The following is a 115,343-nucleotide window of genomic DNA, read 5'->3' on the forward strand; positions in this document are numbered from 1 at the left end:
ATTTATTCCTTTAAGTGAACTTGAAGAAAAGGGATATGGAGAGTATTTAAAATTATTTAAAAGTAAATAACTTTTAAAAAAACAATTTGCAATTAAATATTGTAAATTGTTTTTTATTATAGATAAACAATTCAAGAGATTGACCTATTAGCGGTATTTATAGTTGTACATCTTATGCACTGTTAATAATTTTAGAATAAATATTGATATTTTAAATATAAAATGATATTATAAAATAAAAAACCGTCTAGTCGGTTTTGGAGGTTTGTTATGTCTCCTAAAATAAGTGAAGAATCTAAAACACAGAAAAAAAGCTATATAATTGGTAATGCCATGAAATTGTTTTCGCAAAAAGGCTTTGTGGAAACCTCAATGGAGGATATCGTAAAAGCTACAGGAATGAGCAAAGGGGGAATATATAATTACTTTAAGAGTAAGGAAGAGATATTTTTAGCAATTGCTGAAGATAGGTTTAATAAAAGGCATAGATTGATAGAGAACTTCGAAAAATCTACTACAAGTACTGAGAAAGTGAAGAACTATATTCAGTGGATTTTAGGTGGACTATTTGACGAAGATACATTGTTGAATGCCAGGTTTACCTTTGAATTTTGGTCAGTAGTTTCAAGAAATCCAGAGACCTTAGTGGCAACAAAAAAGATATGTATTATTTCATAATGACTTAAAAAATATACTGAAACAGGGAGTTGACGACGGGGAATTTAATTCTAGATTGGATATTGATTCAATGATCTACATTATACTGTCATCAACAGATGGAATTGGGTTTTTCAATAGTGTTATGGGAATTCCTCTTACAGAATCCATAATACAAAACCATATTGATATGATATTAAAAAAACTTATTGGGGGAAATGAATATGATAATTTATAAAAAATGCTCAGAAGTAGATATTGATTTAGTTTTTAAGGCTTTTAACGATGGATTTGAAGATTATATAATTAAGATACAAATGCCACAGGAGTTTTTTGTAAAAAGGTTTTTCGGACCAGAGGGAAATAGCTTAGATCTATCCTTTATTGCATTAGATGATGATAAACCTGTTGGTGTAGTCCTTGGGGGAGTTAAAAATTATGAAGGTATAAAGACAATGAGATGTGGTGCATTAGCAATTCATCAGGAGTATAGAGGATTAGGTATAAGTCAAAAATTAATGGAGCTTCATAAAGAAGAGGCAATTAAGCAAGGCTGCAAGCAGTTGTTTTTAGAGGTTATTGTAGGAAATGATAGAGCTATAAACTTTTATAAAAGGTTAAATTATGAAAAAATATATGACCAAAGTTTTTACACATTAAACGATATAAATAAAATACAGAAGAGTAGTGAATTAAATTTAAGTATAAAACCTATGGATACTGCTGGATTAAAAATTATACGAGAAAAAATATTGGATGTGCATATTAACTGGCAAAATGATGTAGACTATTTAGAGAAGTTAGAAGATCAATTGACTTTAGCTGCATGTGCTGAAAATAGATTAGTTGGAGTTATAAGTATGAATAAAAACAGCAGAATAAATTTTCTGTGGGTGAATAATTCTTTTAGAAATAAGGGTATTGCAAAAGAGTTAATATTAGAAGGAACTAAAATTTTAAATTTATCTAAGGTTACATTAGGATTCCCAAATAATTCATCTATTCAAGGATTTGCAAATCATATTGGATTTACACAAGACAAAATAGCACAATATGAAATGTATTATACTTTATAAGAATAGTTTAAATAAAAAAATTAATATAAGTCACAAAAATTTAAAAAGATTTATGAAATTTTTAAATTTTTGTGACTATTTTTATAAAAAGAAGTATATAATAATTCATTTTTCTTATAATATTGATAAAAATATGCAAAAACTCCATTGATTTATGAATGATTAAGTAATACAATAAAAATACATGGTATTGGTGACATATTTAGCGTTACTATTATATTGTTTTTTGTTTAATATCAATATGTATTATTGAATTGCTATTATCTTAATCAAATATTCTGTTTGATTTTATTGCTTCTATGTAATCTAAAACCACATTGCTTAAAATTCACTCTCCCCCCTGTAGAAGTGGTTTCAAGTAGTGTTCCGACAGTCTGGTTTTAGAATTATATAGAAGCAAAAATTTTTGGAAAATTGTTTTGCTATTGAATATTATCATATATCGTGATAACTTTATTTTATTACATAGAGGTAAAAAGCCGAAAGTTAACTTTCTGGTTAATTCCTTATAAAAAACAGATATCAATATGGTCTTGTAAGAACCATATTGGTGAATTAAAGGAGGGACATAAATGGATACTTTAAAGAAGTTTATAGGATACTATAAGCCTTATAAAAATATGTTTTTTATGGACATGTTTTGTGCTCTTACACTTTCAGCAATCGATCTTGCATTTCCAATGATAGTAAGATATATGCTAAATGATGTATATACAAATAAAACTAGTGATCAAATAATTAAATTTGTAGTTCTAATTGGAGTTGCTCTGCTTGCGATGTATATAATAAGATATTTTTGCCAATATTATATAACTTCATGGGGACATATAATGGGAGCTAAGATGGAAGCGGATATGAGAAGTGATATTTTTAATCATCTTCAAAAGTTATCTTTTTCATATTATGATAACAATAATACAGGTAAGTTAATGTCTAGAATAATTACCGACCTTTTTGATATATCGGAATTAGCGCATCATGGTCCAGAAGATTTATTTATTTCTATAATTAAAATATTAGGCTCATTTATAATACTTATGAACATAAATGTTAAGATTACTTCAGCTTTATTCTTTTTAACTATGGTTATGTTATATTTCTCATACTTCTATAATAAAAAAATGAAGTTTATCTTTATGAAAAATAGACAGAAGATAGCAAATGTTAATGCTCAAATTCAAGATAGTCTTTCTGGTATTAGAGTAGTAAAATCATTTTCAAATGAAGAAGTTGAAAATAGTAAGTTTAAAAAAGGAAACATGGAGTTCTTAGAAACAAAAGAAGCAGGATATTTCATTATGGGAAAATTCTTTAGTGGAAATGGCTTCTTTCAAGGTGTTTTATATCTTACTGTTATATTATTAGGTGGAATATTCATTAGTATGGGAGAAGCAAAGGTATCAGACTTAGTTATATATATTTTGTATATAAACATATTTTTAAATCCTATAGACAAACTAGTGAATTTTACAGAGCAGTTTCAAAAAGGTATTACTGGTTTTGACAGATTTTTAGAAATAATTAATACTGTACCAGATATAATGGATAAGCCTAATGCCATAGAGTTAAAAGAAATTAAGGGTGAAATAGAATTTAATGATGTATCCTTCAGCTATGATGATAAAAGTACAATATTAAATAATGTAAATATAAAAGTTAATGCAGGAAGAAATGTTGCGCTAGTAGGACCATCAGGAGGTGGTAAAACTACCTTCTGTAGCCTTATACCTAGATTTTATGAAATAGATAGTGGTTCTATAAAAATAGATGGAAAAGATATTAGAGATATAAAATTAAAATCTCTAAGAAAGGTTATAGGCATTGTACAACAGGATGTATATATGTTTTCAGGTACTATAAAAGAAAATATTGCATACGGAAAACCGGGCGCATCAGATAAAGAAATAATTGAAGCAGCTAAGAAGGCAAATGCTCATGAGTTTATATTGAATTTAGAAGATGGGTATGATACTTTTGTTGGAGAAAGAGGGGTTAAACTCTCTGGTGGACAAAAGCAAAGAATATCTATTGCTAGAGCATTTCTTAAAAATCCACCAATTTTAATTCTTGATGAAGCAACATCTGCGCTTGACAATGAGAGCGAAAAATACATTCAAAAATCCTTAGAAGAGCTTTCAAAAAATAGAACTACTATTGTTATAGCCCATAGATTAAGTACTATAAAAAATGCGGATGAGATATTAGTATTGACAGAGGATGGCATTAGAGAATCAGGAACTCATGAACAGCTTATGCATAAGAAGGGTATATATGCTTCTTTATATAGTTTACAATTTGAACAAGTTTCATAATCAAAACTATTTGCTTGTATGAGCGTGAGAGAAGCTTAAGTTGAGGTTCTTTTCATAAACAGAATTCTTGGCTTCAGGTAGAGTTTTGACTCCATCTGAAGCTTAGAAGTCGTTATCCAGGGACATAGCCGCTCTTTACTCCCACTTTGAGAAAAGCAGAGAACCCAAATCTATGATTTTGTGTGAATCGCTTTCACAGAGTGCGAGGGAGTATTAGAGCGGGTAAGTCATCGGATAAATAATCAATCTTAAATTTCCTAATTAAATTATGACAATTACATTAGAAGCAACAATTTGAATATATTGAGATTGTAAATTAAACATTCGTTCATATTACAATCTCAATATATTTTTTTTATTTGCAAAGTTAAGTCGTTTGTTTAGTAAATAAAACTGGTAAATTAAACAAAGAGTACATAAAGTTTCCCCAAACCATTAACTTGAAAAAAAAGATGTAACCGAATTTATGAATGCATCAACACTTCTAGATAAATATCGATTCTTTTTTCGTATCAAAACTAGCTCTCTACTAGAAAGCTCGTCCGCTAGTTTATAGAAACAAATATCTTGATTAAAGTTCACATGGTTTACTAAAGAATCTCGTATGAATGCAATTCCCATACCTTTGCAAGCAATATGGTAAGATGTCATTAATTGGTCTATATACATTGCCGCTTTGGGTACAAATCCAGATTTTTGACATAATTTCATACTACGTGTATACATATCATTACCTTTTTTAAGTATAATAAAGGGCTCATTTGCAAATTTGTTTAATTGTATGGATGGAAAGTCAGGGGACAGATGTTTATTATCTGCTATATCCTGAAAGGATAAGCGATAGGCGATTAATTCATCGTTGATTTTATAATTTCCTGGCACCGCTAAAATAATATTTTCTCTGCCAATTACGTGATTTTCAAAGTGCTTTGTATCTAAAGAACAACACTCTATTCCTAAATCAATTGTTTCCTTCATTAATTCTTCCTTTAAACCAAGAGAATTGACTTCAGATAAGTCTACAGTTATACCTGGTTGTCGTTTTTTAAACTCTGCTATTATATCAGGAAGCACATAAGAACAAAAGAAATTTGAACCACCAATAGAAACTTTTCCTGTTTTTAGATTCATTATATCTTGAAAGTACTGTTCAAGATTATTTTCAATGGCTTTGACCTGAAGGATAGCCTTTATATACATTTCACCTGGTTCAGTTAAATGTATTGGTGTGGTACTTCTATCAAACAAAGGAACTCCTAGGTCTGTTTCTATTTTTTTGATATATGCACTTAGTGCCGGTTGACTGATATAAAGATTTTTTGCAGCTTTTGAAAAGCTACCTTCTTTATAAACTTCGTATACATAGTCCATTCCTTGAAACATTTTACTATCCCTACCTATAATTAAATTTATATAACAATTATATAAATATATGAATTAGATTATATCACTTCGTCATGATACAATCAAATAAAGTATCAATGCTTTAAAAGGAGATGTATAAAATGAGTAACATAAAAAATGGAGAATTATTTTCAAATGTACTATTAAAAGAAATTAAGGAACGTTTTTACTATGTAGATACTGACCCTAATATTGGTGAAAGGCTTTTCTTCGGCAATGCTGGAGGCTCTTTGAGACTTAAAAAAGCAGTAGAACAATTTACCAAAATTGATGCTATTCCAGATTATCCGGGGCCTATTCATAAAACGGCATTATATTTACAAAAAGTTCTAGAAGATGGAATTAATGACGTAAGAACTATTTTCAATGCAAAAGGTGGTAGTATTTTTACATCACTAACAGCTTCTCAAGCTATGTTTGACATAGTACGAGCTATTGCTGAAAATATTAATGGTACAAATATGGTAACATCTATACTGGAACATCCTTCATCATATGACTCAATAGAGTATTATTCTAAAAAATTAAACAAGGAACTTAGAGTGGCAAAAAGCAACCCTGTCACAGGTGAAGTAGATGTTGATGAAATTATTAAATTAATAGATAAAGATACATGCCTATTAAGTGTAATGTATGCATCAAACATTTCAGGTGCTATCTATGATATTGAGAATATAATAAAAAAAGCTCGTAAAATTAAACCTGATTTATATATTATTGTAGATGCAGTACAGCATGCCCCACATGCTTTAATAGATCTCCAAAAAACTCCCGTTGATGCTATTAGCTTTGCTCCGTACAAGTTCTTTGGTTGTAGAGGATTAGGAATTGCTTGGTTATCTGAGAGAGTAGCAGAACTTCCACATCATAAATTAATTTCTAAAGAAGCTGATGTATGGGAACTAGGTAGTCCAGCTCCATCACAATTTGCTGTAGTTACTGAAATAGTAAACTATATATGTTGGATTGGCAGCAAATTTATTGGTAGTAGTGACAGACGTGAATTATTTGCTTGTGGTATGACAAAAATTGCACTACAAGAAAGAGCCTTAATGGATAGGATACTTAGCGGCACTAATGAAATTACTGGACTTAGACATATGAAAGGCGTTAAAGTATTCTTTGATTACGAAGATCTTACAAAAAGAGATTTTATAATTGCAATTGGATTTGATAATATAGGCTACACACAAGCAGTTAGAGAATATGAAAAAAGAGGCGTCATTGTATATGACAGATTGATTTCTAGCCCATATTCAAAGAGAATGCTTGAATCTTTCAATTTAGATGGTGCTATTAGAGTTGCACCATTGCATTGTAATTCAACTGCGGATATTGATAAATTCTTAAAAGTAACAATGGAGATATCTCAATTGTAATCAAACTAAGAAAAGTTGTAATCCGAAAAATATGGTTAAGATATGAAGATTAATATAATTATTAAAGGAGTGTATATTCTTGATCAATAACTTAATATTTTTATGTGTAGCTGGATTTTGTGCTGCATTTGTAGATTCTATAGCTGGCGGCGGCGGAATTATAAGTATGCCTGCATTCTTAATGGCAGGTATTCCTCCTCATTTAGCATTAGGGACAAACAAGTTTTCTTCTTCCTGTGCTTCCTTCACAAGTTCTATTAAATTTGCTCAATCTGGTAAGGTAGATTTTAAGCTTATAAAGTTTTTAGCTCCCTTTACATTTGTAGGTGCCGTTTTAGGTGTAAATACTGTTCTTAATATCAATGCAAAGTACCTCAATACCATAGTACTGGTACTTCTACTACTTGTCAGCATTTATAGCCTATTTTCAAAGAACATAGGAACTGAAGATAACTTTCAAGGTCTTACTAAAAAGAATATTTTACTTGGAATGATCCTTGCATTATTATTAGGTTTCTATGATGGTTTTTTCGGCCCTGGTACAGGTTCATTCTTAATATTCGGACTTATAAGCATATTTTCTTTTGATTTTACTCGTGCTGGTGGAAACGGAAAAGTTTTAAACTTTGTAAGTAATATTGCATCTTTAGGTATGTTTGCACTACGAGGACAAATTGATTATAAAATAGGCATACCAGTAGCCTTATTTATGATAATAGGAGCAAAATTAGGGACAAAGGTTGCTTTAAATAAGGGCGCAAAACTTATAAAACCAATCTTTGTTACTATGTCTCTAGCTGTAGCAACTAAAATGCTTTATGGAATGATAGGTTAAAACTATTAAAAATCCTCATGCTATTCAAGACTTAGATTATACTTAGCAATGAATTTTATTTTTGGATTAAGCTTTCTATTTTCAAAGAGAGCATTAAGTGTAGCTGATCCTATAGCCCTTCTTTCCTTTAGATTTTTAAGTGCTTTTCTAGTCATGACACTACTTATAGTTTTTAGAGTAATTAAAGTAAATTATAAGAATAAACCTATAAAGTGGCTTGATATTATTAGTTTCATTCAATCTGTAATTTATTTTAAGAAAAGAAAAACTCAGCTGTTTAGTGTACAGATACAGCTGGGTTTTTAGCTTATTTTATTCTTAATGCTGATAAATATAATTTAGGGAGTGATATTTAGCATTAGTGAGCGTAAGTTAGAAAACACAACTTAATTCTAATATTTAATTGTTTGCTTATATAGATTGCCTAATATAACCTATTAAAGATTTGATTTAACTGTAATACGTGGTATAATAAGGTATAATACATAATAAGTTATTAAATAACGTATTATGTATTGTAATTAGCAAATGTACTGATAATCTATATGGCCATTTAGTAAATATATATTATGTAACAATCAGTATAATCCTGAAATAAGACTAAAAATGTTGTACATAAGGTATGAAGGAGGATTTTTATGGAACATGTATACACTATTGTTTTTTGGGTAGGGGTTATATATACCTTGGTAACATTTTTATTAGGCGGTTTGTTTGATTTTATTCACATTGGGGGTCATATTGATACACATGTTGACACTCATATTGATACTCAAGGTTCAGGGCATACACTCACGGTTTTTCCACTAAAACCTATAACTATAGTTTCATTTATCACTATATTTGGTGGTGTTGGGATTATGGGTAATCACTATGGGCTAAACGAAATGTTCACATTCCTACTGGCACTTGCGCTGGGTCTTATGATTTCATTTGTATTATATAAATTTATAGTGGTACCTCTATATAAAGCACAAAATACAAGTGCAGTTTCTCAGGATAAGCTTATAGGGATGAAAGCTACAGTTATATCTCCAATATTAGAAAATGGATTTGGGGTTATATCATATATTGTCAACGGAAATAAATATAATGCTCCTGCACAGCATATTGGTAAAAAATCAATATTACAGGGAGAAGAAGTAATTATATATGAAATTAAAAATAATGTATTTTATGTCCAACCTTTAAATGAATAAATTAAATTTTATTAAATAAAAAATATAATAAAGAAGGGGAGAGGAATATGTTAAACATGTCGATTATGATTGTTCCTGCAATAATTGTGGGGGTCATTATACTTCTAGCGCTGGGGGTTTTCTCCATGTGGAAAAGAGTGCCTCAGGATAAAGCATTGGTTGTTACAGGTCTTAAAAAGAGAGTCATCACTGGTGGTGGTGGATTTGTAATACCAATGTTAGAAAGAACAGACAAAATATCATTAGAAAATATGGAGATTGAAATAAGTATTGATGGTGCTTTAACCGGGCAAGGAGTGGGAATCGCAGCAGATGGAGTTGCTGTTGTAAAGGTAAAGTCGGATACTAATTCAATTTTGTCTGCTGCAGAGCAATTTAATACATCAAATGGAATGCAGCATACTCTTCAAGTTATTATACACACAACAAAGAATGTTCTAGAAGGTAAGCTTAGAGAAATTGTTTCAAAAATGACAGTAGAAGAAATATATAAAGATAGAGAAATGTTTGCATCTCACGTTCAGGAAGTTGCGGCAATTGACCTTGCACAAATGGGACTTGAGTTAAAGGTTTTAACTATTAAAGATATTTCAGATAAAAACGGCTATCTAGAAGCGCTTGGTAAGCCAAGAATTGCAGCAGTTAAAAGAGATGCTCAAATAGCAGAAGCTGAAGCTGCAAAAGAAACAAAAATTAAAACCTCAGATGCAGTTAGAGAAGGAGAGGCCGCTAGAATTTTATCAGAAACTCAAATTGCTGAATCTGTAAAACAAAAGGAATTAAAAGTACAAGCGTATAGAAAAGAGCAAGAGCAAGCCAAAGCTATATCAGACCTTGCATATGAAATTGAATCTAATAAGGTTAAGAAGGAAGTAACTGAAACACAGATGCAGGTAGAGATTACTAAAAAGCAGAAGGAAAAGGAGCTTGCAGATGCTACAGTTCAGGTAGAAATTACTAAAAAGGAAAAAGAGATTGAACTTGCTGAAAAAGAGGCTGCTAGAAAAGAGAGAGAACTTGAAGCTACAGTTAAGAAACAAGCAGAAGCGGATAAATATAAACAGGTTCAAACAGCAGATGCAGTTAGATATAAGGAAATTGCGGATGCAGAAGCAAGAGCAAGATCAATTGAATTAGAAGGTAAGGCAAAGGCAGATGCTTTAAAACTTCAAGGTATGGCAGAAGTAGATATAATCAGAGAAAAAGGTAAAGCAGAAGCAGAGGCCATGATGAAAAAAGCAGAAGCATTTAAATTATACAATGATGCTGCTATGGCCCAAATGATTATAGAAAAATTACCTGAAATTGCAAAGGCTATTTCTGAACCATTATCTAAAACTGAAAAGATTGTTATTGTTGATAGCGGTACAGGGGAAGGAAAAGGTGCTTCAAAAGTCACTGGTTATGTTACTGATATTATGGCACAGCTTCCTGAGGCAGTAGAGGCATTGACAGGTGTAAAAGTTATGGATTTCCTAAACAAAGGTTCATTAAAGAAAAATGAGAAAGCAAAAGAAGGAGATGTAACAAAATAAATTAAGAAACTTATTTTATCCCACTGAAGCCAAGAATCCTGCTTATAAAAAATCAGATCTTAGAGTGAATATTAAATTTTAGATAAAAGTGACCTGAAATATACTTTTAAGGTCACTTTTATTTAATGGATTCTATACTTACAATAAGTTATTTTAGATTAACAATTAAGAATGCTATCTGAGGATTTATTATTTAATAAAATAAGTTTTTCAGTAGAGTTATCCCAGTTAAACTTTGCTGCAGAATCCTTTATGTCCTCAACAGTTCCGTAACCAGCAATATAAGAGTTTAAGCGAGCAGCCTCTGTAGAATTTATAAATTCCTTAGCTGAAGTATATTTGTTTCTAATTTCCATAGCTAATGCAGTTTCAAGCTGTAAGTAATATTTTTGATGGTACAGTTCTGCATAATAAAATGTAGACAGAGGCAGGATTTCTGTATAAATTTTAGTTTTCAAATCATTTTCCCAATCCTTTTTCATATCTAAAGCCATAGATTTTTGGAGTTCATTAGCGTAAAATATAGTAGATTTATACTGTGTAGAATAAGGCTGTCTAGTAGAGTTATGATTTTTCCAAAACATGTTCAGTATTTCTTTATAAGAAAGCTTATTTATATCAAAATCTATTTGTATTGTTTCGGTGTGATCCACTAAATCACGATAAGTTGGATTTAATTTTTTTCCTCCGCAGTAACCAACTCTTGTAGATATTACTCCATTTAAATGTCCAAACTTGGCATCTGGCCCCCAGAATCATCCGAGAGATAATGTTGCAGTTTCTATATTATTTTTCAATGACATATTTTAAGCACCTCCAAAGTGTTTTAAATTTACATAATATATAATTAATAATTGCAGTGCCAATTAATTTTAGTATCTTCATTTTACTATATAACATTCTTTATATATAGAGCAATAAAACTGAAAGTCTATATAGGTACTTTTCTTTGGTGCTCAGATTATTAATGGTATTCATAACTGTACAGCTTCTATACTGTTACTAATTTTAAGCCTAAGCAGGCATCCAAAATCTTAAGTAGGCATCCGAAATCTCTGATTTTTAGATGATCACTTACACAGCGTGCTGATTTTGAGATGATCGTTTATTCATTCGACAATAGGAGAAGGAGTTTCATATTTAAAATATGATAATATATAAAATATGAGAGAATGATAAGGATAAAGAAAAGATAACTAGCATATATTAAAAATATATTAGCAAGGACATTTACGGGGGTAATAATGAAGAAAGAACTTACGGTATCAATAATTATATTTATATGTTTAATGATTGGATTTTTATTTAGTGTAAAAATTACTGAAGAGCAAAATAATAAAAATTTAGTTCAAAACTATACATATTCATCAGAGTATAGGAAGGATACTGGCAGCTATAATCAGATTGCCAAGCCATCAGAGAAGGCTATAGAATATCAACAGAGAAAAGTAGCGGTATGGGTTACAAGAATAATCTTAAGTATGATTATTCCAGCTGTATTCATATTTTCTGGATTCTCAAGTTCTATAAGAAACTGGGCGCAAAGTAAAAGTAGCATGTTTCTGACTACTATCATATTGTATTTCATTGTGTTTTACACCATAAGTGCATTATTAACAATGCCCTTAGATTATTACAGCAGTTATGTGCTTAAACATGAGTATAGTCTTTCTAATCAAATCTTGGGAAAATGGATTAGTGATTTTTTTAAGACTTATGCCATTGGAATACTATCAGGTGCGCTATTTATCTGGATTCCTTATTTACTCATTAAGAAGTCGCCAGACTATTGGTGGCTGCAGTTAGGAATACTTATAATTCCAATAATATTTTTTGTAACTTTTATTTCGCCAGTATATATTGATCCTCTTTTCAATAAATATGAAAAGATGCAGGATACAGTGCTGGAGCAGAAAATTTATGATGAAATAGGTAAAACAACTATTGAGAATTGTAAAGTTTATCAGATAAATAAGAGTGTAGATACAAAAGAAATGAATGCTTATATGACAGGAGTACTTAACACTAAACGAATAGTGCTTTGGGATACAACAATTAAAAACCTTAATCAAAGGGAAGTATTGTGTATTGTAGCTCATGAAATGGGTCACTACCTAATGGGACATGTGTGGAAGGCAATAATCTTCGCAGGAGCTTCCTTTATATTAATTCTTTATTTAATTAATAAAAGTGCAATTTGGATATTAGATAAATCTGGAGGGGTATTTGGATTTACTAAGCTTCATGATGTAGCATCCCTTCCTCTTATAATATTGCTTGTGAATATATTTATGTTTGTGGCTACACCAGTGTCCAATGCCTATTCCAGATATACGGAGATGGAAGCAGATCGGTTTGAATTAGAACTTACAAGAGATAATGAGGCCTCAATATCATCAACTATTAAACTTCATGAAGAAAGTCTCGTATTACCAACTACAGGAGTGGTATATAAACTTTGGAACTATACACACCCAACCTTCCAAGAAAGAGTGGAATTTGCAAATAAATATAAGCCTTGGGAGGAAAACAAACCTCTCAAATATGGAAAGTATATAAAATAGTATAGAGGTACTTGAACGAAAGTTAACTTATATCCCTTTATATAAGTTAACTTTCTAGTTAGCTTCCCTATAGTTAGCTAATTCTAGTAAGCAAACTAAATTTACTATTAGTTATAATAATGTTTTGTGGTATAATTTACAATATAAGTTGCAGATGGGAGGTAGAGTTATGAAAATAGCGGTAATTTCAGATGTACATGGTAATTTAGAAGCGTTAAAAGCGGCGTTAGAAAGTATTGAAAAATTAAAGGTTGATACAATAGTTTGTTTAGGAGACTTGGTTGGATATGGACCTTATCCCAATGAAGTAATTGAGCTCATTAGAGATCAAAAAATAATGAACATATTAGGTAATTATGATGCAGCGGTTTTGGAAGAAAAGTTTAATTATATAAGAGATAATGAAGTAAATAAGTTTTGTATGCCTTGGGCAGCGAAAGAGTTGAAGGAAGAAAACAGATTATATTTAAGATCATTGCCTAGACAAATAGTATTGGAGTTCGAGAATAAGAAAATATACTTTGTTCATGGAAGTATAAGATCAATAAATGAATATTTAAAAGAAGATTCCAGAGAAGTGGAAGAGGTTATGAAAATATTCGAAGGAGATATTTTGGTATGTGCTCATACTCACATACCATATAAAAAGTTTTATGGTAATAAGCTTTTATTAAATGATGGAAGCATAGGTAAGCCAAAGATTGGCAGATCTAATGGCACTTATTTAATAATAGATATAGATAAAGAAAAGATTGAGAGTGAGATCGTTGAATTCACTTACGACTATGAAAAAACAGCAAGAGCCATGGAGGAAAAGAAAATACATGCTAGCTGTATAAATAACATAAGAACCGGAATAGAATAAGGTTTGGAGGGGAAATCATGGAGAATAATAAAATTTTTAAAGGACTTTATATGAATGCTATGCTGCTGGAAGACAGGTTGAGAATTGCTCAAAATAAAGGCTTTACTAATAAAAACTTGGAGGAATCTTATGATGAAATAATGTTTGAAGATATGGATTTACATCATATAGAGTTTGCAACAGCAAGATCAATAATTATTCAGGGATACTTACATATTCCATTTAATAAAAAGTTAGCACTTACAAGTATTTTCAAAGGAAAAGCTAAAGAATTAAAAATTTGGTTTAACAAAGATGGAAATGAAGAGTTCGAGGAGCTAAGGGGACTCCTCATGGAAAAAAGATAGAATAATAAAAAGAAAGGTATACATCAAAAAATTGTATACCTTTTTTATATGAATTTTTATTGTTGTAGATGAGATCTGTTTTTTATAATTTTCTTTATTGTCTTTACTAATACATCTACCTCAGAGTAGGTGTTGTAAAAGCTAAAGCTAAGTCTAACCATACCTGGGCGTTTTGAGTCTTTGTTTTTTTGGTAATACTTCATTTCATCCACTGGGATTTTTAATAATCTCCTAATATATGGGTGTGCGCAAAAACAGCCGCTTCGTACTGCAATTCCTGATATTCTAGATAATTCTTTAGCTGTAATTTCATGATAAATACCTTCTATATTAAAAGGTAATATGGCAACTTTATCACAGTCATCACTAGTATCGCAGTAAATAATAACTTCCGGTATTTTTCTCAGCTTATTTAAAGCATAATTGTAAATGTTCATTTCCTGCTTATCTATATCTCTCATGCCTAGATGTTTAAGTGTTTTTATAGAGGAGATTAAGGCTATAACTCCCATGACATTTGGAGTTCCTGCTTCGTTTTTATCAGGTGGTTCTGCCCAGGTTACTGAGTCATCTGTTACTATATCTATAGTACCTCCACCAACGTGGTCTGGCTCTGCCTGTGAAAAAAATTCTTTAGGTCCTATAAGAACCCCTATACCAAAAGGAGCATACATTTTGTGAGCTGAAAATGCGAGAAAGTCTATACATCTCTTTTTGTGTGAGGATTTCATACGAATGGGATAATGAGGTACTAGTTGAGCTCCATCTACTAATATTTTTGCATTATAACTATGGCAGATACTAGCCATTTCATATATTGGATTTTTGTAGCCAGTAACATTAGAAGCTCCTGCAACGCACACAAGTTTAACTTTTCCATTATAATTTTTAAGCTTATTTTCTAAATCATCTATTTTCAATTTTCCAAAATCATCTACATCTATATAATCAACTTTAAACTTGTTTCTCCAAGGTAAGTCATTAGAATGGTGTTCCATTCTTGTTGTTAGAACTACACAATCCTTATACATAGTTGAAATAGCATAGGATAATTTATTTATAGCTTCAGTAGCATTTTTCACATAAATAACTGTATTTTCACGATAATCGCAGTGAACAAAATCGCACACAATTTTTCTAGAATCCTCATAAATTTTAGATGAAAGTATGGATTTGTAGCCTGTCCCTCTGTGAATTGATGAATAGTATTTTGAAAAATCCATTATTTCATCTAAAACAGAATTAAGTGGAGGAGTAGTAGCTGCATTATCAAAATTTATAGCTATTATCGATTTCCCATTTTCAGTGGGAATTTTCTCATCTACACCAGCAACTATATTTCTATAATTAGATTTTGTTTTATCGTGATACATGATAAATCACTCCTTATACTAATAATATGCAAGGTTAATGTAGGAAGTGATTTTATTTACTACAAATATGAAATTATCTTAGCTTTAAGTTATATTAAAGATGACTTATGAAATATAATAGAAATAGCATAAATAATTAAATGATTCAATGATGGAATTTACATCATTAAATATTAAATGTTGATTTTTTTGCTTTTATTTAGTAAAATTACATTGACTATTATGAATAGTTATATTATTGTTTTTGTTTGTATTTATATAATAGTTCAGATATATTTAAAAGTTTTATAAAAGTTGGAAGCAATGAAAAATTCTTTTTATGTGGGCACCTTGGGAATTTTGAGCTAGTGGTGCAACCTGCCAACAATTAATTAATTAACATTAATTAATTGTTAATTTTTTTGAATTTATTATATAAAAGTTAAAACATAGAAGAGAGGAATTCATTATGTTAAAAATTTTGATTGTTGATGATTCTAATTTTTCTCAAAGAATAATGGCCAATTTAATAAAAAAGTATCTAGAAAATGTTGATATTCATTTTGCAAATGATGGACAAGAAGGAATAGAAGCATACAAAAAAATTAATCCAGATTATGCCTTTGTAGATTTATTGATGCCAAATATGAGTGGAAATGACATGATAGGATTAATAAAAGAGTTTAAAGCTGATGCAAAAATAATTGTAGCTTCTGCGGACGTACAAAAAAGAGTTAGAGAAGAGATAGAAGGATTAGGTATAATGTCATTTATAAATAAACCTTTTAATGAAGAAAAAGCAAAACTTATATGTGATATGATAAGGAATGATTTAAAATGAATGATAATACATTAAGAAAAGATATGCTAAAAGAATTATTCAATATAAGTGTTGGTAAATCAGCTAGCATTCTTTCAGGAAATAATTGATAAAAAAATATTATTAAACGTACCTGATATAGAGATATTAGACGTAAAAGATAACAAAATTCAATTGGATAAATATTTCAATGATATTATAGAAGGTGCAATTATGGTATCTTCAATTTCCTTTAAAGAAAGATCTGCGGGAAAAGCCAGCCTGATATTTCCCGCAGATAAAATGAGAAACTTTATAAATCTTTGTCTCCATGAGGAGAGTAAAGATGAATATTGTGATTTAAATTTTACTGATATAGACTTTGATATTATAAAAGAGGTAGGGAATATAGTTTTAAATTCTATTATTGGAGAAATTGGAAATTATATAAATATAAAGTTTAATTATATGATACCTGAAATAAAAGTATTTAATAGTATGGATATTGAAAAATTTATAGAAAATGAAGAATATGCATATATTTTAATGCTATATGTAACCTTTAATATAGAAAATTCAAAGATTGAAGGAGCTATTGTAATTAATTTGACATTAAAGTTCTTAGACGAGATATTGAAAAAAATATATATGATGGAAGCTGATTTTAATGGATAAAATATTACGTGATACATTAGATTGTATAGACGAAGGAACTATAGTATTAAATGAAAAATATGAAATATTATATTGGAATAATTATATGGAATATTTGACTGGTATAAAATTGGAGAATGTACTTCAAAGGAACATATATAGCGTTTTACCAGGCTTAAATAAAAAATATTTTAAAGATTTAATACAAAATATAATGCAAAATGAATGTAAAATGTTTCTCTCGGCGGCTATGCACAAGGATTTGATCAGCATTGATAAAAAATTAAATTTAAAAATAAGTAAATTGAGAAGTGACGACAGGAATGTTATTCTTCTTGAGTTTATTGATGTAACCAATCAATTTCTTCATATTGAACAGTTAAGAAAATACGTTCATGATTTGTATCTATTAAATAAGGAATTAAAAGAAAAAGAAAAGATTATAAAAAACTTAGCTTATTATGATAAGTTAACAGGTGTTGCAAATAGAACATTATTTTATAAATATGCTGAGAAATTTTTAGATGGTGCCAAAAGAAACAACAAATTGTTAGGGTTGATGTTTATAGATGTCAACAAATTTAAAAACATAAATGACACATATGGACATGAAGTAGGTGATAGAGTTCTTGTTAGAGTTGCTGATATATTAACGAAAGCTACAAGAAAAAATGACGTAGTTGCTAGATATGGCGGGGATGAATTTTTAATATTATTACCGGATATAAAAAGCTTTAATAATTATAAAGTTATAGTTTCGAGAATTATTAATAATAAAAACAAAATCATAAATGATGAAAAACAAATAAATATATCATTAAGTATTGGAGTTAGCTTTTATCCTAAGAATGGAGATAGTATTGATGAATTAATAGTAAAAGCTGACAAGGCAATGTATGTTGCAAAAAATAAAGATGGAGAAGATAATTGCTTTTGTGATATAGGTCTATAAGGCCGAAAGCTAACTTATACGCCGGGATATGTTTCCAAGCTTCAGCACGTTAAAAACTTTTAGCCAGTCTAAAGTTTTTAAATCTACTTCAGCTTTCGAAACATATCCCTCTGCATAAGTTAGCTTTCTAGTTAGAGACCCTATAGTATATAAAAAACAAGAATTAATTCTGGTATAAATTTATATAAAACTAATAATATTATTTTCTATAGAATTTCTTTATAGTTTCACATACAAAATCTACTTCTTCCTCAGTTATCTCTGGGTAGATTGGAAGAGCTAGAATTTCCTCTGAAATCTTTTCTGATACAGGGAAATCACCTTTCTTATGACCTAGATAGCTGAAGCATTTTTGCATATGAAGAGGTATTGGATAGTAAATGCTGTAACCTATTTCATTTTCTTTTAAGAAGTTAGCAAGTTCATCTCTTTTTCAGCTAGTATATTAAATACATAGTATACTGGACTTTGAGGTCCTTTAATCTTAGGGAATCTTACGTATTCGCAGTCTGATAACTTATCCATATACCACTTAGCAATAGTTTCTCTCTTTTTAATAGCTTCGTCGATGTATTTTAATTTAACTGAAAGTACAGCAGCTTGAATTGAATCAAGTCTGGAATTATATCCTATATAGTCATAGTGATATTTTTTAGAAGCTCCATGAACTCTGAACATTTTAGTCATTTGAGCTAGGTTATCATCGTTAGTAACTATCATACCACCGTCACCATAACCGCCTAGGGTTTTTGTTGGGAAGAATGAGAATATACCCATATCACCAATAGTACCCGAGTGTTTGCCATTCCATTTCATACCAAAAGATTCAGCAGCATCTTCTAAAACTCTTATATTATGCTTAGAGGATATTTCCATTATTCTATCCATGTTATTCATTTGAGAGAAAAGGTGAATTGGGATAATTCCTGCTGTATTTGAAGTTATTTTTTCTTCTATTCTAGTTGTGTCTATTTCAAAAGTTTCTTCATCAATGTCTACAAAAACTGGTTTTGCATTATGCTTTGCTATACAAGAAGTTGATGCCAAGAATGTAAATGGTGAAGTAATAACTTCTTTACCAGAAGTAAAGCCTAAAATGTGTGAAGCAATTACCAAAGCATCTGTACCAGAAGCTACACCGATTGCGTGCTTAGCTCCAGTATACTTCTTTATTTCTTCTTCAAAATTTGTAACAGTAGGTCCTAATATAAAACTACCTTTTTCTATAACGTCAAATATCGCTTTATCAAATTCTGCTTTTTTTTCATTATATTCTCTTTGAGATGTATAAAAATTAACTTTCATATTTACGTACCTCGCTTAATTTATTTTGCCATAACTTTTTCAACTGCTTTAATAAGTTCCTTAACTACATACTCAGCATCTTCTAGTGTAAGAAGTGAGTAAAGTGGTACAGAAATTTCATTAGCATATTGTGCATAAGCATTTGGATAATCTTCTATCTTATAGCCAAGGTTTTTATAAAGAGTGAACATTGGCAGCGGAATAAAGTGAACATTAGTAGCTATATCCATGTCAGCTAACGTTTTTATAACTTCAGCTCTTTGTTCTTCATTAAAACCTTTAATACGTAAAGGATATAAGTGATAAGAAGTTACAGTTTCACCTTCTCTTTCGAATGGAAGTATGGCCCAATCTTTTTCATCTAAATGTTTAGAGTAAACGTCAAATATAGCTTTACGTTTTATAAGCATATCTTCATATCTTGTTAACTGCACTAAGCCAATAGCAGAAGCCATATCTGTAAGATTGCACTTGTAACCATCTGTTACTATATCATATTGCCAAGCGCCAGCTTTCATCTTTGAAAGAGCATCCTTTGATTGACCGTGTAAGGAAGCTAATTTGAACTCTTTATATAGATCTTCTTTTCCTTTAAAGCTATTATCACCAAAGCTTATAGCTCCACCTTCAGCAGTAGTAAAGTTCTTTACTGCATGGAAAGAGAATATGTGGAAGTCCGCTTGACCTCCGACTCTTTTTCCCTTATATTTTGCACCAAAGGAGTGAGATGAATCAGATACAAAAATTATATCTTCACGATTCTTAGCTTTTAACATTGCACGAACTGCATCATAGTCAACTGGTATTCCAGCAAAATCAACAGTATAAATAGCTTTTGTTTTAGGAGTAATAGCATCTGCTATTTTGTTTATATCTATTAAGAAACTATCTTTTTCAACATCTACAAATATTGGCTTGATTCCTCTATGCAAGGAAACGCTGGCAGTAGCTGTATAAGTATAAGGAGTAGTTATAACTTCATCTCCTTCTTTTATATCAAAAACCTTTAATACAAGCTCTAAGCCCGCAGTAGCACTGTTTAATGCAACAGCTTTGTTAGTTTCTAGATATTCAGCTAATTTTATTTCAAATTCAGCAGTTTTAGGTCCGGAAGTAATCCAACCTGATTTTAAAACCTCAACAACTGCATCAATTTCTGCTTGAGTTATATCTGGTGGTGAAAAAGAAATCTTTTTATTCATTATAATCAATCCTTTCATTTTTACGTTATTAAACTTTCATTATTTTCTTCCTTGAAAAAAACCTGTGTCTTTAGTAATATATATTCCTCCAGTTTCTTTGATTTCTTTTTGCAAAAAATCTATAAGTTGCTGAAGTTTTTCATCGGTAAATATTTCTTTTGTATTTCCAGGCATAGAAAATATGTAATCAATAAGAGGTATTGGGTGGGTAACTACTAAACTATCAGCATATCTATTTAGTTTTACCTCTTTAAACCATTTTGAAACCTGACCTAAGCCATTTTCTAGCTGAAAACTTTCAGTAGAGTCCCAACTTTTTGTAGTTATGCTTTCAGAATTAAATCTTGAGAGAATTTCTCTCATTTCTTTCATGTGATTTTTACCAACAGTGGAAGCGTAAAAATATCCACTTGGTTTTAAAACTCTCTGTATTTCAGAAAATGCCTTTTCTTTGTCTGTTACATGATACAGCATATGATTTGCTATTACTACATCAAAACTACAGTTTTCAAAGGGAATGTTTTGTGCATCTACAATTTGAAATTTAAATCTTTGGGATTTAACATCTAAGTTTTTCTTGGCATCTTTAAGCATTCCATTGGAAAAGTCCGTTAATGTAATATTCCAGCTGGAAGGAATATAATTAAAATTTTTCTCCCAAAGGCTGCCATCACCACAGCCCAGTTCTAATACATTTGCATTTTCAGGAACTTGCATTTGATCAAAAAACCAGTTCATCCAACCTTGCTTATTAGTACTAAAAAGCTCATGAATTTTTATTCTTGCTTTTAGGTTTGAAGCATTTTCGTATTGTTCAGACCATTTTTTATCTATGTTTATTACATTAATTATGTTTATAAATTTATCCCAATTTAATACATTACCGTTATCCAGCATATGAACGGTTTCATCTATTGATTTTATAACCATTTGTATATGCTGTATTTTTTCCTCCATTATGGACTTTTGTATTTCCAAAGATTTTTGAAGTCTTGATCATTTATATCATGCTTCATTATATTAGAAATATCATCTAGAGAAAGACCTATGAATTTTAATGTTAAAATTTTTTGTAGTCTTCCAAAGTCTTGCTTGCTGTATAATCTATGGCCCAGATCATTGTGACAGTTAGGTTTTAGCAAGCCTATTTTGTCATAATATCTTAAAGTTCTTAAAGTAACTCCAGCTTTTTTGGCAAATTCACCTGTTGTGAATAAAGCATTTTCCTTTCGGACATTTTACCACCTCTACTTAGATTATTTTAACACATGACGTAAGGTAAGGTGCAAGCATTTTTTTTGTAAAAACAGATAAATTTACTATAGTTTTAATCACAATTTTATTTATAATATATAAACTAAAAGTATAGGGAGGGGAGCTATATGGGGTATAGGAAGGGATGTAGACATTGTATGTATAGATATTTTGATTGCTGCGGGTATTGCAATATTTTGGGGTTAGAGCCTAACTCTGACTTGATACTTTTAATACTTATATTGAAACATATGAGAAGATAAAAATAACGTAGGGTTTTAAACTTGAAACCCTGCGTTATTTTTGTATAGTGTAAGTTTTACTTTATTATTTAAGAAAACTTTTGTAATATATTATTATGAATGCAGAAGAAATGTAAAGTGAGGTGCAAAAAGGCAATGAGTAATTTTTACGGACTCATAGGAGAGAAATTAGGTCACAGCTTTTCTCCACAAATTCATAACATGATTTTTCAAAGCGTAGATCCAAAAGCGGTATATAATCTATTTGAAATTAAAAAAGAAAATTTAGAAAAAGCAGTAGAAGGCCTTAAGGCTCTTGAAGCTAGAGGAGTAACTGTTACTATACCATATAAAGTAGAGATAATTAAGTATCTTGATGAGATATCTTCCGAGGCTGAAAGAATAGGAGCTGTAAATACAGTAGATTTTAAAAATGGAAAACTAGTTGGATACAATACAGATTACTACGGTTTTGATGAAACATTAAAAAAAGCATCAATAGATATTATAGATAAAAGTGCAGTAATATTAGGTACTGGTGGTGCATCTAAAGCAGTAGTTCAATATTTAATAGATAATAATATCGGTGAGCTTATATATGTAAGTAGAGAACCTCAAAAAGTTAATAATTCGGGAGATTTTAAAGTCATATCCTATGAACAATTATATGAGTTAGAAAATAAGGATTTAATTATAAATTGTACTCCGTGCGGTATGTATCCCAATGTGAAAAATAGTCCTGTGAGCAAAGATGTTTTAAGAAAATTTTCAGCAGCTGTAGATATAGTATATAATCCTTTAGAAACAAAATTTTTATCTGAAGCTAGAGAGTTAAACTTAAAAACAGTAAATGGACTATATATGTTAGTTGCTCAAGCAGCTGCTGCTCAAGAGATTTGGCATGGAATAGAGATAAGTGATAATGTTGTAGATAAAATATACGAAAAACTGCAGTTAATGATAGGTGAAAATAATGAATAAGTTAAATAAGAACATTATTCTGATAGGCATGCCTGGATGTGGAAAAACAACAATAGGAAAAGCCTTATCTAATAGACTTAATGTTGAATTTATTGATATGGATTGGTATATAGAACAAAAATGTGGGAGAACAATTACTCAAATCTTTGAAAAGGGTGAGGATTACTTTAGACAACTAGAGAATGAAGTTGCTAAGGAATTAGGAGAGAAAAAGCAAGTTATAATATCTACAGGAGGCGGAGTAATAAAAAATCTAGAGAATATAGAATTATTAAAGAAAAATGGAATAATAGTTTTTATAGACAGACCTGTAGAGGATATTAAGAAAAATATTGAGACTTCTGGAAGGCCTCTTTTAAAACAAGGAGCAGATAAAATTTACGATCTATTTAAAGAAAGATATAGTATATATAAAGAGTGCTGTGATTTTCAAATTATAAATAATAGTAATGTTGATGAAGCTATAGAAAAAATAGTTAAGGCATATGAAAAGAAATAAGGGACCAAATATGCGAGAATACTGGTCTATTATTTATTTGATTATGCCTAAAGCATTATGTTAAAAGGAGAAAGTGCAATGAAAATACTAGTTATCAATGGACCTAACTTAAATTTTCTCGGCATAAGAGAAAAAGGTATATATGGTGACAAAAACTATGAAGATCTTTGTAGTTTGCTAAAAGAAAAGTCTAAAGAATTAAAATTTGATTTAGATATAGTACAAAGTAATATTGAAGGGGAAATAATAAATCATATACAAAGGGCATATAGTGAAAAGTATGATGGTATAGTAATTAATCCAGGAGCATACACCCACTACAGTATAGCTATTTATGATGCTTTAAAATCCGTAAGCATTATTCCTTCTGTTGAGGTGCATTTAAGTAATATACATACAAGAGAAGAATTCAGACATAAATCTGTTACAGCTGCTGCTTGCGTTGGTCAAATTTGTGGATTTGGATTTTTGGGATATGTCATGGCATTTCAGGCATTAATTAATTACATTGAAAACAGCAAATAAAGCAATTACAGTAACCTACAGGAAACCTAAGTACAAAAAAGTGCTTTCTTGAATAGAATTTTTATATAAAACTATAATGGTTATATAGAATATATTTAATAATAATAATTTTGTGCTATTAGTTGTTGTCTTAACTAAGGCACTGTAAGGGGTGTGTAAAAGTTGATTAGAGAATTAGTTTTAAAAAACAGAACTTATAGAAGGTTTTATCAAGAACATGATATAAGTATGGAGAGCTTAAGAGAATTAATAGATCTTGCTAGGCTATCTTCATCTGGAGCAAATATGCAGCCATTAAAATATGTTTTATCTAATGATGCTGTAAAGAATGAAAAAATATTTAAGCACCTTAGATGGGCTGGATACCTAAAAGATTGGAATGGTCCAGAAGAAGGAGAAAAGCCTAGGGCATATGTAATAGTGCTTAATGATTTGAGTATAAGTAAAAATTGTTGGTGGGATCACGGTATAGCTGCGCAAAGCATTCTCTTAGGAGCTGTTGAAAAAGGATTAGGCGGCTGTATGTTCGGCAGCATTGATAGAGCAGGATTGGCAAAAGATCTTAATATCAGAGACAATTATGAAATTCTTATGGTAATTGCTCTTGGTAAACCAAAGGAAGAGGTAGTACTAGAGGAGCTGCAATCATCAGGAGATATTAAGTATTGGAGAGATGAGAATGCTGTTCATCACGTACCAAAAAGAGAATTAGAAGAGATTATTTTAGATATTTAATAATAAGAAGAGGTGGTAAAAATGAAATTTAAATTTGAACACAATAATATCAATGTATTAGATCTTGAAAAGAGTGTAAAATTCTATAAAGAGGCATTAGGCTTTGAAGAGGTTAGAAGATATAATGCGCCAGATGGAAGCTTTACTTTAGTATTTTTAAAGGATGCAGGCAGTAGTCATACATTAGAACTTACATATCTTACAGATAGAAAAGAGCCATATAATTTAGGAGATAACGAAATACATATGGCTGTAACAACAGATGACTTCGATAAAGCATATGAACATCATAAAAATATGGAATGCATATGTTACGAAAATAAGGGAATGGGACTTTACTTTATAGCTGATCCAGACGGTTATTGGACAGAAATTTTACCAAATAAAAATGTAGTGTAAATGATTTTGAGGTGAAGTTAAATTTGGATAAAGCAAAAATACATTATTTATATCATGATGGATTTATAATAGAAACAAAATCTAATGTTTTAATATTTGATTACTTTAATGATGATAGTGAAAAAAGAACTTTGCAGCATGGTGTGGTCTGCAGAGAAGCACTACAAACAGAAAAAAACGTAGTTGTCTTTGTCTCTCATTCACATTATGATCACTTTAACCCAATTATATTTTCATGGAAAGAAATAAACCCTAACATAAAATATATTTTAAGTACTGATATAGAAAAAAATGATGATTTTCCTGAAGTTATCTATATATCAGAAGATGAAAATATAGAAGTTAATGACATAGAGATAAAGGCATATGGTTCTACAGATATAGGAATATCCTTCTTGGTAAAGGTAGATGGAATTTCTATATTCCATGCTGGAGACCTAAATTGGTGGCATTGGAAAGAAGATAGTGATGAAGAAAACTTAGCTATGGAAAAAGCCTTTAAGAAAGAAGTAGAAAAGTTATCTAATGAAAAGATAGACATAGCATTTTTTCCTGTAGATAACAGGCTGGAAGAATACTATTATCTTGGAGGAGAATACTTAATCAAAAAGGTAAAACCAAAACTTTTTATACCAATGCACTTTGGGGATAAACCGGAAATAACAAAGAGCTTTAAAGAAAAGATGAATAACCGCTCCTCAGATATTGTGGAAATATATAAGAGAGGACAGGAAATATTGTTTTAAACCTTCATATAGTATTTATTAAAGTCTTTATCGTAGTGGTAAAGACTTTAATATCAATTTAAACAAAACAATATTGATATTGTTTTTAGAAGAAAATATAATAATGACAACAGCAGGAGGTGATAGAGATGTTACCAATTACAAGATATGCTATAAAATCTTTGCAGTTAAGAAAATGGATTAAATTTATATGGTATCTAGAAACAGAAGCTGATGTAACTGTAAAACATAAATTGCTGACTACAGACAGCATAGATATTATTCTGAATTTATCTGATAAAATTGAATATCAAATTGGAAGCGATATATATAAAACAAGCGATTTTCATTTTAATGCTTTGAGAGATAGGTATGGATATATTAATCAGAAAGGAAAATTAAAAGTATTCGGAATTTCTTTTTATCCTTTTGGGTTATATCCATTTTTACAGATACCTATTTCAGAATTTAATAATCAAGTCATAGATTTAAAAGTCACTGCTAAAGAATTGACAAAGAAATTGGAAGCATCTATTAATACATTATCACCTGTATATGATACTGTTTTATCTTTAGAAAAATCATTAGAATCAATGCTGGATAATAGTTTAGGCGAAGTGAAAATGTTTAATTTAATACAAATTTTTGCTCTTGAAAGTAAGTACTGTTCTATAAAATCATTTTGTCATGACAACAATTTAAATGCTAAAACACTTGAAAGAGCATGTTTAAAATATACAGGATATACTCCTAAAGCTCTACAAAGAATAGGAAGATTTCAGACAGCAAGTAATAAATTGATTTGTAAAAAAGCGGAAGACACAATTGCATCGGTAGCCTATGAAAATGATTATTTTGATCAGGCTCATTTTACTAGAGAATTTCAGGAATTTACTGGAGTTACTCCAAGCAAGTTCCTCAAAGAGCATATAACCATAAAAGAAAATACAAAATATATTTATCGATAATTTAACTGTCGATTTTATACAATATCTCAACATAAAATTCCTTTATACTAAACTTGATTAAAGAATCAATTACACAATATTGAGTTTTAAATCAAATTAGTATTCCCAATAGAGGAATAATATGTGGAGGTTTTAATTATGAAAATGATAACTGAAATTGTAAAGCTTGGAACAGTTAAAGATGTGTCTAGAGAGGACTTTATGAAAATTGTTAATGACTTAGAAATCAAATTTCATGCAATACAACCGGGGTACATCGATACAGAGTTAATAATCGATGAAAAAAGTGAAGAATGGACAATGATTCAGCATTGGGATTCAATTGAAAATCTTAAAAATGCTTCTGGAAAGATGTTTAAGGAAAGCTCAACTGAGAAATTCAGAAGTGTTCTTGACCCACAAAAAGTGAAGATTAGTATTCATTCTCAAATAAAAACATGGAAATTAGAATAATATACGGAAAATAAAACAGCCTTTTATAACGAAATCACAAATACAAAAACACCTCAAACAGATTAGTACTGGACCGTTGAGGTGTTTTAATCCTACGAATTCATATTTTCCCATTCACTTCGAAGAATTCCATAAAGGTACATGTCACATCTTTTGCCATCCCTATGAATGAACTCTCTATAAATACCTTCTCTTTTAAAACCTAAGCTTTCATAAAGTTTTATAGCTGGGTCATTATAGGATAAAACATTAAGCTGAATTCTATGTAAATTCAGTTCTTGAAATCCAAATTCCATAGTAAGTAGCAAGGATTCTTTACCAAAACCTCTTCCCCTAAAGCTATTATCTCCTATGCCTATATAAATAATAGCAACTCCATTATTCCATAGTATGTTTTCAAAACCAGTAACGCCTATAAATTTATTGTCTTCCACTGTTCTTACTGCAAATATATATCTGTCATTAGAATTTCTTATATCCTGAAGCATTTCTAAAAGTTGTGGTTGTGATTTAGGAAATGCCGCAATCATATCATAATGTCTTAAAAATTTCACATCATTGTACCAATTTTCAAAGGTATTTAAGTCCTCTTCCTTTAAGGAGGTCAGTCTTAGATTAGGTCCTTTTAGTAAGTCACTATTTAACATTTTTTCACCTCTTGATTTAATATATATAAAGAAACTAACTAGAAAGTTAACTTTCGACCTAGTACTCCTATATATAACTTAAGTTTCACTTTATTCCAGTTTATTATAACTTATAATTTACCATTTATCCAATGTTAGTAGTATATTTTAAATACTTCTTTTGTTTTTTAGTATTTAAGTGTAAAATTACTAATAAAATGTATAATGTAGAGAGCATTCGAACAGAAAGGAGATTATATTGAAGATAGTTTAATTTAATAAATTATCTCAATAGAAATTAAATATGATTAGTGTTACAAAACTGTTATGTGATTCTGAAAATTTTGGAGACAAACTTCGTTATATTAAAGGTGCTTCAGATGAAAAATATGGGGTAAGTCCAGGCAAAGGCCCAGTAGTTGTATGGAATTGTACAAAGGCTTGCAACCTAAAGTGTTTACACTGCTATGCAGATTCAGATTGCAATAAGCATGATGGAGAATTAAGCACTGAGAAAGCTAAGTATTTTATTGAAGATTTAGGTGATTTTAAAGTACCGGTTATACTTTTTTCTGGTGGGGAGCCATTAATACGAAGTGATATCTTTGAGCTAATAGAACATTCAAATAAAAACAATATAAGAAGTACCATTTCTACAAATGGCACATTACTTGATAAGGATGTATGTAAAAGCTTGAAAAATTTAAATGTAGGTTATGTTGGAGTTAGTTTAGATGGGATTGGATCCAGGCATGATGATTTTAGAAGAACTAAAGGGAGTTTTGATAAGGCTTTAAGCGGAATAAGAAATTGCTTGGAGATAGGTCAAAAGGTAGGACTTAGATTTACTATAAATCGTCATAATTATGATCAACTTGATGATATTTTCAGACTTATTAAAGAAGAAAAAATACCGAGAGTGTGTTTTTATCACCTTGTCTATTCTGGAAGAGGAAGCGAAATGATAAAGGATGATATAACGAAGGAAGAAACAAGAGCTGCTATGGATTTAATAATTGAAAAAACAATTGAGCTTGGAAAAGGGTATGAAATTTTAACTGTAGATAATCATGCAGATGCAGTATATATATACTTACAAGCACAAAGAAAGTACCCTGAATTAGCATCTAAGGTCTTGAATTTAATCAGTATGAATGGAGGCAATAGATCTGGCATGGCCTTTGGGAATGTAGATTATAAGGGGGATGTTCATCCAGATCAATTTACATGGCAGCATACTTTCGGTAACATAAGAGATAGTAAATTCAGCGACATATGGAAAAATAACTCACATCCTATAATTGAAGGATTAAGGAATAGGAAAGCTTTATTAAAAGGTAGATGCAGCAACTGTAAATGGCTATCAATATGTAATGGAAATTTTAGAGCAAGAGCAGAAGCTGTAAGCGGAGATTTTTGGGAGTCAGATCCCGCTTGTTATTTAAATGATAAAGAGATAGGTTTATAATTGACAAAAAATATTTTAACTTCATTTTAAGGTGATTAGGGGGAATAAACAAAATGATAATGTCTTGGAATATTACAAATAAATGCAATATGTATTGTGATCATTGTTATAGAGATGCAGGAGAAAAAAATAATGATGAACTTACCACAGAAGAAGGAAAAGCACTCATAAAAGAAATTGCTAAGGCAGGCTTTAAAATAATGATTTTTTCTGGTGGAGAGCCACTGGTTAGAGAAGACATATTTGAACTTATAGCCTATGCCAATGAATTAAATTTAAGACCGGTTATAGGCACAAATGGTACACTCATTACTAAAGAAGTAGCATCAAAGTTAAAGAAGTGTGGATTAAAAGCTGTAGGAATAAGTCTAGATAGCTTAAATGGAAACAAACATGATAAATTTAGAAAATGTAAAAACGCATGGAGAGACGCACTGTATGGAATGAAAAACTGCAGAGATATAGGATTGCCATTTCAAATTCATACTACAGTTATGGATTGGAATAAAGATGAGGTTACAAATATAATAGATTTCACTGCTGCTATGGGGGGAGTCGCTCATTATCCATTTTTTTTAGTTCCTACTGGCAGAGGCAAAGATATTGCAGATGAATCTCTTAATAAAGAGGAGTATGAAGAGTTATTAAAAATCATCATGTCTAAAAAGAAAGAAGTTAATATAGAAATAAAACCTACTTGTGCGCCCCAATTCGTTAGAATAGCAAAAGAACTAGGTGTAGAAACAAGATTTAGCAAAGGGTGTCTGGCAGGAACGAGTTACTGTATTATAAGCCCTAAAGGAGATGTACAACCTTGTGCTTATTTAAATAAAGTTGCAGGTAACGTAAGGGAAGTTCCTTTTAGTGGGATTTGGAAAAACAGTGAGCTTTTTAATGAGCTTAGAACACTTAATTATGGCGGCAGTTGTGGAAATTGCAAATATAAAAATTCCTGTGGAGGATGTAGAGCAAGAGCTGCTTACTATAGTGATGGCAACTATATGGCTGGAGATATCATATGTAAGTACTCTAATAATGAAGAAAATGTAAAAATTCAATAGAGGTGTTGTATGGATCAGATAGATAAGAAGCTGCTTAATTTAGTTCAGAATGGTCTACCTGTGGAGCCAAGACCATTTCTAGCTATAGGTAAAAAACTTGAAATTACAGAAGAAGAGGTTATAAGTAGATTAGAAAAGTTAAAAAAAGAAGCTTTCATAAGAAGAATAGGGGGTATTTTTGATTCAAAAAATTAGGGTATGTAAGCACCTTATGTGCAATTAGTGTTCCAGAAGAAAGAATTGAAGATGTATCAAAAATAATTAATGGATATGAGGAAGTGACACATAATTATATCAGAAATCATCATTATAATATGTGGTTTACAATAATAGCACAGTCAGAAGAAAAGATAGATGAAGTTATAAGAGATATAAAGTCTAGAGCAGAAATTAATAAAATAATTAATTTGCCTTCGATTAAACTCTTTAAAATCAGAGCTACTTTTCATATTAATGGAGGGTAAAAGATGTTTAATTCAATAGAGAAGATTATTATTAGTAAGCTTTCTGGAGACATTCCTTTGGTACAGGAACCATATAAAAAAATAGCAGAAGAAGTGGGTATTACAGAAGAGGAGGTATTAGATAAAGTTAAGGAGCTTCAAGATAGGGGCGTTCTTAGAAGAGTAGGGGGAATACTACATCATAGGCAAGCAGGATTTAAATATAATGCAATGGTAGTATGGGTAATACCTGAAGATAGAATTGAAGAAGCCGCTAAGATAATATGTCTATTCAAAGAAGTAACCCATTGCTATCAGCGTCCAACTTTTGATGGGTGGCCTTATAATCTTTTTACAATGGTTCACGGAGAAAGCACTGATTATTGTGAAAATGTTATAAAGCAAATATCAGATAGCATAAAGATCCAAGATTATAAGGTATTATATAGCTTAAAAGAATTAAAAAAGAGCAGCAAAAGATATTTCGATTGATAATAAAAAGAGCATTCTTCATGATAATTTATGGAAGAGTGCTCTTTTATTTAAAATTGTTTTAATTATACATGAAACATTTAGCTATACTAAATATTCCTTTGATAGCTTGTAATTATCATAAGGTTATCAAAATATAAATAGTTAAATAAATGCGGAGAATCCCCCAAAGCTATAGTTAAGCCTAAATTCGAATCTATTGATGAAGCATTGATTTTAGAGGAAGTCAAGTCGTATAAAAAATCTCTAAAGAGAAGCTTTTCTGCACAGCTGTTATGCAATATTGTACTGTTTATAGCAGAATAGCTTAAAAGGGCATCAAAGCTTGCAATCACAGTATAAACAATACTAGTACCATTATAAAGAGTGATTTTAACATTACCTATAATTTCATTTAAAGATATATCATGAATTTTAGATATCTGATATTTGGTTAGGTTCGGGAAAATATTATTTAAAAACAAATCCTTAGCGTACATATAATTAAACAATATCTTATGAGAGTTGCTGGAAATAAAGCAGAAAAGATAGTCATTGTACATAAGCAATTCTTCATTAAATCCATAGTCGGTTTCTTGTACTACTATTTTTTTAGAAGCTTTATAAGCCTTTGCACAGAGTTTATTAAGTTCAATATCCTTCTCTTTTATATTTTCACTATTAGGCCAATAATTATGAAAGGCATTGCTAGTACTAGAGAATGTTATCTGTTTTCCATTAAAATTTATAGAATATATTAGAAACACCTCCAAATAACTTTTGACAATTTATCATCAAAAATTAATAATATCTATACATTAATATATAAAACAGGCCTTAAATATTCTAAAATAGGAAATGTTTATAAATTACAGAGCTTTTAACTTTATAGGAGAATATACTAAAATACTTAATATTATAATTATATAAAGGAGTTTGATTTGTATACCCAAAAGGAGGGTTAGTATGTCAGAAGTTCTTGTAAACGTTATCAGAGGGCCTTTGGTTGAAAGTATTCATAGAGGCGATATAGCTGTGGTTGATAGTAAAGGACAACTGTTATATCATGTTGGTAACCCCTACAAAGTTAGTTTTATGCGTTCAGCAGCTAAGCCTATTCAAACATTAAATGTAATCTTAAGTGGAGCAGCAGATAGATTTAATTTTACAGATGAAGAGCTTGCTATAATGTGCGCATCACATTATGGAGAGGATTTTCATAGAAAAGTGGTAGAAGGAATATTAAATAAGATAGGACTTTCAGTTGATAATTTATTATGCGGAGCAACATTGTCTTTGAGTCCTAAATATGCAGAAGAACTTATATGGAATCACACTAAGCTGCAGCCTACACATACAGATTGTTCTGGGAAACATTCAGGAATGCTTGCAGTATGTATTCATAAAGAATACAGCGTTAATAACTATAATATGGAAAACCATTTAGTTCAAAGGGAATTAAAAAATATTGCTGCAAAAATTTGTGGAATAAATAAAGAAAAGATTTATTTAGGAATAGATGGTTGTACTGTTCCGGTTTACGGTATGCCTTTATATAACATGGCATTGGGTTTCGCAAAGTTAGCAAATGCAAATTCTTTATCAAAAGAATACAGAGATGCCTGCAGCAGAGTGTTTAAAGCTATGAATAAAGCTCCAGAAATGATTTCTGGTACAAATGGTTTTTGCACTGAACTTATAAAAAATACTAAAGGTAAACTTATAGGAAAACTAGGTGCTGAGGCAGTATACTGTATTGGTGTAAAAGACAGAGACCTAGGAATAGCAATAAAAGTAGAGGATGGCAATTATAGGGCGGTGTGGCCAACGGTTATAAAATGCCTAGAGGACTTAGGAGTTTTGGACGAAAATGAAAGTATATCACTACAAAAGTATAGAGTTGGTAAAAATCTGAATAATATAAAGGAAGAGGTAGGAGAAGTTAGAGCTGTTTTTGACTTATTAAAAAATTAAATACCCAATAGAATGTTAATAGATAAAAAACCTTGTCTAGTTGAGCAAAGCTCATGCTAGGCAAGGTTTCTGTGTTTTTTAATAAAAGTTACTAAAGTAAACTTAAAGCTCTAATTTTCAGCAGTATAATCAACTTTAGTTCTACTACTTTCAGTCTTACCACGACTTGTAACTGTGATGTACACACTTCCAGCACTTTTACTAAGCTGAGGTATATTAATAGTTACTTGTGTATCATTAGATGAAACTACTGCAGTACCAATCAGGTTTCCTCCATTAGCAGCATCATAAACTTTTATTAAATTATTTGAGGATAAATTATTTACTGTTATCACATCAGGTGTTCCAACTGGATTATTTACTATGCTAACGTCTCCTGGGTGAAGCGCAGTTGATGTTTGCTCTGCAATATAATCAGCTTTTGTTCTTTTACTCTCGTTTTTCCCAAAGTTTGTAACAGAAACATACACACTCCCTGCAGCTGCAGTTAACTGAGAAATTGTAACAGTAACTTCATTACTGTTAGCTGGAACAATAGCATAACCTAATAAATTGCCACCTTGCACAGCATCATAAACTTTAACAACATCATTAGCAGTTAAGTTTTTCACTGTCACCGTATCTGATATTATAGCATTGTTTACAATGGATATATTTCCTATAACAGGTGCTGAGGATTCTGCAAGATAATCTGCTTTAACTCGTTTACTTTCTGTTTTTCCAGACCTTGTTACGGATATATACACGCTTCCTGCATTAGATCCAAGCTGTGATACAGTAACGATAGCTTGAGAATTACCACTGGATACTGTTGCAGTTCCTAATAAACTTCCACCTGATTCAGAACTATAGACTTTAACTACATCATTAGCTGCTATGCCTGTAACAGTAATAACATCAGATGTTCCAGAATTATTTTCTATAGTTATATCACCAGCAGATAAAGCATTAGATTGAGATTCAGCATTATATTGTACTGCGGTTCTGCTGCTCTCTGTTTTTCCTGTACTTGTTAAAGATACATAGATGGTTCCTGAACCAACACCAAGTTGTGTTATGGATACGATTGCTTCCATACTATCTCCAGATGCTGTTACAGAACCTAATAAATTACCACCTTGTGCACTATCGTATACTTTTACTACGTCATTTGGTTGGAGATTTACAAGTTTTACAGTATCTTTTATACCTGCATTATTCTCAACTGTTACATTTGCAGCATTAGGTGCGCTGCTTACAAGCTTTGCAGAATATGCTGCTTGAACTCTATCGCTTTCTAGCTTTCCTTTACTAGTAATAGAAATAAATACATTTCCTGCTTCAGAGCCAAGTTGTGTAACAGGTATTGTTACTTCTGTATCATATGTTCCTACAGTTCCAGAGCCAAGTAAGGTACCACCTTGAGAAGAATCATATACCTTTACTAAATCACTTCCGATAACTCCAGAAACTGTTACTGTACCAGCCATTCCTGCGTTATTTATAATAGATATTCTATTAGTTTCTGGTGATTTGGATTTAGACTCTGAAGAAAATCCTACTTGAGTTCTATCACTTTCCCCTTTATTAATACTAGTTACAGAAACATATACACTTCCAGCATCAGTTCCAAGTTGTGGAATAGAAACTGTTGTTTCTGTTTGATAATTAGCCACAGTTGCAGAACCAAGTACAGTACCGCCTTGAGGAGAATCATATACTTTTACTACATCATTAGCAGAAAGTCTATTTATTTGCACAATATCATTCATTCCAGCATTATTAGTAACAATTATATTTTCTGCTTTAGGATTACTGGATTTTGGCTCAGCTAAATAATCAATTTTTACTCTGTCGCCTTCAGATTGATTTAAACTAGTTCGAGAGATATAAACGCTACCAGCCATTGTTCCAAGCTGTGTAATAGATATTGTTGCATTTGTTTCACCTGAGGCTACTGTAGCAGACCCAAGCGGATTTCCACCTTTAGCTAAATCATATACTTTTATAACATCATTTTGAGAAAGGCCAGTTACACTAATAGTATCCGCACTTCCCGATCTATTAGTAATTGATATATTAGTTGTATCTAATGAATTAGACTTGCCTTCAGCGGAATAATTAACTTTTGTTCTAGAACCTTCAAGCTTACCTTTACCAGTTATAGAAACATAAACACTTCCAGCTGCAGATCCAAGCTGAGGTACTGATATAGTTGCATCTGTAGCACTATCAAGTACTGTTGCGGATGCAAGTAAATTACCACTACTAGCACTATCATATACCTTTACTAAGTCGCCAGAATTTAGCTGAGATACATATATGGTATCTGCTTTTCCTGCATTATTAGTAACTACTATATTCTCAGTGTCTACTGAGCTAGACTGAGATTCTGCAGAATAGCTTGCTTTTTTCCTAGAGCTTTCAAGCATTCCTGGAGTTGTAATAGATATGTAAATACTTCCTGCAGCAGTTCCAAGTTGTCCTATACTAACTGTTGCACTGGAATCTGATGATGCTACTGCTGATCCAAGCAATTTTCCACCAGTTGAAGCGCTATACACATTTACTTTATCTCCTTGGGTAAGGCCAGTAACATATACGGTATCAGGCTTACCGGTATTATTTGTAATTGTTACATTACTTGGTTGTACTATATCGGATTGACCTTCTGCAGAAAAGGACGCTTCAGTTCTAGTACTTTCTAACAATCCTGGACTTTTAACAGAAACATAAACATTACCAGCAGCAGTTCCGATTTGTGATATAGTTAACGTTGCTTCAGTTTTATTAGAGCCTACTGTTGCAGAACTCAATAATTTTCCACCAGTAGCTGCAGTATATACATTAACCTTATCACCAGAAGCAAGACTAGAAACAGATATAGTATCTGCCTTTCCTGAATTATTAGTAATATTTATGTTATTTAAGGATGGAGCTTCAGATTGAAATTCTCCTGGAAAATCAATTTTTACTCTATCACTTTCATGCATTCCTTGTGTTGTAACTGCAGCATATACACTTCCAGCGTTTATTCCTAGTTGAGAGATAGACATAGTTGCATCTGTTTTATTAGAGCCTATTGTTGCGGAACACAGTAGTTTTCCACCAGTAGCTGCAGTATATATATTAACTTTATCACGAGGAGCAAGGCCAGAAACATAAATAGTATCTGATTTTCCTGAATTATTTGTAATTTTTATGTTATCCGCTAGAGGCATCTCAGATTGACCCTCTGAAGAATAACTAATCTCTGTTCTACTACTTTCAGTCATTTTAGCTGAAGTAACTGTTATATAAACACTTCCTTCAGAGATTCCAAGCTGTGTTATAGATATTGTTATATCTGTCTTTTGATTAGGTACAGTTTTTTTACCTAGTACTTTTCCGCCACTTGAAGCATTATAAACTGTTACAATATCACCACCGGTTACACCAGTAACATATATAGTGTCTGCTTTTCCTACATTATTTGTAATAGTTACTTCGCTAGGACTTGGCGCAACTGAAGCGTCTGCAGCCTGAACTGTAATCCCCTGAAATGTGGTGTAAAGTAGCAGTAATAGGCTTAAAATTCCTGAAAAATATTTCTTCATTCCTAAATTTCCCCCTATGTATACAAATAGTTATTGACTTTAGTTAAGTTTTTTAATGCTTTTATACTAAAGTGTATAACTTTTTGTTTCTATAAAAATAAACATACAAAGATATCTAAAAAATTAAATCATAACACTCCTTTCAATTGTATTTTAGATATTCATTAAATATTTATCCTTACCATGAATTAAATGTGACAGCTAATAATTAAATTGAACAAGGATTGTCCTTTATCAGACAACTCTTAATTACTATATTCGGAATCGAATTTCCATACTTGATAACTTATTCATTATTTTACAAAATATTCACAATTACTCCTACTATATTATAGGACATTAGTACATATATAGTTGCAATTTGTCGAATGAATTGTATTGAGCTAAATAAAAAATTTATGTAACATGTTCTGTAGTAGGAATAATATTTGGGTATTTTGGAAATATATTACTAAAAATATCTATCAATGATAGAAAGGATGATATAATGGAAAAAACATTAGTGCTTATTAAACCAGATGCTATGGAGAGAAAATTAATGGGTGAAATAATCTCTATCTATGAGAAAAAAGGGCTTCACATACCAGCATTAAAGATAATAAAGCCATCCATAGAAATTGCAGAAAGTCATTATATTGAGCATAAAGATAAGCCATTCTTTAAAGAACTTGTTAACTTCATTACAAGAGGTGAAGTATGTGCTTTAATTATAGAAGCAGATAATGCTATTAATTTGGTGAGGAAAATAAATGGAGCAACCAATCCATTAGATGCTGATATGGGCAGCATAAGAGGCCAGTTTGCAGTATCAAAATCCGAAAATGCTGTTCATTCCTCGGATAGTGCAGAAAGTGTTGAACGTGAGATTAAATTATGGTTCCCAGAAATATATTCAGTTTAATTGTAATTTAAAATTTTTATAGAATTTCTTGTTAGGTTCCATTAGAATTGCTCTAATATCAATAGTAGTAAAAACAAAGTATACATAGAAAGATGTACTTTTGCTTATATTAGATATAAAGATTTAAAAAATACTTAGTTTCTAGTAAAGAGTTAAATCAGTACTTTATCATCAAGTATAGATTTAATTCTTTATTGATTTTATATGTATCTTTTCTGTAACTATGTATAGAGAAAGTGCATTCTTGTTTTTAGTTAACATAAATGCTAGTGTTTAAATGTAAACATATATAAACATTAAATAGTAAGAAATGATAAAAAGAAAAGTTTAATAAGAGGAGGATAAATTTATGTCATATTTGCTCAGACCATTACAAGTGGGTACGTTAAGATTGGATAACCGTTTGGTTATGCCACCCATGGCTACTGCAAAGGCTGAATCTGATGGAAAAGTGAGTCAAGATATTCTTGATTATTATAAGGAAAAATCTGAAGGAGGGCATATATCGTTAATTATAATTGAACACAGTTTTATTACTCCAGAAGGAAAAGCCAGCAAAAACCAACTTTCTGTTTCTGATGATACTACAATTGAAGGTTTACGAAAGTTAGCTGATGTTATTCATCAAAATGGTTCAAAAGCTATTATGCAACTTAACCATGCTGGAAGTGCAGCAGAGAAAGAAGTTATAGGATCAATGCCAGTTGGTCCCTCAGCGGTTATAAATCCACGTAAAGGAAATGTGCCCCGTGAACTTACAAATAAAGAAATTGATGATATTATTCAGGCCTTCCATGATGCAGCTCGCCGCACAAAGGAGGCTGGATTTGATGGAGTGGAAATACATTCTGCTCATGGATATCTGCTTAATCAATTTTTCTCTCCGTTAACTAACAAGAGAAAAGATGAGTATGGTGGAAGCATTCATAATCGTATTCGTATTCACCTTAAAGTTATTGAAGCAGTACGCAATGCTGTAGGTAATGATTTCCCTATTCTTTTGAGATTAGGTGCTTCGGATTATATGGAGGGGGGAAGTACTATAGAAGATAGCCAAATTGCAGCCAAAGAGTTTGAAAAAGCTGGAATAGACATTCTTGATATTTCAGGTGGATTTTGTGGATATGTTGTGCCAGGGCATACTGAGCAGGGATATTTTGCACAACTTTCAGAGTCTGCTAAAAAAGTTATCTCAATTCCTGTAATTCTAACTGGTGGAATTACGGAAGCAAAAGCTGCTGAACAGCTGTTAGCTGACGGAAAGGCAGATCTTATTGGGGTAGCAAGAGCTATCTTAAAAGATTCTACTTGGGCGCAGAGAGCTGTAGGAAGTCTTCATACAATATAATTTAATACACAAAAGAAAATTGATCATAAATGATTCATTAGAAAAAAGTCATCCGACTAAAAAATTTAGTTAGATGACTTTTGCAACTTTAAATTGTAATATTTTATTATACTCCCTCAATTTCTTTAGCTACAATTTCATCTTTAAAGCTAAAGCGACTGGTTCCCCAAACTCCGACAAGTATCATGATAGAACCAATTATATGATAATATTTGAATTCTTCATGTAATATAATAACTCCTGCAGCAATAGATACTATTGTTGAAAGGTTTGCAAATACAGCTGATTTAGAAGCTTCAATTTTAGAAAGAGTAAAGTTTACTAAGAAAAATGCGATAACTGAAGACAAAATTCCTAAATAAAATATAGATATAATGAAATCCTTACTCTTAAATGGCAAAAGGTAACTGCTAAAAGTACCGTATATCATGTGTTCACCTAGTGAAAATATATTAAAGAATAATGCCGCTGTTCCCATCATAAAATAGGTTATTTCCATAGGTGTAAAACTTGAAGAAAGTTTTCTTGACATTATGTTGAACACTGCAGCAGCCATTACTGTAATTATAAGAAGCACAATACCAATTATACCGGTACTTCCTGAATCTGTACTATTCATAAAGGCAATATAGGCCACACCTGATACTGACAGAATTATAAAAAATAATTGAAGACTAGAAAACTTTTCTTTAAGAAAATATGAAGCTAATATTGTAACGATTATAGGAATAAGGGCTATCATAATTCCTGCAAAAGATGATGATGAATACTTAATTCCATAGGTTTCAAAAATAAAATAAATTACAGGCTCCATAAGTGCCAAGAAAAATAAATTTTTTATAGGCTTATTTTTATAGTTTACTTTGATAACTTTAAAAGTTACAAGTAAAGTCATTATTACAAAAGCAGTTAAAAATCTAAAGGAAAGCAGCGAAAAAGGAGACGCTACATTTAAAGCTCTTTTAGAGAATAAAAAGCTTAAACCAAATATAATAGATGTAGTAGTAACAGATAAATAAGGAAGCATATTTTTGTTATGATTCATAAAGATCCTCCATTTTGTAATACTTAGTTAAATTAAAGATTTAAGCATTTTGTACTTCAAATAATATAATACAATTATATCATAGCATAATGCAATAAAAATTCATTAAATAAACAAATATGTAATATTTTAATTTTCATTAATGATTACAACTGTATATACCTATTGATTTATAATATGGTTTATGGTAAATTAGATTTAGAAATCGATAACAATTTAATATTATATCAAGGGGAGCCTATAAAGATAGGCTGAGAGTGGAATGTTATTCCTTACCCTCATAACCTGATTTGGGTAATGCCAACGTAGGGAGAGACGGGATAGCTGTATTTTATCACAAATTCTCCGAATTTGTGATTTTTTATTTTAGCTATATTCGTAATTTTAGATGTTAAGTATCCTAATAAATTAGATTATGAGGGAAGCATATATTTATTTGCTTCCCTTTTTATTTTTGCAAAAAGGAGGGAGTTAAATGATTATAAATGGTGAAGCAATGGATATAAAAGAAGGCACTACAGTTTCAGAATTACTTAAGATTCTAAATCTAGATTGTCAGAAGATCGTAGTAGAAGTGGATTTAGAAATATTAAATAAAAATGAATTCGCTGCAAGAAAACTAACCAGTGAATCTAAAGTTGAAATAATCCGTTTTGTCGGAGGTGGCTAAAGTGATTAATATTTTTGTAAATGAGAAAAGGCATAAGATAGAAAATAACACCACTGTTTTTGAGCTCAAGGAAAGTATCAAAAAAGATGCAGATGTAATTGTATTTAATGGATTTATCATAAAAGTAGATTATAAGCTAAAAGAAAATGATAAAGTTGTCTTTATAAAGAAAGGTGAGATTCCTAAGGGAGAAGATATGGAAGCGATGCTTATGTCAAGACATACACCCTTTGTGCATGAAAAAATAAAACAAGCATCTGTAGGAATTGCAGGATTAGGTGGTCTTGGTTCAAATATAGCTGTGTCTCTTGCAAGAATAGGAATTGGAAAACTGCTTTTAATAGACTTTGATGTAGTAGAGCCAAGTAATTTAAATAGACAACAGTATTTTATAAAACATTTGGGTATGAAAAAAACAGACGCATTAGAGGAAATAATAGTTGATTGCAATCCCTTCGTTAAAATTGAAAAAAAGGAGATCTTTATTGAGGAGAATAATATCATTGAAACTTTTAAAGACGTAGACATAATAGTGGAGGCTTTTGACAATCCAGTTTCCAAAGCACTGCTCGTAAATACAGTGTTAAGTAAAATGAAAAATAAAAAAATAGTTGCAGCTTCTGGGATGGCAGGGTATTTTCCCAGCAATTCAATTGTTACTAAAAAGATAAAGGAGAACTTTTATCTAGTTGGCGATGGAGAAAATGAAGCTAAACCAGGCTGTGGACTTATGGCACCTAGAGTAGCTATAGCTGCAAATCATCAGGCAAATGCAGTGTTAAGAATTATATTAGGAGAAGAATAAATGGAGGTTTTATCATGAATAAATTAATAATTGGTGGCACAGAATTAAATAGTAGATTGTTTGTAGGCACAGGTAAATATTCATCTAATGAAATGATACCTAAAATTTTAGAAAGTTCCCAATCACAGGTTATAACTGTTGCATTAAGAAGAGTTGACTTAAAGTCACAGGATGAAAATATACTAAATTTTATAAACAAAGATTGTATACTACTTCCTAATACTTCAGGAGCAAGAAATGCAGAAGAAGCTATTAGACTTGCTAGGTTAGGAAAGGCTGCTGGATGTGGTAACTGGGTTAAGATAGAGGTTATTTCTGATAACAAATATCTTCTTCCAGACAATTTTCAAACGATAAAAGCTACAGAAGTTTTAGCAAAGGAAGGATTTGTAGTTCTTCCATATATGAATCCAGATTTAATGGATGCTAAGAGACTGGTAGATGCTGGTGCAGCAGCAGTAATGCCCTTAGGTTCACCTATAGGAACTAATAGGGGAATAAGGACAAAAGAAATGGTAAGGATTTTAATTGACGAAATAAAATTACCTATAGTTGTAGATGCTGGAATAGGAAGACCTTCAGAGGCAGCAGAAGCTATGGAAATGGGAGCAGATGCAGTGTTAGTAAATACAGCTATAGCCACTGCTGGAGATCCAATACTAATGGCTAAGGCATTTTCATTTGCAGTACAAGCAGGTAGAATGGCTTATCTATCAAAGCTAGGTTCCCAAAGAGAATATGCAGAGGCATCATCTCCTCTTACAGGATTTTTACGATAGGAAGTGAAAAAAATGAGTTTTTATGAAACAATAAAAAGGTTTCAGGATTTTGATTTTAATAATTACTTTGAAAGAGTAACGAATAATGATATTGAAAGAGTTTTATCAAAAGATAGAATAAATGAAGAGGATTTTTTAAAACTGCTTTCTCCAAAAGCTGAAAATTATTTAGAAGCTATGGCGCAAAAGGCAAGGGACGTTACATTAAGGCATTTTGGAAAAAGTATAGTGCTATACACGCCTATATACATTGCTAACTATTGTGAAAATAGATGTGCCTACTGCGGATATAACGTTGAAAATAAAATTGCGAGAAAAAAGCTTACTTTTGAGGAAGTGGAGAAGGAAGCCAAAGCTATTGCAGCAGCTGGATTAAAGCATATAATAGTTCTAACTGGTGAGTCTTCATATTACACTCCAGTATCATATATAAAAGATTGTATAAAAATACTAAAAAAATATTTTAGTTCAATATGTATAGAAATATATCCATTAGAAGAAAAAGAGTATGCAGAACTTATTGAAGCTGGTGTTGACAGTCTCACAGTTTATCAAGAAGTATATAACGAAAAAGTATACGATAAGGTACATATTAGTGGACCTAAAAAAGACTATAAATACAGACTTGAAACTCCTGATAGAGCCTGCAGAGCCAAAATTCATTCTGTTGGAGTAGGAGCGTTACTAGGACTTTATGAATGGAGAAGCGAGGCATTCTTTTCTGGACTTCATGGAGCGCACATCCAGGACACATATCCTGATATAGAAATCAATATGTCAGTACCTAGAATAAGGCCTCATGCAGGAAGTTTTGTCGATATATTTGAAGTTACAGATAAAAATGTAGTTCAAGTAGCTTTAGCTTATAAGATATTCTTGCAGAGAGCGGGAATCAATATTACTACAAGAGAAAGCAGAGATTTTAGGGATAATTTTATTCCTCTTGGAGTTACTAAGATGTCTGCAGGAGTATCTACAGAAGTTGGCGGACATTCAGAGGGTGATAAGGGAGATGGACAGTTTGACATTGCTGATAACAGAACTGTGGAAGAGGTAAAAGAGGCAATAATAAAAAGAGGATATAATCCAGTGCTTAAAGATTGGGGAGACTTAAATGCAGGGTTATAGAGAAGAATTTAATATGTTTCAGCTTAAAGGGGATAAAAAGATATATATAATAACAAACAGGAAGCTCATAAGAGAGGGAAGTATTTACGACGCAATAGAAAGATGTGCAAAAATGGGCGCTGACGGAGTAATATTAAGAGAAAAAGATTTAGATTATAAAGAACTTAAGGAGATTGTCTTAGGTGTTAGAAACATCACACAAAAGTATAATATTCCTCTAATTGTGAATGGAAACATTGATGTGGCTATGGATATCAAAGCAGATGGTTTTCACAGCAGTTTTCAAGCTTTTAAAAATATAGCTGAAAAGATGGATGTGGAAAATAGAATTAAAAGAAAGGAAAGCAAATTTATCTTTGGTGTTTCAATTCATAAACTTGAAGAAGCTTTAGAAGCGGAAAAGTTAGGTGCAGATTATCTGATAGCAGGGAATATATTTGAAACAGATTGTAAGCCTGGACTAGAAGGTAAGGGAATGGAATTTTTATCAATAATATGCAGCAGTGTTAGCATACCTGTTATAGCAATAGGAGGCATAAATATTGATAATATAAAAAATGTATTAGCATCTGGTGCCTATGGAGCCGCTGTTATGTCATATGCAATGAAAATTTAATAGATATCATGAATAAAAGTCTTTTTTATGGAAAACTTAACTTTATAATGGAGTGTACTTAAGAATACATAAAAACAACAATAAAACTCCAGAAAAAGATAATGGAATTATGAAAAAAATAAATCATATAATAAAAAGTGACTCCATAATGTAACCTTTACACTATTGATATAATATCATGTAATAAGTTATAGTAATAACTCATTATAAAGAAATCTGCAAAGATATTAAAAAATTATTTAAATAGGGTATTGACGTATACTAATATTGTAATTATAATAAAGAACATAAAGTTGAATTTTCAGAAAAGCGATGATGGGGAGAGTAAATATAGTCGGGATTTAAAGAGAATTCGGGATGGTGGAAGCCGAATATTAACACTGTATTGAAGAACACCCTAGAGTGCTAACCGAAATTTGTAAGAGTAGGCTTAGACGCAGTGTCCAGCGTTATAGGGACTAGGTATTGAGAAAGCATGATTTTTCAATGTATTATCTGTACTGAATTGAGATGGCTATTAAAAGCTAGCTAGGGTGGCACCACGGAAATTATTCGTCCCTATACCATAACGGTATAAGGGCGTTTTTTATTTCTAAAAATGCCGAAGTACAGAATATTATTGAAAATGAATGAAGATGTTGTTTTGTTTTCAATAAAGATATGCTTGCTGATATCATGAGAGAGCTTTAATGCTAATTTGGGTGGCACCGCGGAATTGTATTCGTCCCTGTATCTTTAAGATACAGGGGCGTTTTTATATTGGTGAAAAAATAAAAGATTTAGGAGGTAAAAATTATGGAAACGTTAGTAAAAAAAGAAGAAGTAGGGGCAAAAGAAAGAGTGTATGTAGAGGAGGTTAAAAAGGCTCATGGCGATGAAGTTTTAGTAAGAGGATGGGTACACAAAATTCACGACTTAGGTAAATTTGGTTTTATACACCTTAGAGATAAAACAGGAATAATTCAATTAGTTGCAGATAAAGAGACATTTAAAGAGTTAAGGGCAGAAATGAGTATAGAAGTAGTAGGAACTAAAGTTGAAAACCCTAAGGCACCTGGTGGAATTGAATTGCAAATTAAAGATTTGAAAGTTTTAGGAAAAACCTATTATGATATGCTTCCAATAGCAGTTAACCAAGGGAAGACAAAAGTACATCTGGAAACAGAATTAGACCATAGAGGCATAAGTCTTAGATCACCAAAGAAAAGAGCAATCTTTAAAGTTCAAGAGGAGATAGTAACAGCTTTTAGAGATTATTTAAGAGGTGAGAAATTTTCAGAAATTCATACACCAAAAATATTAGGAACAGGTACAGAAGGTGGATCAGAAGTATTTACTGTAAACTATTTTGATCGCAGGGCCTTTTTAGCTCAAAGTCCTCAATTTTATAAGCAGATGATGGTAGGAGCTGGATTTGAAAGAGTGTTTGAGATAGGTCATGCATATAGAGCTGAGCTTCATAACACATGGAGACATTTAAATGAGTACGTAAGTCTTGACGTAGAGATGGGATTTATAAAGGATGAAAATGATGTTATGGATTTAGAAGAAGGCTTTATAAGATATCTATTTGAGTATCTAAGAAAGACTTGTTCAAATGAGTTGAAAATGTACGAAATAGAGCTTCCAGAAAAAGTTGAAATTCCTAGAATGCCTCTTTCAGAGGCTCACAAAATATTATTAGAAAAGTATGGAAAAAAATCACCAGTAGGAAATATAGATGCTGAGGGAGAAATCTTATTTTCAAAATATGTAAAAGAAACTTATGGAAGTGATTTTGTTTTCCTTACAGAGTATCCTGTTGCTAAAAGACCAATGTATGCAATGCCTGATGGTAAAGGAATGACAAGAAGCTTTGACTTAATATATAAAGGCTTGGAAATAACTACAGGAGGTCAAAGAATTCATGACTATGAAATGTTAAAGGAAAATATTATAAAATTTGGATTAAACCCTGAGGACTTTGATTTCTACATTGAAAACTTTAGATATGGTATGCCTCCACATGGTGGATTTGCAATAGGTCTTGAAAGATTAACTATGAAAATATTAAACTTAGAAAATATAAGAGAGTCTACATTACTTCCAAGAGATATGAAGAGAATGATGCCTTAGGATTTAAATTATGAAATGGAGGAAAGAAAAATGATTAGTATTGATGAAGTAAAATATATTGCTAAACTTTCAAAATTAAAGTTTACGGAAGAAGAAGCTGAAAAAATGGCAACAGAGTTTGGTGCGATTCTAGGACATTTTGAATATATAGATAAATTTGATTTAAGCGATATAGATATACATCCAAAGGAAGAAGGCTTAAAGTCAGTGATAAGAAAAGATGAAGAGGAAGTCTTTGAAGATAAGGAAAAACTGTTCCAAAATGTTAAGACCAAAAGAGAAACTTATATTGAAGTTCCAAAGATAATTGCGTAGAAAATTAAATATTAAAAGCAGGAGGAAGTCTTATGAGAATAGGAGCTATGACAGCTTATGAGATAAAAAAAGGTATAGAAGAAAAGAAATTTACTTCTGAAGAGGTTGTAACAGAATTATTTAAAAGAATAAAAGAAGTAGATAAAGATGTAGATGGATATTTAACATTATGTGAGGAAGAAGCACTTAAAACAGCAAGAGCTGTAGATGAAAAAATTAAGAAGGGAGAAAAAGTAGGTAAATTAGCAGGGGTGCCTATAGCTATAAAAGATAATATATGTACAGATGGAATTAGAACTACCTGCGCATCTAAAATGCTAGAGGATTTTATTCCACCTTACGATGCTACAGTAGTTAAAAGATTAAAGGAAGAAGATGCAGTTATTATCGGAAAAACAAATATGGATGAATTTGCAATGGGATCATCTAACGAAAATTCCGCATTTAAAAAGACAAAAAATCCTTGGGATTTAAAAAGAGTCCCAGGAGGTTCCTCTGGTGGTTCAGCAGCAGTAGTAGCGGCAGGGATATCACCAATATCATTAGGTTCTGATACTGGTGGATCTATTCGTCAGCCCGCAGCCTTTTGTGGAATAGCAGGACTTAAACCTACCTATGGGCTAGCATCCAGATTTGGATTAGTTGCTTTTGCATCCTCACTTGATCAAATAGGTCCTTTTGGCAAAAATGTTAGAGATTGTGCACTTACACTTGAGGTAATTGCTGGTTATGATCCAATGGATAGTACTAGTTTAGATAAAGAATATGATAAAGATTATTTAAGTGCATTAGATGGAAGCGTTGAAGGACTAAAAATTGCAGTTCCAAAAGAATTCTTTGGAAAAGGGCTTAATAGCGAAATAGAAAAGGCTATTAAAGACACAATAGAAAAGTTAAAGAGTATGGGAGCTGTAGTAGAAGAAATATCATTGCCTATTACAGAAGAAGGACTTTCAGCTTATTATATAATATCTTCAGCAGAAGCTAGTTCAAACCTTTCTAGATATGATGGCATAAGATACGGATACAGAGCTAAGAATTATGAAACAGTAGATGAACTTATGGAAATGTCCAGAAGTGAAGGCTTTGGAAAAGAAGTTAAGAGAAGAATAATGCTTGGGACTTATGTATTATCCTCAGGTTATTATGATGCTTATTATAATAGAGCACAAAAGTTAAGGAAGAAGATACAAGAGCAGTATAAAGAAGTATTTGAAAGCTATGACTTAATTTTAAGCCCTACTTCACCGGTATTACCATTTTTAAGTGGAGAGAAGGGTTCAAATCCACTAGAGATGTATCTAGCGGATATATATACTGTAAATATAAACTTGGCTGGAGTGCCGGCTATATCAATACCATGTGCCTTTAGCAGCGAAGGTCTTCCAATAGGTGTTCAAATCATTGGACCACATTTTGGTGAAAAGAAAATATTAAAAACTGCCTATGCCTTAGAGCAGGAGTTAAATATAGATACACTAGCGATAAAGTGAAACTTGAAGCGGATAAAGTAATAAGTTGATCTAGAAATTACTCCTTAAAAAGTTTGATTTTAATAACAAAATAGAATATTAAAATTCATAACTATGTATGTAGTAAATTAACTTAAAAGGAAGGAGCCTAATTATGAGTTATGAAACAATAATTGGTTTGGAGATACACGTTGAATTAAATACAAAGACAAAAATATTTTGCAATTGTTCCACTAAGTTTGGTTCTAAGCCAAACAGCAATACATGTCCAGTATGTTTAGGCTTACCAGGAACTTTACCTGTATTAAATGAGGAAGTTGTTAATCTAGCTATAAAAGCAGGGAAGGTTTTAGGTTGTAAAATAAATAAATTAAATAAGATGGATAGAAAAAACTATTTTTATCCAGACCTTCCAAAGGCTTATCAAATTTCACAGTTTGATTTACCAATTTGCAGCGGAGGATATGTAGAATTTGAAGTAGATGGAGTTAAAAAGAAAGTAAAATTAAATAGAATACACATAGAAGAAGATCCAGCAAAACTTGTTCATTTGGAAGATGAACCATTTTCTTTAATAGACTATAACCGTGCAGGAGTACCACTAGCAGAAATAGTTACAGAGCCAGATATTCACTCTCCAGAGGAGGCAGTAGCTTTTCTTAAGACTTTAAAATCTTTATTAGAATATGCAGAAGTATCAGACTGTAGAATGGAACAGGGATCTTTAAGATGTGATGCTAACATTTCTATGAGACCAGTGGGACAGGAAGTATTAAATACCAAGGTAGAAATTAAGAATATAAACTCCTTTAAAGAAATTCAAAAAGCTCTAGAAAAAGAAGAAAAGAGACAGAGAGAGCTTTATACTTATGGAGAACAGCATAAAATAAAACAGGAAACTAGAAGATGGGATAGTGGAAAGGGAAGAACTATTCCTATGAGATCAAAGGAAGATGCTCACGATTATAGGTATTTCCCAGATCCAGACTTGGTTCCAATAATAATAAAAGACGAACAGATAGAAGCTATAAAAAGTACTATTCCAGAGCTTCCACATGCGAAAAAACAAAGATTTATAGAAGAATACAAATTAGGAGAAAAAGAAGTAGAAATTCTCGTAGGAGATAAATCTCTTGGGGCGTTCTATGAAGGGGTAGTAAAAGAAGGAGCTGACCCTAAAGCTGCATCAAATTGGATTTTAGGAGATTTGCTTAGGGTATTAAAGGAAAAAGAAATGGAATGCAGTGATATGACTTTAAAGCCACAGTTACTATATAGGCTTATAAAGCTTATTGACGAAGGAAAAATAAGTGGTACTGCGGCTAAAGAAGTATTTGATGAAATGTTTGTAACTGGCAAAAATCCAGAAGATATAGTAAAAGAAAAAGGACTAAGTCAGATAAGTTCATCAGAGGTATTAGAAAAAGTTGTAGGCGAGGTTTTAGCTGCAAATCCTAAGTCTATAGAAGACTACAAAAATGGAAAACCTCAGGCTGCCGGGTTCTTGATGGGACAGGTAATGAAAGTTACTAAAGGTCAGGCTAATCCAGCGGTAGCTAAGGAACTTATAGAAGTAAAACTTAAAGAATATTAATTTTTAAAAAAACTACCTATGAATAATAGGTAGTTTTTTTAGGCAAAAGGCTATACAATTGTTAAAACTCGGATATAAAGGAAAAGTTAAGAGAGGATTTTGCTAAATAATGTAGAATAATTTATTTAATAGAAATAATTTTAATATTCATGATACTCATGAAATATTATAATCAATATTTCAAAAGATTGGTAGAGGTGATAATTATGAGAAAAAGAATGGTTTCGTTAAAAACAGCTGTGATTATGCATTTTATATCTTTTATAATTATTATTCTATCTATTTTGGTTGTTTTGTGGAAAGCTGATTATAATTGGCTAGTGAAAGAGCAAGGGGATAAGGTTTTAAAAGCATTAAATGAAAATACTCAACAAAGCCTTAGGGATATGCTCAGCAAGCCACTTGAAATTAATCAATTATTTGCAGGAGGTATCTCTAGAGAAAAATACTTTAATGATGAAAACTTAAATAATATTGGGGATTACACAAAATATTTTTTAGAGAAAATAAAAAATCAAATACCCCAAATAACTGCTATAGGTTACGGTGATGAAAGAGGAAACTATGTTGGGTTTAGAGTTAATAATAATAATACATTAAATTTGATGCTTAAAAATAAAAAAACAGAAAATAAACTAAATATTTATAGCAAAGAAACTTTAGATAGTAGATTATCTGCATCCTATGAGGGCTATGACCCAAGGACTAGGCCTTGGTATATCCCAGTTAAGAAAACCCTTAATGAGCAGTGGTCAGATATTTATATTAATAATGATGAAAAAATGGAGGCAACTATCACTACTTTAGTACCTGTTTTTGATAATTCTAAAAATTTTAAAGGAGTTACAGGTATAGATATAAACCTCAGTAGTATAAATAAATTTTTAAAAGCTAATGAAACTAAAGGAACAGGAGTAATATATATTGTTGATAAAAATTGGAATCTAATTGCTCATTCTGGAGATGAAGCAGTTACGAAGATTACTCAAGAAAATCCAAATGCAAACAAAATGGTTAATGCCGCTAAAAATAAGAATGTTTTAATAAGCAAAACGGCAAAATATTTACAAGAAAACAGAATAGCTCAACATAAGACTATTCAAATAAACATAGAAAATGAACAGAATTTTGCATTAATTTCTCCGATGGAAGAGCCTCAGGGACTTGAGTGGAGGGTAGTTGTTGTTATACCAGAAAAAGATTTAATGGGCACAATAAGAGCTAGACAAAATATTACTATAGCTATTATTTTAATGATTACCATAATTGGAGCTTTAGCTGGTCTAGTTTTATTAAAAAGAATTATTAATCCAATATTGGAAAGTTCTGAGGCAGCATTTCAACTATCATCAGGAAATTGGGATGTAAAATTAGATACAGAAAAGATTCAATTTAATGAGATTTATGAATTATCAATGGCTTTTAATTATATGTCAGCGAATCTAAAAAAATCCTTTAATGAACTTGTTGAAGCTCAAGATGAAATCAAAAGGTTAAATGAAGCTGAAAAGCAATCATTAGAAAATTTAGTCTTAGAGAGAACCCAGGAATTAAGAATTGCTATGAAAGAATTGATTGATAAGGAAAAGTTAGCTTCATTAGGTAGTTTAGTTTCTGGTGTTGCTCATGAAATTAATACGCCTTTGGGTGTATCAGTATCTGCGGCATCATATTTGGAATCTATTAATAAGAAAAATTTAGCACTATTGTCTGAAGGCAAGATGACTAAGAAAAACTTTATCGAATATATAAACTCTATAGATGAAAGTTCAAAAATACTAAATGTAAACTTAAATAGGGCATCAGAATTAATCAAGAGCTTTAAAGCTATTGCTGTAAATCAAATTATAGAAGAAAAAACAAAGTTTAATTTATATGAATATATTCAAACTGTTTTGTTGAGTTTAAAACATGAATATAAAAACACTAATCATCAATTTATTATAAACTGTGATAAGGACTTGGTGATTAACAGTTATTCAGGAGCTTTTTCACAGGTAATTGTAAATCTAATTATGAATTCTCTCATTCATGGATTTAAAGATAAAAAAGATGGTACCATTAAAATAGATATAAATAAAAATGATGATAAACTTTCAATATTATATTCTGATAATGGATGTGGTATTTCAGAAGAAAATATTCAAAAAATATTTGACCCTTTTTTTACAACTAATAGAAATAAAGGTGGAAGTGGATTAGGTTTAAATGTAGTATATAATCTAATTACTGGACCATTAAATGGGAAAATAGTTTGCGAAAGTGTTGTTGGACAAGGTACTACTTTTAAAATTAACATAAGTCTAAGTCAAGGAGTGGAAAGATGAGTAAAATGTTAGAATCTAAAGATATTGAACTAGATTTTTTAAGCGATGAAGAGGAGATAAAGCCTCGATTATATGGCAAGTATAAGATTGTTATTGCAGATGATGATGAGGAAGTTCACACTGTAACAAAAATGATTCTTAAGGATTTTGAGTTTGAAGGTAAAACTTTAGAGTTTATTGATGCATATAACGGAAAGGAAACAAAGGAAATTTTACTAAACAACCCTAATACTGCGATTTTATTTTTGGACGTAGTAATGGAAGAACAAAATTCTGGGCTTGAGGTTGTGGAATATTTACGTAAAACGTTAAAAAATAAAATGACTAGAATTATTTTACGTACTGGACAACCAGGAGAGGCCCCAGAGGAGAAGGTAATCAAAGAATATGATATAAATGACTATCGTTTAAAGACAGAAATGACTGTTACAAGATTACACACAACTATGTATTCTGCATTAAGAAATTATAGAGATATGCTTCAAATCGATAAAAATCGCAGAGGCTTAGAAAAAATTATTGAAACCAGTGCAAATTTATTTAAGCACAATACTCTAGATCAATTTTTAAGTAACATTTTAAGTCAATTGTCTTGTTTTTATCAGGATGATGCTGAAATATTATATATTCGTGAAGCTCCAAACAAACTATCTCATGGTTTTGTAACTCTTGATAAGAGTAATATACCTACAATTGCATCCGCTACTGGAAAATATACCGAATATATTGGTAAAAATATAGAAGATATTTTTGAATTAGAATATATTTCGAAGTGGATAAAAGAAGGTTTACATGAAAATGGAAAAATTCATTTTATTGGTGATGGTTTTATTATTAAAAATAGTGGCGAGAATAATTTGAACAATTATATATTCATTGAAGGGGATTCAGAATTATATGATTTTGAACTAATAAACTTATTTTTAGCAAACTATTCTGTAGCTTTAAATAACTACATACTAAATACTATGCTTTTAAACACACAGAGGGAAATTATTACAACTCTAGGGGAAGTTGTTGAAAACCACTTTGAGGATACTGCTGGACATGTTAAAAGAATTTCTGAGATGATGTACAAATTTGCATTATATAATGGTTTTTCTTCTTCTGAAGCAGAAGTATTAAAAATTGCCAGCACTATGCATGACATTGGTAAAATAGCTATACCTGATGCTATTTTGAAAAAAAGAGGAAGATTGACAGATGAGGAGTTTGAAGTAATTAAAGAACATACTATTTTTGGAAATAAAATTCTTAATAAATCAGAACTGGATATTTTCAGAATAGCTGCAGAAATTGCATTAAATCATCATGAAAAATATAATGGAACAGGATATCCTAATAATCTGTTTGAGAAGGATATTCCACTAAGTTCTAGAATGATGGCAATAATAGATGTTTTTGATGCAATGACGCACAAAAGAGTTTACAAAGAAGCAATAAGTATTGAAGAAACATTAGAACATCTTAAAAACCAAAAAGGGTCACATTTTGATCCAAAACTTATAGATATATTCCTAGAAAATTTAAATAATATATTGGACGATATATAAAAAATAGAGAATATTTTATATATAAACGAAGAAAAAATTTCAAACATTTAAATATATAGCACTATAAACAGGATTCTAAGCTTCAGGTGGAGTTTTGTCTACGACCACTGGGCAATTCTGCCCGTTAAATGCCATTTAGGCATTTAACCTCCATCTGAAGCTTAGAATCCGTTATCCAGGGGCGTAACGCCACTTATCCCAAACTTTAAGAAAAGCAGAGAGCCCAAATCTTTGATTTGGTGTGAATCGCTTTCACAGAGTGCAAGCAGAGAGCCCAAATCTTAAGTAGATATCCCAAATCTGTGATTTGGTGATAGTCACTTACATAGAGTGCTGATTTGGTGCGAATTGCTTTCACAGAGCGCGTTGGGATGTTAGTGATAATAGACATCGGATAAAAATAATTAAGCTATAAATAGGGTAAAATATCAATAGAAAAGCCTATATATAGCATAGTTAAATAAAATACTATATAAAGTTAGTTAGAAAACTTTTTACTAGTGAGGTGAGCATATAGTTTAATATGATTAAAGAAAAATTGAACTGTGAAGATGAAAAACAAAAAATATATAAAAGAAGATGGATTATCTTAACGGTAGTTTTATTAGGTACCCTTATGGCTACATTAGATAGCAGCATTGTAAATGTAGCGCTCCCAGATATGTCTTCTAAGCTTTCTGTTGGATTAGATGAAATACAGTGGGTTGTTACCAGCTATTTAATTGTTGTTTCAGCTTTTGTGTTGATTTTTGGAAGAGTGGCAGATATCATAGGAAAAAGCAAAGTTTATCAATATGGCTTTTTAATATTTACAATTGGATCATTATTGTGTGGACTATCAGGAACTATAAGGTTTTTAATTTTTTCTAGGATTATTCAGGCTATTGGTGCTGCTATGACTATGTCATCGAACCAAGGTATAATTGCAGCAACATTTCCTCCAAATGAAAGAGGAAGAGCATTGGGACTTTCCGCAACTACAGTTGCTGTAGGTACAATGCTTGGACCTCCTGTGGGAGGAATTATGGTAGAACTTTTTAACTGGCAGTCTATATTTTTAATAAATATACCAATAGGGATAATTGGATATTTAGCAGGAAGAAAAATACTGCCTATAGAGGAAAAATATCAAGGACCTGTAGACTTTGATTTAAAAGGTTCAATTATATTTATAATTTTTGTTGTATCACTGTTTTGGGCTATGCTAAGTGGAGAAAGTTTAGGATGGAGAAATTACAAAATTATAGGGAGTTTTATAATAAGTATTGTTGCTTTAGTTTCTTTTTACTTTGTGGAAAAGAAGCTGGAGCAGCCGATGCTTGATTTCAAAATGTTTCATAATAAGTTATTTAATTTAAGCATATTTTGTGCCTTTGTTTCTTTTGTGGCAATATTTTGTAATAATATAATTCATCCATTTTATCTTGAATATATAATGAATATTAGTCCGGGAAAAGCAGGTATACTAATGATGATCTTTCCAATAAGTGCAGGTATCATTGCACCTATAAGTGGTTATCTCTCAGACAAAATAGGCAGTGAGCTTCTTACTATTTTAGGCTTGTTTGCAACAACAGTTGGTCTTCTTTTAGTAGGATTTTTAAATACAACTTCTACCTATTTTGATATATTGATTAGAGTTGCAGTATTAGGATTAGGAAACGGATTATTTCAATCACCTAATAATTCTATTGTTATGTCTCTTGTACCTCGTGATAAGCTTGGGATAGCAGGAAGCGTTAATGCTCTAGTAAGAAATATGGGAATGGTTTTTGGAATAGCTTTTTCAGTAGCTTTGCTTTACAACAGAATGAGTGCCAAGATAGGGTATAATGTAACCAGTTTTGTACCAGGAAGACATGATGTATTTATATATGCTATGAATGTTGTATATATAGCGGCGGCTTCAATTTGTGCCATTGGGATGGTATTAACTATTATAAGAATGATTAAAAGAAAAAGGCTTAGCAATAAATAAAATTATAAAATATATTAGAAAAGAGCCTTAAATAGGGCTCTTTTCTTTATAATTATAACATTAATAATAAAATTATTTATTTTTGCAAATTTTAACTTACTGTTTCAAAACCATATTTTTTAAACGTAGCTTTGGCATCCTCTGAGTTTAAGTATTCTAAGAATTTCTTAGCTTCATCTTTATTTTTGCTGGAGGATATAACAGCTTCGGGATATAATATTGGTTTATGTAGTTTTTCATCAAAAATCTGAACTATTGAGCAATTTTTTAAACTTATAGTATCAGAATTATAAACTATGCCAGCAGCAGCTTCACCTTTTTCAACATAAGTTGCTACTTGAGTTACATCCTTACCATAAACTATTTTTGAACTGATTTTATCCCACTGATTTAAGCTTGTAAGTGTCTCTTTAGCATATTGACCTGCAGGAACAGAGGCAGGTTCTCCTACAGATATTTTAACATCATTATTTATTACGTCATTAATGCTCTTAATTTTATCTTTATAATCATTGGAAACTATTAGAACTAGCTTATTTTTCAATAGATTTTTCTTAGTGTCCTTATCTATTAAGTTTTTAGCGTTTAAATCATCCATTTGCTTCATGCCAGCGGAAATGAAAATATCCACAGAAGCTCCTTGCTCTATTTGTTTTTGTAAGGTTCCAGAAGAACCAAAATTTAATGTAAGTTTCACATTATTCTTTTGCTCATATTTTGGTTTGAGTTCGTTTAAAGCGTCTTTTAAGCTAGCAGCTGCAGAAATAGTAATATTTTTTTCAGGACTTTTATTAGTTTCATTAGCTGTTTTACCGCAAGCTGTAAAGGAAATTAGTGATAAAACTGCCATTGCAGAAATTAATATTTTTTTCAATATAAGTTCCTCCTTAAAGTTATCAATTTAATAAAATAACGTATTTTAATAGAAATAAAATTTCAGTTAATTAAAAGCATCGATGCGTAAAATATATATTTAATTACATAATTATGTTACGTTTTGGAATTTTCACGCCCCAAATATTACCAGACTCAATATTTATTATTCTATCTCCTAATAAACGAGCTTCCTCTGGATTATGAGTAACTAGTATAATATCAATTTTCCATAACTTCTTTAATTGAAGAAATTCTTTATACACAGAATTTTTAGTGTTCACATCTAAAGCAGAAAAAGGTTCATCTAAAAGCAGCATTTCAGGTTTTACTGCCAGTGCTCTTGCTAAAGCAGCTCTTTGTTTTTCACCACCAGAGATTTGATTTGGGTATCTATCTTCAAGATGACAAATATTAAATACATTCAGCAAATAATCTATGTAGTCAGAATCTTTTAGTTTTTTGCATTTAGTTCCAAAGGATATATTTTGTTTTATAGTCATGTGAGGAAATAAAGCATAATTCTGAAAAACATATCCAATATTTCTATCTTTAATTTTCATATTTACTTTTTTATTAGAGGAGAAAATTGTCTTACCATTCATTGTTATAGCTCCCTCGTCAGGAGTTTTAGTTCCACATATACAATCTAGTATTGTTGTTTTCCCTGAGCCTGAAGGACCTTGAATAACAAGAACCTCTTTATCAATAGAAAAATTAACATCTAAATTAAAATAATTCATTTTTTTAAATAATTTAACGTCAATCATTTATCATTTCCACCTTAAACTAATTATTATTCTTTTTCTTTGTCCACATGTTTAGTCCATAAATTAAAGTAAAACTAAATATCAAGACAATAGTGAAAAGTATATTTGCAGTTTTATTATCTCCACCTTCAACTGCAAAATATATAGCTAGTGGAATTGTCTGTGTTTTGCCAGGAATGTTTCCGGCTACCATAAGTGTAGCTCCAAATTCTCCTAAAGCTCTGGCAAAAGAAAGAATTGTACCACTAAGTATTCCAGTATAAGCTAAGGGTAAAGTAACTTTAAAGAATACTCTAGCTTCACTGGCACCAAGAGTTCTAGCAGTATTTTCATATATCTTATCAACGCTCATGAAAGCTGCCTTACAACTTTGATACATTAATGGTAAAGAAACTATATAAGAAGCAATGCAAGCAGCTGCAGTAGTAAATATTAAATGTACTCCAAAGAGATTATAAAGAACTTCCCCAATAAAGCCTTTTTTCCCTAATAAAATTAGCAAGCCATATCCTGTTACAGAGGGAGGAAGTACCATTGGTAAAATTATTATAGCTTCTAATATATCCCTGCCTTTAAAATTGTACTTTGTAAGCACTCTTGCTAAGAAGACACCAGTAACTAATGTAAAAATTGTTGAAATTAAAGATACTTTTAAAGATATAATTAAAGGACTTAATATCATAAAAACGACCTACTTCTGTTTTAATTTAAATTGGTTGGGTTTTATAGATTTTGCACATATTTAGTTTAACTTACTAAATATTATATGTAAACAACTACAGTATTATAAAAAATGTTTAAATAATGCGCAATGTTCAAAAAATAATCATTAATTTAATTTTACTCATTGGACAATGTGACATAAATATTTTATAGTATAAATATAAAATGTTGTTATTAGAGGTGATATACATGTTTCAGATATATGATATAGCAAGTGAACTTATAGATAAAAGAGAAAGTTTTGTTTTAGCTACTATTTTAGATAAAAATGGCTCAGCTCCCCGTAGGAGAGGGTCTAAAATGATAATTAAAAAGGATTACTCGATTATAGGCACCATTGGTGGGGGTTTATTTGAAGCGCTTACAATTAAGTTGTCGAAAGAGGTGTTTCATAACAGAAAAGCTATAATTAAAAACCTTGATTTGTCAACTGAATGTGGTGGCTCTCTAGAAATTGTATGCGGTGGAGAATTAAAAGTATTAATGGAATATATTGATGCTGAGAATAATAATATTGCAGAAATATATAAGCAGTCAGCTAACTTAAGGAAACAGGGAAAAAATTTTTCAATAGTAACAAGAATAGAAAGTAAGGATGAAATTTTTCATAATAGCTGCAAGTGGATTTGCACTGAAGCTGATTTTTATGGGGAAGAAAGTGATGTAGTCCAGCCAGTATTTCAAAAAATTAGAGAAAATTTTAAGGAAGTAGCAATGCAAGTATTTATGGCAAATAACGAAAAATATCTGGTAGAACCTGTATTGAACTATGAAACAATATATCTTTTTGGTGCTGGGCACGTATCTCAAAAATTAGCAGAAGTTATGAAAATCTTAGATTTTAAAGTTGTAGTCTTAGATGACAGGAGAGAATTTGCTAATAAAGAAAGATTTAAAACTGCAGATAAAATCATTATACTTTCTAACTTCGACGACATTTTAAAATATGTAGACATAAATGATCAAAGTTATGTAGTCATAATAACAAGAGGACATGCCTACGATAAAGATATTTTAGCACAAGCCTTAGAAACAGATGCTAAATATATAGGGATGATAGGAAGCAAGACAAAAAGAAGCTTTATCTACAGCCAGTTAAAAGATGAAGGATATACTCAGAAGGAATTAGATAGAGTATTTTGTCCTATAGGACTGGAAATTTCGGCGCAAACTCCAGAAGAAATAGCCATTAGTATAGCTGCGGAGTTGATAAAAATAAGAAGATGCAGCAAATAAAGTTAATACTTTGTAAAAGGAGTAATAAAAGTGATTAAAGAATCAGATATTAAAAATTCTCATGAAAGATGCAGAAATATTGGCATTGATACTGAACAAGTTTTTAGTAAAAAGATACTAGATGAAATAGAGCTTAATATTAAATATGTAATTAATAGAGAATTAATTGTAAATGTTTTGCCTTATGTAGAGGATTTGGTTAAATACTCAGAGTGTAATGAATTTTTTTATGTACTTACAGACTGTGATGGATGCATACTAAGCGTTATTGGTGATGATAAGATAGTTGCTGATATTTCTGATATGAAAATAATACCTGGTGCATATATGAATGAAGAAAATGTCGGAACAAACTCTATAAGTATGGCAATAAAAAATAGATGTCCTGCAATGATTTCATCATCAGAACACTTTATTAAAGCTTATAGTAAATGGACATCATTTGCTGCTCCTATAAAAGATAACAATGGTTTAATAATAGGAATTCTAAGCATTGTGGGGAGTTCAATGCAGTTTCATCCTCATACCATAGGTATGATTATGTCTTCATGCAGATCTATTGAGAAAATGATTGAGATTCAAAGATTAAACAAGATTCAATACGTAATAGATAAACGCACAAAAACAGTTTTTGATGCAATCCCAAAAGCTTTAATTATATCTGATATAGAGGGAAAAGTAAGAACTTATAATAAAAAAGCTTTAGAAATATTCAGAGCTACAGGGGAGGAATTAAAATCATTAAAGGTTAAGGAGGTTGTGAAGGACTGGGATAACATAATAAAAGAAATATACTTAAGTAAAAGTGTTTCAATGGAAGTAAGTATATTAAATAATTCTAAATATAGGTTAATGGCAAAGCCAATATATAATACAGAAGACAACATAATTGAGATAGTATACATTTTTGAAGAGTTGAGCAAAAGCAGAAATTTTAGTGACAAATTCAAAAACTATCAAGCTTTTTATACCTTTGATAAAATAATTAGCGAAGACGAGAGTATTACTAGTACAATTGAATATGCTAAAAAGATATCTAATAATAAAGGAACAGTACTTATTACAGGAGAAAATGGAACAGGTAAAAATTTATTTGCGGAATGTATTCACAACTACAGTAGTAGAATGGATGGTCCTTTTGTAAAAGTAAATTGTAGCTCAATTCTCAAACCACTTATTGAATCAGAGCTCTTTGGATATGAATATGAAGATACAGTAAGTGGCAAAAAGGAAGTTAATCCAGGAAAGCTTGAACTAGCTGATGGTGGTACTATATTTATTGAAGAGGTAGGAGATTTATCAATAAATGCTCAAACAAAAATACTTAAAATGATTCAGGAAGGTATTATAACTAGAGTTGGCAGCAATATACCTATACCAGTAGACGTAAGAATTATAGCAGCAAGCAGTAAAAATTTAAAGGAAGAAGTTGAAAAAGGAAATTTAAGAAAAGATCTATTTTATCGTTTAAATGTTCTGCCTATTTATCTTCTACCACTTAGGAGCAGGAAAAAGGATATATCTGTTCTTATTGAACATTTTATGAAGATAGAATCTCAAAAATGCAATAAGAATAATATTATTATACCTCAAGAATATATGATGAAAATGCTTAGTTATAATTGGCCAGATAACGTTGAAGAATTAAAAAATATAGTTAAACTTATTGTAGATACGGAAATGATGCCAATAGACTATTTTAACGAAAAAAATTGTGAAATAGTAAAACTATTAGATTTAAATAAAGAGCATTTAAAGTTTGACTATATAGAAAAACAGCATATTTTAAAGGTTTTAAAAATATTTAAAGGTAATATTACCCACGCTGCAGAAATACTTGGAATGCAGCGGAACACTCTATATAATAAAATAAAAAAGCATGAGATTAGCATATCCAATTTAGACTAATAAATCTTTTAAGTGAATTTTAGAATATAGAGTTAAAAGACCGAAAATTAGCATAATTTGATATAAAAAATATATTGATTTTTATTAAAGTATCATTTATAATCTAATTAAAATCCAATTAAGCATATTGGAATTATAAGAATAAATGCTGTGAATAGGAAAAGTAAGTTATATGGATCAGACAGAGAGAGGCTCCTTGGTTGAGAGAGCTTTATGTGCAAATATATCTGAAGTGCCCCTATGAGCATAAAACCGAAATTAGTAGGCTTTTACGGAATCTCCCGTTACAGAGATATGGTATGTCAGTATCAGAATAAAGATGGACATTTTTTGTCTAACCAGAGTGGGACCGCGGAAGTTAACCTTCTGCCTCTGAATTTTTTCAGAGGCAGAGGGTTTTTTTATTACTTAAAAGTAAGTATTGACAGATAAGTATTATTAAATTATACTATGGCTTAGATAATTTAATAATATTTATCAAGAGTGGACGAGAGATTGGCTTGATGACTCCACAGCAACCTGCTAGTGTAAGGTGCTAATACCAACAAAGCAAAAGCTTTGGGTGATAAAGATTGGTTGGTTTGTACAAAACCTCTTTATGCGTCTAAGGCATAAGGAGGTTTTTTATTTTAAATAAAAAAATTTATAAAACAATTTTAAAGGAGGAATTAAAATTGCAGTGCAAAGAAAAAAGTATCAGAAAAAATACTATAGTGGGAGATTTACTAACTCCTATAAAATCTTTAAAAATTAGTTATAGTAATCTAATAAGGAAGTTAAATAATTATTTTTATAAACAAGTAATTATTTAACTTGCTGCTTAACCAATAGGTAAGGATATGTAATATAGAAGAGTAAAGATATCCAGCAGCAGCCATTTTACAGAAATAGAAAGAGATTTGGAGGCACTAAGTATGGAAACTTTAGAAAGAATAAAACAGGAAATTAAATTTTATAAAAGCAAGATAACTGATTATAAAAATGGCAATATTGATCCTAATATTAAAGGCATAAGATCTGTTATGGGCGTTTATGCAGAGCGAGAGAAAGAAAAATATATGCTTAGAATAAAAACTCCTGCTGGTATAATTACTGCTGATCAGCTTCAGGCTGTAAGCAAAATTGCTGATAAGTACTCCCATGGGAAAATACATTTTACAACAAGACAGGATATCCAATTTCATGCAGTAGAATTAGAAAATACGGCAAACATTATGGAGGAGCTTTTAGAGATAGGGATAAATTCCTTAGGAGCAGGTGGAAATTCAGCAAGAAATGTGGCATGTTCACCGCTTGCAGGTGTAGATAAAGATGAAATTTTTGATGTTACTCCCTATGCCGTGGAGACTGCAGAGCATTTATTAAAAGATCCGTCAACAATTAAACTACCAAGAAAATATAAAGTTTCATTTTCAAACAACAATTTTGATACTGCTTATGCTACAATAGCAGACTTAGGATTTGTTGCAAAAGTTAAGGATGGTAAAAAAGGATTCGAAGTCTATGGAGCAGGGGGATTAGGAGGTTCATCTACAGCATCATTAAAAATAGAGGACTTCATTGATGAAAAAGATGTTCTCTACTATGTTCAAGCAATGAAGGAACTTTTTGAAGCTGAAGGAGATAGAGAAAACAGAAGTAAAGCAAGAATAAGATTTATTCGCTATAGACTAGGTGAAGATAAATTTAAAGAACTGCTCAAATATTATGTGAATAAAGCTAAAGATCAATTAAATCTAAATTTAATTATAAAAGAAGTAAATAAAGAATATGAACATGAGGATGGTAATCCTAGTATATCAAGCAGGTTAGTCATAGAACAAAAGCAAAAGGGATATTATTCAGTTTATATTCATCCTAAAAATGGATACATTACAACAGAGAATTTAAATAAAGTATTAAATTATATTAGAGATTTAAGGTACGACACTTCTATAAGGCTTACAAATACTCAAGGCCTTTATATAAGAGATATAAAGGGTAAGGATGTAGATAAGCTGTTAGAAATTGTGTATTCATTTGCAACACAATTAGAAATAGAAAGCACTATATCTTGTGTAGGAGTAACAGTTTGTGGAACTGGCCTATGCAATTCTCAAGGTCTATCAAATGCAATATATGAGAGATTTTTAAATGTACCTGAAGACATAAAGAAACTTTTACCTAAGATATTTATTTCAGGATGTCCTAACTCCTGCGGACAGCACCAGATTGGACAAATAGGATTTACAGGCAAAGCTGTCAGAGGTGAAGAAGGAATGGTTCCATCATATAAACTTTATTGCGGTGGCACTTTAGGAGTTGACAAAACTAAACTAGGTGAAGCAAAAGGAGAAATTCCTGCCAAGAAGGTTCCAGAATTTTTATATGAATTAGCACTTCTAGCTTATGAATATAAAAATGAGAATTTTGATGGGTTCATAAAAGAGCAGTGGATAAAGGTAGAGGAACTGATCAGGAAGTTTGAAATTATAGATAGGGACTCAAAGCTTTATTATGATTTTAATTCCGATGTCAAGTTTTTATCTAAAAAATAATTTAGTTAGGAAGCAGGGTTTTTATGAAAACAAATAAGTCTAATAATATAGTGTGGCATAGTTTAAGTATTGAAAGAGAGCATAGAGAAGAGCTGTTAAATCAAAAAGGTTTATTAATCTGGTTTACCGGACTCTCTGGCTCAGGCAAATCAACTATTGCTGATGCTTTAAATAAAGAATTGTATAGAAGAAGCTATCTGACTTATATGCTTGATGGTGATAACTTAAGGCATAGGTTAAATGCTGATTTAGGTTTTTCTAGAGAAGATAGAATAGAAAATATTAGAAGAGTAAGAGAGCTCTCAGGGCTCTTTGTAGATGCAGGTATTATAACAATCACAACCTTTATATCACCTTTTAAGGAAGATAGACAAAAGGTAAGAGATTTAGTAAAGGATAGATTTATAGAGGTTTTTATAGATTGCGACTTGGAGATATGTAAGCAAAGGGATCCTAAAGGCTTATATAAAAAAGCAAGAGAAGGAAAAATAAAGGATTTTACTGGTATAGATTCAGTATATGAAAAACCAGAAAATGCAGAGATAACAATATACTCACATAAGCAATCTATAGATGAATGTGTAAAAAAAATAATAGCATACTTAGAGGATAATAAGTATCTCATAAAGTAAAAATTAATTTTATAGGGGGATAAAAAATGAAACTTAAAAATATAGGTATTTATCTTATAGCTATTATTGCAGCTGTAAGTTTTATAGGATGTTCTTCAGATAAGAGTAGCAATAAGAACAGTGGTGAAAATACAAAAATCAGAGTTGGATTTTTCCCTAATATAACACACTCACAAGCACTGGTTGGTAAAAATCAAGGACAATTTCAAAAATTATTAGGAGATAAATATCCTATTGAATGGAAACAATTTAATGCAGGTCCAGCGGAAATTGAGGCCCTTCTTGCTGGAGAATTAGACATGGGATATATAGGACCGGGTCCTGCTATAAATGGATATACAAAATCTAAAGGTGAAATACAGATTGTTGGAGGAGCATCAGATGCAGGAGCAGTGTTAGTTGCTAGAAAAGATGCTGATATTAAAGAAGTTAAAGACCTACAAGGAAAAAAAGTGGCTATTCCTCAGTTTGGAAATACTCAAGATTTATCATTAAGAGCGTTATTGAAAGAAAATGAACTTAAGGATAAAACAAAAGGTGGAACTGTTGAAATAGTTCAAGCTGAAAATCCAGATATAAAAACTTTATTAGATCAAAGCAGAATTGATGCTGCCTTAGTTCCAGAACCATGGGGTTCAAGGCTTGAAAAAGAGATAGGAGCCAAATTAGTTCTTGACTACAATAAGGTTTGGAGAGAAGGACAGTATTCAACAGCAGTTATTGTGGCAAGAAAGGACTTTATAAAAAAGCATCCAGAGGTAGTTGAAAAGTTTTTAAAGGCTCATATTGATATAACAGATTATATAAATAAAGACAATGAAGGCGCAAAAAGTGCTATAAATGATGAACTTAGCAAATTAACAAAAAAGCCTCTTCCAAAAGAAGTTTTGGATAGTTCCTTTAAAAGAGTTGTAGTAACTAATAATCCAGAAATAAAATCTATTGAGGAAATGGTAGACTTGTCAGTTGACGTTGGATTCTTAAGAGAAAAACCAGATTTAAAGAATTTATTTAGCCTAGATATACTAAATAAAGTTCTTAAGGAAAATGGAAAGCAGGAAATAAAATAAGAAAGAGGTAGTTAATTTGAGTTTAGTAATTGAAGGGGTTAACAAAAAGTTTATATCAAAGCACAAGGAAACCTATACTTTAGATAATATAAATCTTTCCTTTAAAAAGGGTGAGTTCATTTGTCTTCTTGGACCTTCAGGCTGTGGAAAGTCTACACTTTTAAATATAATCGCAGGCCTTGAAACTCCAAGCGAGGGGAAGATATATTTAAATGAAAAAGAAATAAATGGAGTAGGTGTTGATAGAGCTGTTATGTTTCAAGAATCTGCTTTATTTCCTTGGCTGAAAGTTATAGATAATGTAGAGTTTGGAATGAAGATGAAGGGAATTCCAAAGAAGGAGAGAAGAGAAAAAGCTCTTCACTATCTTAAAATGGTACATTTAGCAAAATTCCAAAACTCATTTATTCATGAACTTTCCGGTGGAATGAGACAAAGAGTTGCTTTAGCAAGAGCCTTAACCTTAGACTCAGAGGTGCTTTTAATGGATGAACCTTTTGCTGCTCTTGATAGTCAGACAAAAAGCATCCTGCAGTCAGAACTTCAGAAGGTTTGGTGGGAGACAAAGAAAACAATTATATTTGTCACTCATAATGTAGAAGAAGCAGTGCTTTTGGGAGATAGAGTAATTGTAATGTCCACAAATCCAGGAAAGGTAAAAAAAGAGTTTAAGATAGAGCTTGGAAGACCAAGAAATATAGAGAATGTAGATTTAGCATATATTACTGCGCAAGTAATGAAGGAGCTTAAAGAGGAGGTTGAAAAGGTTGCAAAAGCTGAATACGACAATGATTGGAGCATTGAAAAAAATAGCATTTTATATTCTTCTGATAGTGATATGGGAATTGGTATATAAAGTAGGGGTTGATGTACTTTTAATCTGGAAATCTTACACCTTTCCATCACCTATTGATGTGTTTAAAAGTCTTTATTTTTTAGCTATAGACAACACTCTTATGATTGCTGTATCAGCTAGCATGAAAAGGCTTATAGTAGGGTATTTGTTATCTGTTGTCATAGGCCTTTCCTTAGGATTGTTTATTGTTCGTTACAAATATATAGGAGAAAACATTAAAGCACTTCTACTAGGGCTTCAAACTCTGCCTAGTATTTGCTGGCTGCCTTTTGCCATACTTTGGTTTGGTTTAAGTGAAAAGACAATTATATTTGTAATAGCAATGGGATCTATTTTTGCAATTTCTATAGCAACAGAAGGCGCTATTAGTAATGTATATCCTTTATATATAAAAGCAGCAAAGACAATGGGGGCTAAAGGGCTTAAGCTCTACATGCATGTTGTAATTCCAGCATCTCTTCCTTCAATTGTTGCAGGAATGAAGCAGGGATGGTCTTTTGCTTGGAGAGCATTAATGGCTGGAGAAATGCTTGCTGTAACAAAGGGACTGGGTCAAGTACTAATGGTAGGAAGGGATCTTGCAGATATCAGTCAGGTAGTAGCGGTTATGATTGTAATTATAGTTATTGGCCTCTTACTAGATAATATTGTGTTTGGAAAGATAGAAGCAAACATAAGACAAAAATGGGGATTGGAAGTTAAGTTGTAAAGATGAAAGGGAGATATAAGTTGGATTTTAAAACAGAAGTACTAGAAACAGATGTTTTGGTAATTGGCGGAGGAACTGCGGGATGCTTTAACGCACTAACTATTACTGAAAAATCTGACTTGAAAGTTATAATTGCAGAAAAAGCAAATATTAAAAGAAGCGGATGCTTAGCTGCTGGAGTCAATGCTTTAAATGCATATATAGGCAAAGGAGAAAGTGAAGAATCTTTTGTTGAGTATGTAAAAAGAGATTCAGAAAATGTGATTCGTGAAGATTTAGTATACAGCATTGCCAAAAGGCTTAACAAAGTAACAAAAAAAGTTGAGGATTTAGGGCTTCCTATATTGAAAGATGATGAAGGTAACTATATTCAAAGAGATAAAAGAAGCATAAAAATCAATGGTGAAAATATTAAGCCAATCCTTGCTGCTGAAGTGAATAAAAAAGCTAACATTAAGGTTTTAAATAGAGTAAACATAATAGATTATCTAGTAAAAGATAAAGAAGTAATTGGTGCCATAGGGTTCTCAATCGATGAAAATGTTATTTATGCCATATACTCTAAGTTTGTTGTATGTGCAACCGGTGGTGCATCAGGACTTTATAAACCTAACAACCCTGGATTCTCCAAGCATAAGATGTGGTATAGTCCTTTCAATACAGGAGCAGGTTATGCTATGGGAATACGAGCAGGAGCGGAAATGACATCTTTTGAGATGAGATTCATAGCTTTAAGATGCAAAAATACAATAGCACCTACTGGAACAATAGCACAGGGAGTCAAAGTTGAACAAATAAATAAATATGGAGAACATTATGTTCAAAAATATGGGAAACCTACGACTCATATGAGACTATATGCAACTATCATGGAAAATTACAGAGAAAATGGGCCATGTTATTTAAATACAGAAGGTATATCAGAAGAGCTTGATAAGGAATTATTTAAAGCATATTTAAATATGGCACCTGCTCAAACACTAAAGTGGATAGAGAGAAATACAGCGCCATCACAAGAAAATGTTGAAATATATGGTACAGAACCTTATATAGTAGGTGGTCACACAGCTAGCGGCTACTGGGTTGATAATGATAGAAGGACAACACTTAAGGGGTTATATGCAATAGGTGATGTTGCTGGTGGAAGTCCTAAGAAATATGTAACAGGATGCTTTGCAGAAGGAGAAATAGCCGCAGAATCAATTATTAAGAATGGGAAGAGTGGAACATTAAAAACATTAGATCATGAGCAAATAAAGGATAAGCTAGAAAAAATAAATAAGTTTTTTTATAATAATGAAAGTTTATTTTCAATAAAAGAAGCTGAAGAAGCTATGCAAAACATAATGGACAAATATGCTGGTGGAATTTCCAAGGCATACAGATACAATTATAAAAGCTTAAAAATTGCCTTGAAAAAAATTGATGAACTAATGGCGTCTGCATATAAGCTAAAGGCAAGAGATTTGCATGAGTTGATGTTTATTTATGAAATAATTGATAGACTCTATGTTTGCAAGACAGTGATTGAGCATCTTAAGACGAGGAAGGAAACAAGATGGAGATGTTATCAGGAAAATGAAGATTATCCGAAAAAGGATGATGTAAACTGGCTTAAATATGTAAATTCTATTTATGAAAATGGAAAAGTAAAAATTATTTTTAGAGATTTAATTGAAAGGGATGAAACTTATGAGCATTAAAGTTGATAAGAACAAATGTGTTGGATGTGGTAAATGCATTAAGGTTTGTCCCGGAAACTTAATATATGGAGACGAAAACAAAAAAGCCTATATAAAATATGAAAATGAATGTTGGGGATGTACTGCTTGTCTGAAGGAATGCAGTACATCAGCAATAAGATATTTTTTAGGAGAAGATATAGGTGGTGCTGGAGGATCAATGACTGTAAAAAAGTGCGGAGACTTCTGGGAATGGAATATTACAGATTCAAAGGGAAAGATCCATATAGTAAAAATTAATACAAAGGAATCAAATAAATATTAATTAGAAAGTGAGAAGGTTATGGAGCTTAGCAATGAACTAAATGTGGCTATAGATGCAGCTATAAGAGCAGGAGAAAAAATAATGGAAATATATAATGGCTCTATAGAAGTTGAGTATAAAGAGAATAATACTCCCTTAACTGCAGCAGATAAACAAGCTAATGAGATAATTTTAGGTGAATTAATAAAACATTTTCCGGAGCACTCCATACTATCTGAAGAAAGAAAAGATACCAGAAGCAGATTAAAAGATGATTGGTGTTGGATAGTTGATCCTCTAGATGGTACTAAGGAATTCATTAAGAGAAATGGAGAATTTACAGTAAATATTGCTCTAACATATAAGCATAAATCAATTTTAGGAGTAATATATGTTCCGGTAACAAAGGAGATTTATTATGCTGTTAAAGGTTTTGGAGCTTATTTGCAATCAGAAGGTTTTATTAAGAAATTAGCGGTTTCAGATAAGAAAGAAAATTTAACATTAGTAGCAAGTAGATCACATACTTCAGAAAAATTGTCTAAATTAATAGAAGAAAATAAAGATAAGTTTAAAGAGGTAAAAAGTGCAGGAAGTTCACTAAAAGGCTGTTTAATAGCTAAAGGAGAAGCAGAGTTATATTACCGCTTTGGTCTTACTTCAGAATGGGATACTGCAGCTATGCAGTGCATAGTTGAAGAAGCTGGAGGTATTTTTAGACAGTTAGATTCAAGCGAAATGACATATAACAGAGAGAATACTCTGAATGAAAAAGGCTTTTATATTGTTAATGATAAAGAAAACATTTTTATAATTTAAACACAGAAATAGAAGCATGGAGGGATCGAGTTGAATCATTTAGATAAACTAGAAAATAAAAGTATTCATATATTAAGAGAAGCATATAGTGAATTTAAAAATCTTGGAATGTTATGGTCCATTGGAAAGGACAGTACAGTGCTATTGTGGCTTGCAAGAAAGGCATTTTTTGGACACGTCCCTATTCCTTTAGTTCATGTCGATACTCATTATAAAATAGCGGAGATGATAGAATACAGAGATAGGCTGGCTTTAGAATGGAAACTCGATATGATTTATGGAGAAAATAGAGAAGCTCTTGATAAGAAAGAAACATTCCCAGATGGTAATGTTACAAGATTAGAGTGCTGCAAAAGGCTTAAGACAGAGGCTTTAACTAATACTTTAAATGGAGAGTGGCCAAGATATAGATTGAATCATGACACAGGAAAATACGAAATAGATAAAAATACAGAAGCTTTTACAGGAATTATTGTAGGTGTAAGAGCTGATGAAGAAGGAAGTCGCTCTAAAGAGAGGTATTTTTCACCTAGAGACAAGAATAATGATTGGGATATAGCTGAACAACCACCGGAATTTTGGAATCAATACAAAACGGATTTTGTACTAGGAACTCATGTTAGAATTCATCCTCTTTTAGATTGGACAGAGCTTGATATATGGGAGTATATACAAAGAGAGAATATTCCTATAGTATCTTTATACTTTGATCAAGGCAACGGCAAAAGGTATCGTTCACTCGGATGTTGGCCTTGCACTAATCCAGTAGAATCAACCTCAAAAACTGTAGAGGAAATAGTTGAAGAACTTAAAACCGGTAAATTTGCTAATATCGCTGAAAGATCTGGCAGAGCTCAGGATAAAGAAGATGGCGGCGGTTTAGAAGAACTTAGAAAGAATGGCTATATGTAAAGTAGTTAAGAAGGCAGCTATAGAAATGGAGGAAGTTAAATGAGTTTTGTTAGAGAAGATATGAATATTGTAATAGTAGGACATGTTGATCATGGTAAAAGCACTATAATAGGTAGATTATTAGCGGATACAAATTCCCTGCCAGAAGGTAAATTAGAACAGGTTAAAGAAAGATGTAGGAGAAATTCAAAGCCTTTTGAATATGCATTTTTATTAGATGCTTTAAAAGATGAACAGGAGCAGGGAATAACAATAGATGCAGCTAGATGTTTTTTCAAAACAGAAAAAAGAGATTACATCATAATAGATGCGCCTGGTCATATAGAATTTTTAAAAAACATGGTAACTGGTGCTTCAAGAGCAGAAGTTGCATTGCTTGTTATAGATGCTGAGGAAGGAATAAAAGAAAATTCTAAAAGACATGGATATTTACTATCTATGCTAGGTATAAAAAATGTAGTAGTTTTAATTAACAAAATGGATTTAGTTCAGTATAGTGAAAAAACCTTTAATAATATTGTAAGAGATTATACAGAATTTTTAAATAAGATAGATGTAGAACCAAAGTGTTTTATACCTGTAAGTGGGTTCTTTGGTGAAAATATAGTTAAAGAATCAGACAAAATGACTTGGTATGAAGGACAGTCTGTCTTAGGTGTATTAGATGGTTTTGAGAAGGAAGAACTTCCAGATGATAAGCCTTTTAGAATGCCTGTGCAAGCAATATACAAATTCACAAAGGATGGAGATAATAGAAGAATTGTAGCTGGAACTATTGAAACTGGGCGAATAAATGTAGGAGATGAAGTAGTATTTTACCCTTCAGGAAAAAAAAGCAAGGTTAAATCTATAGAAGTATTTAATGCAGAAGAGAGAGAAAGTATAACTTCAGGATATGCTGCAGGATTTACATTAGACGAACAGATATATATTAAAAGAGGAGAACTAGCGACTGTTTTAAGTGAGAATAAACCTAAAATTACCTGTAGAATAAAGGTCAATCTATTTTGGCTTGGTAGAAAGCCAATGATAAAGGAAAAAGATTATATATTAAAAGTTGGTACAGCAAAGGTTGCGGTTAAAGTTGAAGAAATTACTAAAGTAGTTGATGCCTCTAACTTAGATAATGAGATTAAGGAGTCTATAGACAGACATGAGGTAGCAGAATGTATTTTGAAAACAGATAAACCAATTGCCTTTGATTTATCTCATGAAATTGCGCAAACAAGCAGATTTGTAATTGTAGATAACTATGAAATAGCTGGCGGGGGAATAATACTAAAGGACTTAGAAGATGAACAAACTTGGGTAAGAGATAAAGTTATTATAAGAAATTACAAATGGGAAAAAAGCCACATCACCATAGAAGAAAGATCAGAAAAGTTTGGCCAAAAACCTGCCTTGATATGTATAACCGGACAAGAAGATACTGGGAAGAAAAGCATAGCAAAGGCACTTGAAAGAAAACTGTTTTCAGATGGCAGAATGGTGTATTTTCTAGGAATCAGCAACGTGATTTATGGAGTAGATGCTGATATTAAGCATTCGGAAAAAGAAAACAAAGCAGAGCATTTAAGAAGATTAGCAGAAGTATCAAATATAGTTGTAGACTCAGGAACAATACCAATAGTTACAGCAGTTGAGCTTAGTAGCGATGACTTAAAGATAATGGAAACTTCCGTAGATTCAAAAGAAATTATTAAAATATGGGTAGGGGAAGAGATAACTACTAATATAAATTATGACTTACACATACCTAAATATGATAAAGCTGAAGGGGTAGTGGATAAGATAAAACTACTACTTCAAGATAAAGGGATAATATTTAAGCCATTCTAATTTAAATAAAATATAGGGTTATAAGTTTTGAGCTTATAACCCTATATTTTATTCCGCCATTTTTTTTAAAGTTGCTGCTAGAGAATTTAAATTCTGCAAAGCAGCATCCATTTGCTGAATTCGCGATAACTGTTCCTTAAAAGTGTCCGTAGTAGAAGTAATACTTTGGGCAATGCTGTTTACCGAAGTCTCTATTTTGGTAAGAGTGTTGTTTATTTCATTTATAGATTGACTGCTGGAATTAGATAATTTTCTAATTTCGTTAGCTACTACAGAGAAGCCTCGTCCATGTTCGCCTGCTCTGGAAGCCTCTATAGCAGCATTTAAGCCTAAAAGGTTTGTTTGAGATGCTACATTTCTTACAAAACTCAATACTTCATCTGTATTCTTTGCGTTACTTGCCGCTTCATGTACTTCAGATAACACCGTATCGTTAGAATGTACAGCTTCTTCTATGCCACAAGAAATTAATCCAGAGGCTTGGGAGATCTCATCTAAAGATTCTGATAAAGTTTTAGATAAACTTAATATTTCATTATATCTTTTTAAACTTTTCACTAGAACAATACTTCCTACTATAGTGCCACGGTCATCTTTTACTGGGATACCTATAGCTTTAATGGCAACTCCAAATACTTCTTTTGGAACCATGAGTGTAAGGGGCTTTTTAGCTTTAATACATTCATAGGCAGCGCCGCCAGGTCTCAATGGATCTCCAGGTTTAGCATTCATATTTATATTTGTGCTATTAACTACCTTTATAAAATGGTCTGTAGTAGACATAGTAAAGGCTATTTCATCCTCAAAAAAATACTGCATGTAAGGCATTAATTCATTGAAAGCTTCATGCAATTTGTTTTCAATAATAAGTTCATCCATAATTATTCCCCCTGATATTGAATTATAAAATTTATGTAATGTCATTATATTTATTAAAATGATTATGAAACATATACAATTATATAATATCACAATACTATAAGAATTTTAAAATATAATTTGAAAAATGCAGTAACATTTACAGAGGTATATAAATATAATGTTATTATAAGAAGCAGATGAAGAGAATTGTAAAGGATACTTTAGATTTAATATTACATGAGGAAGCACAATTTGAAAAATGTAGTAAGATTTACAGAGGCACATAAATATAATGTTATTATAGAAACAGATGAAGAAATTTATATTAGATTTAACACTATAAGATGATAAGGAGGGAGACTTTATGGGACACAGACATTGTTGTTGTCGCAGACGCAGACATTGCTGCGGATTTGATGGAGGATTCGGAGGCAGTGGCATAATTTGCCTAATAATTATATTGATCATATTCTGTGGATTTGGTGGAAACGGATTCTGTTAAGTTATATGAATATGAACATTAGGGAAACGGTAATTCGTTTCCCATTTTAATTCTAAATTAACTAATTTGAAAAATGTAGTAACATTTACAAAGGTATATAAATATAATGTTATTATAGAAACAGATGAAGAAATTTATACTAGATTAATACTAAAAGATAATAAGGAGGGAGACTTTATGGGACACAGACATTGTTGTAGATCTGACGGATTTGGATTTGGATTCGGAGGCAGTGGCATAATTGGGATAATAATTCTATTGATCATATTCGGTGGATTTGGTGGAAGACGCTGCTGCTAAAGTATATAAATACGAACATTAGGGAAACGGTAATTCGTTTCCCATTTTAATTTGATAGAATATCTTCTAATAATTCCAAATCTAAAATAGTAATAGTGTTTTTAACAAAATCTATTATACCTTCATCTTTCATGTTGATTAGTTCTCTTGAAAGAGAAGGGCGTGGAATGCCAAGCTGTTCAGCCATCTCTTTTTTGTGCAGCTTAATTTAATGGTTAATTTTTGCTGCGATTCATATTCATCTAAAATATAAGATGCTATCTTCTGCCTTATTGTTTGATATGATATATTTCTTAATTTATTATTCAGCATAAGTATTTTGTTAGATAGAAGAGTCATAAAGTTATTTAAAAATATTGAATTTATACTAGACAATTTTAGTATATTTTCTTTAGATATAAACATAATCTTTGAATTTTCAGGAGATACAATTGTTGCGGGGTAGGTGTTTCTGTTTGAAAATATTATTACTTCGCCAAAAATATGCCCTTCATTAAGCTTGCTTATTGTTACTGTTTTTCCTGATGCATATATTTTTTGCACTTCTACACTTCCACTAAGTACAATTCCAATGCTTGAACAGTTAGAGCCCTCTAATGCTATAATTTCACCTTTAGAGTAGGAATTGACTGAGTAATTTATGTTTTTTAATAGCTCTTCAATGTCATTTGCGCTAAAGCTCTTCATAAGAATACATTGTTTCAATATATTTATTAAGTCCTTCATAATCTTACCTCCAAATAATATGTATAATGGAAAAGGTTTGAATAAACTATGTATTTATATATAAGGTAACATATGTTACTGACATATATAAGTGTATTTTATTATAATAAAGACAATAAGACAAGAGGAGGAAATTTATTATGATAAGAAAAATTGTAAATATAGATAAATCAAAATGTAACGGATGTGGACTATGTGTACATGCATGTCATGAAGGCGCTATTGAATTGATAGATGGTAAGGCAGTGCTTATAAGTGATGAATACTGTGATGGTCTTGGAGATTGTCTTCCAGAGTGTCCAACTAATGCTATAACAATTATTGAAAGAGAAAGTAAAGCTTATGATGAAGAAGCTGTAGCTCAAAAAATAGCAGAAAGAATGAAAAAAACTGAAGATAAACCTTTGCCATGTGGATGCCCAGGTAGCGCTGCTAAAATGATAGAAAGAAAGCCTTTAAAGGCAGTGTCAACAGTAAAATCAAATATTAGAAAATCAAATTTAGAGGAGTCATTATCAGAATTAAGACAATGGCCTGTACAGCTTAGACTTATAAATACTGAGGCACCATATTTAAAGAATGCTGACCTATTAGTTGCAGCAGACTGCACAGCTTATGCTTATGCAAACTTCCATAGTGATTTCATTAAGGATCATATTACAGTTATAGGATGCCCTAAATTAGATGATGTAAAATACTATGAAGAAAAACTTGCTGAAATTCTAAGAAAGAATAATATCAAGAGTATTACAGTAGTTAGAATGGAAGTACCTTGCTGTGGAGGAATAGTGAGTGCAGTTAAAAATGCAATGCTTAACTCACAAACTATAGTACCATATAAAGAAGTAACTATATCAACTGATGGAAATGTAATATAGATGTTCAACCTAGGTGCTTGACTTAGTATCGGTATTAATAGAGATACCTCTTCTGTACGGTTACTAATTTTAGTTATCTCTAAAGCTTGCTGCTAAGAACCTCAACAATCTTAAATAGACTCGCTATGCTCAAACAGTATTTAAAATTGATGATGTTCTAAAGCAGCTTCGCTAAGAGCTAACATAAAATCAGTAAATGTACTGCCAGATGTACCCCTATTAATACCTAAGTTTAAGTCAATTATCAAATTTAAATATCTATATAAGTATACTAAGATGAAAGTCAGCTTATATGTTTGGATAAGCTGACTTTTAGTTTATTACACTATAGGGTTACTAACTAGAAAGTTAACTTTCGGTTTTTTATCTCTATACTTTATTTTCAAAGGTTCCAAATACTACAGGTTTATAATTTTCAACCATAACTTTGCCTTTACATAATACTGTATGAGGTTTCAAGTTTTTATCTAAGAGAAGTAAATCAGCGTCGTAACCTTCCTCAATTTTACCTTTGTTTTTTAATTTTAGGAATTTAGCAGGAGAAGCTGTTAATGGAATAAGGGCCTCTTCCATTGAAAGACCTTTGCCTATACACTCTCTTATTGTGTCCATGTCCGTTGAAGGGGAGCCTATTGTCAGCTTTAATAGTTTTCCAGTACTATCAAATATAGGCATGCTTCCACCAGAGTCTGAACTCATAGTAATGCTATAAGGAGATATACCCTCATTAAGTAGAGTTTTATAAACATCAGAAGCATATACAGCGTCATCGCCTTCAGGTTTAATACCAGTAGTTATGTCTACAAATCCTCCATTTTTAGCATACTCAATTGATTGTTTATAAACTAATGGATTTCTGTTTATATGTGTAGGAAGTAAATTGTCATAAGGAATTTCTGAATCCTTAACCATATCCATTACAGGAATAAGTCCTTTTTTTCCATCTCCAATATGCATGTGTAAAATACCACATTTGCCTGAGATCATTCCACCAACTCTAGCTTCACTAGCTAAATGAACTAAATCATTTTCTGATGGATGGCTACCCCTATGATCTGATACTGCTATTTCGCCAACTCCGATAATTTTATCTACAAGAACAATGTCGCCTCTAGGACTATCTGTTATTGTTCTTGTAGGCATCTCATAACATCCAGTCCAGCAAAAGGTACTCATTCCTTCTTCTTCAAGAGCCCTTGCTTTGGCAATTAGGTTACCCATGCTTCTTGTAGTTCCGTCAGTGCCAAGAAGGCCTATGCAGGTAGTGATTCCATTCATGGTAAGGTTTGTTAGTGTAAGTTCAGGAGCTCTTGTAGTAAAACCACCTTCACCACCACCACCAGTAATATGTACATGAAGGTCTATTAATCCAGGCACTGCAGTTAGACCTTCTCCGTCAATTACTTTAATCTCAGGAAAATTTTTATCAGGTAAATTTACTTCAGAAGAAATATAGGCAATTTTATTGTAAAAAATTAAAATATTTTTTTTGCCTAGAGATTGAGGAGAAAAAACTTCTATGTTTTTTATCAAAATCATTTAGGTTCACCTTCTTATAATTAAATTTTCACTATCACTATATATTATGATAACCTTATATCAATTTTTATGCAAAACTACATTAGTTTTTTATAATTATAGGGTTAAAGTCGAAAATTAACTTATAATCATTAGAATACAATAGATAAAAGAAAACTCTTATGTTAAAATATATGTTGGAATTTTTATATATGAAGCTTGACACTATATAAGTTATAGAAGTCTTTATAATATTAGGAGGTAATAGCAGTGTTTTTTGTAGGTATTTTTGGTATAGAAGATAAGAAAAAAGAGATTAGGGCCATTAGAAATCTATCCTGTAAAAATTGTGATGCCGTATCTGGACTTACATTGTTTAAGGTATACTCATATTTTCATATATTTTTTCTTCCCTTATTTAGATGGAATGAAAGGTATTATCTAGTTTGTAACCGCTGCAATTCAATGTATGAAATATCAAAGGAGAAGGGAATTAGAGCAGAAAGGGGAGAAGAGGAAGCGATTACCTATTGGGACTTAAAATCCATGGAATATGGATATTACAATAATCATGTTCAGCATAAATGCAAAAATTGCGGCAAAGAGATAGAGAGCAATTTTGAATATTGTCCTTATTGTGGAAAAAGGAGAGAGTAACTAATATTGTTGTGTCTACTATAGTAAATTTAAATAAATTAAAAAATATGTTGACATATGGGGGAAAATAAGATATCATACTTATTGTGCTTGATGGAGTATGTGTAATAAATACTAATAAGGCCCATTGGTCAAGTGGTTAAGACACCACCCTTTCACGGTGGTAACAGGGGTTCGAGTCCCCTATGGGTCACCATAAATGCCAATTAAAATTTTGAAATAACTTAATAAGGCCCTTTGGTCAAGCGGTCAAGACACCACCCTTTCACGGTGGTAACAGGGGTTCGATTCCCCTAAGGGTCACCATAAAAAGCTGTAAACACTATGTGTTTACAGCTTTTTTAAAATTTCAGCTAATAACAAACATTTTGTTATTAGCTGTCTTCATAAATTTTTAGCAACCTTTATTACCACCAGCAGGAATAACATTAAAGCCTTTTCCGAAAATTCCCTTGGTATAAACTATTTTTGAATTATCGAATAGATAAGAAGAATCTGGTTCAATAGCAAATTTTACACCATTAACAGTTACTATTTCGTCTTCTGCATTTGGCTCATCCAGAGCAACTCCTAAGATAGGACCTCCTCATCCAAAACCTCTAACCATTAATCTAACAGCAGATTTATTTTTTTCTTCTAAGTTTTTTACTAAAGCTTCTTTTGTGTTATCATCAAAAATTATATTCATAATTTAACCTCCTTACATATACGGGGTATAGGTATATTTTTATTTTATTATATTATTTAATTTTCCACCTGTCAACAAAAATATTAAAAGAAAATTATTAATATATTTCCTTTAATAACTTTCAATGAAACAATACATAATAATAAATAGCTGATACTTATATATTATTATGAAAATTTGCAAGAGGTGAAGAAATGAAGAACATATATGCAAAAGAAGTAAAGCCTGGAGAAAACGTAAGTTCAACCTTTATGATAATGAAAAAACTCTTTAGGGACAAAGAAAAGACTATTGCTTATATTGGTGATAAATCGGGAGATATCAAGGCATCAATAGCAGATTCTATGGATATCTTAAAAGTAGGAGATGTTATAAAGGTAAAAGGTGTATTAGAAAACATATTTGAGATAAAAGAATTCAAAAAAGTTGAGGAATTTTTAATGGAAGATTATCTTCCTTATGTGAATAGACCAATAGAGGATATAATGAAAGAATTGGAAGAAATGTCACAAGAGGAATTTAAAAGTAAGGAATGCATAGAGTTAAATAACTACTTTTTTAGTAATAAGGAGTTTGTAGAAAAGTTTAAAAAAGGTATAGGCGGAGTAAGTCAACATCATAACTATATAGGCGGATTAGCAGAGCATACCCTAAATGTAATGTATCTTACTAAAATGCTCGCATATAGATATAATGCTAGAAATAAAGAGATTGCAATATTGGCAGCAAAGCTCCATGATATAGGAAAAACTGTAGAGTATTTTGTTGATGGACCTTTTTCTTTTACTTTAAGAGGAGAGATGGAAGGACATATTGTTATAGGTGTGCAGATGTTAGAAGAAGCCTTTAATAATAATTTAGATTTATATAGTGAAGACTTTAAGGAGAGAATTAAAGGATGTATAGTTCAGCATCATGGAAAGTTAGAGTATGGCTCTCCTAAAAAGCCTAATACAGAAGAAGCACATATTGTACACTTTGCTGATCAGGTAGATGCTTTCCTAAATAAAATAGGGCAAATAAGAGAAGGTGTTGAACCAAATACATGGTCCGATTACGATAGAAGAATTGAAGGAAAAATATATGTATAAAGACAAGCAAAGTAGCTTGTCTTTAGTTTATCCGATGACTACCTGCTCTAATACTCCCTGTTCTCAAACAGGGAGTAAAGAGCAGCTATGTCCCTGGATTCGTTCAACTAAGAATCAGGTGGGGTTAAAACCTCATCTGATTCAAGTTTCACTTTATAATACATCCTTAATTATTCTTAATGCATTTTTATAAAATATTTTTTCTATGTCTTCCTCAGAAAAATGATTTTTTTTCAATTCATCTATTAGTTTTCTCATTTGAGCCATATTTTCTATTTCGCTTGGAATGTCTATGCCATCAAAATCTGATCCAAGTGATATAACTTCAATCCCGCCAACATTTTTTATATGTTTTATGTGCTTTACCATATCAGAAATCCTGGCAGGGGAATTTGTGCCTAAAAAGGATTCTTCAAAGTTTATACCTAATATACCACCAACCTCAGATAAAATTTTAATCATATCATCTGTAAGATTTCTTGGGTGGTTTGTTATAGTACGAGAATTAGAGTGAGAGGCTACGAAAGGCTTTTTAGAAAATTTAGCTACATCATAAAAGCCTCTATCAGATAGATGAGATACGTCAATAAGCATACATAATCTATTCAATTCCTCCACTAACTCTATACCAAAAGTAGTCAGACCTTTACTCATATATTCTTCCTTACAATTAGGAAAACCTATTTCATTTGGAAAATTCCATGTTAAAGTAATCAATCTAATCCCCAATCTACGGAAATTTCTCAGGTTATATAAACTACCATTTAAAGCTTCTCCACCTTCAATTGTAATAAAGGCAGATATTTTATTTTCTGAATTATTTTTAATGATATCATTGTAATTAGTTGCTAAAGATAAGTGTTTTTTGTTTTTATCCAGTTCTATATAAAATTTGTCTAACATTTTTAAACAAGTATCTAAGGGATTATTAGTCTTTTCTAAATTAATATATAGAGCAAAAAACTGAGCTAGGGAACCACCTTTCTTCATTTTCTCTATATCCACACTTAGATTATTTTTATATAGGTTCGAATCTTTTTCACTTTTTAGTAATTCATGAATAGTATCACAGTGAAAATCAATTACATGCATATTTTAAGCCTCCTAAAAATTCTTAAATTCCTATCTAACCTATGATATTCTCTATAATTTATTATATTACTATATTTACATTATAGTAATAGTGCCATAGATTTACTTCTTTATACAAAATAAAAATCAAAACAATATTGTTACCTATAAAGAGCATTGTTAGTTGACAATGCTTTAGACCTGTAGTATTATTATTGTAAACCAATAGATAATTAAAAGTTTACAATGATAGTTGCATTAATGGAGGAGTTATTATGAAAATTAAAACAAGAGATATTATTTTAGTATCAATGTTTGCAGCACTGTCAGCAATAGGAGCATTTATAAAAATACCTGTCGGCCCAGCACCTATAACACTTCAGTTTTTATTTGTAGCTTTATCTGGTATTTTATTAGGAGCAAGACTTGGAGCTCTTTCACAGATTATTTATGTCGTAATAGGACTTATAGGCATTCCGGTATTTACTGCTGGTGGGGGAATTTCATATATATTTAAGCCTACTTTTGGATATTTAATTGGATTTATTGTTGCTTCATATGCTATAGGGAAAATATCGGAAACTGCAGATAAGCCAAGTTTGAAAAGATTATTTATAGCTACTTTAGTTGGTTTAGTAATATCTTATGCAATAGGAGTTCCTTACCTTTATATTGTACTTAAATATGTAGTAGGCACAAAGATAACGATGTATAGTGCTTTAAAGGCAGGGTGTTTAATTTTCATTCCAGGAGATTTAGCAAAATGTTTAGTAACAACTGTGCTTTCATATAGAATAATACCCACTTTAAAAAGAACTGCGTTAGTATAGAATTTTAAAAGGCAAACATCTTTTAGTAGATGTTTGCCTTTTAAGGTTATATATTTTCAAATATAAATTTTATATTTTATTAGTTAACAATTCAAATATTATGTAAAGTAAAATAAAAAGTAAACTAACTTAACAAATTAAAAATATATATAAATTAAATACATACATCGATAAAATGGAAAATAGAGTGCGCTAGGGTGTTAGTGACGGCAGACATCGGATAAATAACTTGAATAGCATCTTATTTAATGTAATAATATTTATAGAAATTTAGGATAAGTAATCAAGCAGAGGATTGGGATATGAAATTATATATACTATTAGTATTTTCACATATTATTGGGGATATACTTTTTCAGAGAAATGCTATTTTAAGTAAGCTTCTTAAAGGAAGAGATTTATCAAAATTAAAGAGACAAGATTTGAGATATTTAGCTTTACATGCAGCATTGTATAGTTTACCCGTTGGGTTAACATTAATATTTTTTCAATCATTTAATATATACAGATTTTTAATAATTTTTCTAAGTCATTTTGCTATTGATTATGTAAAATGCTATATGATTACATATAAAGAGATGTCTTTAGAATTTGTCATAATTAATCTAATTGATCAGTTGATGCATATTGGAGTACTATTTATTGTTGTAAATTTATAAACATGTCTTTAAGTTTGTTGGTGACGGTAGGTAGGAGATAAAATTCAGATATATGGAATATAATATACAAACTTTTAAGCATTATATAATGAAGTAGATTTAAAAACTTTGTGCCAGTCTTAGTGAAGGGCTTTAAGAGAACCTTAGAACTTTAAGTTGGTGAAAAGCCTAGATGATTTTTCACGAGCGACTTATCAAATACTAATTGATAAGTTGGTCCGACTGAGCATAGTCGCTTAAGATTTTGATTCTTTGCTTAAAACACGAGCTTTAGACTGGCTAAAAGTTTTTAACATGCTGAAGCTTGGCAACATATCCGGTTGTATAAGTTAACTTTCGATCCTATTACCCTGTATTAAGGTGTATAATTTCCATTAAGGCCTCTTATAGAAACTTCTCCGCATATTACTTCTTCTACAGATCCATCAGGATATTGAACTATTAGTTCTCCCGTATTGCTTAAATTAATAGCTTTCCCAAAGTTTTTTTCATTTCTTTTTATAATTTTTACTTCTTTACCAATTAAAATAGAATTTTCTCTACAAATTTTTATAGAACTTTCAATGCTATTTTTCTGTATAATCTCATCATACAGAACTTCAAAGTTGTTTAATAAATTAGTAACTATTTCTTTTCTATTTACTACGCTTCCTATTTCACAACTAAGGGAAGTAGCTAAGTTCTTTAATTCTTCAGGAAATTCTCCTTTGTCTATGTTAACGTTTATACCTATGCCCATAACTATATAATTTACCTTATTTATTTCTCCACTCATTTCTGTAAGTATTCCACAAACCTTTTTGCCATTCAAAATTATATCATTTGGCCATTTAATATAAGTTTGTATACCGAGTTCGCTAAGAGTTTTAACTACAGCAGCTGCACCTATTTGGGTCACCATAGCAACACTTTGAGGGTCTATGTCTGGTTTCAATATAATAGACATCCAAATTCCTTTATATTTAGGAGATGTCCAAATACGCCCAAGTCTGCCTCGGCCTAAAGTCTGTTCTTCGCTTATAATAACAGTACCATTACTTAAATGACTTGCCAGTTCTTTTGCCTTATTATTTGTTGATTCAATGGTCTGGAAGTACATAATATTTCTGCCTATATACTTAGTGTTTAAACTATTACTTATTTCTTCAAAGGTCAATAAGTCTGGAGATGACAGAAGTTTATAACCTCTTTTAGATATAGATTCTATATGGTAGCCCTCTTCTTTTAAAGCATTCATGTACTTCCATATAGCGGTACGGCTTACTCCAAGTTTTTCACTTATTAGCTGTCCAGATATAAAATTTTTCCCATTCTCTCTAAGCAAATGGAGAATTTTATCTTTCATAAAAACCACCTCTTTATTTTGTCTAATACATTATACTACAAAAAAGTAGAATATGTCTGTAGAGGAGTAGAAAAACAAAGGACATACTTGTTTAAGTATATCCTATATTTGGAGGTAAATACATATTATATACAAATAATAATACTCTATGTTACATATAATAGAATTTATTTATTGTGTGATAACTTAGAACGTTTAGTAAATTTATTTCCGTTTTCGTGTGATCCAATTTTTTCACCATTCATTATTCCTATATTAGCACCATCTTTTGGATACATTTTTCTAAGTTCAGCATCGGATTTGATATCCGTCTTTAAGTGGTTTTTATTGTTATCCATTTGAGCACCTCCACATAAATTATATACAATAATAATTTACCCTTTTGGGTTAAAATATATTCTTTTATTTAAGACAAGATGGTTCTAAAATAGGAAAATTTACTATAACTTTTAATAAAAAAGAGTTATAATTACATTAAGGATTTTCATAACTGAATAGGGGGTTTTCTTATGTTAAATGGCAAAAAAATTCGTGAAATTAGACTAAGACTTGGATATACAACCTTGGATATTCAAAATCTCACGAAAAACAAAAAGTATAAAACTTCTATTTCAAAATCTTATTTAGAAGAACTTGAGAGAGGGGATAAGAGAAATCCGAGTTTTGATAAAGTAGTTGTCCTTGCAAGAGTACTGGGATGTAAAGTTGATGATTTGATAATGATCGCTTAGAAAACTAATAGGAAATATATACGTAAAGCTGCAGTATGAAAATAAAATGCAGCTTTATTTTATTAAATAAAAAATCCTTAATAGTATAAAACATTTTTCAGCGGAAAATCTAATATTAGAAGGAGTTGATTTATTATGAGCAAAAATTATAAAAAAGATTCAAAAACAGATTTGGGAGACTTACCAAGCAACTATATTGTAAATGCTGGAAAAGTAATAATTGAAAACAGAATTAATTCAGATGATATTCAAGAGGACAAAGATGGCAATTGTATTATAGGTGGACATAAAATAGAAGCTAATGCATGCAGTATGTTAAAAGATGATTATTAAGTGATTCTTAGGCTCAGGTGGAGTTTGCTTATGAGAAGTACATATCTTCTACCTGAGGCTTATAAGAACATATCCAGGGGCGTATTATCCGTAACATTTCCATATAAAAAAGATGGAAGTGTTACGGATGGTAGCAATCGGATAAAGTTTAAATAATTTAATTTTGAAAGAGGGATAAGTTTATGCTTGATGTTTGTTTGCTTGGATGTGGAGGAAGTATGCCTGTACCAAATAGATGTCTTACATCTATGATTGTATCTTACAATGGTAGGAAAATTTTAATCGATTGTGGCGAAGGAACCCAGGTTAGTTTAAAAATTCTTGGCTGGGGACTCAAATCTATAGATACAATATTATTTACACATTTTCATGCAGATCATATTGCAGGATTACCAGGATTATTGCTCACAATAGCTAATTCAAATAGAATAGATCCTATTACAATAATAGGACCACAAGGTTTATGGGAGATAGTAAATGGTCTTAGGGTAATAGCACCTGTACTTCCTTATAAGATTGACTTACTAGAAATGCATGGACAAGGAGAGGCTTCAGAAAGTCTTAATGGATTTAATATAAATATAATATCTGTTCAGCATACAGTGCCTTGTTTTTCATATTCAATAGAGGTACCAAGGGTTAGAAAATTTGATAAAGATAAGGCTCTTAAAAATGAAATACCAGTAAAGCTTTGGAATAGATTGCAAAAGGGTGAAGATGTTAAAAGCGATGGCAGATGGTTTACTCCAGATATGGTTTTAGGAGAAGAGCGAAAAGGGTTAAAAATATCATATTGTACTGACACAAGACCAGTAGAGGAACTAAAGGAATTCATAAAAAATTCTGATCTTTTTATATGTGAGGGTATGTATGGAGAAGATAGCTATATAGAAAAGGCATTAGAAAATAATCATATGCTTTTTTCAGAAGCTGCAACATTAGCAAAAGAGGGAGGAGTTAAGGAAATGTGGATTACTCACTACAGTCCCTCTCTAATATCACCAGAAGATTATATTGAGAATGCAACAAATATTTTTCCAAACACAGTATTGGGAAAAGACAGACTTGTTAAAAGTCTAACATTTGAAGACTAAAAATATCATATGTATCCTTATGAATCTTATTTAAGTCAAGTGACAAAGTCGGATATATATACATAATAATGATATCTGTTTAAATTAATACGAACATTATGTGAAAAAATTATAGGGTTTTGACCTTTGAATCCTATGTTATATTTATGTATGTTACAAAGTAAATACAAAATATAATTAGTGTTTGTGGTTAAAATGTTCGTGAAAAATGTTGACTTTTAAATAATCCTTTGCTAATATGTACAAGGACAAAAAATTCTACAAAATATTACAAAGGAGAAATTTATGGAATCATATTTTAAACTTAGAGAAAATGAAACTAATATAAAAACTGAAATTTTAGCAGGCATAACTACATTTATGACTATGGCCTATATATTAGTTGTAAATCCAAGCATTTTATCTCAAACAGGAATGAACTTTGGTGCAGTTTTTACAGCTACAGCATTAGCAGCAATTGTATCAACACTGCTTATGGGTATATATGCTAAGTTGCCTTTTGCACAAGCACCAGGGATGGGAATTAATGCATTTTTTGCATTTACAATAGTAATTGGAATGGGCCATACATGGCAGTTCGCTTTAACAGCAGCTTTTTTGGAAGGAATTATATTTATTATTCTTACAATATTCAATGTTCGTGAAGCTATAATTGATTCAATACCGGTAAATGTAAAAAAAGCAATTTCTGTAGGAATAGGATTGTTTATTGCATTTATAGGCCTTGAAAACGCAGGTATAGTTGTGCATCCTAAATCCGGAACAATAGTGTCATTGGGAAATATAACCAGCGGACCAGCATTACTTGCTATAATAGGTGTTATATTGACTGGAGTGTTACTAGCAAGAAATATAAAAGGAGCATTACTTATAGGTATAGTTGTTACAACCATTGTAGGTATACCTATGGGGATAACAAAACTTCCAAATGCAGTTTTTAGCATGCCTCCAAGCATTAGCCCGATATTTTTAAAGTTTGAATGGAATCATATTTTTACTGCAGATATGTTTATAGCATTGTTTACTTTATTGTTTATGGATATGTTTGATACAATCGGAACTTTAGTTGGTGTTGCAACAAAAGCTGGAATGTTAGACGAAAAGGGAAATGTTCCAAGAGCAAAAGAAGCATTGATGTCAGATGCTATAGGAACTACGTTAGGAGCATGCTTTGGTACTAGCACAGTGTGCACTTATGTAGAAAGCGCTTCAGGTGTTGCAGCAGGGGGAAGAACAGGACTAACAGCAGTATCAACTTCTGTGATGTTCATGATTGCATTGTTTATATCACCTTTATTCCTCATGATACCATCAGCAGCAACAGCACCAGCATTAATACTAGTGGGACTATTTATGCTATCACCAATAAAAGAATTAGACTTAACAGATTTTACGGAAGCTATACCAGCTTTTTTAACAATAATTATGATGCCTTTAGCTTACAGTATTTCTGATGGTCTTATATTTGGAATAGTGTCATATGTAGCATTAAAGGTACTAGTAGGTAAAGGAAAAGATGTAACAATAACTACTTATATAATAGCAGCATTGTTTATACTTAAGTTTTTCGTATAATCTAGGAGTAAAAGGCTTAAAGTAAACATATTCCTTTGTATAAGTTAACTTTTTAGTTAATTTCCCTATAAAATAATTTAATGTTTCAGCAAAAAAATTAAATAAAAAGACCTGGAAACCGTAGTTTTCAGGTCTTTATTATATAAAATAAAATTACTCTACAGCATATGCAGCTTCTTCAAGGGATGCTTGTGCACCAGAATCAGCTGCTGGTTTAATACCTAAGCTGTCCAGTTGTGCATAAAGCCTTTCCATAGTTTCCTCTGGCTTGTAGTAGAATTGGCTTTCTCTTATAATAAAGAATTTCCAGCCAACTCTCTGAAGAGTCATACGTCTGTTGTGAAGTTCCTCCCAGTTTAGTGCGTAAGCTGTATCTTCACTGCAGCAATCTATTGCAAATCTACTGTTTAACCCCTCAACAACAAAGTCTATTTTGTACTTACCAATAGTTACATTGGATTTTACATCATAATTTTTACTCCTTAACATAGTAAATATATCCTTTTTAAAGCCAGAAACTAATGTGTTTTCATCCTTAGAAATAAAAGTATACTTTTTGCTAGAGTCTAAACAGTAACTAAGTAATTCTGCTCTTACACATTTAGAATTTAAATCTTCCAAGTCAACAGAATGAAATAAAAACATCTGGTTTTTAGCTCTGCTGGCCGCAACATTGAATCTTCTTATATCAGACTCTTTTGTTAGGGCAGTGAATTTTGCGTTATTAGCTATAACAAGAGATACAAACATGATATCTCTTTCATCACCTTGGAATGAATAGGCATCTCCACATATTAATTTTCTTTCAATCATTTTTTCAATACCTATTTTTTCTTTAAGTAAGTTCTCGATTAATTCACTTTGTGACTCACCAAGCAGGGAAATAACACCCATAGTCATGTCTTTGTATCTTGGATCATCACAGCACTCAACTATCTTTTCTACAAGAGCCTCAGCTTCTTTTTCATTTGTGTTTTTAGAGTTGTCCTTATCACCAGATACCTTTACTGCGCAAACTTCTGGTTTAAAAGTATTTCTATTCTCAGGACATCTAAGAGGTATAATTTCTCCTGAATAACATAAGTTATTGCTGAAGCCTATAATATCAGGTGCACATCTAAAATGTTCCTTAAGAACCAATCTGCTAGGGAAAACCCTTAAAGCAGTATGATACAAACTTGTTTTTAAATCAAACCATTCTTTGTGAGGTACATTCCTTAGATATCTATGAATAAGGTTTTCCACCATTTCGTTATCTTTTCCTATAGCTTCAGGGCTTATTTGGCATTCGTCACCTACAATAACTGCTCGTTTACCTCTTAACAAGGCTGTTATTGCAGATATATCACTTTGGCTACTCTCATCAACTATAACTACATCAAATATATTTTTTTCAAGTTTAATGTTTTCAATTACTTTATTTAATGGCATAATCCAAACAGGAATAACTTCCTTACAGTTTTCCATCTCTCTTTGAGCTAGCTTTCTGTATTTTGCAGCTTGCTTTCCAGTGCCTTTACCTATTCTTTTTATAGATTCTAGCCAAGTGAAAAGACTTCTTTTTTGAGACTCAGTAGTTCTCATTATTTGGTTATACCAGGTCTTTTTAGCTACAATTTCTTTAATTAATATCTTTTCTCTAAGTTTTTCAGCTTCTATATCTTGTTCTATTTGTTCAGGACTTAATTTATAAACTTCATTTAATAGAGAATTTCCTGAACGCCATTTCCATGCTTCATCCCAATTATTATAAGAAAGACTTAGATTATTACTTTGCCATTCATTTAATAGTTTTTTTACAAACAAAGGACAGGTCCCTTCTAATCTATTTAAATATCTATTTATTTGCTCACCTGTATCTTTAAGTTCCCTTAACTGCCATAGATTATCATATAGTTTTCTAACCTTTGTCTTATCACAATCAGCTATCCAATCAGATACCTCACTTAACAATTCGTTGTTTAAGAACATTTTCCTTATATTTTCAGTATATTTACTCAAATCCTCATATTCTCTTATACACTTAACAGATTCAAGTCCTCTTAATAGGTAGTTTATTGAATCTTTTTTGTAAAGATTTAATTCAATAGGAAGCTTAATACTTTCTACAAACTTATTAATTGGATTTACATATTCTTCTTCCCAATTTATAATAGCTTCTATTTCTAATACATTTTCTGCAATAACATTTAGAAAATTGCTATCAGAATTATTTACAAGTTTTCCGCCATATTCTTTAACAGTATTGTTCCATAAGTTTTTTAAGCTTCTTTCTAAGAGCTCTTTTTCTAAGGCTTTATTAAAAATATTACACTGCTCTTTTGATATAATAGGCCTATAATCTACTTCGCAGCTTTCCAATATATAGTTTATATTATTATGAAGGAGCTTAAACATAGCACCAGGTTTACCTTTAGATTCTATGTGTTTGGAAATAATTTGAAAATCTGTTTGAAGTTTATATATATCTAAATTGTTTGGAATCTTTATGTTATGTGAATTAATAATTTGTCTTATAACATTAATTTGTTTTATATGGTTGTTTATATTTAATATAACATCAGGCCAGAACTCCCTTGAGACTTCTGTATTATAATAGGACTTCATAATTGATTTAAGCCAGCTGCTTTCAATTTCTTCAATCTTGGCTTTAGCATTAATACATAGCTTTAATAGCTCTTCGATATCAGCATTGTTTATGCTTATCTTCCATAAGTCGACAATTCTCCTATACTCTTCAATACCTGATTCTAATGTCTTCATCTTATCAAGTTTTACATTTAGTTCTTCATAGGGTGGAAGCTTGCACAGTATATCTTTTACTTTATTAAGTTTATCAATCTCTGCCTTTTTTGTTGATTTCATATGTTGAATTAGTCTGTTAAATTCCTCTGATGATAAAGGACATTTAGTTTTTATCTGTATTTCATCATCTATCCAAGAATAAAGAGAGCTATTTTCCTTTATCCATCTTGAAAGCTCTACAAGGGTAAAGGTTTCATTTTTATAATTTACAGTTTTATTTTCGAAAGACTCAGCTTCTTTCAAATTATGCATAAGGTTTACTATGTGTTCTCTACATTTTTTAAGCTCTTCTTCCAATGGAAGAACTTCTTTTAAAAGAACATTAGAATCTAATGATAAATTTTCTGTAATCTTTCTTACAGATTCATCAAGGTCTTTTAAAGCTTTTGCATCGTTTCCAAGCAGACTTATACATAAAGACTTTATTTCATCTGGTATTTTATCAGAAAGAACCTTTAGAGCTCTATCTGTCTGGCTTGTAACAAGGATTCTTTTCCCATGGGCCATAAGATGACATATTAAATTTGCTATGGTATGGCTTTTACCAGTTCCAGGGGGGCCTTGAACAACAACACCAAAATTTTGAGCAAGTCTTCTTGTTATTTCTTCTTGTTCCTCGTTTGCTGGAAGAGGGAATAATACATCCTTAGAGGCAGAATCCCATTCTCTATTATTTAAATTATCTTCTGCAGCACCACTTTCCTTAACCAAAGCTTCAACAGTTTTAGGAATAGGATTTCCTTCATCTATGTAATTTAGTATATTATTTAATTCTGAATCCCAAAGTCTTGTATCGATATTTCTAAGTATTATACATGGAGCATTATAAATTACAGGAGTAGTAGATATATCTAATGAAGATAAAGATACAAGATTTTCGTTTACTATATTTGTTATACCTTCTTTGTTTAAACAATTTAAAAGTCTTATTGAAATATCGTGAGCTTCACTAAGGTTTAGAACATCCACTCCAGAATTTTTTATCTCTAGATTTAAATCTAATATTTTATGTAAATTAGGTAGGTCTAGTCCTTCTAAAATACCAATCTCTAAATTAGTAATATTATTATAAGGAGTTAAGCTGAAAACAGCATTTCTGGCATCAAAGTTCAAAGACATCTTTGTTGTAAATATAGGGTGAAGTATTTTTTCATTATTTACTTCCCAGCCTAAAATACTATGTCCCCAAACTATCTCCAAGTCTTCACTATTTTTTTCTAGTGTAGAGTATATTTTAAAAAGGATATTATAAAGTTCACTGCAGTCTTTATTTACATACAGCCAATTCTCATCTTCTTTTTTGTTTAAAATACATCCTTTTTTATTAAGAAGGTCAGTTTCAGCAATTACTTTTTCATATTTTGAAACATCCCGTATTATTTTCTTGTCCATATTTTTGATACTGAGTAAATATAAAAATATGTTTCTTATTTTGTCTTGTGTACTCAAAATAAAACCTCCATTTAATGTAAAATAGAATTACATTTTATTATATCATATATATAGTGATTTTGGAGAAGTATTTGGCTATAATTTTAGACAGTTTAAAGAAATAACAACCAGTAGTTAATTATTATTTTTTTATAAGTGTTTAGGGTATTGAAATAGATAAATATAAATTGTAAAATTATAGAAAGGACATATGTCATTTAAGCAGAGGACCAAAATGTTAAGCAGGCATCCAAAATCTTAAGTAGATATCCCAAATCTTAAGTAGGCATCCAAAATCTATGATTTTGAGATGATCACTTACACAGAGTGCTGATTTTGTGTGAATCGCTTTCACAAAGTGCGTTGGGGTGTTAGTGGCGGTAGACATCGGATAAAGAGACTTTAAAACAACATACATTATGAAGAAATTTTATATGATTTAAAAAAAATTGTATTGAACTTTGTCGTAACATGTTGTATATTTAGTATGTAAGCGCTAACATATTAATTTATGAAATACAAATAATAATAAATGAACCAAATTTCATAATTTAGAAATGAGGGTGTTTAAGTGTCAGCAACAATTAATGATATTGCTGGAAAAGCGGGAGTATCTTTGACTACAGTATCTAGAGTTTTAAATAATTCTGGATATGTGAAAAAAGAAACCAAGATTAGAGTATTAAAAGCAATTGAAGAATTAAACTACACTCCAAGCGCAATAGCAAGAAGTTTATCTAAAAGCAAGACCAATACTATAGGAGTGCTAATACCGGAGATAAATAATCAGTTTTATGGTGAAGTTATAAAAGGCATTAGCCAGGTAGCAGATGAATGTGATTTGAATATAATTCTTTGTAATACTGATGAAAATATACAAAAAGAATTAAAGGCTTTAAAGCTTTTAAAGGAGCAGAGAATTCGAGGGATAATAATTGCGCCAACTTCTGTTGAGGATGAGCTCAATAGTGAGTACTTAAAGACAATCGAACAATTAGGAATTCCTGTAGTCTTGTTAGATGGACATGTAAAGTATTCAGATTTTAGCGGAGTTTTTGTTGACAATATAAAAGGCGCATTTGATAGCACGGAAGCGTTGATAAAGGCTGGCCATAAAAAAATAGCTATAATCACTGGTCGCATGAATTCTGATGCAGCGCAAAATAGGCTAATAGGATATAAAAAAGCTTTGAACGTTAATAATATAGACATTGACGATAGATATATTCTGTTTGGAGATTATGGACAAGAATCAGCCTATATATGTACTAAGAAAATAATAGAAATGGAAGATAGACCAACAGCTATTTTTGTATCTAGTAACAAAATGACAGTAGGGTGTGTTAAAGCACTTCGTAGTCATAAGTTAAAAATACCTGAGGATATTGCAATAGTGGGATTTGATAAAGTAGATGTATTAAATTCGCTAGGTATGAATATCAGTTTTGTAGACGGGCCTACAACAGAATTAGGTATAGCCTCTATGAAAATTTTAGTGGAAAATTTAAAGAACAAACAAGGTGCTGAAATAAAAAATATTACTCTTATGCCAAAACTTGTTCTTAAAGGGTCGGAAAAATTTATAGAAAAGTAGATGTGAATTTGAGTAAATTCGCATTTTTAAAAAAATAAATATGTAAACGGTAACACACTTGTTGCTATAAAATAATTATATTAATTAAAAAGTTCTTCTATGGGAAAAATAAAAAAGATATTTTTAATTAATATGATATAAATTTAAATTTAAAAATTAAATCTATTAATAAATTTTATGTGGAAGGAAGGGAGGATACGGCTATTAATCTATTAATTTTTAGTAGATTGTAGCAGTGGGTGCATTATGGAGAAAGTAATAGAGATGAAGGGTATAACCAAAGTTTTTCCCGGAACCATTGCAAATGAAGATGTTGATTTTGATTTGTTAAAGAGTGAAACGCACGTTTTACTTGGAGAAAATGGTGCTGGAAAAACCACACTTATGAATATATTGTATGGTTTATATCAGCCAGAAAAAGGTGAGGTATATGTAAATGGGCAGCTTGCTAAAATAACAAACCCTAACGATGCTATAAAACTTGGCATTGGTATGGTTCACCAACATTTTATGCTTGTAAATAACTTTACTGTAGCAGAAAATATAGTTTTAGGAAGAGAACCTAAAAAAGGACTTAAAATTGATATTAATAAGGCAATAAGAGATGTTGAAGAAATATCTAAAAAATATGGATTTTCTATTGATCCTAAGGCTGTTATAGAAAATATATCAGTAGGTCAACAACAAAAGGTTGAAATATTAAAAGCTTTATACAGAGGTGCTGAAATATTGATACTAGATGAACCTACCGCTGTTTTAACACCTCAAGAAATTGATGAACTTGCAGCTATAATAGAAAACCTTAAAAAAGAAGGAAAATCTGTAATTCTTATAACACACAAATTAAAAGAAGTTATGAAGATGAGTAATAGGGTTACTATAATAAGACGTGGTAAGGTTACAGGAATAGTTAAAACTTCGGAAACCAATATAGATCAATTAGCTGAACTTATGGTAGGAAGAAAGGTTAATTTGGTAGTTGATAAAGAACAAGCAAAGCTAGGTAAAGAGATATTAAGAGTTGAAAATTTATTTGCCAAAGATAGCAGAGGATTAAATGTAGTAGATGGTGTTAGTATTACTGTTAATGCAGGTGAAATAGTAGGTATAGCTGGTGTTGATGGTAATGGACAATCAGAATTCATTGAAACTATAACAGGTCTTAGAAAACCTGAAAGTGGAAAAGTAGTGTTAAGCGGCAAAGATATATATGGAAAAAGCACAAGAGAAATTATAGATAGTGGCTTAGGACATATACCAGAAGATAGACATAAAAGAGGACTTATATTAAAATACTCATTATTTGAAAATGGTATATTGGGGCTTCAGCATAAAAAACCTTTCAGTAAAGGTATAGTAATGAACTATAAAGCTATAAGAGAACACTGTAAAAAACTTATAGAAGAGTTTGATGTTAGAACTCCTAGTGATGAAGTTAATGCTTCAGCATTATCTGGAGGAAATCAACAGAAGTTTATAGCAGCAAGAGAAATATCTAAAAATCCAGAGCTTTTAATTGCATCACAACCTACAAGAGGAGTGGATGTTGGAGCTATAGAATATATACACAAAAGACTTGTACAGGAAAGAGATAATGGTAAAGCAGTACTCCTAGTTTCACTTGAGCTAGACGAAATAATGGCTCTTTCTGATAGAATCGCTGTAATGTATGATGGAAAAGTAGTAGATATTTTAGATAGAAAGGATGCTACGGAACAGAAGTTAGGTATACTTATGGCCGGAGGAAGCTTAAGCGAAGCAAAAAGAGAGGTGAAGGATGTTGAGTAAAGAAAAGACTAATGCAATTAATAACCCTTTAAGTGATTCACTTAAAGCTATCGCTTTCCCTTTATTTTCTATAATTGTTGCTATATTTGTATCAGTATTTTTCGTTATGTGGGCTAAAGGATACGGAATAACAGAATACTTTTCAGCTTTAGGAGATCTTTTCGGCACAATATGGAATGGAAGCTTTGGTGATACAAGAAAAACACTTGAAACAATGGTATATGTAACACCACTTATATTTACAGGTATAGCCAATGCTATAGCATTCAAATGTGGACTATTTAACATAGGAGTTGAAGGTCAGTTTGTAATGGGTATGGTTTCAGCAGCTGTAATAGGTTTAATACCAGGATTAAGTCCTATAGTACACATACCACTTATAATAATAGGAGGTATAATAGCAGGAGCAATTTGGGCTGGTATACCTGGGTATTTAAAAGCCAAAATAGGAACAAACGAAGTTATTAATACAATAATGATGAACTATTTAGGATTGTATTTAGCAAACTATATTATATTAAGATCAAGATTTGCTGTGCAAGGTGAAGCAAATACTCCATTAATACAAAAGAGTGCGGAACTTTTAAGATTTAGCAATATGAGCAGAGCAAACATAGCACTTATAATAGGTATATTAGTTGCAATATTTATTTACTGGTTACTTTGGAAAACAACAGTAGGTTATGAAATAAGAGCCGTTGGAATAAACCCACATGGTGCAGAATACGGCGGAATAAATATATCAAAAAATATAATTTTAGCAATGGTTCTATCTGGAGCTATAGCTGGTGTTGGTGGAGCAACTCATATATCAGGTGTGCTGCATCAAGCACAAGATATGATGGCATTGCCAGGCTTTGGATTTGATGGTATAGCAGTTGCACTTCTTGCGAAGAATAATCCTGTTGCTTGTATACCTTCAGCAATTCTTTTTGGAGCACTTAATAGTTCTTCAAAAATGCTTCAGTTGAATGGAATACCAAAAGAAATAGTTTATTTAATACAATCAATAATAATAATATTTGTTGCAACAGACTATATTGTTAAATACTTCTCAGAGAGAAAGAAAAGGAAGGTGTTAATCAATGGATAGTGTTATGGTAATCGGATTAATAGCTGCAACTTTAAGAACAGCAACACCTTTAATATTTGCAGGTCTTGGAGGAGTTTTCTCTGAGAGATCTGGAGTTGTTAACATAGGTCTTGATGGGATGATGACAATGGGTGCCTTCTTTGCAGTATTCGGAACATATATAACAGGAAACCCAGCAATAGGAGTAGTATTTGCAGTACTGGCAGGTATGGCTATATCCTTAGTACACGCATTTTTAAGTATACATTTAAAAGCGGATCAGGTTATATCTGGTACAGCAATAAACCTTTTTTCATCAGCGTTAGCAAGCTTTCTTATATTTAAAATATTTAAAAAGGGTGGTCAAACAGATATCGTTGCAGCCCTTCCATATAATATACCAGATGCAGTAAAATCTATTCCTGTAATTGGACCGTTACTTGCAGGTATAAACTGGTTTGTTATAATAGCAATAATATTAGTATTTGTAGCTCAGTATGTATTATTTAAAACTCCTTTAGGACTTAGAATAAGATCCGTTGGAGAACACCCAAAAGCAGCAGATACACTAGGAATAAATGTTTATGCTATGAGATATTTATGTGTAATATTATCAGGTGCTTTGGCAGGACTTGGTGGGGCTGCACTTGTTGGAGTAACACCGGTATATAGAGAAGGAATGGTAGCAGGACGTGGATTTATAGCACTAGCAGCTATGATATTTGGTAACTGGAAACCATTTGGTACAATGTGGGCATGTATGTTATTTGCCTTCGGAGGATCCTTCCAAATATTTGCGCAAGGTTTCAGCTGGCACTTACCAACTGAATTCTACTCAAGTATACCATATATACTTACAATGCTTGCTTTAGCAGGTTTTGTAGGAAAAACAACAGCTCCAGCAGCAGATGGTGTACCATACGAAAAGAATAGTAGATAATTTAAATAACTAAGATAAGGCTAGAGTATTAATTCTAGTCTTATTTCTTTGGTTACACTATCTATATATACACCTAACTAAGTGTTTCAATAAATTTCTTTTATCTTCAATTGTTTTATAGCTTTTGAATGTTTCTTTAAAATTTTTAAGTTCTTTAAGATATTCATCTCTATTGAATTTATTAACTATGCCAACATGGAAATTAAATATTTTTGTAGGTGCTATTAAAGCTAGAATGATACAAGAAAACAGAACAGCAGAGGATATTATTACAGAATATACAAAACTTATAGAATCCGAAAAGACAGAAATATTAACGACAATTGCTTCATAGTAGAAAAATTATATTATACGGCACAAAGGCTTAGTTAACTAAGTCTTTTTATTGCGCTTATTTTAAGGATAGATAAGCTTAATAATATCGTAAAAAGTCTGTTTTAGTGCGTAAAATAATTATTTACAACTTTAGAGTACTTTACGATAAAAAAAGCATAGTTAACGATAATAGAGTTGTCTTCTTTGAGTGACTATACTATCATTGGTGCTGTAGATATTTGTAAATTTACAATTTAAGTGATAAAAAAATCTACAAGAACAGTAAATATGATCAATATAAAACACATGATGGGGGAGAAGTAAAATGAAATCGAAAAAATTATTATCAAGTTTAATGGCTCTTTCAATTATTGCTACAAGTAGTGTAGCGTTAGGAACAACAGCTAAAGCTGCAACATTAAATAGTACAAGCACAAAAACTTTAAGTGAACCTTGGGTAGGATATAAGTTAAATGCAGACATTAGTTCTAACGGAGATATTACTTGGTGCGAAGTTACGGCTGCTGATTATTACCAAGTAAAAGTAAACAAAGTACTTTCAAATGGAGCTCTTTCCAGCGTTGGTGGTTATTCAGAAATGCAAGGATTTGACAAAACTTTTCATTTTGTAAAAGAACTTCATCCTAGTGTTGGTACTTATAGAATTCTTGTAAAAGCACAAAAATCTGGTAGTAATGAGGTTATAACATCAGAAACATTTGATTGTTATTATGATGGCAGCAAATTTTATATGAAGGAATAAAGATATTTTTATAAAGAGCCTTACGGCTCTTTATTATTTTAAAATATGTTAGCAATAGAAAAATTATATAACTGTATCAACTGATAAATAATAGCCTAACTTGTGCGAACCCCAAAATCATATATTAATAAAAGTTGCAATGTAAAATATATTATGTTATTACAAAATGTGTTAAATTAATATTTGTTTTACACTTGTGAAATATTTTATTCATAAATAAGTTGTATAATTATTTACAAATGAATACAAATAAGTAAAAAATAAAATAACATTCCATATATCTGTAAAAATAAAAAGTCCTAGCTTTGATATTAAAGTATTTTTGCTTTAGTATATAATTTTTAAAACGAGGGAGAAAATTATTATGAAATCAAAAAAATTATTATCAAGTTTAATGGCTCTTTCAATTATTGCTACAAGTAGTGTAGCATTAGGAACAGGTGTACAAGCAGCACCTGCCAAAACGAACAATGTGGCTACAAGCGATACAAAAATGACAACTTCTTCATCAAACTCAACTTCTATATCAACTTCATCAGTAGCTAGAATTGAATTTATTTCAACTGTTCTAACAAAGACTGGAACGAATACGGCTACTTTCCAATACAGATTATTAGATAAAAATGGTGTTGATATTACTAAAGCGATTCCAGCTTCAGAGATACTTGCAGTTGCATCTGTAAGTTCATCAATAGTTTTAGATCCATTAACAGGAACAGGTACCATAACATTCAACAATGCTTCTAGTACTGTTGACGTAGTTACTATTACATTGGTGGATAGTATAAATGGTATAGCTGGCATTATTAAATATCCTTCACTTAATCTTGAAACACCAGGTGCAAGTGAAAGTTAAAGAATCAGTAAAATTATGATAACTTCAACTGTATTAGGTATCGCTCCTGTTAAACAAGATTAAATTCTAGGAAATGGATATGCAACGTATACAGTATTAGATTAAAATGGAGGAGATATTACAGGATCACAACTTGCTGATAATATAAAATATGTATGTGATGTTGCAACAGTTTCAGCAAGAAATGGTCTAGTTACAGTAGTACCAAATAAAGGCATTGATTTAACAACTCTTAAGTCAGTGATAATAACAGCTATTGATTTAAGTACTGGAGTTTCAACAAGTGCTACATTAACGGTTTGTGCATACTAACAAATTAGTTATTAGTATTGTGATAAAACTTTATACATCGTAACTTTAATGATATTGACATTAAGAAAAACATTTTATTAAAATACCGTATTATTCAGATGAATTTTACGGTATTTTTACGTTGTAATAGAAACATTATACGCCATGAGAGCTCGGAATAATCCAAGCTCTTTTTATTTTACTTAAAACAGGAGGTGTACTTTGGATAAAGAAAATATTTTTAATATAATAGTGGCAAGCATAGGAACTATATTAAGTTGGTGTTTTGGTAGTTGGGAAGTTGGTTTGCAAGTCTTATTTGGTTGCATGATCTTAGATTATGCTATGAGACTTATGTGTGGAACAAAAGTGTATGGACACAAAGAATGGCTTGAAACCTCTTGTCCTGGTACTAACTACCCACTGCAGGATATAAAAGACTCTATTTTATCAGGGCAAATAGTACAATCAAATTATAATTCTGACCTTATAAGATCCGTTCAACATGATTTGCAAAGAGTCAGTTGCCTAGCTGCCGGTGAAGTTAATGCAGATGGAGTTATTGGTCCAAAGACTAAAGCAGCAATAAAACAGTTTAGATATGTGATAGGGGTACCAGACAGTGAAAATATAGATTCTCAGCTCATAGATGCTTTGAATGCAATCACTAAGATGCCGACTATAGGAGAAGGGTGGTCAGCAAATGTAGTTGCCACTAGGTTTATACAATGGTTCATAGGCATTAATCCTAATAATGGTGTATTTAATCCTAATACAGTTCAAAAGGTTAAAGAATGGCAAAAGAGAGAAGGTATTTGGAGTGATCCCGATGGTGTGATAAGACCTAAAGATTGGAGCAAGATTTTAAAATAGGAGATGATAACATATGAAAGAACTACTACAGATTAAAAAGATTATAGCTCTATTACTTACTATAGTGTTTTGTTTTCTTGCTATCGTTGGAAAAGTAACTGCGGAACAGTACTTAACTGTATTTTCTCTTGTAATAGCTTTTTATTTTGGACAATCAACTTGATAATCCTGGCCAAGAGCTAAATCCAACTTATGTGATTTCCATTCTTTTCTATATGTTTTCTTAATGATTTTTAAACCCAAAATGTTAACATAAAAATCCTTAGATTTTTCATAATCTGAACAAATAATAGCTATATGATGAATTTTATTTAATTTCATTAGAATATCCCCTTTATTATTATCAAAATTTAGGCACACTAAGTTAAACACTTGGTTTAATAGTTTTATATGGCTTCTGTAATAATTATTTTATAACTGTATAAACTATAGATACATAAATATCCTCTATTCCACATTGGGATTTTATTATGGCAATAAACAGTCCTACATTCTTTTAATCAAGAGTGTAGGACTTGCTAACTTTACAATATGAAATTCGCATCAGGAAGAGGAGAAAAGTTTTGATGAAAAGCTTAGAAAGCTTAAAGCACTTAAGGACGATGAAATTATAAGCGAAGAGGAATATAAAGTAAAGAGAAAACAAATATTAGATGATAAATGGTAGGCAAGCGAGTAGATTTTACTAAACATTCTTCTTATTTAACGTAACAACTGAAAAAGCGAACAATTTACATGAACACTGTATTATTCAAAATTGAATTTTACGGTGTTTATATGTCTTCGCATTTCCTCAACATTCTTAGGAGTTGATAAATACATTTTCAAAAGGAATTCAGATCTTACAGTATCCTTTTCATTCTCTTTTCCATCTACTTTTTTAATTTCTTTCACCCTTTGGGGTTATTTTATATTTTTTAATAAATTATTTATTTGTCCTATCAGTTATATAAGCTGCCGCCTGAGATTTTTTATAATCTATGTTCCACTGACTATAAGAACTGTCATTTCTATGATCCTTTAAATTATAATTTTGTTTTAAATAGTTTCCCAAATCCTTTGTAACCTTATAGGCCCCCCAGATATTAAGATGCCCTGAATTATGCATATCATTTTTAAAATCAAAATTTATTTCATTCATCTTATCATTATAACTGATAAATGGTATATTATCTTTCTTTGCAATCTCTGCAACCTTGTTGAACATCTTAGCTTGTTGACTGACCCATTCACTTGAAGCGGCATCAGAATTATAGTCAAACGGAGTATTAACTAAAATCAATTTCAAATTATTTTTTTTGCACAAGTCTATAATCTTGTTCAAATAGGCCAGTGATTTTGACGGCAGATTTACCGTACCTGAAACTGTTCTGGATGTTTGACTTGCTGTTGAATCGTCTTTTCCATATCTTTCGGTTCCGGCAATAAATCCTTTCGTATAGTATATTTCGGAGCTATCATAATTGAAATCATTCTCTGTAAGTTGATTCCATCTATAATGATATTTTAAAAATGGTATCAGATACTCCAATCTGTCTTCGAGTGGCGTACAGTTCCATATAGCTTCCAATTTATTCATTGAAAACTTCATGTTGTCAAGTGCATTGCTTAAATAACCTTTTTCGCCATACTCAGCACTTCGAGCCAGATAATATGCATCAAGTACAACAATGGAATTTTTATGCTTCTTTAAAACTTCCTTCAACATGTAATATGTCATGTCCATAGATTGGCCGCCTGAAGCATAGTTGAAACTTGTTATGCCATAATCATGCCACAATACATTGGGATCTATTCCTGCATTCATATGACTTCCCCCCATTAACACCACGTCATACGCATTTCCAGTATGGTTATACAAGCCTTCTATCAACTTACCTCTATGACCTGTTTTCAATATAAATACGGGGGTAATAATAGAAATTATAAATATTAAAATAGCACTAAAAATTGAAACTTTTATAATTATATTTTTAATCACATATGATCCTCCTAAAACTTAGAATATATAAATTGTTGAATATTATAGCCTGAGCCATATACACCGAATATCAATATAATTATTACTGAAGTCAAATACAGAGACCACCTGAATACTGTATTTTGTTTCAACAATTCATCCCTCAAATTTCTTCTTCCTTGCAACAGATCAACGATAAAAACTACACCAAGACTAAGCATTGCAATTAAAAAATTTGATGAATCCAATCCAAGTTTGTATAGAGAGCCATCAACAAATATTGAAGGATTAAAATAAAACATATTCTTAATTAATATTACAGCATTTTTAAAAGAAGTTGCCCTGAAAAACAGCCATGCAAAATCAACCAATATAAAATTAATCAATATCATAGATAATTTATAACCAAAAGAATTCATCCTAATTTTAAATTTTCTTACCAATATATCTCCTACAGGAATAAATAAATTTTCAATTACATAATATATACCATGGAGTGCACCCCATACTATAAATGAAAAACTTGAGCCATGCCACAGGCCACTTACTATAAATACCACCATAACATTAAAATATTTTCTAAGTTTACTACATCTACTTCCCCCCAAAGGAAAATAAAGATAATCCATAAACCAGCTTGTAAGTGACATATGCCATCGCTTCCAAAATTCTCTTATTGATTTTGAAAAATATGGACTTTCAAAATTCTGGGATAGCCTAAAGCCCATAACCTGTGCTGCGCCTATTGCTATATTTGAATACGATGAAAAATCACAATATAGTTGAAAAGCAAAAAATACTGTAGCTATTACTATTACAAATCCTCTGTAATTTGCTGGATTACCATAAACAGTATTTACAATATTTCCTATTCTGTCTGCTACCATCGTTTTTTGGAAATATCCCCATAACATCAAAAGCAACCCGCTTTTCACATTATTGTAGCTAAAATAGTGATTTTCATCTATCTGTTTCATAAAATGTTTTGATTTTTGAATAGGTCCTGAGAGTAGTTGAGGAAAAAATGATACAAACAAAGCATATTTCCAAAAATTTTTTTCTGCTTTAATATCTTTTCTGTAAACATCTATAATGTAGCTCAATGCCTGGAATGTATAGAATGAAATCCCAACAGGAAGCATAAAATCAAATGATGACATATTTACAGCAATGTGAAAATGATAAAAAATACGTGTAATGCTTGTACTAAAAAAAACGTAATATTTAAACATAAAAAGAATTCCCAGGTTACTTGATATACTTAAAAAAACAAGTAATTTTCTTGTTCTTACTTTTTCCGCCTTATTTATCAACAATCCCCCAACATATGTAATTAAAGTGGATGCAATAATTAAAAAGACATATTTTGGATTCCACGTCATATAAAAGTAATAGCTTACTACAAGGAGCCAAATCCAACGTATTCTATTTGGTATAGCATAATAAAGAACAACTACAATAAAGAAAAAAAGTAAAAACTGTGTTGAATTAAATGACAAACTAAAACACCACCTAATTGTTGAATAAATTAAAAATTGTAATTAAAGTACATATATACGTATATTATTACATTTATGTGTCAAATGTGTGTCAATTCAGTACACTAGTCATAATAATTCTGTTATTTCCGGAAATGGGTATAAAAAAATTTGAGGGTGTGAAGTTTTTTCTGTAAATTGTGGTAATATCATCATCTGTGTAACCAGGTGCAAAGTAGGATTACCCCATATAACTTTTTATATTTCCATCTCAGTATAATTTTCACGATAAAAAGGAAATTATAAACAATCAGTGAATATATACATAAACTAATGATACGAGGTGGTTTACATGGGTGAATAATAATCTCAAATCTATATGCATGCGAGAATATATTATGATCAGTTAGCACAAAAAATAATATTTGATTTTAATTCTGAAGCAGGTGATGAAGATATAGTTGAAACTAGCCTGGGGCTTTATATTGTTCTAAAATAAAATTTCTACTATTAATTACGGATGGTGTACCATATGAAAAAGGACAGAGATAATTGAAATAAGGCTAGAATGTGACTTCTAGCCTTATTTTTTATTAACCCCTCAGTATATATGCACTTAACTAAACGCTTTAAAAAGTTTCTTTTATCCTCATTAGTTTCGCAACTATTGAAGATCTTCTTAAAGTTCTTTAATATATTCATCTTTATTAAATTTATTAACGTCCATTAGTAAATTTTCTTTTACAAAGGATATAAGTAATAATGAGTAACTTCATATAATATCATAGTAATAATGAAACGAGGTTTTGGTAGTTTCTTAAGTCTAAACTTCTTGTCCGTGTGGAGGTGATAGATATAAATAGCGACAAGGAGTAGTTTTTGCGGGATTGTAAGATTATATATTATTAAGTTATTTAGAAGGTGAATGAGTATGGCAACGAGACCACCAATTTTACGTGCAGGAGATACAATCGGAATAGTTACTTTAGGGAGTCCGTTATCTGCTGATGTGATTAATGATGGTATACAGACTCTTAAGAATATGGGTTTTAATGTAGTTTTGGGGAAATATGTATATTCTTATAATGGATATATTGCAGCCACAGAACAACAGAGGGCCTTTGATTTGATGGAAATGTTTAAAAACCCTGATGTGAAGGCTATTATTCCCTCAAGAGGTGGAGTAGGTGTTGCAGGTATTATACCATATCTTGACTACTCTGTTATCGCACAGAATCCTAAAATTGTCACAGGGTACAGTGATATAACAATTTTATTAAACATTTTGTATATATGGGCTAACTTAATTACTTTTCATAGTCTTCTTTTAATAGACTTTAGATCGACCACTCCTGCATACAACTTCAATCAGTTTTTTACTGCTACATCTACACTTACCTCACCAAGGGAACTTGAAAATCCTCCTGAAATGCCTCTAATAAGCAAGGTCTCTGGAAATGTAACGGGAGCTATAGTAGGAGGTAATCTTACATCCTTTGTAGATAATCTTGGCACCCCATTTGAAGTTGATACCAGAGGAAAGATACTCTTAATTGAAGAAGTTCATGAGCCTATTAACACAGTCTACAGGTATATAAACCATTTAATATTAGCAGGTAAGTTTAGGGATTGCGCAGGTATTATTATGGGTGAATGCACGAATTGTGAGCCTGCATATGGTAAGTCATATGAAGATTTAATTAATGAAGTTATGATGCCATTGAATAAACCTCTCATGACAAATTTAGCATCAGGACATGGCATATACAAGATGGCTATACCTATAGGTGCTCAAGCTAACCTTAACACTTATAACAATACATTGACAATACTCGAACCAACAGTGAGTATATAAAAAGACCGAACGCAAAGATTGAAAAATTATGCTAGAATAATATCATAGAAATTGTGTCACATGGCAGGGATTATGTGAAAGCTGTGTGGCAACAGTAAAGCACTTGGTTAACTCTAGGTGCTTATTATATTTGAAATGTATAGTTGTTAAGAAGATAAATGCTAGTGCTTATTTATTTTTAAATGTAACATTACAATAAATCAATCATATAATGAAATTGATTAGAATACATTAATTACCTCCAAATTGTAATACTGGCAGAGATGTCAGTACTTATTATTTTTTGAAAATAGTCAAAATAGATATAACTGCAGCCTAGACTGCAGTTATATTTTAAATTATAATTAAAGTTTTGTATTCTCTCTATCTCCCAGGGAAAAATGGTCTCTCATGGAAGAAAAATGGTCTCTCATGGAAGAAGAATGGTCTTTCATGGAAGAAGAATGGTCTCTCATGGAAGAAGAATGGTCTTTCATGGAAGAAGAATGGTCTCTCATGGAAGAAGAATGGTCTTTCATGGAAGAAGAATGGTCTCTCATGGAAAAATGGGCGGCGAGGATCAGGATCATCACATCCACTACTAGGCATCATTTGAGCAGGAGAAACCTGTGTTGGCATCATTTGAGTAGGCATCATTTGATGTCCGTGCATCATAGGACAACAGCACATCATAGGACAGCACATTTTCATGCGAGGGTCATCATCAGGGTCCTCGCGATAGCCAGGGTAAGCTTCATTTGGGTCCTGATTAAGATTTTGTTCAGGATCCAGATTTTCATTTCTATACATTAATAAGCCTCCATAAAATTTTTACACACAGTATATAATATGCAGGATTCAAAATAATGTTACAAAATTTTAAAAAGGAAGCGAGGGGAAATGAAAATATGACAAGTAATAAAAGAACAGCAACCAGATGTACATAAGAAACTAAAATAATTTGAAAGATATATAGGAAAGGGTGTATTATATATAATGTAGTAATTATTATAATACTTTAGCTTACATAGATAGAATCGCCTTTACACTGTTTGGTAGGAGTATTATGGATGGTAGCCATCGGATAAAATAATAATTAAGGTGAAGTTATGAGCGGAGAGAAGGATCAACAAAGAATTTCAAAAAATGCAGCACTATATTTTTATACTATAGCATTTTATTATATATCCTTGGGAGCTTTTAGTATGCTTCAAGGAATATACATAAAAGAGTTAAATTTAGGAGAAAGCTTTCTAGGTTTAATATTAAGTTCAAGAATATTAGCTACAGCGGCATTTTCAATTCCAGCTGCTGTAATTGTTAATCGATGGGGAAAGAAAAAGGCCATACTTCTTGGAGTGTTTTTAGTTCCTGTAACATCAATGCTTCAAGGATATTTTGAAAATAGTTGGCTAATGATAATATTTGCTGTTATACAGGGATGTGCCATGGCCTTTTTAATGGTGGCAGAGGGGCCTTTTTTTATGGAAAATGGAACTCCAAATAACAGGTTAAAACTTTTTAGTTATTCTTTTGCAGATAACGTTTTTGCAACTATGATAGGGTACTTTATTTTTGGACATGTTTCTGAAAAGCTGAATATAGTTATGGGCTCTATAGTTTCTCTAAAATATTCAATAGTTTTCTCTGCTGTGATGGGCCTAATAGCTTGTATATTTGCAGCAATGATTAAAGATAATAAAATAACAACTCAGAAAGCAGAAAGTAATTTTTATAAGAATGCTGTAAGTATTATAAAAGAGAAAGGTCCACTAAAATTTGTTATATATAACTTTATAATAGGTTTTGGCGCAGGTCTTGTAGTGCCATATTTTAATGTATATTTGAAGTACAAAGTAAATGCAAGTACAGATCAAATAGGAATAATTATGTCTTTAGCTCAGGCAGCGATGGGAATAGGGGGACTTATAACACCTATAATGGCACAGAAATATGGAAAGGTTAAGACTATAATAGTCTGTCAAATAGTTTCTGTTCCGTTTTTAATGCTTATAGCAATACCGCCATCATTAATAGTTGTATCACTTGCACTATTTGTCAGGAATGCTTTAATGAATATGTCAGGACCTATAGTAAATAATATGGCTATGGAATTAGTACAAGAACATCAAAGATCTGCTTTCGCAAGTATAAATAATATATCTAGTAATTTGAGCCGAGCATTAAGTGCGGTTATAGCGGGATTTATAATGAAATATTTCACTAACGGATATGAGATACCATACTTTATAACTGCTGTTATGTATGTTGCAGCCACATTATACTTTTATAAGTCTTTTAAGACCTTTGAAACTAAGGCTAAGCAGCTTTAACTTACAGGGAAAAAGCTGAAAGTTAACTCATACAACCGGATATGCTTCCAAGCTTCAGTACGGCAAAAACTTAAAATTAATATAGTAAAAGTATAAACTAGAAGGTGAAAATGTTATATAATATAGTTTGATACAAAAAATATAGCAATAAAAATCCACTTAAGTCAAAGGAGCAGGAAAATGTCAGATAAAAATATTGAAATGATGAAAAAAATAATTGAATCAAAAAAGAATAAAAGTTCTCAGCAAGGAGCTTTAAGACCAGAAAAAAATATTGGTGGAAGCAGAAAAGCTATTAAAAGTGGTAAAACAGGTGGCCTCTTTGATAAATAAAAAAACCCATAAAGGGTTTTTTTTATTTATCTATTTTTTGTGACTCAATTTTTTCAGCTAATTCATTTAAATAGGTCCATCTTTCAATTGAATAATCAAGTTTCTCAGATAGCTCTTCCTTTTCAGATAATAGTTTTTGAAGAGCGGCATAGTCGCTTCCAGCAGAATTTATTTTATCATCGATATTCGCAATTTCATTTTCTAAGTTTGATATTATTTCATCTATTTCATCAAACTCTTTTTGCTCTTTATAAGTGAACTTTAATGGTTTGTTCTTTTTTCTTTCTTCCTTATTTAGATCTTTATCTTCCTTTTTGGTGCTATCTTCTTTTTCATAGGCAGCTTCAGTTTTATACCTTTCCATATACTCAGAGTAATTACAAACGTAATGATCTATATTGCCATTACCATCAAAAACCAATAATTTTTCTGATACTTTATCTAAGAAATATCTATCGTGTGATACTACAATTACAGTACCTTCAAATTCTTCTAAATAGTCTTCCAGTATGGTTAAAGTCTGAATGTCTAGGTCATTGGTAGGTTCGTCTAGTATAAGTACATTAGGTGCCTCCATAAGAGTTCTAAGCAATTGAAGCCTTCTTTTTTCTCCTCCAGAGAGCTTGGAAATTGGAGTCCACTGCATATAGGAATCAAATAGAAAATTTTCAAGCATTTTAGATGCACTTATGAGTTCACCTTCAGAATTCTTTATGAACTCGCCACCTTCTTTTACGTATTCGATCGCTCTTAAATTCCCATCAACTTCTATACCTTCTTGAGAAAAATATCCTATCTTGACTGTGTCTCCAACTATAATTTCACCACTATCCGGTGGAATTTTTCCTATACATATATTAAGTAAAGTGGACTTTCCCATGCCATTAGGGCCTATTATACCAACTCTGTCACCTCTGGAAAAAATATAACTAAAATCTTTTATTAATGTACGTTCTCCAAAGCTTTTGCTTATATGGTCAACTTCCATTACCTTTTTACCAAGCCTTGTACTAGAAGCAGAGATTTCTATTTTATCTTTTACTATATCAATTTTATTATTTTGAAGCTCTTCGAATCTTTGGATTCTAGCCTTTTGTTTAGTGGTTCTAGCTTTAGCACCTCGCTTAATCCACTCAAGCTCTCTTCTTAAAGTATTTTGACGTTTAGATTCAACAGCTTTTTCAAGCTCTTCTCTCTCTAGTTTCTTCTCTAAAAATGTACTATAGTTTCCAGCATAGCTATATATGTTTCCACTATGAAGCTCCCATATTTTATTTGTTACTCTATCCAAAAAATATCTATCGTGAGTTATCATAAGAAGAGAGGAGTTTCTGTTATTTAGATATCTCTCAAGCCATGCAACAGTGTCGTTATCAATATGGTTAGTAGGCTCATCTAAAATCAACAAATCTGAAGGCGTAATTAAAGCTGAAGCTAAGGCTATTCGCTTTTTCTGTCCTCCTGATAAGGTAGATATTTTAGCACTAAAATCATATATTCCAAGCTTAGTAAGTATTGTTTTAGCATCGCTTTCTAGCTGCCAGGCACTAAATGCGTCCATTTGTGAAGTTAGATTTAAAAGCTTTCTTTGAAGGTCTTCATTCTTTTCATCTTGTTCTAAGGCTTTAACTGTGCCTTCATATTCTCTTAAAAGTCTCATTACAGGAGTATCATCTTTAAAGATTTGCTCAATAACAGTAGCATTTTCATCAAAGAAGCTCTGTTGAGGTAAATAGCTAATTTTCAAGTTATTTGAAGAAATTATATTTCCTTTTTCATATACTTCACTGCCAGCAATAATTCTAAGAAGAGTAGATTTTCCAGTACCATTTATACCTATGATACCTATTTTTTCACCTTCATTTATTGCAATAGATATGTTATTTAAAAGCACTTTTTCTCCATAGCTTTTATATATATTTTCTAAAGACATTAAATTCATGTAATCACGTATCCTTTCCTAACTGTATTAAAATCAAATACAATATAATTATTTAAACAACATATATAAAAGTATATTGCTAAAAAGAATTTTTTTCAATTAAATCATTATGAAAAGCATAAATAATAAAAAGGGGTGAAGTCTACCCCTTTTCAATCTATTGAAATAGCACTTTCAATAGGTTAAGTTTCTATACCAGACGTATTTAAAATAGAGTTAATTCTATTTATAAGTTCCAGCTTTTTAACAGGTTTTTTTAAATAGTATTTTATTGATAACTTTTTTGCTTCTAGTATGCTATCAAGTTCGACTTTTTCTGTAAGAATAATTACAGGAATATTATTATATTTAGAATTCATTTTAAGATTTTCAATAAGTTTTAATCCATCTTCATTATGTAAAACTAAATCCATAATAATTAAATCAACAGTTGTTCCAAATTCTTCTATTTTGCTAAACATACCCCATTCACTGCCTGCCTCCACTACAGTTGCACCTTCATGCTCAAGCATAATTTTAATTTGAAGTCTTATAGTACGCGAGTCTTCAACAATTAGCATTTTCTTACCATTAAGCATGTCCGAATCCTCCAATTTAATTCTAAAGTTCAATACCATTTTGATGAAAAAATTCTTTTATATCTTTTTCTGCTTCATTAAATAATTCATTAATGGTTTTTATTCCATAAGTGGATTGTTCATATTTATTGTTTTTTAATTGGTTATCTAAGTTCAGGGAAGTATAGTATATATCTTTTATGTTAAGACTAATTGAGGTTCCTTTAATATTATGAAGTATTCTTTCTAGACTAGTATAATCTTCTTTAGCACATAGAATTTCACTTTTGTATATGTTTTCCTTCATTTCTAAAAAGTATTCTGAGTACAAAGTGGATATTGTAGTTAAATCTACTTCCATATCATTAGCTAACTCATCAATATCATATCTACAAGATATAGTTTCCATATATGCTGTTCCTCCTATGGTTTAATATATTTTATTTCCCATTTATTGAAGATATCGCAGAGATTTTGAATTTTTACTGGTTTAGAAATATAATCATCCATACCAGAAGATAAACACTTTTCTCGGTCACCCTCCATGGCATTTGCGGTCATTGCAACTATTATAGGGTGATATCCTAAAGTTGGTTCAAGTTTTCTAATAGCTTTTGTAGTATCAAAGCCATCTAACTCAGGCATTTGGCAATCCATAAACATTAATGAATACCTTTGCGTAGATAGCTTATCTAGCGCTTCTTTGCCATTGGAAGCAATGTCAACATTAACTCCAAGTTTCTTTAACTGCATAAAGGCAAGCTTTTGATTTATAGGATTATCCTCAACAAGTAAAACTTTACCTAGAGCTTCTTTTTCATAGTTATTATCAATAACATCTAACTTACTTATTTGGTTAAGCTTTAAAGACCTTAGTATGTTAGCATCCTTCAACTCTTCAGATGGATGCTTTTCTTTAGATATATTTAAGTATTCAAAGGTTATATTGAACTTAAAAGTAGTACCTTTACCAGGCGTGCTGTCTAGCATTATGTTACCTTTCATAAGGTCAATAATCCCTTTTGATATGGATAAACCAAGGCCAGTACCCCCAAATTTTCTTGTTGTAGAACCATCAGCTTGAACAAAAGGTTTAAATAATTTTTTGATTTTATCTGGGGCAATTCCAATACCTGTATCGCTAACTTCAAAATCAACTACAGCATGATTTTCAGTTATTTTATTTAAAAAAGCTTTAATAATAACTTCTCCGTTGTTTGTAAATTTTATGGCGTTTCCTACTAAGTTCAATAAAACTTGACGAAGTTTATCTCCATCACCTATAATTGTTGGAATTTCAGGAGAAACAAGTGTAACTAACGAAAGTTTTTTTTCATAGGCCTTAACAGACATAATATCAGCAACACTTTTTATAACAGAATTTAAATCAAACTCAAAGCAATTTAAAGTCATTTTACCAGCGTCAACTTTTGAATAATCTAATATATCATTTATTAGATTTAACAACAATCTGCCAGCATCGTCTATTAAAGAAACTATTTCTTTTTGTTTATCATTTAGTTGCGATTTTGCAAGTAATTCTGTCATACCAATTACAGCATTCATAGGTGTTCTTATTTCATGAGACATATTAGCAAGAAAAATACTTTTTGCTGCATTTGCACTTTCAGCAGAATCTCTTGCCAGTATTAATTGATTTTCAACTTCCTTTAACTCAGTTATATCTTTAAATAACGCTATGCAATAGTTTTCTTCAGGACAATATGCAGATACAAGATAACATTTATTATTTATTGGCGAACTTAACTCAAACTTAATTTTTTCACCATTAATTACAGTACGACTTAACAACTCTTTCCAGCTAACTATAGAATTTTCGAATTTTAATCCTATATCTTTAGCTTTTTTGCCAATAATATTTTCTTTTTCTATATCAATTATTTCTTCAAAGGCAGAATTAACTTCCATAAATATATAATCAACAGGTTCTTCTTCATTATAAATAACTTTACAATAAACAAAGCCATCAACTAAACTTTCAAAAAGATGTCTATACTTATGTTCACTTTTTTGTAATTTACACTGAAATAATTCTAATGCTTCTAACATAGTATTTGATATATTCATTAAATAACCTAATTCATCTTGCCTGTTACTTGGAAATCTAATGGACAAATCCTTACTTTTTGAAATTTTTTTGGCAATATCACTAAAAGATTTTATAGGTGAAAGCACAGATTTCTCTAAAAACATGAGAATGATTAAACACAATATCATGGCTATAACAAATATAGAAAATGTAAAAAATTTAATACTTGAAACACCTTGATTATATATTAGTCTTGGTGTAGTAGCTTTTAAAAGTAAAATTGGATTATTATTAATATCTTTAATTATTGAATAACCGGAAATTTTATTCTCATCTAAAGCCTTAATAAAGACCTCTTGTCCGTTTTTTAAGTTGTCATAGGCATAGGAAAAGTCTTTAGGTAAAGAATTATTATATATTTCTTTTATATCAAGAGATAAGCCAGTAGAATGTGATAATCTTTTTATTTCATCATAATTTAGATATTTGCTCATAACAACAACTCCCCTGCTAGACCCTGAACCATCACTATGTAATATAGATTTAGCAGCAATAAGTACAGGTCCCTGCGATGTCATAGTTATTCCGTTTATGTTATAGTTATTATTAATAGTGCCTTTTAAAAAAATATCTGTTAAAACAATTTTTTTCAAGTCATCTGGAATATTTAATTCCTTTTTGTTTTCTAAATCATAGCCTTTGCTAAAAACTATATTACCAGAGGAATTTATAAATATGATTGAATTAATACCTAATTGAGTAAAGGTAGAATCTCCTAAATTAGAACGAATATACTTATAATTGTTGTCCTCAATAAACTCATATGTATCATCCCAATTTGACCAATCACTTATAGAAGTATTAAGTGTAACAACATCATCTTTAAGTGTACTTATTGCTTGGTTAACATTATTTTGTATATACTCATTTTCAAGGTGGGAAAAACCTCTTCCTATAATATTAGTGGAAATAACGTATAATAATAAAATTAAACATAAAAATGTAAAAGATATAATATAAATAGTTTTTTTACGCAAGCTCATTTTTTTCTCCTTGTGAAATAAATTGTAAATTAATAATCCTTTTGATTATAATTTATCATGTTTTTTTATGCAAATGTACCGATGTATTGGGATAAAATTAATATAAACAGAGACTATTTTGATTTTGTATGGTACACTTATTTTTGCTAATCCTAATAAGTAGTAATAATATATGACGTGAGGTAGAGAAATGGTTGAATTAAATTTTAAATCCTTAGATATAAGTGAAGAAATATTAAAATCTTTAGAAATGCTTGGATATAAGCATCCATCAGAAGTGCAAGCACAAGTTATACCGCTAGCACTTAAAGATAAGGACATAATAGTTAAATCTCAAACAGGAAGTGGAAAAACAGGGGCTTTTGCAATTCCTATTTGTGAAAAGATAGAGATAGAAGAGAATAAGCCCCAAGTATTAGTGCTTACACCTACAAGAGAGCTTGCTATACAAGTAAAAGAAGATATAAATAATATAGGGAGATTTAAAAGGATAAGGAGTGTTGCTGTTTTTGGTAAACAGCCAATTAGTGAACAAACAAGGCAATTAAAACAAAGAATTCACGTTATTGTGGGAACACCGGGAAGAACTTTAGATCATATCGAAAGAAAAAATATTGATTTAAGTGATGTGAAGTATCTAATAATAGATGAAGCTGATGAAATGCTAAACATGGGATTTATTGAGCAAGTAGAAACAGTTATAAATGCTTTATCTAGAGATAGAATAACTATGCTGTTTTCTGCAACGATGCCAGAAGAAATTGAAAGGTTATGTCATAATTACATGATTAACCCCATTAATATAGAGATAAATCCTGAAAGTCTTACCGCAGAAAAAATACATCAGGTATACTATGAAGTTGAAAATAACAAAAAGTTCAATCTTCTCAATAAATTGATATATACAGAAAGGCCAGATAGTTGTATTATTTTCTGCAGTACAAAAGACAACGTGGACAGTTTAACACAAAGAATGCAAAGCAGGGATTATTCTTGTAATAAGCTACATGGAGGAATGCTTCAAAAGGATAGAATAGATACAATTCAAAAATTTAAAAGAGGCGAGTTTAGTTTCTTAATTGCTACAGATGTTGCAGCAAGAGGAATTGATGTAGAAAATATAACACATATTATAAATTATGATATACCTATGGAAAAAGAAAGTTATGTTCATAGAATAGGAAGAACGGCTCGTGCTGGAAAGCAAGGAAGTGCAATAACTTTTGTGACTCCAAGTGAATATAGATTTTTAAGAGATATTGAGGATTACATTGATCTAAATATAGATAAAGGTGAAGTACCTTCTGAAGAAGCTGTAGAGGAAGGAAAAAATATCTTTAATAAAAATGCTAGAAATAAGAAATCGTTAAAAGTTGACAAGAGTGATAAGTTAAACAAAGAAATCATGAAGTTGTACATAAATGCTGGAAAAAAGAAAAAAATAAGAGCAGGGGATATTGTTGGCGCAATCACTAGCATAAATGGGGTTACAGCTGAAAATATCGGTATAATAGATATTCAAGATAACTTCTCTTATATTGATATATTAGATGGAAAGGGTAGAGTAGTACTTGATGCACTTCAACAAACTACTATAAAAGGTAAAAATGTTAGGGTGCAAAAAGCGACAAAATAAAGTGAAGCTTACTTTAGGTGGGATTTTAGAATCTATCGGATTGATTTACATAAATTAGAAATAATATTGGTGAATTATATATTTAAATTAAAATAAATAAAAAAAGTGTAACAAAATTTTCTAAATCAAAAAAATTTTTCATTTAACTATTGCGCATTATTTGATAATATGGTACTATGAATGCGTGCTAATAATTAAATTTAATATTGGCACAGAAAGAGATTTAATATGGTGAACA

The 115,343-nt window shown here is 31.0% G+C and carries 103 protein-coding genes, 2 tRNA genes, 8 pseudogenes, 3 riboswitches and 2 other annotated features (1 of these 118 cut by a window edge); of the genes and pseudogenes, 85 read left to right on the forward strand and 28 right to left on the reverse strand.

Annotation, left to right across the window (positions count from 1 at the left end; all coding sequences use genetic code 11):
- The 6 genes and pseudogenes from msrB to RCG18_RS20575 all read left to right on the forward strand — a co-directional run.
- Positions 1-70 carry the final stretch of a peptide-methionine (R)-S-oxide reductase MsrB gene (msrB, locus tag RCG18_RS20555; RefSeq protein WP_308037885.1) on the forward strand. Its footprint begins 389 nt before the window's first position, so 70 of the gene's 459 nt are visible here — the last part of the coding sequence; its start codon lies off the left edge, out of view; its stop codon occupies positions 68-70.
- Positions 71-270: 200 nt separating this feature from the next.
- Entirely contained in the window at positions 271-678 is a 408-nt protein-coding gene (locus RCG18_RS20560) for a TetR/AcrR family transcriptional regulator (protein WP_308037886.1), read from the forward strand.
- A gap of 16 nt (positions 679-694) precedes the next feature.
- Positions 695-742: pseudogene (locus tag RCG18_RS29150) on the forward strand (hypothetical protein); the annotation flags it as partial.
- 6 nt (positions 743-748) lie between these two features.
- Positions 749-895 carry a hypothetical protein gene (locus RCG18_RS20565; RefSeq protein ID WP_308037887.1) on the forward strand — a complete coding sequence of 49 codons (147 nt, stop codon included), beginning with the start codon at positions 749-751 and terminating at the stop codon, positions 893-895.
- Positions 882-1,733, forward strand: coding sequence for a GNAT family N-acetyltransferase (locus RCG18_RS20570; RefSeq protein ID WP_308037888.1), 852 nt, complete (start codon positions 882-884; stop codon positions 1,731-1,733). The genes RCG18_RS20565 and RCG18_RS20570 overlap by 14 nt, the downstream gene beginning before the upstream one ends.
- Positions 1,734-2,305: 572 nt before the next feature.
- On the forward strand, positions 2,306-4,045 hold the full coding sequence (locus RCG18_RS20575) for an ABC transporter ATP-binding protein (protein WP_308037889.1): 1,740 nt from the start codon (positions 2,306-2,308) through the stop codon (positions 4,043-4,045).
- Positions 4,046-4,480: 435 nt separating this feature from the next.
- Here RCG18_RS20575 and RCG18_RS20580 read toward each other — a convergent pair whose 3' ends face one another.
- Entirely contained in the window at positions 4,481-5,428 is a 948-nt protein-coding gene (locus RCG18_RS20580) for a LysR family transcriptional regulator (protein WP_308037890.1), read from the reverse strand.
- A 122-nt stretch (positions 5,429-5,550) separates the two neighbouring features.
- On the opposite strand from RCG18_RS20580, the gene RCG18_RS20585 reads away from it, so the two are divergent.
- The 5 genes and pseudogenes from RCG18_RS20585 to RCG18_RS20605 all read left to right on the forward strand — a co-directional run bounded on the left by RCG18_RS20585 (position 5,551) and on the right by RCG18_RS20605 (position 10,397).
- Complete coding sequence (locus RCG18_RS20585) at positions 5,551-6,828, forward strand: aminotransferase class V-fold PLP-dependent enzyme (RefSeq protein WP_308037891.1); 1,278 nt, start codon at positions 5,551-5,553, stop codon at positions 6,826-6,828.
- An 82-nt stretch (positions 6,829-6,910) separates the two neighbouring features.
- Complete coding sequence (locus tag RCG18_RS20590; RefSeq protein WP_308042067.1) at positions 6,911-7,663, forward strand: TSUP family transporter; 753 nt, start codon at positions 6,911-6,913, stop codon at positions 7,661-7,663.
- A gap of 48 nt (positions 7,664-7,711) precedes the next feature.
- Positions 7,712-7,918, forward strand: a pseudogene (locus tag RCG18_RS20595) (EamA family transporter); the annotation flags it as partial.
- A 383-nt stretch (positions 7,919-8,301) separates the two neighbouring features.
- Complete coding sequence (locus tag RCG18_RS20600; RefSeq protein ID WP_308037893.1) at positions 8,302-8,862, forward strand: NfeD family protein; 561 nt, start codon at positions 8,302-8,304, stop codon at positions 8,860-8,862.
- 56 nt (positions 8,863-8,918) lie between these two features.
- Positions 8,919-10,397: a flotillin family protein gene (locus RCG18_RS20605; protein ID WP_374119157.1), complete on the forward strand. Its 1,479-nt coding sequence runs from the start codon at positions 8,919-8,921 to the stop codon at positions 10,395-10,397.
- A gap of 158 nt (positions 10,398-10,555) precedes the next feature.
- Here the strand turns inward: RCG18_RS20605 and RCG18_RS20610 are convergent.
- Positions 10,556-11,140, reverse strand: a pseudogene (locus RCG18_RS20610) (peptide-methionine (S)-S-oxide reductase MsrA); the annotation flags it as partial.
- Between the two features lie 501 nt (positions 11,141-11,641).
- Between RCG18_RS20610 and RCG18_RS20615 the strand changes: the two are divergent.
- The 3 genes from RCG18_RS20615 to RCG18_RS20625 all read left to right on the forward strand — a co-directional run bounded on the left by RCG18_RS20615 (position 11,642) and on the right by RCG18_RS20625 (position 14,173).
- Entirely contained in the window at positions 11,642-12,961 is a 1,320-nt protein-coding gene (locus RCG18_RS20615; RefSeq protein ID WP_308037895.1) for a M48 family metallopeptidase, read from the forward strand.
- A gap of 169 nt (positions 12,962-13,130) precedes the next feature.
- Positions 13,131-13,826 carry a metallophosphoesterase family protein gene (locus RCG18_RS20620; protein ID WP_308037896.1) on the forward strand — a complete coding sequence of 232 codons (696 nt, stop codon included), beginning with the start codon at positions 13,131-13,133 and terminating at the stop codon, positions 13,824-13,826.
- A 17-nt stretch (positions 13,827-13,843) separates the two neighbouring features.
- A complete protein-coding gene (locus RCG18_RS20625; RefSeq protein ID WP_308037897.1) occupies positions 13,844-14,173 on the forward strand; it encodes a hypothetical protein in 330 nt (109 codons plus the stop codon).
- Between the two features lie 56 nt (positions 14,174-14,229).
- Here the strand turns inward: RCG18_RS20625 and RCG18_RS20630 are convergent, their stop codons facing one another.
- Positions 14,230-15,546, reverse strand: a complete 1,317-nt coding sequence (locus tag RCG18_RS20630; protein ID WP_308037898.1) for an aminotransferase class V-fold PLP-dependent enzyme — start codon at positions 15,544-15,546, stop codon at positions 14,230-14,232.
- A 287-nt stretch (positions 15,547-15,833) separates the two neighbouring features.
- Positions 15,834-15,917: riboswitch (cyclic di-GMP riboswitch) on the forward strand.
- Positions 15,918-15,994: 77 nt separating this feature from the next.
- On the opposite strand from RCG18_RS20630, the gene RCG18_RS20635 reads away from it, so the two are divergent.
- From RCG18_RS20635 to RCG18_RS20645, 3 genes are read left to right on the forward strand one after another with little or no spacing between them, the layout of a single operon-like run.
- A complete protein-coding gene (locus RCG18_RS20635) occupies positions 15,995-16,366 on the forward strand; it encodes a response regulator (RefSeq protein WP_308037899.1) in 372 nt (123 codons plus the stop codon).
- Between the two features lie 48 nt (positions 16,367-16,414).
- Positions 16,415-16,999, forward strand: coding sequence for a chemotaxis protein CheC (locus tag RCG18_RS20640; protein WP_308037900.1), 585 nt, complete (start codon positions 16,415-16,417; stop codon positions 16,997-16,999).
- Positions 16,992-17,930, forward strand: coding sequence for a sensor domain-containing diguanylate cyclase (locus RCG18_RS20645; protein WP_308037901.1), 939 nt, complete (start codon positions 16,992-16,994; stop codon positions 17,928-17,930). Before RCG18_RS20640 ends, RCG18_RS20645 begins: the two co-directional genes overlap by 8 nt.
- 199 nt (positions 17,931-18,129) lie before the next feature.
- On the opposite strand, the pseudogene RCG18_RS20650 reads toward RCG18_RS20645, so the two are convergent.
- The 3 genes and pseudogenes from RCG18_RS20650 to RCG18_RS20660 all read right to left on the reverse strand — a co-directional run.
- Positions 18,130-19,235, reverse strand: a pseudogene (locus RCG18_RS20650) (DegT/DnrJ/EryC1/StrS family aminotransferase).
- A gap of 20 nt (positions 19,236-19,255) precedes the next feature.
- Positions 19,256-20,437, reverse strand: coding sequence for a DegT/DnrJ/EryC1/StrS aminotransferase family protein (locus RCG18_RS20655; protein ID WP_308042068.1), 1,182 nt, complete (start codon positions 20,435-20,437; stop codon positions 19,256-19,258).
- Between the two features lie 39 nt (positions 20,438-20,476).
- Positions 20,477-21,654: pseudogene (locus RCG18_RS20660) on the reverse strand (methyltransferase domain-containing protein); the annotation flags it as partial.
- Between the two features lie 165 nt (positions 21,655-21,819).
- Here RCG18_RS20660 and RCG18_RS20665 point away from each other — a divergent pair.
- From RCG18_RS20665 to RCG18_RS20705, 9 genes are all read left to right on the forward strand, one after another.
- Positions 21,820-21,954, forward strand: coding sequence for a hypothetical protein (locus tag RCG18_RS20665; RefSeq protein ID WP_308037902.1), 135 nt, complete (start codon positions 21,820-21,822; stop codon positions 21,952-21,954).
- Positions 21,955-22,089: 135 nt separating this feature from the next.
- Positions 22,090-22,914, forward strand: a complete 825-nt coding sequence (gene aroE / locus RCG18_RS20670) for a shikimate dehydrogenase (protein ID WP_308037903.1) — start codon at positions 22,090-22,092, stop codon at positions 22,912-22,914.
- Positions 22,907-23,413, forward strand: coding sequence for a shikimate kinase (locus RCG18_RS20675; protein ID WP_308037904.1), 507 nt, complete (start codon positions 22,907-22,909; stop codon positions 23,411-23,413). Before aroE ends, RCG18_RS20675 begins: the two co-directional genes overlap by 8 nt.
- 78 nt (positions 23,414-23,491) lie before the next feature.
- Entirely contained in the window at positions 23,492-23,938 is a 447-nt protein-coding gene (gene aroQ, locus RCG18_RS20680; RefSeq protein ID WP_308037905.1) for a type II 3-dehydroquinate dehydratase, read from the forward strand.
- A gap of 162 nt (positions 23,939-24,100) precedes the next feature.
- Positions 24,101-24,673 carry a nitroreductase family protein gene (locus tag RCG18_RS20685; RefSeq protein ID WP_308037906.1) on the forward strand — a complete coding sequence of 191 codons (573 nt, stop codon included), beginning with the start codon at positions 24,101-24,103 and terminating at the stop codon, positions 24,671-24,673.
- A gap of 21 nt (positions 24,674-24,694) precedes the next feature.
- On the forward strand, positions 24,695-25,072 hold the full coding sequence (locus RCG18_RS20690) for a VOC family protein (protein ID WP_308037907.1): 378 nt from the start codon (positions 24,695-24,697) through the stop codon (positions 25,070-25,072).
- Positions 25,073-25,095: 23 nt separating this feature from the next.
- On the forward strand, positions 25,096-25,818 hold the full coding sequence (locus tag RCG18_RS20695; protein WP_308037908.1) for an MBL fold metallo-hydrolase: 723 nt from the start codon (positions 25,096-25,098) through the stop codon (positions 25,816-25,818).
- A gap of 128 nt (positions 25,819-25,946) precedes the next feature.
- On the forward strand, positions 25,947-26,765 hold the full coding sequence (locus tag RCG18_RS20700) for a helix-turn-helix domain-containing protein (protein WP_308037909.1): 819 nt from the start codon (positions 25,947-25,949) through the stop codon (positions 26,763-26,765).
- Positions 26,766-26,903: 138 nt separating this feature from the next.
- Positions 26,904-27,218: a hypothetical protein gene (locus tag RCG18_RS20705; protein ID WP_308037910.1), complete on the forward strand. Its 315-nt coding sequence runs from the start codon at positions 26,904-26,906 to the stop codon at positions 27,216-27,218.
- Between the two features lie 92 nt (positions 27,219-27,310).
- Here the strand turns inward: RCG18_RS20705 and RCG18_RS20710 are convergent, their stop codons facing one another.
- Entirely contained in the window at positions 27,311-27,865 is a 555-nt protein-coding gene (locus RCG18_RS20710; protein WP_308037911.1) for a GNAT family protein, read from the reverse strand.
- A 283-nt stretch (positions 27,866-28,148) separates the two neighbouring features.
- On the opposite strand from RCG18_RS20710, the gene nirJ1 reads away from it, so the two are divergent.
- The 5 genes from nirJ1 to RCG18_RS20730 are packed head-to-tail and all read left to right on the forward strand — an operon-like array spanning position 28,149 to position 31,308.
- Complete coding sequence (nirJ1, locus tag RCG18_RS20715; protein WP_308037912.1) at positions 28,149-29,312, forward strand: putative heme d1 biosynthesis radical SAM protein NirJ1; 1,164 nt, start codon at positions 28,149-28,151, stop codon at positions 29,310-29,312.
- A 53-nt stretch (positions 29,313-29,365) separates the two neighbouring features.
- A complete protein-coding gene (gene nirJ2, locus RCG18_RS20720; RefSeq protein ID WP_308037913.1) occupies positions 29,366-30,373 on the forward strand; it encodes a putative heme d1 biosynthesis radical SAM protein NirJ2 in 1,008 nt (335 codons plus the stop codon).
- 9 nt (positions 30,374-30,382) lie between these two features.
- Positions 30,383-30,568, forward strand: coding sequence for an Lrp/AsnC family transcriptional regulator (locus tag RCG18_RS29155; protein ID WP_374118940.1), 186 nt, complete (start codon positions 30,383-30,385; stop codon positions 30,566-30,568).
- A gap of 44 nt (positions 30,569-30,612) precedes the next feature.
- The gene (locus RCG18_RS29160; protein WP_374119158.1) at positions 30,613-30,837 is read left to right on the forward strand and encodes a hypothetical protein; all 225 of its coding nucleotides are present in this window, start codon (positions 30,613-30,615) and stop codon (positions 30,835-30,837) included.
- Positions 30,838-30,840: 3 nt separating this feature from the next.
- Positions 30,841-31,308 carry an Lrp/AsnC family transcriptional regulator gene (locus RCG18_RS20730; protein ID WP_308037914.1) on the forward strand — a complete coding sequence of 156 codons (468 nt, stop codon included), beginning with the start codon at positions 30,841-30,843 and terminating at the stop codon, positions 31,306-31,308.
- An 89-nt stretch (positions 31,309-31,397) separates the two neighbouring features.
- Here RCG18_RS20730 and RCG18_RS20735 read toward each other — a convergent pair whose 3' ends face one another.
- Entirely contained in the window at positions 31,398-32,060 is a 663-nt protein-coding gene (locus RCG18_RS20735) for a hypothetical protein (RefSeq protein WP_308037915.1), read from the reverse strand.
- Positions 32,061-32,253: 193 nt separating this feature from the next.
- Between RCG18_RS20735 and RCG18_RS20740 the strand changes: the two genes are divergently transcribed.
- Entirely contained in the window at positions 32,254-33,261 is a 1,008-nt protein-coding gene (locus RCG18_RS20740; protein ID WP_308037916.1) for an asparaginase, read from the forward strand.
- Between the two features lie 110 nt (positions 33,262-33,371).
- Here the strand turns inward: RCG18_RS20740 and RCG18_RS20745 are convergent, their stop codons facing one another.
- Positions 33,372-36,836, reverse strand: coding sequence for a hypothetical protein (locus tag RCG18_RS20745; protein ID WP_308037917.1), 3,465 nt, complete (start codon positions 36,834-36,836; stop codon positions 33,372-33,374).
- Between the two features lie 487 nt (positions 36,837-37,323).
- Between RCG18_RS20745 and ndk the strand changes: the two genes are divergently transcribed.
- Complete coding sequence (gene ndk / locus RCG18_RS20750) at positions 37,324-37,737, forward strand: nucleoside-diphosphate kinase (protein ID WP_308037918.1); 414 nt, start codon at positions 37,324-37,326, stop codon at positions 37,735-37,737.
- Positions 37,738-38,086: 349 nt separating this feature from the next.
- Positions 38,087-39,085 carry an NADH:flavin oxidoreductase gene (locus RCG18_RS20755; protein WP_308037919.1) on the forward strand — a complete coding sequence of 333 codons (999 nt, stop codon included), beginning with the start codon at positions 38,087-38,089 and terminating at the stop codon, positions 39,083-39,085.
- A 106-nt stretch (positions 39,086-39,191) separates the two neighbouring features.
- Here RCG18_RS20755 and RCG18_RS20760 read toward each other — a convergent pair whose 3' ends face one another.
- The gene (locus RCG18_RS20760) at positions 39,192-40,130 is read right to left on the reverse strand and encodes a DMT family transporter (protein WP_308037920.1); all 939 of its coding nucleotides are present in this window, start codon (positions 40,128-40,130) and stop codon (positions 39,192-39,194) included.
- A 220-nt stretch (positions 40,131-40,350) separates the two neighbouring features.
- Positions 40,351-40,460, forward strand: a riboswitch (TPP riboswitch).
- A gap of 145 nt (positions 40,461-40,605) precedes the next feature.
- On the opposite strand from RCG18_RS20760, the gene thiS reads away from it, so the two are divergent.
- The 12 genes from thiS to RCG18_RS20820 all read left to right on the forward strand — a co-directional run bounded on the left by thiS (position 40,606) and on the right by RCG18_RS20820 (position 55,482).
- Positions 40,606-40,800, forward strand: a complete 195-nt coding sequence (thiS, locus tag RCG18_RS20765) for a sulfur carrier protein ThiS (RefSeq protein ID WP_308037921.1) — start codon at positions 40,606-40,608, stop codon at positions 40,798-40,800.
- 4 nt (positions 40,801-40,804) lie between these two features.
- Positions 40,805-41,605 carry a sulfur carrier protein ThiS adenylyltransferase ThiF gene (gene thiF / locus RCG18_RS20770; RefSeq protein ID WP_308042069.1) on the forward strand — a complete coding sequence of 267 codons (801 nt, stop codon included), beginning with the start codon at positions 40,805-40,807 and terminating at the stop codon, positions 41,603-41,605.
- Positions 41,606-41,616: 11 nt separating this feature from the next.
- Complete coding sequence (locus RCG18_RS20775) at positions 41,617-42,384, forward strand: thiazole synthase (RefSeq protein ID WP_374119159.1); 768 nt, start codon at positions 41,617-41,619, stop codon at positions 42,382-42,384.
- A gap of 12 nt (positions 42,385-42,396) precedes the next feature.
- A complete protein-coding gene (thiH, locus tag RCG18_RS20780) occupies positions 42,397-43,512 on the forward strand; it encodes a 2-iminoacetate synthase ThiH (protein WP_308037923.1) in 1,116 nt (371 codons plus the stop codon).
- Entirely contained in the window at positions 43,499-44,128 is a 630-nt protein-coding gene (locus tag RCG18_RS20785) for a thiamine phosphate synthase (RefSeq protein ID WP_308037924.1), read from the forward strand. Before thiH ends, RCG18_RS20785 begins: the two co-directional genes overlap by 14 nt.
- A gap of 303 nt (positions 44,129-44,431) precedes the next feature.
- Positions 44,432-44,691, forward strand: a binding site (T-box leader).
- A 232-nt stretch (positions 44,692-44,923) separates the two neighbouring features.
- Positions 44,924-46,243, forward strand: a complete 1,320-nt coding sequence (aspS, locus tag RCG18_RS20790) for an aspartate--tRNA(Asn) ligase (RefSeq protein ID WP_308037925.1) — start codon at positions 44,924-44,926, stop codon at positions 46,241-46,243.
- A 15-nt stretch (positions 46,244-46,258) separates the two neighbouring features.
- The gene (gene gatC, locus RCG18_RS20795; RefSeq protein WP_308037926.1) at positions 46,259-46,558 is read left to right on the forward strand and encodes an Asp-tRNA(Asn)/Glu-tRNA(Gln) amidotransferase subunit GatC; all 300 of its coding nucleotides are present in this window, start codon (positions 46,259-46,261) and stop codon (positions 46,556-46,558) included.
- Between the two features lie 32 nt (positions 46,559-46,590).
- Positions 46,591-48,051: an Asp-tRNA(Asn)/Glu-tRNA(Gln) amidotransferase subunit GatA gene (gene gatA, locus RCG18_RS20800; RefSeq protein ID WP_308037927.1), complete on the forward strand. Its 1,461-nt coding sequence runs from the start codon at positions 46,591-46,593 to the stop codon at positions 48,049-48,051.
- Positions 48,052-48,184: 133 nt separating this feature from the next.
- On the forward strand, positions 48,185-49,624 hold the full coding sequence (gene gatB / locus RCG18_RS20805; protein WP_308037928.1) for an Asp-tRNA(Asn)/Glu-tRNA(Gln) amidotransferase subunit GatB: 1,440 nt from the start codon (positions 48,185-48,187) through the stop codon (positions 49,622-49,624).
- A gap of 206 nt (positions 49,625-49,830) precedes the next feature.
- The gene (locus RCG18_RS20810) at positions 49,831-51,951 is read left to right on the forward strand and encodes a sensor histidine kinase (protein WP_308037929.1); all 2,121 of its coding nucleotides are present in this window, start codon (positions 49,831-49,833) and stop codon (positions 51,949-51,951) included.
- A complete protein-coding gene (locus RCG18_RS20815) occupies positions 51,948-53,504 on the forward strand; it encodes an HD domain-containing phosphohydrolase (RefSeq protein ID WP_308037930.1) in 1,557 nt (518 codons plus the stop codon). Before RCG18_RS20810 ends, RCG18_RS20815 begins: the two co-directional genes overlap by 4 nt.
- Before the next feature lie 523 nt (positions 53,505-54,027).
- Positions 54,028-55,482, forward strand: coding sequence for an MFS transporter (locus RCG18_RS20820; RefSeq protein ID WP_308037931.1), 1,455 nt, complete (start codon positions 54,028-54,030; stop codon positions 55,480-55,482).
- A gap of 91 nt (positions 55,483-55,573) precedes the next feature.
- Here RCG18_RS20820 and modA read toward each other — a convergent pair whose 3' ends face one another.
- From modA to modB, 3 genes are all read right to left on the reverse strand, one after another.
- On the reverse strand, positions 55,574-56,356 hold the full coding sequence (gene modA / locus RCG18_RS20825) for a molybdate ABC transporter substrate-binding protein (RefSeq protein ID WP_308037932.1): 783 nt from the start codon (positions 56,354-56,356) through the stop codon (positions 55,574-55,576).
- A gap of 103 nt (positions 56,357-56,459) precedes the next feature.
- Positions 56,460-57,125: an ATP-binding cassette domain-containing protein gene (locus RCG18_RS20830; RefSeq protein WP_308037933.1), complete on the reverse strand. Its 666-nt coding sequence runs from the start codon at positions 57,123-57,125 to the stop codon at positions 56,460-56,462.
- 19 nt (positions 57,126-57,144) lie between these two features.
- Entirely contained in the window at positions 57,145-57,807 is a 663-nt protein-coding gene (modB, locus tag RCG18_RS20835; protein WP_308037934.1) for a molybdate ABC transporter permease subunit, read from the reverse strand.
- 230 nt (positions 57,808-58,037) lie between these two features.
- On the opposite strand from modB, the gene RCG18_RS20840 reads away from it, so the two are divergent.
- The 12 genes from RCG18_RS20840 (at position 58,038) to RCG18_RS20895 (ending at position 72,352) form a co-directional block, all read left to right on the forward strand.
- Complete coding sequence (locus tag RCG18_RS20840) at positions 58,038-59,084, forward strand: XdhC family aldehyde oxidoreductase maturation factor (RefSeq protein WP_308037935.1); 1,047 nt, start codon at positions 58,038-58,040, stop codon at positions 59,082-59,084.
- 30 nt (positions 59,085-59,114) lie between these two features.
- Positions 59,115-60,992 (forward strand): sigma 54-interacting transcriptional regulator, encoded by a 1,878-nt coding sequence (locus RCG18_RS20845; RefSeq protein ID WP_308037936.1) that lies wholly within the window; start codon positions 59,115-59,117, stop codon positions 60,990-60,992.
- A gap of 141 nt (positions 60,993-61,133) precedes the next feature.
- Positions 61,134-61,369: a binding site (T-box leader), on the forward strand.
- Positions 61,370-61,463: 94 nt separating this feature from the next.
- Positions 61,464-61,564, forward strand: a riboswitch (SAM riboswitch).
- 342 nt (positions 61,565-61,906) lie between these two features.
- Positions 61,907-63,529, forward strand: a complete 1,623-nt coding sequence (locus RCG18_RS20850) for a nitrite/sulfite reductase (RefSeq protein WP_308037937.1) — start codon at positions 61,907-61,909, stop codon at positions 63,527-63,529.
- A 23-nt stretch (positions 63,530-63,552) separates the two neighbouring features.
- A complete protein-coding gene (gene cysC, locus RCG18_RS20855) occupies positions 63,553-64,161 on the forward strand; it encodes an adenylyl-sulfate kinase (protein ID WP_308037938.1) in 609 nt (202 codons plus the stop codon).
- Between the two features lie 26 nt (positions 64,162-64,187).
- The gene (locus RCG18_RS20860) at positions 64,188-65,231 is read left to right on the forward strand and encodes an aliphatic sulfonate ABC transporter substrate-binding protein (RefSeq protein ID WP_308037939.1); all 1,044 of its coding nucleotides are present in this window, start codon (positions 64,188-64,190) and stop codon (positions 65,229-65,231) included.
- A 16-nt stretch (positions 65,232-65,247) separates the two neighbouring features.
- Positions 65,248-66,087 carry an ABC transporter ATP-binding protein gene (locus tag RCG18_RS20865; protein ID WP_308037940.1) on the forward strand — a complete coding sequence of 280 codons (840 nt, stop codon included), beginning with the start codon at positions 65,248-65,250 and terminating at the stop codon, positions 66,085-66,087.
- Positions 66,020-66,796 (forward strand): ABC transporter permease, encoded by a 777-nt coding sequence (locus RCG18_RS20870; protein WP_308042070.1) that lies wholly within the window; start codon positions 66,020-66,022, stop codon positions 66,794-66,796. Before RCG18_RS20865 ends, RCG18_RS20870 begins: the two co-directional genes overlap by 68 nt.
- A 20-nt stretch (positions 66,797-66,816) precedes the next feature.
- Positions 66,817-68,499, forward strand: a complete 1,683-nt coding sequence (locus tag RCG18_RS20875; protein WP_374118942.1) for an adenylyl-sulfate reductase subunit alpha — start codon at positions 66,817-66,819, stop codon at positions 68,497-68,499.
- Entirely contained in the window at positions 68,489-68,803 is a 315-nt protein-coding gene (locus tag RCG18_RS20880; RefSeq protein WP_308037942.1) for a ferredoxin family protein, read from the forward strand. Before RCG18_RS20875 ends, RCG18_RS20880 begins: the two co-directional genes overlap by 11 nt.
- Positions 68,804-68,821: 18 nt before the next feature.
- Positions 68,822-69,601, forward strand: a complete 780-nt coding sequence (gene cysQ, locus RCG18_RS20885; RefSeq protein ID WP_308037943.1) for a 3'(2'),5'-bisphosphate nucleotidase CysQ — start codon at positions 68,822-68,824, stop codon at positions 69,599-69,601.
- Positions 69,602-69,631: 30 nt separating this feature from the next.
- Positions 69,632-70,513 (forward strand): sulfate adenylyltransferase subunit CysD, encoded by an 882-nt coding sequence (cysD, locus tag RCG18_RS20890; RefSeq protein ID WP_308037944.1) that lies wholly within the window; start codon positions 69,632-69,634, stop codon positions 70,511-70,513.
- Positions 70,514-70,552: 39 nt separating this feature from the next.
- Positions 70,553-72,352, forward strand: a complete 1,800-nt coding sequence (locus RCG18_RS20895; protein ID WP_308037945.1) for a GTP-binding protein — start codon at positions 70,553-70,555, stop codon at positions 72,350-72,352.
- Positions 72,353-72,400: 48 nt separating this feature from the next.
- Here RCG18_RS20895 and RCG18_RS20900 read toward each other — a convergent pair whose 3' ends face one another.
- Positions 72,401-73,231, reverse strand: a complete 831-nt coding sequence (locus tag RCG18_RS20900; RefSeq protein WP_308037946.1) for a methyl-accepting chemotaxis protein — start codon at positions 73,229-73,231, stop codon at positions 72,401-72,403.
- 346 nt (positions 73,232-73,577) lie between these two features.
- On the opposite strand from RCG18_RS20900, the gene RCG18_RS20905 reads away from it, so the two are divergent.
- Positions 73,578-73,715, forward strand: coding sequence for a hypothetical protein (locus RCG18_RS20905; protein WP_308037947.1), 138 nt, complete (start codon positions 73,578-73,580; stop codon positions 73,713-73,715).
- A 66-nt stretch (positions 73,716-73,781) separates the two neighbouring features.
- Positions 73,782-74,015 carry a hypothetical protein gene (locus RCG18_RS20910; RefSeq protein WP_308037948.1) on the forward strand — a complete coding sequence of 78 codons (234 nt, stop codon included), beginning with the start codon at positions 73,782-73,784 and terminating at the stop codon, positions 74,013-74,015.
- Between the two features lie 46 nt (positions 74,016-74,061).
- Here the strand turns inward: RCG18_RS20910 and RCG18_RS20915 are convergent.
- Positions 74,062-74,741 (reverse strand): annotated as a pseudogene (locus RCG18_RS20915) (Crp/Fnr family transcriptional regulator).
- Between the two features lie 140 nt (positions 74,742-74,881).
- Between RCG18_RS20915 and RCG18_RS20920 the strand changes: the two are divergent.
- The gene (locus RCG18_RS20920; protein ID WP_308037949.1) at positions 74,882-75,619 is read left to right on the forward strand and encodes a 4Fe-4S dicluster domain-containing protein; all 738 of its coding nucleotides are present in this window, start codon (positions 74,882-74,884) and stop codon (positions 75,617-75,619) included.
- 369 nt (positions 75,620-75,988) lie between these two features.
- On the opposite strand, the gene iadA is transcribed toward RCG18_RS20920, so the two are convergent.
- A complete protein-coding gene (iadA, locus tag RCG18_RS20925; RefSeq protein ID WP_308037950.1) occupies positions 75,989-77,158 on the reverse strand; it encodes a beta-aspartyl-peptidase in 1,170 nt (389 codons plus the stop codon).
- 249 nt (positions 77,159-77,407) lie between these two features.
- On the opposite strand from iadA, the gene RCG18_RS20930 reads away from it, so the two are divergent.
- The 4 genes from RCG18_RS20930 (at position 77,408) to RCG18_RS20945 (ending at position 79,573) form a co-directional block, all read left to right on the forward strand.
- Complete coding sequence (locus RCG18_RS20930; RefSeq protein WP_308037951.1) at positions 77,408-77,794, forward strand: zinc ribbon domain-containing protein; 387 nt, start codon at positions 77,408-77,410, stop codon at positions 77,792-77,794.
- A gap of 121 nt (positions 77,795-77,915) precedes the next feature.
- A tRNA-Glu gene (locus RCG18_RS20935) sits at positions 77,916-77,990 on the forward strand.
- A gap of 35 nt (positions 77,991-78,025) precedes the next feature.
- Positions 78,026-78,100 (forward strand) — tRNA-Glu (locus tag RCG18_RS20940).
- A 576-nt stretch (positions 78,101-78,676) separates the two neighbouring features.
- The gene (locus RCG18_RS20945) at positions 78,677-79,573 is read left to right on the forward strand and encodes an HD domain-containing protein (RefSeq protein WP_308037952.1); all 897 of its coding nucleotides are present in this window, start codon (positions 78,677-78,679) and stop codon (positions 79,571-79,573) included.
- 153 nt (positions 79,574-79,726) lie between these two features.
- Here RCG18_RS20945 and RCG18_RS20950 read toward each other — a convergent pair whose 3' ends face one another.
- Complete coding sequence (locus tag RCG18_RS20950) at positions 79,727-80,665, reverse strand: dipeptidase (protein WP_308037953.1); 939 nt, start codon at positions 80,663-80,665, stop codon at positions 79,727-79,729.
- A 254-nt stretch (positions 80,666-80,919) separates the two neighbouring features.
- On the opposite strand from RCG18_RS20950, the gene RCG18_RS20955 reads away from it, so the two are divergent.
- Both RCG18_RS20955 and RCG18_RS20960 read left to right on the forward strand, forming a co-directional pair.
- Positions 80,920-81,474, forward strand: coding sequence for a biotin transporter BioY (locus RCG18_RS20955; RefSeq protein WP_308037954.1), 555 nt, complete (start codon positions 80,920-80,922; stop codon positions 81,472-81,474).
- Between the two features lie 302 nt (positions 81,475-81,776).
- On the forward strand, positions 81,777-82,133 hold the full coding sequence (locus tag RCG18_RS20960) for a DUF3307 domain-containing protein (RefSeq protein ID WP_308037955.1): 357 nt from the start codon (positions 81,777-81,779) through the stop codon (positions 82,131-82,133).
- Positions 82,134-82,488: 355 nt separating this feature from the next.
- Here the strand turns inward: RCG18_RS20960 and RCG18_RS20965 are convergent, their stop codons facing one another.
- A complete protein-coding gene (locus tag RCG18_RS20965; protein WP_308037956.1) occupies positions 82,489-83,478 on the reverse strand; it encodes a biotin--[acetyl-CoA-carboxylase] ligase in 990 nt (329 codons plus the stop codon).
- Between the two features lie 167 nt (positions 83,479-83,645).
- Positions 83,646-83,816: a hypothetical protein gene (locus tag RCG18_RS20970; protein ID WP_308037957.1), complete on the reverse strand. Its 171-nt coding sequence runs from the start codon at positions 83,814-83,816 to the stop codon at positions 83,646-83,648.
- Between the two features lie 171 nt (positions 83,817-83,987).
- Between RCG18_RS20970 and RCG18_RS20975 the strand changes: the two genes are divergently transcribed.
- From RCG18_RS20975 to RCG18_RS20990, 4 genes are all read left to right on the forward strand, one after another.
- Positions 83,988-84,209, forward strand: coding sequence for a helix-turn-helix transcriptional regulator (locus RCG18_RS20975; protein ID WP_308037958.1), 222 nt, complete (start codon positions 83,988-83,990; stop codon positions 84,207-84,209).
- A gap of 135 nt (positions 84,210-84,344) precedes the next feature.
- A complete protein-coding gene (locus RCG18_RS20980) occupies positions 84,345-84,542 on the forward strand; it encodes a hypothetical protein (RefSeq protein ID WP_308037959.1) in 198 nt (65 codons plus the stop codon).
- Positions 84,543-84,724: 182 nt separating this feature from the next.
- Positions 84,725-85,636: a ribonuclease Z gene (locus RCG18_RS20985; protein ID WP_308037960.1), complete on the forward strand. Its 912-nt coding sequence runs from the start codon at positions 84,725-84,727 to the stop codon at positions 85,634-85,636.
- A gap of 285 nt (positions 85,637-85,921) precedes the next feature.
- Complete coding sequence (locus tag RCG18_RS20990; protein ID WP_308037961.1) at positions 85,922-87,211, forward strand: NCS2 family permease; 1,290 nt, start codon at positions 85,922-85,924, stop codon at positions 87,209-87,211.
- 153 nt (positions 87,212-87,364) lie between these two features.
- On the opposite strand, the gene RCG18_RS20995 is transcribed toward RCG18_RS20990, so the two are convergent.
- The gene (locus RCG18_RS20995; protein ID WP_308037962.1) at positions 87,365-91,465 is read right to left on the reverse strand and encodes an AAA domain-containing protein; all 4,101 of its coding nucleotides are present in this window, start codon (positions 91,463-91,465) and stop codon (positions 87,365-87,367) included.
- A 553-nt stretch (positions 91,466-92,018) separates the two neighbouring features.
- Between RCG18_RS20995 and RCG18_RS21000 the strand changes: the two genes are divergently transcribed.
- The 9 genes from RCG18_RS21000 (at position 92,019) to RCG18_RS21040 (ending at position 100,102) form a co-directional block, all read left to right on the forward strand.
- Positions 92,019-93,041, forward strand: coding sequence for a LacI family DNA-binding transcriptional regulator (locus tag RCG18_RS21000; protein ID WP_308037963.1), 1,023 nt, complete (start codon positions 92,019-92,021; stop codon positions 93,039-93,041).
- A 246-nt stretch (positions 93,042-93,287) separates the two neighbouring features.
- Positions 93,288-94,829, forward strand: coding sequence for an ABC transporter ATP-binding protein (locus tag RCG18_RS21005; protein WP_308037964.1), 1,542 nt, complete (start codon positions 93,288-93,290; stop codon positions 94,827-94,829).
- Positions 94,819-95,922, forward strand: a complete 1,104-nt coding sequence (locus RCG18_RS21010; protein ID WP_308037965.1) for an ABC transporter permease — start codon at positions 94,819-94,821, stop codon at positions 95,920-95,922. The genes RCG18_RS21005 and RCG18_RS21010 overlap by 11 nt, the downstream gene beginning before the upstream one ends.
- The gene (locus RCG18_RS21015) at positions 95,915-96,841 is read left to right on the forward strand and encodes an ABC transporter permease (RefSeq protein WP_308037966.1); all 927 of its coding nucleotides are present in this window, start codon (positions 95,915-95,917) and stop codon (positions 96,839-96,841) included. The genes RCG18_RS21010 and RCG18_RS21015 overlap by 8 nt, the downstream gene beginning before the upstream one ends.
- Positions 96,842-97,028: 187 nt before the next feature.
- Entirely contained in the window at positions 97,029-97,175 is a 147-nt protein-coding gene (locus tag RCG18_RS21020) for a hypothetical protein (protein WP_308037967.1), read from the forward strand.
- Positions 97,176-97,481: 306 nt separating this feature from the next.
- The gene (locus RCG18_RS21025; RefSeq protein WP_308037968.1) at positions 97,482-97,919 is read left to right on the forward strand and encodes a hypothetical protein; all 438 of its coding nucleotides are present in this window, start codon (positions 97,482-97,484) and stop codon (positions 97,917-97,919) included.
- A 364-nt stretch (positions 97,920-98,283) separates the two neighbouring features.
- On the forward strand, positions 98,284-98,775 hold the full coding sequence (locus RCG18_RS21030; RefSeq protein WP_308037969.1) for a hypothetical protein: 492 nt from the start codon (positions 98,284-98,286) through the stop codon (positions 98,773-98,775).
- A 513-nt stretch (positions 98,776-99,288) separates the two neighbouring features.
- Positions 99,289-99,939: a peptidoglycan-binding protein gene (locus tag RCG18_RS21035; RefSeq protein WP_308037970.1), complete on the forward strand. Its 651-nt coding sequence runs from the start codon at positions 99,289-99,291 to the stop codon at positions 99,937-99,939.
- A 13-nt stretch (positions 99,940-99,952) separates the two neighbouring features.
- On the forward strand, positions 99,953-100,102 hold the full coding sequence (locus tag RCG18_RS21040) for a hypothetical protein (protein ID WP_308037971.1): 150 nt from the start codon (positions 99,953-99,955) through the stop codon (positions 100,100-100,102).
- 8 nt (positions 100,103-100,110) lie between these two features.
- Here RCG18_RS21040 and RCG18_RS21045 read toward each other — a convergent pair.
- Positions 100,111-100,260: pseudogene (locus tag RCG18_RS21045) on the reverse strand (VOC family protein); the annotation flags it as partial.
- A 259-nt stretch (positions 100,261-100,519) separates the two neighbouring features.
- On the opposite strand from RCG18_RS21045, the pseudogene RCG18_RS21050 reads away from it, so the two are divergent.
- Positions 100,520-100,606: pseudogene (locus tag RCG18_RS21050) on the forward strand (SHOCT domain-containing protein); the annotation flags it as partial.
- A 258-nt stretch (positions 100,607-100,864) separates the two neighbouring features.
- Here the strand turns inward: RCG18_RS21050 and RCG18_RS21055 are convergent.
- Together RCG18_RS21055 and RCG18_RS21060 are read right to left on the reverse strand one after the other, a co-directional pair.
- Entirely contained in the window at positions 100,865-101,920 is a 1,056-nt protein-coding gene (locus RCG18_RS21055) for an SGNH/GDSL hydrolase family protein (protein ID WP_308037972.1), read from the reverse strand.
- A gap of 11 nt (positions 101,921-101,931) precedes the next feature.
- Positions 101,932-103,398, reverse strand: coding sequence for an MBOAT family O-acyltransferase (locus tag RCG18_RS21060; protein ID WP_308037973.1), 1,467 nt, complete (start codon positions 103,396-103,398; stop codon positions 101,932-101,934).
- Positions 103,399-104,308: 910 nt separating this feature from the next.
- Between RCG18_RS21060 and RCG18_RS21065 the strand changes: the two genes are divergently transcribed.
- The gene (locus RCG18_RS21065; protein ID WP_308037974.1) at positions 104,309-105,232 is read left to right on the forward strand and encodes an LD-carboxypeptidase; all 924 of its coding nucleotides are present in this window, start codon (positions 104,309-104,311) and stop codon (positions 105,230-105,232) included.
- A 363-nt stretch (positions 105,233-105,595) separates the two neighbouring features.
- Here RCG18_RS21065 and RCG18_RS21070 read toward each other — a convergent pair whose 3' ends face one another.
- Positions 105,596-106,021, reverse strand: a complete 426-nt coding sequence (locus RCG18_RS21070; protein WP_308037975.1) for a hypothetical protein — start codon at positions 106,019-106,021, stop codon at positions 105,596-105,598.
- A 299-nt stretch (positions 106,022-106,320) separates the two neighbouring features.
- Here RCG18_RS21070 and RCG18_RS21075 point away from each other — a divergent pair, with 299 nt between their 5' ends.
- Both RCG18_RS21075 and RCG18_RS21080 read left to right on the forward strand, forming a co-directional pair.
- Positions 106,321-107,544: an MFS transporter gene (locus RCG18_RS21075; protein ID WP_308037976.1), complete on the forward strand. Its 1,224-nt coding sequence runs from the start codon at positions 106,321-106,323 to the stop codon at positions 107,542-107,544.
- A gap of 180 nt (positions 107,545-107,724) precedes the next feature.
- On the forward strand, positions 107,725-107,877 hold the full coding sequence (locus tag RCG18_RS21080) for a hypothetical protein (protein WP_308037977.1): 153 nt from the start codon (positions 107,725-107,727) through the stop codon (positions 107,875-107,877).
- Between the two features lie 22 nt (positions 107,878-107,899).
- Here RCG18_RS21080 and RCG18_RS21085 read toward each other — a convergent pair whose 3' ends face one another.
- From RCG18_RS21085 to RCG18_RS21100, 4 genes are all read right to left on the reverse strand, one after another.
- Positions 107,900-109,819, reverse strand: a complete 1,920-nt coding sequence (locus RCG18_RS21085; protein ID WP_308037978.1) for an ABC-F family ATP-binding cassette domain-containing protein — start codon at positions 109,817-109,819, stop codon at positions 107,900-107,902.
- A 182-nt stretch (positions 109,820-110,001) separates the two neighbouring features.
- Positions 110,002-110,397, reverse strand: coding sequence for a response regulator (locus tag RCG18_RS21090; RefSeq protein ID WP_308037979.1), 396 nt, complete (start codon positions 110,395-110,397; stop codon positions 110,002-110,004).
- Positions 110,398-110,419: 22 nt separating this feature from the next.
- Positions 110,420-110,785, reverse strand: coding sequence for a hypothetical protein (locus RCG18_RS21095; RefSeq protein WP_308037980.1), 366 nt, complete (start codon positions 110,783-110,785; stop codon positions 110,420-110,422).
- A gap of 14 nt (positions 110,786-110,799) precedes the next feature.
- Positions 110,800-113,469 carry a CHASE4 domain-containing protein gene (locus RCG18_RS21100; RefSeq protein WP_308037981.1) on the reverse strand — a complete coding sequence of 890 codons (2,670 nt, stop codon included), beginning with the start codon at positions 113,467-113,469 and terminating at the stop codon, positions 110,800-110,802.
- A gap of 190 nt (positions 113,470-113,659) precedes the next feature.
- On the opposite strand from RCG18_RS21100, the gene RCG18_RS21105 reads away from it, so the two are divergent.
- Positions 113,660-115,105, forward strand: a complete 1,446-nt coding sequence (locus tag RCG18_RS21105; protein ID WP_308037982.1) for a DEAD/DEAH box helicase — start codon at positions 113,660-113,662, stop codon at positions 115,103-115,105.
- Positions 115,106-115,343: the final 238 nt, after the last annotated feature.

Source organism: Clostridium sp. OS1-26 (assembly GCF_030915445.1).
Lineage (GTDB): Bacteria > Bacillota > Clostridia > Clostridiales > Clostridiaceae > Clostridium_AM.

Coding starts and splice junctions, on each gene's coding strand:
- RCG18_RS20560 (WP_308037886.1), top strand. CDS start 271: ATGTCTCCTAAAATAAGTGAAGAATCTAAAACACAGAAAAAAAGCTAT.
- RCG18_RS20565 (WP_308037887.1), top strand. CDS start 749: ATGATCTACATTATACTGTCATCAACAGATGGAATTGGGTTTTTCAAT.
- RCG18_RS20570 (WP_308037888.1), top strand. CDS start 882: ATGATAATTTATAAAAAATGCTCAGAAGTAGATATTGATTTAGTTTTT.
- RCG18_RS20575 (WP_308037889.1), top strand. CDS start 2,306: ATGGATACTTTAAAGAAGTTTATAGGATACTATAAGCCTTATAAAAAT.
- RCG18_RS20580 (WP_308037890.1), bottom strand. CDS start 5,428: ATGTTTCAAGGAATGGACTATGTATACGAAGTTTATAAAGAAGGTAGC.
- RCG18_RS20585 (WP_308037891.1), top strand. CDS start 5,551: ATGAGTAACATAAAAAATGGAGAATTATTTTCAAATGTACTATTAAAA.
- RCG18_RS20600 (WP_308037893.1), top strand. CDS start 8,302: ATGGAACATGTATACACTATTGTTTTTTGGGTAGGGGTTATATATACC.
- RCG18_RS20605 (WP_374119157.1), top strand. CDS start 8,919: ATGTCGATTATGATTGTTCCTGCAATAATTGTGGGGGTCATTATACTT.
- RCG18_RS20615 (WP_308037895.1), top strand. CDS start 11,642: ATGAAGAAAGAACTTACGGTATCAATAATTATATTTATATGTTTAATG.
- RCG18_RS20620 (WP_308037896.1), top strand. CDS start 13,131: ATGAAAATAGCGGTAATTTCAGATGTACATGGTAATTTAGAAGCGTTA.
- RCG18_RS20625 (WP_308037897.1), top strand. CDS start 13,844: ATGGAGAATAATAAAATTTTTAAAGGACTTTATATGAATGCTATGCTG.
- RCG18_RS20630 (WP_308037898.1), bottom strand. CDS start 15,546: ATGTATCACGATAAAACAAAATCTAATTATAGAAATATAGTTGCTGGT.
- RCG18_RS20635 (WP_308037899.1), top strand. CDS start 15,995: ATGTTAAAAATTTTGATTGTTGATGATTCTAATTTTTCTCAAAGAATA.
- RCG18_RS20645 (WP_308037901.1), top strand. CDS start 16,992: ATGGATAAAATATTACGTGATACATTAGATTGTATAGACGAAGGAACT.
- RCG18_RS20655 (WP_308042068.1), bottom strand. CDS start 20,437: ATGAATAAAAAGATTTCTTTTTCACCACCAGATATAACTCAAGCAGAA.
- RCG18_RS20665 (WP_308037902.1), top strand. CDS start 21,820: ATGGGGTATAGGAAGGGATGTAGACATTGTATGTATAGATATTTTGAT.
- aroE (WP_308037903.1), top strand. CDS start 22,090: ATGAGTAATTTTTACGGACTCATAGGAGAGAAATTAGGTCACAGCTTT.
- RCG18_RS20675 (WP_308037904.1), top strand. CDS start 22,907: ATGAATAAGTTAAATAAGAACATTATTCTGATAGGCATGCCTGGATGT.
- aroQ (WP_308037905.1), top strand. CDS start 23,492: ATGAAAATACTAGTTATCAATGGACCTAACTTAAATTTTCTCGGCATA.
- RCG18_RS20690 (WP_308037907.1), top strand. CDS start 24,695: ATGAAATTTAAATTTGAACACAATAATATCAATGTATTAGATCTTGAA.
- RCG18_RS20700 (WP_308037909.1), top strand. CDS start 25,947: ATGTTACCAATTACAAGATATGCTATAAAATCTTTGCAGTTAAGAAAA.
- RCG18_RS20705 (WP_308037910.1), top strand. CDS start 26,904: ATGAAAATGATAACTGAAATTGTAAAGCTTGGAACAGTTAAAGATGTG.
- RCG18_RS20710 (WP_308037911.1), bottom strand. CDS start 27,865: ATGTTAAATAGTGACTTACTAAAAGGACCTAATCTAAGACTGACCTCC.
- nirJ1 (WP_308037912.1), top strand. CDS start 28,149: ATGATTAGTGTTACAAAACTGTTATGTGATTCTGAAAATTTTGGAGAC.
- nirJ2 (WP_308037913.1), top strand. CDS start 29,366: ATGATAATGTCTTGGAATATTACAAATAAATGCAATATGTATTGTGAT.
- RCG18_RS29155 (WP_374118940.1), top strand. CDS start 30,383: ATGGATCAGATAGATAAGAAGCTGCTTAATTTAGTTCAGAATGGTCTA.
- RCG18_RS20730 (WP_308037914.1), top strand. CDS start 30,841: ATGTTTAATTCAATAGAGAAGATTATTATTAGTAAGCTTTCTGGAGAC.
- RCG18_RS20740 (WP_308037916.1), top strand. CDS start 32,254: ATGTCAGAAGTTCTTGTAAACGTTATCAGAGGGCCTTTGGTTGAAAGT.
- RCG18_RS20745 (WP_308037917.1), bottom strand. CDS start 36,836: ATGAAGAAATATTTTTCAGGAATTTTAAGCCTATTACTGCTACTTTAC.
- ndk (WP_308037918.1), top strand. CDS start 37,324: ATGGAAAAAACATTAGTGCTTATTAAACCAGATGCTATGGAGAGAAAA.
- RCG18_RS20755 (WP_308037919.1), top strand. CDS start 38,087: ATGTCATATTTGCTCAGACCATTACAAGTGGGTACGTTAAGATTGGAT.
- RCG18_RS20760 (WP_308037920.1), bottom strand. CDS start 40,130: ATGAATCATAACAAAAATATGCTTCCTTATTTATCTGTTACTACTACA.
- thiS (WP_308037921.1), top strand. CDS start 40,606: ATGATTATAAATGGTGAAGCAATGGATATAAAAGAAGGCACTACAGTT.
- thiH (WP_308037923.1), top strand. CDS start 42,397: ATGAGTTTTTATGAAACAATAAAAAGGTTTCAGGATTTTGATTTTAAT.
- RCG18_RS20785 (WP_308037924.1), top strand. CDS start 43,499: ATGCAGGGTTATAGAGAAGAATTTAATATGTTTCAGCTTAAAGGGGAT.
- aspS (WP_308037925.1), top strand. CDS start 44,924: ATGGAAACGTTAGTAAAAAAAGAAGAAGTAGGGGCAAAAGAAAGAGTG.
- gatC (WP_308037926.1), top strand. CDS start 46,259: ATGGAGGAAAGAAAAATGATTAGTATTGATGAAGTAAAATATATTGCT.
- gatA (WP_308037927.1), top strand. CDS start 46,591: ATGAGAATAGGAGCTATGACAGCTTATGAGATAAAAAAAGGTATAGAA.
- gatB (WP_308037928.1), top strand. CDS start 48,185: ATGAGTTATGAAACAATAATTGGTTTGGAGATACACGTTGAATTAAAT.
- RCG18_RS20810 (WP_308037929.1), top strand. CDS start 49,831: ATGAGAAAAAGAATGGTTTCGTTAAAAACAGCTGTGATTATGCATTTT.
- RCG18_RS20815 (WP_308037930.1), top strand. CDS start 51,948: ATGAGTAAAATGTTAGAATCTAAAGATATTGAACTAGATTTTTTAAGC.
- RCG18_RS20820 (WP_308037931.1), top strand. CDS start 54,028: ATGATTAAAGAAAAATTGAACTGTGAAGATGAAAAACAAAAAATATAT.
- RCG18_RS20830 (WP_308037933.1), bottom strand. CDS start 57,125: ATGATTGACGTTAAATTATTTAAAAAAATGAATTATTTTAATTTAGAT.
- modB (WP_308037934.1), bottom strand. CDS start 57,807: ATGATATTAAGTCCTTTAATTATATCTTTAAAAGTATCTTTAATTTCA.
- RCG18_RS20840 (WP_308037935.1), top strand. CDS start 58,038: ATGTTTCAGATATATGATATAGCAAGTGAACTTATAGATAAAAGAGAA.
- RCG18_RS20850 (WP_308037937.1), top strand. CDS start 61,907: ATGGAAACTTTAGAAAGAATAAAACAGGAAATTAAATTTTATAAAAGC.
- cysC (WP_308037938.1), top strand. CDS start 63,553: ATGAAAACAAATAAGTCTAATAATATAGTGTGGCATAGTTTAAGTATT.
- RCG18_RS20860 (WP_308037939.1), top strand. CDS start 64,188: ATGAAACTTAAAAATATAGGTATTTATCTTATAGCTATTATTGCAGCT.
- RCG18_RS20870 (WP_308042070.1), top strand. CDS start 66,020: ATGATTGGAGCATTGAAAAAAATAGCATTTTATATTCTTCTGATAGTG.
- RCG18_RS20880 (WP_308037942.1), top strand. CDS start 68,489: ATGAGCATTAAAGTTGATAAGAACAAATGTGTTGGATGTGGTAAATGC.
- cysQ (WP_308037943.1), top strand. CDS start 68,822: ATGGAGCTTAGCAATGAACTAAATGTGGCTATAGATGCAGCTATAAGA.
- RCG18_RS20895 (WP_308037945.1), top strand. CDS start 70,553: ATGAGTTTTGTTAGAGAAGATATGAATATTGTAATAGTAGGACATGTT.
- RCG18_RS20900 (WP_308037946.1), bottom strand. CDS start 73,231: ATGGATGAACTTATTATTGAAAACAAATTGCATGAAGCTTTCAATGAA.
- RCG18_RS20905 (WP_308037947.1), top strand. CDS start 73,578: ATGGGACACAGACATTGTTGTTGTCGCAGACGCAGACATTGCTGCGGA.
- RCG18_RS20920 (WP_308037949.1), top strand. CDS start 74,882: ATGATAAGAAAAATTGTAAATATAGATAAATCAAAATGTAACGGATGT.
- iadA (WP_308037950.1), bottom strand. CDS start 77,158: ATGATTTTGATAAAAAACATAGAAGTTTTTTCTCCTCAATCTCTAGGC.
- RCG18_RS20945 (WP_308037952.1), top strand. CDS start 78,677: ATGAAGAACATATATGCAAAAGAAGTAAAGCCTGGAGAAAACGTAAGT.
- RCG18_RS20950 (WP_308037953.1), bottom strand. CDS start 80,665: ATGCATGTAATTGATTTTCACTGTGATACTATTCATGAATTACTAAAA.
- RCG18_RS20955 (WP_308037954.1), top strand. CDS start 80,920: ATGAAAATTAAAACAAGAGATATTATTTTAGTATCAATGTTTGCAGCA.
- RCG18_RS20960 (WP_308037955.1), top strand. CDS start 81,777: ATGAAATTATATATACTATTAGTATTTTCACATATTATTGGGGATATA.
- RCG18_RS20965 (WP_308037956.1), bottom strand. CDS start 83,478: ATGAAAGATAAAATTCTCCATTTGCTTAGAGAGAATGGGAAAAATTTT.
- RCG18_RS20970 (WP_308037957.1), bottom strand. CDS start 83,816: ATGGATAACAATAAAAACCACTTAAAGACGGATATCAAATCCGATGCT.
- RCG18_RS20975 (WP_308037958.1), top strand. CDS start 83,988: ATGTTAAATGGCAAAAAAATTCGTGAAATTAGACTAAGACTTGGATAT.
- RCG18_RS20980 (WP_308037959.1), top strand. CDS start 84,345: ATGAGCAAAAATTATAAAAAAGATTCAAAAACAGATTTGGGAGACTTA.
- RCG18_RS20985 (WP_308037960.1), top strand. CDS start 84,725: ATGCTTGATGTTTGTTTGCTTGGATGTGGAGGAAGTATGCCTGTACCA.
- RCG18_RS20990 (WP_308037961.1), top strand. CDS start 85,922: ATGGAATCATATTTTAAACTTAGAGAAAATGAAACTAATATAAAAACT.
- RCG18_RS21005 (WP_308037964.1), top strand. CDS start 93,288: ATGGAGAAAGTAATAGAGATGAAGGGTATAACCAAAGTTTTTCCCGGA.
- RCG18_RS21010 (WP_308037965.1), top strand. CDS start 94,819: ATGTTGAGTAAAGAAAAGACTAATGCAATTAATAACCCTTTAAGTGAT.
- RCG18_RS21015 (WP_308037966.1), top strand. CDS start 95,915: ATGGATAGTGTTATGGTAATCGGATTAATAGCTGCAACTTTAAGAACA.
- RCG18_RS21020 (WP_308037967.1), top strand. CDS start 97,029: ATGCCAACATGGAAATTAAATATTTTTGTAGGTGCTATTAAAGCTAGA.
- RCG18_RS21025 (WP_308037968.1), top strand. CDS start 97,482: ATGAAATCGAAAAAATTATTATCAAGTTTAATGGCTCTTTCAATTATT.
- RCG18_RS21030 (WP_308037969.1), top strand. CDS start 98,284: ATGAAATCAAAAAAATTATTATCAAGTTTAATGGCTCTTTCAATTATT.
- RCG18_RS21040 (WP_308037971.1), top strand. CDS start 99,953: ATGAAAGAACTACTACAGATTAAAAAGATTATAGCTCTATTACTTACT.
- RCG18_RS21065 (WP_308037974.1), top strand. CDS start 104,309: ATGGCAACGAGACCACCAATTTTACGTGCAGGAGATACAATCGGAATA.
- RCG18_RS21070 (WP_308037975.1), bottom strand. CDS start 106,021: ATGTATAGAAATGAAAATCTGGATCCTGAACAAAATCTTAATCAGGAC.
- RCG18_RS21075 (WP_308037976.1), top strand. CDS start 106,321: ATGAGCGGAGAGAAGGATCAACAAAGAATTTCAAAAAATGCAGCACTA.
- RCG18_RS21080 (WP_308037977.1), top strand. CDS start 107,725: ATGTCAGATAAAAATATTGAAATGATGAAAAAAATAATTGAATCAAAA.
- RCG18_RS21085 (WP_308037978.1), bottom strand. CDS start 109,819: ATGAATTTAATGTCTTTAGAAAATATATATAAAAGCTATGGAGAAAAA.
- RCG18_RS21090 (WP_308037979.1), bottom strand. CDS start 110,397: ATGCTTAATGGTAAGAAAATGCTAATTGTTGAAGACTCGCGTACTATA.
- RCG18_RS21095 (WP_308037980.1), bottom strand. CDS start 110,785: ATGGAAACTATATCTTGTAGATATGATATTGATGAGTTAGCTAATGAT.
- RCG18_RS21100 (WP_308037981.1), bottom strand. CDS start 113,469: ATGAGCTTGCGTAAAAAAACTATTTATATTATATCTTTTACATTTTTA.
- RCG18_RS21105 (WP_308037982.1), top strand. CDS start 113,660: ATGGTTGAATTAAATTTTAAATCCTTAGATATAAGTGAAGAAATATTA.